Annotated in this window: 92 protein-coding genes, 2 tRNA genes and 1 pseudogene (2 of these 95 cut by a window edge); 57 read left to right on the top strand and 38 right to left on the bottom strand. The window is 63.1% G+C overall.

Annotation, left to right across the window (positions count from 1 at the left end; translation table 11 throughout):
- From SH412_RS13770 to SH412_RS13755, 4 genes are all read left to right on the top strand, one after another.
- Positions 1 to 325, top strand: partial view of an indolepyruvate oxidoreductase subunit beta gene (locus SH412_RS13770; protein WP_336524092.1) — the 3' portion only. It extends 251 nt beyond the left edge of the window; 325 of the gene's 576 nt are visible here — the last part of the coding sequence; its start codon lies off the left edge, out of view; the stop codon is at positions 323 to 325.
- A 119-nt stretch (positions 326 to 444) separates the two neighbouring features.
- Complete coding sequence (locus SH412_RS13765; protein WP_336524091.1) at positions 445 to 1665, top strand: sulfotransferase family protein; 1221 nt, start codon at positions 445 to 447, stop codon at positions 1663 to 1665.
- 104 nt (positions 1666 to 1769) lie between these two features.
- Entirely contained in the window at positions 1770 to 2735 is a 966-nt protein-coding gene (locus SH412_RS13760) for an ACP S-malonyltransferase (protein ID WP_336524090.1), read from the top strand.
- A gap of 40 nt (positions 2736 to 2775) precedes the next feature.
- Complete coding sequence (locus tag SH412_RS13755; RefSeq protein ID WP_336524089.1) at positions 2776 to 4647, top strand: thiamine pyrophosphate-dependent enzyme; 1872 nt, start codon at positions 2776 to 2778, stop codon at positions 4645 to 4647.
- Positions 4648 to 4655: 8 nt separating this feature from the next.
- Here the strand turns inward: SH412_RS13755 and SH412_RS13750 are convergent, their stop codons facing one another.
- Entirely contained in the window at positions 4656 to 8099 is a 3444-nt protein-coding gene (locus SH412_RS13750) for a protein kinase domain-containing protein (RefSeq protein ID WP_336524088.1), read from the bottom strand.
- Positions 8050 to 8634, bottom strand: coding sequence for an RNA polymerase sigma factor (locus SH412_RS13745; protein ID WP_336524087.1), 585 nt, complete (start codon positions 8632 to 8634; stop codon positions 8050 to 8052). The genes SH412_RS13750 and SH412_RS13745 overlap by 50 nt, the downstream gene beginning before the upstream one ends.
- A 442-nt stretch (positions 8635 to 9076) precedes the next feature.
- Between SH412_RS13745 and SH412_RS13740 the strand changes: the two genes are divergently transcribed.
- Complete coding sequence (locus SH412_RS13740; protein WP_336524086.1) at positions 9077 to 10408, top strand: tetratricopeptide repeat protein; 1332 nt, start codon at positions 9077 to 9079, stop codon at positions 10406 to 10408.
- On the opposite strand, the gene SH412_RS13735 is transcribed toward SH412_RS13740, so the two are convergent.
- The gene (locus tag SH412_RS13735; protein WP_336524085.1) at positions 10402 to 10545 is read right to left on the bottom strand and encodes a hypothetical protein; all 144 of its coding nucleotides are present in this window, start codon (positions 10543 to 10545) and stop codon (positions 10402 to 10404) included. The genes SH412_RS13740 and SH412_RS13735 overlap by 7 nt on opposite strands.
- Positions 10546 to 10728: 183 nt before the next feature.
- On the opposite strand from SH412_RS13735, the pseudogene SH412_RS28615 reads away from it, so the two are divergent.
- A pseudogene (locus tag SH412_RS28615) lies at positions 10729 to 11022 on the top strand (hypothetical protein); the annotation flags it as partial.
- Positions 11023 to 11034: 12 nt separating this feature from the next.
- The gene (locus SH412_RS13730) at positions 11035 to 12207 is read left to right on the top strand and encodes a hypothetical protein (protein ID WP_336524084.1); all 1173 of its coding nucleotides are present in this window, start codon (positions 11035 to 11037) and stop codon (positions 12205 to 12207) included.
- Positions 12208 to 12296: 89 nt separating this feature from the next.
- Here the strand turns inward: SH412_RS13730 and SH412_RS13725 are convergent, their stop codons facing one another.
- Positions 12297 to 13286 carry an alpha/beta hydrolase gene (locus SH412_RS13725; RefSeq protein ID WP_336524083.1) on the bottom strand — a complete coding sequence of 330 codons (990 nt, stop codon included), beginning with the start codon at positions 13284 to 13286 and terminating at the stop codon, positions 12297 to 12299.
- A gap of 203 nt (positions 13287 to 13489) precedes the next feature.
- Between SH412_RS13725 and SH412_RS13720 the strand changes: the two genes are divergently transcribed.
- Positions 13490 to 14191 (top strand): hypothetical protein, encoded by a 702-nt coding sequence (locus tag SH412_RS13720; protein WP_336524082.1) that lies wholly within the window; start codon positions 13490 to 13492, stop codon positions 14189 to 14191.
- A gap of 123 nt (positions 14192 to 14314) precedes the next feature.
- Here SH412_RS13720 and SH412_RS13715 read toward each other — a convergent pair whose 3' ends face one another.
- The gene (locus SH412_RS13715) at positions 14315 to 17569 is read right to left on the bottom strand and encodes a serine/threonine-protein kinase (protein ID WP_336524081.1); all 3255 of its coding nucleotides are present in this window, start codon (positions 17567 to 17569) and stop codon (positions 14315 to 14317) included.
- Positions 17570 to 17756: 187 nt separating this feature from the next.
- Positions 17757 to 18314, bottom strand: coding sequence for a Uma2 family endonuclease (locus SH412_RS13710; RefSeq protein ID WP_336524080.1), 558 nt, complete (start codon positions 18312 to 18314; stop codon positions 17757 to 17759).
- Positions 18315 to 18497: 183 nt separating this feature from the next.
- Here SH412_RS13710 and SH412_RS13705 point away from each other — a divergent pair, with 183 nt between their 5' ends.
- Positions 18498 to 19820 carry a Trx7/PDZ domain-containing (seleno)protein gene (locus SH412_RS13705; protein ID WP_336524079.1) on the top strand — a complete coding sequence of 441 codons (1323 nt, stop codon included), beginning with the start codon at positions 18498 to 18500 and terminating at the stop codon, positions 19818 to 19820.
- Positions 19821 to 19968: 148 nt separating this feature from the next.
- Here the strand turns inward: SH412_RS13705 and SH412_RS13700 are convergent, their stop codons facing one another.
- The gene (locus SH412_RS13700; RefSeq protein ID WP_336524078.1) at positions 19969 to 20532 is read right to left on the bottom strand and encodes an ECF-type sigma factor; all 564 of its coding nucleotides are present in this window, start codon (positions 20530 to 20532) and stop codon (positions 19969 to 19971) included.
- A 168-nt stretch (positions 20533 to 20700) separates the two neighbouring features.
- Here SH412_RS13700 and SH412_RS13695 point away from each other — a divergent pair, with 168 nt between their 5' ends.
- Together SH412_RS13695 and purL are read left to right on the top strand one after the other, a co-directional pair.
- Positions 20701 to 21534 carry a prephenate dehydrogenase gene (locus SH412_RS13695; protein ID WP_336524077.1) on the top strand — a complete coding sequence of 278 codons (834 nt, stop codon included), beginning with the start codon at positions 20701 to 20703 and terminating at the stop codon, positions 21532 to 21534.
- A 202-nt stretch (positions 21535 to 21736) separates the two neighbouring features.
- Positions 21737 to 24655, top strand: a complete 2919-nt coding sequence (gene purL / locus SH412_RS13690; protein ID WP_336524076.1) for a phosphoribosylformylglycinamidine synthase subunit PurL — start codon at positions 21737 to 21739, stop codon at positions 24653 to 24655.
- An 879-nt stretch (positions 24656 to 25534) separates the two neighbouring features.
- Here the strand turns inward: purL and SH412_RS13685 are convergent.
- The 4 genes from SH412_RS13685 to cimA form a co-directional block, all read right to left on the bottom strand.
- Complete coding sequence (locus SH412_RS13685) at positions 25535 to 28906, bottom strand: valine--tRNA ligase (protein WP_336524075.1); 3372 nt, start codon at positions 28904 to 28906, stop codon at positions 25535 to 25537.
- 9 nt (positions 28907 to 28915) lie between these two features.
- Complete coding sequence (locus SH412_RS13680) at positions 28916 to 29377, bottom strand: PIN domain-containing protein (protein WP_336524074.1); 462 nt, start codon at positions 29375 to 29377, stop codon at positions 28916 to 28918.
- Between the two features lie 323 nt (positions 29378 to 29700).
- Positions 29701 to 30348: a Uma2 family endonuclease gene (locus tag SH412_RS13675; RefSeq protein WP_336524073.1), complete on the bottom strand. Its 648-nt coding sequence runs from the start codon at positions 30346 to 30348 to the stop codon at positions 29701 to 29703.
- Positions 30333 to 31922 (bottom strand): citramalate synthase, encoded by a 1590-nt coding sequence (gene cimA / locus SH412_RS13670; RefSeq protein WP_336524072.1) that lies wholly within the window; start codon positions 31920 to 31922, stop codon positions 30333 to 30335. The genes SH412_RS13675 and cimA overlap by 16 nt, the downstream gene beginning before the upstream one ends.
- Positions 31923 to 32325: 403 nt before the next feature.
- Between cimA and SH412_RS13665 the strand changes: the two genes are divergently transcribed.
- The 6 genes from SH412_RS13665 to SH412_RS13640 all read left to right on the top strand — a co-directional run bounded on the left by SH412_RS13665 (position 32326) and on the right by SH412_RS13640 (position 39300).
- Entirely contained in the window at positions 32326 to 33750 is a 1425-nt protein-coding gene (locus SH412_RS13665) for an APC family permease (RefSeq protein WP_336524071.1), read from the top strand.
- Complete coding sequence (locus SH412_RS13660; RefSeq protein WP_336524070.1) at positions 33747 to 34226, top strand: tRNA (cytidine(34)-2'-O)-methyltransferase; 480 nt, start codon at positions 33747 to 33749, stop codon at positions 34224 to 34226. The genes SH412_RS13665 and SH412_RS13660 overlap by 4 nt, the downstream gene beginning before the upstream one ends.
- Positions 34227 to 34244: 18 nt before the next feature.
- Positions 34245 to 34733, top strand: a complete 489-nt coding sequence (locus SH412_RS13655) for a 6-pyruvoyl trahydropterin synthase family protein (RefSeq protein WP_336524069.1) — start codon at positions 34245 to 34247, stop codon at positions 34731 to 34733.
- 151 nt (positions 34734 to 34884) lie between these two features.
- Positions 34885 to 36273, top strand: a complete 1389-nt coding sequence (locus SH412_RS13650) for a DUF1598 domain-containing protein (protein WP_336524068.1) — start codon at positions 34885 to 34887, stop codon at positions 36271 to 36273.
- 158 nt (positions 36274 to 36431) lie between these two features.
- Entirely contained in the window at positions 36432 to 37295 is an 864-nt protein-coding gene (gene trxA, locus SH412_RS13645) for a thioredoxin (protein WP_336524067.1), read from the top strand.
- 256 nt (positions 37296 to 37551) lie between these two features.
- The gene (locus tag SH412_RS13640; protein ID WP_336524066.1) at positions 37552 to 39300 is read left to right on the top strand and encodes a proline--tRNA ligase; all 1749 of its coding nucleotides are present in this window, start codon (positions 37552 to 37554) and stop codon (positions 39298 to 39300) included.
- 123 nt (positions 39301 to 39423) lie between these two features.
- On the opposite strand, the gene SH412_RS13635 is transcribed toward SH412_RS13640, so the two are convergent.
- Positions 39424 to 40857, bottom strand: a complete 1434-nt coding sequence (locus SH412_RS13635) for a cytochrome P450 (RefSeq protein ID WP_336524065.1) — start codon at positions 40855 to 40857, stop codon at positions 39424 to 39426.
- A gap of 264 nt (positions 40858 to 41121) precedes the next feature.
- On the opposite strand from SH412_RS13635, the gene SH412_RS13630 reads away from it, so the two are divergent.
- Together SH412_RS13630 and SH412_RS13625 are read left to right on the top strand one after the other, a co-directional pair.
- Positions 41122 to 42171, top strand: coding sequence for a DUF6268 family outer membrane beta-barrel protein (locus SH412_RS13630; protein WP_336524064.1), 1050 nt, complete (start codon positions 41122 to 41124; stop codon positions 42169 to 42171).
- Positions 42172 to 42271: 100 nt separating this feature from the next.
- Positions 42272 to 45208 carry an FG-GAP-like repeat-containing protein gene (locus SH412_RS13625; RefSeq protein WP_336524063.1) on the top strand — a complete coding sequence of 979 codons (2937 nt, stop codon included), beginning with the start codon at positions 42272 to 42274 and terminating at the stop codon, positions 45206 to 45208.
- Between the two features lie 99 nt (positions 45209 to 45307).
- On the opposite strand, the gene SH412_RS13620 is transcribed toward SH412_RS13625, so the two are convergent.
- From SH412_RS13620 to SH412_RS13590, 7 genes are all read right to left on the bottom strand, one after another.
- Positions 45308 to 45778 (bottom strand): hypothetical protein, encoded by a 471-nt coding sequence (locus SH412_RS13620; RefSeq protein WP_336524062.1) that lies wholly within the window; start codon positions 45776 to 45778, stop codon positions 45308 to 45310.
- A 106-nt stretch (positions 45779 to 45884) separates the two neighbouring features.
- On the bottom strand, positions 45885 to 46925 hold the full coding sequence (locus SH412_RS13615; RefSeq protein WP_336524061.1) for a DUF1559 domain-containing protein: 1041 nt from the start codon (positions 46923 to 46925) through the stop codon (positions 45885 to 45887).
- Between the two features lie 1003 nt (positions 46926 to 47928).
- Entirely contained in the window at positions 47929 to 48465 is a 537-nt protein-coding gene (locus tag SH412_RS13610) for a hypothetical protein (RefSeq protein ID WP_336524060.1), read from the bottom strand.
- A gap of 53 nt (positions 48466 to 48518) precedes the next feature.
- Entirely contained in the window at positions 48519 to 49589 is a 1071-nt protein-coding gene (locus SH412_RS13605) for a DUF1559 family PulG-like putative transporter (RefSeq protein ID WP_336524059.1), read from the bottom strand.
- Positions 49590 to 49975: 386 nt separating this feature from the next.
- Complete coding sequence (locus tag SH412_RS13600) at positions 49976 to 51079, bottom strand: Gfo/Idh/MocA family protein (protein WP_336524058.1); 1104 nt, start codon at positions 51077 to 51079, stop codon at positions 49976 to 49978.
- A gap of 182 nt (positions 51080 to 51261) precedes the next feature.
- Positions 51262 to 52518: a CCA tRNA nucleotidyltransferase gene (locus tag SH412_RS13595; protein WP_336524057.1), complete on the bottom strand. Its 1257-nt coding sequence runs from the start codon at positions 52516 to 52518 to the stop codon at positions 51262 to 51264.
- 146 nt (positions 52519 to 52664) lie between these two features.
- Complete coding sequence (locus SH412_RS13590; RefSeq protein ID WP_336524056.1) at positions 52665 to 53471, bottom strand: DUF4198 domain-containing protein; 807 nt, start codon at positions 53469 to 53471, stop codon at positions 52665 to 52667.
- 123 nt (positions 53472 to 53594) lie between these two features.
- Here SH412_RS13590 and SH412_RS13585 point away from each other — a divergent pair, with 123 nt between their 5' ends.
- From SH412_RS13585 to SH412_RS13555, 7 genes are all read left to right on the top strand, one after another.
- The gene (locus tag SH412_RS13585; RefSeq protein ID WP_336524055.1) at positions 53595 to 53774 is read left to right on the top strand and encodes a hypothetical protein; all 180 of its coding nucleotides are present in this window, start codon (positions 53595 to 53597) and stop codon (positions 53772 to 53774) included.
- Positions 53775 to 54328: 554 nt separating this feature from the next.
- Positions 54329 to 55363 (top strand): DUF1559 domain-containing protein, encoded by a 1035-nt coding sequence (locus SH412_RS13580; protein ID WP_336524054.1) that lies wholly within the window; start codon positions 54329 to 54331, stop codon positions 55361 to 55363.
- 128 nt (positions 55364 to 55491) lie between these two features.
- A complete protein-coding gene (locus tag SH412_RS13575; RefSeq protein ID WP_336524053.1) occupies positions 55492 to 55986 on the top strand; it encodes a carboxypeptidase-like regulatory domain-containing protein in 495 nt (164 codons plus the stop codon).
- Positions 55987 to 56398: 412 nt separating this feature from the next.
- The gene (locus SH412_RS13570; protein ID WP_336524052.1) at positions 56399 to 56623 is read left to right on the top strand and encodes a hypothetical protein; all 225 of its coding nucleotides are present in this window, start codon (positions 56399 to 56401) and stop codon (positions 56621 to 56623) included.
- Between the two features lie 29 nt (positions 56624 to 56652).
- Positions 56653 to 57171 (top strand): hypothetical protein, encoded by a 519-nt coding sequence (locus SH412_RS13565; RefSeq protein WP_336524051.1) that lies wholly within the window; start codon positions 56653 to 56655, stop codon positions 57169 to 57171.
- A gap of 114 nt (positions 57172 to 57285) precedes the next feature.
- Positions 57286 to 58047 (top strand): SDR family oxidoreductase, encoded by a 762-nt coding sequence (locus SH412_RS13560; protein WP_336524050.1) that lies wholly within the window; start codon positions 57286 to 57288, stop codon positions 58045 to 58047.
- Positions 58044 to 58742: a TIGR04283 family arsenosugar biosynthesis glycosyltransferase gene (locus SH412_RS13555; protein ID WP_336524049.1), complete on the top strand. Its 699-nt coding sequence runs from the start codon at positions 58044 to 58046 to the stop codon at positions 58740 to 58742. Before SH412_RS13560 ends, SH412_RS13555 begins: the two co-directional genes overlap by 4 nt.
- Positions 58743 to 58829: 87 nt before the next feature.
- Here SH412_RS13555 and SH412_RS13550 read toward each other — a convergent pair whose 3' ends face one another.
- Positions 58830 to 59792 (bottom strand): beta-ribofuranosylaminobenzene 5'-phosphate synthase family protein, encoded by a 963-nt coding sequence (locus SH412_RS13550; RefSeq protein ID WP_336524048.1) that lies wholly within the window; start codon positions 59790 to 59792, stop codon positions 58830 to 58832.
- A gap of 489 nt (positions 59793 to 60281) precedes the next feature.
- Here SH412_RS13550 and ppsA point away from each other — a divergent pair, with 489 nt between their 5' ends.
- Positions 60282 to 62699 carry a phosphoenolpyruvate synthase gene (gene ppsA, locus SH412_RS13545; RefSeq protein ID WP_336524047.1) on the top strand — a complete coding sequence of 806 codons (2418 nt, stop codon included), beginning with the start codon at positions 60282 to 60284 and terminating at the stop codon, positions 62697 to 62699.
- A 30-nt stretch (positions 62700 to 62729) separates the two neighbouring features.
- Here the strand turns inward: ppsA and SH412_RS13540 are convergent, their stop codons facing one another.
- The 3 genes from SH412_RS13540 to SH412_RS13530 form a co-directional block, all read right to left on the bottom strand.
- Entirely contained in the window at positions 62730 to 64844 is a 2115-nt protein-coding gene (locus SH412_RS13540; protein WP_336524046.1) for an elongation factor G, read from the bottom strand.
- 204 nt (positions 64845 to 65048) lie between these two features.
- A complete protein-coding gene (locus tag SH412_RS13535; RefSeq protein WP_336524045.1) occupies positions 65049 to 65366 on the bottom strand; it encodes a hypothetical protein in 318 nt (105 codons plus the stop codon).
- A 118-nt stretch (positions 65367 to 65484) separates the two neighbouring features.
- A complete protein-coding gene (locus SH412_RS13530) occupies positions 65485 to 65727 on the bottom strand; it encodes a hypothetical protein (RefSeq protein ID WP_336524044.1) in 243 nt (80 codons plus the stop codon).
- A gap of 45 nt (positions 65728 to 65772) precedes the next feature.
- Between SH412_RS13530 and SH412_RS13525 the strand changes: the two genes are divergently transcribed.
- The 3 genes from SH412_RS13525 to SH412_RS13515 all read left to right on the top strand — a co-directional run bounded on the left by SH412_RS13525 (position 65773) and on the right by SH412_RS13515 (position 69214).
- Positions 65773 to 65845, top strand: a tRNA-Ala gene (locus SH412_RS13525).
- A gap of 637 nt (positions 65846 to 66482) precedes the next feature.
- Entirely contained in the window at positions 66483 to 66884 is a 402-nt protein-coding gene (locus tag SH412_RS13520) for a hypothetical protein (protein ID WP_336524043.1), read from the top strand.
- Positions 66881 to 69214 (top strand): 2OG-Fe(II) oxygenase, encoded by a 2334-nt coding sequence (locus tag SH412_RS13515; protein ID WP_336524042.1) that lies wholly within the window; start codon positions 66881 to 66883, stop codon positions 69212 to 69214. The genes SH412_RS13520 and SH412_RS13515 overlap by 4 nt, the downstream gene beginning before the upstream one ends.
- 260 nt (positions 69215 to 69474) lie before the next feature.
- On the opposite strand, the gene dinB is transcribed toward SH412_RS13515, so the two are convergent.
- On the bottom strand, positions 69475 to 70689 hold the full coding sequence (gene dinB / locus SH412_RS13510) for a DNA polymerase IV (protein ID WP_336524041.1): 1215 nt from the start codon (positions 70687 to 70689) through the stop codon (positions 69475 to 69477).
- A gap of 315 nt (positions 70690 to 71004) precedes the next feature.
- Between dinB and SH412_RS13505 the strand changes: the two genes are divergently transcribed.
- From SH412_RS13505 to SH412_RS13475, 7 genes are all read left to right on the top strand, one after another.
- Positions 71005 to 71385: a hypothetical protein gene (locus SH412_RS13505; RefSeq protein WP_336524040.1), complete on the top strand. Its 381-nt coding sequence runs from the start codon at positions 71005 to 71007 to the stop codon at positions 71383 to 71385.
- Between the two features lie 26 nt (positions 71386 to 71411).
- Positions 71412 to 71762 (top strand): transposase, encoded by a 351-nt coding sequence (locus SH412_RS13500; RefSeq protein ID WP_336524039.1) that lies wholly within the window; start codon positions 71412 to 71414, stop codon positions 71760 to 71762.
- Positions 71763 to 72237: 475 nt separating this feature from the next.
- Entirely contained in the window at positions 72238 to 73257 is a 1020-nt protein-coding gene (locus SH412_RS13495; RefSeq protein ID WP_461824429.1) for a hypothetical protein, read from the top strand.
- A complete protein-coding gene (locus SH412_RS13490; protein WP_336524037.1) occupies positions 73254 to 73532 on the top strand; it encodes a hypothetical protein in 279 nt (92 codons plus the stop codon). Before SH412_RS13495 ends, SH412_RS13490 begins: the two co-directional genes overlap by 4 nt.
- On the top strand, positions 73510 to 73878 hold the full coding sequence (locus SH412_RS13485) for a hypothetical protein (protein WP_336524036.1): 369 nt from the start codon (positions 73510 to 73512) through the stop codon (positions 73876 to 73878). Before SH412_RS13490 ends, SH412_RS13485 begins: the two co-directional genes overlap by 23 nt.
- Before the next feature lie 63 nt (positions 73879 to 73941).
- A complete protein-coding gene (locus SH412_RS13480; protein ID WP_336524035.1) occupies positions 73942 to 74298 on the top strand; it encodes a hypothetical protein in 357 nt (118 codons plus the stop codon).
- Positions 74299 to 74387: 89 nt separating this feature from the next.
- Positions 74388 to 74867: a hypothetical protein gene (locus SH412_RS13475; protein WP_336524034.1), complete on the top strand. Its 480-nt coding sequence runs from the start codon at positions 74388 to 74390 to the stop codon at positions 74865 to 74867.
- Between the two features lie 103 nt (positions 74868 to 74970).
- Here SH412_RS13475 and SH412_RS13470 read toward each other — a convergent pair whose 3' ends face one another.
- Positions 74971 to 77769 carry a WD40 repeat domain-containing protein gene (locus tag SH412_RS13470; RefSeq protein WP_336524033.1) on the bottom strand — a complete coding sequence of 933 codons (2799 nt, stop codon included), beginning with the start codon at positions 77767 to 77769 and terminating at the stop codon, positions 74971 to 74973.
- Between the two features lie 146 nt (positions 77770 to 77915).
- Between SH412_RS13470 and SH412_RS13465 the strand changes: the two genes are divergently transcribed.
- The 6 genes from SH412_RS13465 (at position 77916) to SH412_RS13440 (ending at position 84494) form a co-directional block, all read left to right on the top strand.
- Positions 77916 to 78467 carry a hypothetical protein gene (locus SH412_RS13465; protein WP_336524032.1) on the top strand — a complete coding sequence of 184 codons (552 nt, stop codon included), beginning with the start codon at positions 77916 to 77918 and terminating at the stop codon, positions 78465 to 78467.
- A 272-nt stretch (positions 78468 to 78739) separates the two neighbouring features.
- On the top strand, positions 78740 to 79330 hold the full coding sequence (locus SH412_RS13460; protein WP_336524031.1) for a hypothetical protein: 591 nt from the start codon (positions 78740 to 78742) through the stop codon (positions 79328 to 79330).
- 621 nt (positions 79331 to 79951) lie between these two features.
- A complete protein-coding gene (locus SH412_RS13455) occupies positions 79952 to 80245 on the top strand; it encodes a hypothetical protein (RefSeq protein ID WP_336524030.1) in 294 nt (97 codons plus the stop codon).
- 552 nt (positions 80246 to 80797) lie between these two features.
- Positions 80798 to 82180, top strand: a complete 1383-nt coding sequence (locus tag SH412_RS13450) for a transposase (RefSeq protein WP_336520611.1) — start codon at positions 80798 to 80800, stop codon at positions 82178 to 82180.
- A 12-nt stretch (positions 82181 to 82192) separates the two neighbouring features.
- Positions 82193 to 82501, top strand: coding sequence for a hypothetical protein (locus tag SH412_RS13445; RefSeq protein ID WP_336524029.1), 309 nt, complete (start codon positions 82193 to 82195; stop codon positions 82499 to 82501).
- A 1-nt stretch (position 82502) separates the two neighbouring features.
- Positions 82503 to 84494, top strand: coding sequence for a recombinase family protein (locus SH412_RS13440; protein WP_336524028.1), 1992 nt, complete (start codon positions 82503 to 82505; stop codon positions 84492 to 84494).
- Here SH412_RS13440 and SH412_RS13435 read toward each other — a convergent pair.
- Positions 84476 to 84550 (bottom strand) — tRNA-Pro (locus SH412_RS13435). The two genes, SH412_RS13440 and SH412_RS13435, sit on opposite strands and share 19 nt — an antisense overlap.
- Positions 84551 to 84710: 160 nt before the next feature.
- Between SH412_RS13435 and SH412_RS13430 the strand changes: the two genes are divergently transcribed.
- Entirely contained in the window at positions 84711 to 85445 is a 735-nt protein-coding gene (locus SH412_RS13430; RefSeq protein WP_336524027.1) for an RraA family protein, read from the top strand.
- Positions 85446 to 85648: 203 nt separating this feature from the next.
- Here the strand turns inward: SH412_RS13430 and SH412_RS13425 are convergent, their stop codons facing one another.
- Positions 85649 to 86980, bottom strand: coding sequence for a hypothetical protein (locus SH412_RS13425; protein WP_336524026.1), 1332 nt, complete (start codon positions 86978 to 86980; stop codon positions 85649 to 85651).
- A gap of 441 nt (positions 86981 to 87421) precedes the next feature.
- On the opposite strand from SH412_RS13425, the gene SH412_RS13420 reads away from it, so the two are divergent.
- The 4 genes from SH412_RS13420 (at position 87422) to SH412_RS13405 (ending at position 91261) form a co-directional block, all read left to right on the top strand.
- Positions 87422 to 88348 carry a hypothetical protein gene (locus tag SH412_RS13420; RefSeq protein ID WP_336524025.1) on the top strand — a complete coding sequence of 309 codons (927 nt, stop codon included), beginning with the start codon at positions 87422 to 87424 and terminating at the stop codon, positions 88346 to 88348.
- A gap of 45 nt (positions 88349 to 88393) precedes the next feature.
- Positions 88394 to 88876 carry an ATP-dependent metallopeptidase FtsH/Yme1/Tma family protein gene (locus tag SH412_RS13415; protein WP_336524024.1) on the top strand — a complete coding sequence of 161 codons (483 nt, stop codon included), beginning with the start codon at positions 88394 to 88396 and terminating at the stop codon, positions 88874 to 88876.
- A gap of 100 nt (positions 88877 to 88976) precedes the next feature.
- Complete coding sequence (locus tag SH412_RS13410) at positions 88977 to 89510, top strand: RNA polymerase sigma factor (protein ID WP_336524023.1); 534 nt, start codon at positions 88977 to 88979, stop codon at positions 89508 to 89510.
- Positions 89501 to 91261 (top strand): prenyltransferase/squalene oxidase repeat-containing protein, encoded by a 1761-nt coding sequence (locus SH412_RS13405; protein WP_336524022.1) that lies wholly within the window; start codon positions 89501 to 89503, stop codon positions 91259 to 91261. Before SH412_RS13410 ends, SH412_RS13405 begins: the two co-directional genes overlap by 10 nt.
- 24 nt (positions 91262 to 91285) lie before the next feature.
- On the opposite strand, the gene SH412_RS13400 is transcribed toward SH412_RS13405, so the two are convergent.
- Together SH412_RS13400 and SH412_RS13395 are read right to left on the bottom strand one after the other, a co-directional pair.
- Positions 91286 to 91585, bottom strand: a complete 300-nt coding sequence (locus SH412_RS13400) for a DUF3634 family protein (protein ID WP_336524021.1) — start codon at positions 91583 to 91585, stop codon at positions 91286 to 91288.
- The gene (locus SH412_RS13395; protein ID WP_336524020.1) at positions 91582 to 92991 is read right to left on the bottom strand and encodes a hypothetical protein; all 1410 of its coding nucleotides are present in this window, start codon (positions 92989 to 92991) and stop codon (positions 91582 to 91584) included. The genes SH412_RS13400 and SH412_RS13395 overlap by 4 nt, the downstream gene beginning before the upstream one ends.
- A gap of 376 nt (positions 92992 to 93367) precedes the next feature.
- Here SH412_RS13395 and SH412_RS13390 point away from each other — a divergent pair, with 376 nt between their 5' ends.
- The 6 genes from SH412_RS13390 to SH412_RS13365 all read left to right on the top strand — a co-directional run bounded on the left by SH412_RS13390 (position 93368) and on the right by SH412_RS13365 (position 99383).
- Positions 93368 to 94045, top strand: coding sequence for a carbonic anhydrase (locus SH412_RS13390; protein WP_336524019.1), 678 nt, complete (start codon positions 93368 to 93370; stop codon positions 94043 to 94045).
- A 48-nt stretch (positions 94046 to 94093) separates the two neighbouring features.
- The gene (gene trmB, locus SH412_RS13385; protein WP_336524018.1) at positions 94094 to 94924 is read left to right on the top strand and encodes a tRNA (guanine(46)-N(7))-methyltransferase TrmB; all 831 of its coding nucleotides are present in this window, start codon (positions 94094 to 94096) and stop codon (positions 94922 to 94924) included.
- A 257-nt stretch (positions 94925 to 95181) separates the two neighbouring features.
- Positions 95182 to 95658, top strand: coding sequence for a MarR family winged helix-turn-helix transcriptional regulator (locus SH412_RS13380; RefSeq protein ID WP_336524017.1), 477 nt, complete (start codon positions 95182 to 95184; stop codon positions 95656 to 95658).
- Positions 95655 to 96509 (top strand): alpha/beta hydrolase, encoded by an 855-nt coding sequence (locus SH412_RS13375; protein ID WP_336524016.1) that lies wholly within the window; start codon positions 95655 to 95657, stop codon positions 96507 to 96509. Before SH412_RS13380 ends, SH412_RS13375 begins: the two co-directional genes overlap by 4 nt.
- A 185-nt stretch (positions 96510 to 96694) precedes the next feature.
- A complete protein-coding gene (locus SH412_RS13370; protein ID WP_336524015.1) occupies positions 96695 to 97375 on the top strand; it encodes a hypothetical protein in 681 nt (226 codons plus the stop codon).
- 976 nt (positions 97376 to 98351) lie between these two features.
- On the top strand, positions 98352 to 99383 hold the full coding sequence (locus tag SH412_RS13365) for an IS630 family transposase (RefSeq protein WP_336518647.1): 1032 nt from the start codon (positions 98352 to 98354) through the stop codon (positions 99381 to 99383).
- On the opposite strand, the gene SH412_RS13360 is transcribed toward SH412_RS13365, so the two are convergent.
- On the bottom strand, positions 99341 to 100597 hold the full coding sequence (locus SH412_RS13360; RefSeq protein WP_336524014.1) for a hypothetical protein: 1257 nt from the start codon (positions 100595 to 100597) through the stop codon (positions 99341 to 99343). The genes SH412_RS13365 and SH412_RS13360 overlap by 43 nt on opposite strands.
- Before the next feature lie 135 nt (positions 100598 to 100732).
- The gene (locus tag SH412_RS13355) at positions 100733 to 102166 is read right to left on the bottom strand and encodes a DUF1501 domain-containing protein (protein WP_336524013.1); all 1434 of its coding nucleotides are present in this window, start codon (positions 102164 to 102166) and stop codon (positions 100733 to 100735) included.
- Positions 102167 to 102389: 223 nt separating this feature from the next.
- Between SH412_RS13355 and SH412_RS13350 the strand changes: the two genes are divergently transcribed.
- Both SH412_RS13350 and SH412_RS13345 read left to right on the top strand, forming a co-directional pair.
- Entirely contained in the window at positions 102390 to 103376 is a 987-nt protein-coding gene (locus SH412_RS13350; RefSeq protein ID WP_336524012.1) for an RluA family pseudouridine synthase, read from the top strand.
- Between the two features lie 189 nt (positions 103377 to 103565).
- Entirely contained in the window at positions 103566 to 104051 is a 486-nt protein-coding gene (locus SH412_RS13345) for a chemotaxis protein CheX (RefSeq protein ID WP_336524011.1), read from the top strand.
- Positions 104052 to 104187: 136 nt separating this feature from the next.
- On the opposite strand, the gene sthA is transcribed toward SH412_RS13345, so the two are convergent.
- Entirely contained in the window at positions 104188 to 105687 is a 1500-nt protein-coding gene (sthA, locus tag SH412_RS13340; RefSeq protein WP_336524010.1) for a Si-specific NAD(P)(+) transhydrogenase, read from the bottom strand.
- Between the two features lie 293 nt (positions 105688 to 105980).
- Here sthA and msrP point away from each other — a divergent pair, with 293 nt between their 5' ends.
- Positions 105981 to 106958: a protein-methionine-sulfoxide reductase catalytic subunit MsrP gene (msrP, locus tag SH412_RS13335; RefSeq protein ID WP_336524009.1), complete on the top strand. Its 978-nt coding sequence runs from the start codon at positions 105981 to 105983 to the stop codon at positions 106956 to 106958.
- A gap of 200 nt (positions 106959 to 107158) precedes the next feature.
- On the opposite strand, the gene SH412_RS13330 is transcribed toward msrP, so the two are convergent.
- The 6 genes from SH412_RS13330 to SH412_RS13305 all read right to left on the bottom strand — a co-directional run.
- Positions 107159 to 109114 carry a PDZ domain-containing protein gene (locus SH412_RS13330; RefSeq protein WP_336524008.1) on the bottom strand — a complete coding sequence of 652 codons (1956 nt, stop codon included), beginning with the start codon at positions 109112 to 109114 and terminating at the stop codon, positions 107159 to 107161.
- 68 nt (positions 109115 to 109182) lie between these two features.
- Entirely contained in the window at positions 109183 to 110211 is a 1029-nt protein-coding gene (locus tag SH412_RS13325; RefSeq protein ID WP_336524007.1) for a S1C family serine protease, read from the bottom strand.
- Positions 110211 to 112013, bottom strand: a complete 1803-nt coding sequence (locus SH412_RS13320; protein WP_336524006.1) for a S1C family serine protease — start codon at positions 112011 to 112013, stop codon at positions 110211 to 110213. The genes SH412_RS13325 and SH412_RS13320 overlap by 1 nt, the downstream gene beginning before the upstream one ends.
- A gap of 290 nt (positions 112014 to 112303) precedes the next feature.
- Positions 112304 to 113503: an NPCBM/NEW2 domain-containing protein gene (locus SH412_RS13315; RefSeq protein WP_336524005.1), complete on the bottom strand. Its 1200-nt coding sequence runs from the start codon at positions 113501 to 113503 to the stop codon at positions 112304 to 112306.
- A 14-nt stretch (positions 113504 to 113517) separates the two neighbouring features.
- The gene (locus SH412_RS13310; RefSeq protein ID WP_336524004.1) at positions 113518 to 114549 is read right to left on the bottom strand and encodes a hypothetical protein; all 1032 of its coding nucleotides are present in this window, start codon (positions 114547 to 114549) and stop codon (positions 113518 to 113520) included.
- Between the two features lie 15 nt (positions 114550 to 114564).
- On the bottom strand, positions 114565 to 115343 hold the 3' end of the coding sequence (locus SH412_RS13305) for a hypothetical protein (protein WP_336524003.1). The gene runs 1105 nt beyond the window's last position; 779 of the gene's 1884 nt are visible here — the last part of the coding sequence; the start codon falls outside the window, past its right edge; it ends in the stop codon at positions 114565 to 114567.

Raw genomic sequence — 115343 nt, 5'->3', positions numbered from 1 at the left:
GGCCTTCAAGCAGTTGCCATTCCTGCGTGCCGAGGGGACGGCGCTGGTCAACCGCCTGTGGCGCAAGCCAATTCCCGCAAAACCAACCGCCAGTGTCGAGCTGCCGGAGCTGGACGATCCGCGAGTGGTCTGGTTCGCCGGAACAGAGCTGACGCAGCAGGCCGAATGCCCCCGCAGCCTGAACTTCTTCATGCTCGGCGTCCTGTCGACGCGGTTGGACATCGACGAAGCCCACTGGCACGAGGCGATTGAGACCTCGACTTCAAAGGGGGGGCGGGACGTCAATCACGAAATGTTCGTCGCGGGGCGTCGGAAAGCTCTGTGACCGGATGACTGGCCGGACACGGCGACCGTTTTCCGGGACGCAGCGGCTGTTCGTTGCCGTTTCTTAAGAAATCGGTCACTCTGTCGTCGGAAAACTTCGCAGACCTCCCGGGATGATCAATGTCGGTCGACCGCCAACCCCAAAAATTCGGCTCTCCGCAGGGGATTTTCAGCATCTGGCAGGGGATGGACGTTCCGACCTGGATTCGCCTGCTGGCGGGGCGCCCGCCGGTGCATGTGCGGCAGACCTTGCGGCTGGCGCTGGTTTCAGGGATGAGCGTCAGCAATTCGGTCCTGAAGCTGGTCGAATATCTGGCGTACGGCGCCGAATTGCGACGCTACGAACTCGAGCAGCCGCCGGTCTTCATTCTGGGGCACTGGCGCAGCGGCACCACCCTCCTGCACGAATTGCTGTCCCACGATCCGCGGCTGATCTGCCCGAATCTCTACCAGATCCTCTCGCCGCATCATTGCCTGCTGACCGAGCCGATCGTGGCGCCCCTGACGCGGTGGATGCTGCCGAAGACCCGCCCGATGGACAATATCCGGGTCGCCTGGGATGCGCCGCAGGAAGACGAAACCGCCCTCTGCAATCTGACGGCCATGTCGCCGTACATGATGCTGGCCTACCAGGGCCAGCGGGAGAAGTACGAGCGGTTTTTCGAACTGCAGGATCTGACGCCCGCCGAGCGCGAGCGCTGGAAGAAGGCCTTTGTCACCTTCTTAAAAAAGGTTGCGCTCCGGAGCAGGAAGAACGCCCATGGCGCTCCGACGCCGGGACAGCGTCTGCTGCTGAAGTCCCCCACGCATACTTACCGGATCCGGCTGCTGCTGGAGCTCTTTCCGCAGGCGAAGTTCATTCACATCGTCCGCAACCCGTACGATGTCTTCAATTCGTCCCTGTACCTGCGCGAACGGCTGTTCGAGTCGAATTCGCTCGGCCGCCCGCGCCACGAAGGGGCCGAGGAAGACGTCTGCGTCATGTACGATCACCTGTTCCGAGTGTTTGAAGCAGACCGGCATCTGGTGCCGCCGGATCAGTTCCACGAACTCCGATTCGAAGACCTGGAGCTGGATCCGATCGGGGAGCTGAGAAAGCTTTACGAGCAGTTGGAGTTTGACGGCTTCGAATCGCTGGAAACGAAGCTGCGCGGCCAACTCGACTCACACCGGAAATTCCGCAAGAACCAGTTCGAAATGGACGAAGCGCTCAAACGCCGCATCTATACGCGCTGGCGGGGCGCCTTCGAGCGATACGATTATCCGAGCGGTCTGCCGGAGACCTCTTCGGCGGACTGCAGCCCGGCGGCGAGTTCGAAGACGCTGGAGCAGGTGCAATAGTCGTCGGGCGCAGCGGCAGACCTCGAACGCCACAGACATGGAACCGGCTCTTGAGCGTTGAGTTGCAGTCGCGAGATCGACACCCCACGGAGCGACTGCCTGGAATGACCGACGCCCTGCGGTTCTCCGCGTCCTCGATGGCTGCTGCGGCGCACGGCGATGATTCGCCGCGAGCGGCCTGGCTGTTCCCCGGCCTGGGTTGCCGCCACGTCGGAATGGGGCACGATCTGTTCGGTCGGCCGGGCGCGGCTCCGCAGTTGATCGCCCAGGCCGAAGAGATCCTCGGGTATCGCCTGGAACCGGTCTGCCTGGAAGGTTCCGGGCGGAAGTTCGTCCCCGCGCGCCAGGAGGCCCAGATCATCTACGTTCTGAGCTGCGCCTACGCAGCGGCGCTCGGCGAGCGAGGGCTGCGTCCAGCAGCCGTGCTCGGGCACAGCCTGGGAAGCTGGGCTGCGGCATGGGTTGCAGGCGTCTACGACTTTGTGACCGGGTTGGAACTGGTGACGTGCGTCGAACAACTCCTCGAAGAACTGGTGGATGGTCGCGACCTGACGATGGGAGCCATCATCGGACTCGACGAGGCGACTGTGCAGTCGCTGGCAGCCGAGCACTCGGGCGTTTCGGTGGCCAACTTCAATTCGCCGGCGCAGTTCGTGATCGGCGGTCCGGGGGAAGGAGTGGATCGGGTGCTGCAGATCGCTGCGACGCTCGGCGCCAAGCAGGCCAGACGTCTCCCCACGAACCGGGCGGTCCATACCCCCTGGCTGGCGGACGTGGTCGAGCGGCTGAAACCCCGGCTGGACCTTGTCGCCTGGTCCGATCCCGCAATTCCGTTCGTGGCGTGCGACAGCGCCGGGGAATTGGGGAGCGGAGCGGAACTCGGCAGTTTTTTTTCGGATTTTTTGACAAGACCGGTGCGGTGGGAATCCAGCTTTCGTAGTCTTTGTCATACTCGCACGTCTCAATTTCTGGAAGTGGGGCCGGGCACGCTGCTCACGAGCATGGCTTCGTTTATCATTCCGACCGCGGCGATTCGCACCGCAACAGACTGTCTTGATGCTGCCCCCTGAGTTGAAACAACCTTCCCTTTCTTGTGCGGATCCGGTGACTATGGCGTCGAGTCGTACGCGCAACTCCTCCATCACCTCCCCTCCCACGACCGCCAAGCGGGTCCTGTTGTCCGGCAATCAGGCGGTGGCCCGGGGAGCGTACGAGAGCGGAGTGACGGTCGCGACGAGTTACCCGGGAACCCCCTGCACGGAAATTCTGGAGTCGCTGGCGACCTACGGTTCGATCAAGGCCATGTGGTCCGCCAACGAAAAGGTGGCCTTCGAAGTCGCCCTGGGCGCCGCCTTCGCCGGAGCGCGGGCGCTGGTGGCGATGAAGCACGTCGGCCTGAACGTCGCGGCAGACCCGCTGTTCTCGTCCGCCTACACGGGAATCAACGGCGGCCTCGTCATCGTCGTCGGCGACGACCCGTCGGCCAACAGCTCGCAGAACGAGCAGGACAGCCGGCACTATGCGCGGGCGGCGAAGCTCCCCATGCTGGAGCCCTCCGACAGTCAGGAAATCAAGGACCTGATGGAGCACGCGTTCGAGCTGAGCGAAGAGTTCGATACGCCCGTACTGGTGCGGTTGACGACGCGGTTGTGTCATTCGAAGACCGTTGTCGAACTGGGTGCTCCGCCAGCGACACCGCCCCGGGCGACCGGGTTCGTCCGGGACTTCGATAAGTTCGTGCTGCTGCCGCGCCAGGCGCTGGCGCGACACGCCGTCATCGAGAACCGGATGCAGGCCCTGGCGGAACATGCCGAGGCGTCGAAATTCAATCGGAGCGAACTCCGGAGCCGGGAACTGGGAATTGTGACCGCGGGAATGGCCTACTGCTATGTCCGTGAGGCGTTTCCCGAGGCCTCCGTTCTGAAGCTTTCACAAACATTCCCCCTGCCGGCCCGGCTGATCCGCAAGTTCGCTGCGGAAGTCGACCGGCTGCTGGTGATCGAGGAACTGGACCCCTTCCTCGACGAGCAAATCCGGGCCCTGGGAGTCAAAGTGGAGCGGGCCGACTGGCTGCCGCGCGTCGGCGAGCTGTCGCCGGAGCGGATCGAGCGGAGCCTGGCCCGCGGAACGCCGCAGCCGCTGGAAAAGGGGGACGAGCAGATTCCGCCGCGATCCCCGCGGATCTGCGCCGGCTGCCAGTACCTGGGCGTCTATACCGCAATCGCCCGTCTGGGAGTTACGGTGGCCGGAGATATCGGCTGCTACACGCTCGGCTCGCTGTCGCCCTGGAACGCCATCGACACCGTGGTCTGCATGGGAGCGAGCATCGGCACCGCGCTGGGGATGGAGAAGGCGCTCGGGAGCGATTCGCACGGCAAAACGCTGGCGATCATCGGCGACGGCACGCTGCTGCATTCGGGCCTGGCGCCGCTGCTGGACTTCGTCCATAACGGCGGTCAGGGGACCGTGCTGATCATGGACAACTCCACGACCGCCATGACCGGTCTGCAGGGACACTCGGGGAACGGAACCCAGGCGCAGGGGCAGAACTCCGCCGGCAAAGGGATCGATCTGGAGAAGCTGGTCCAGGCGGTGGGGATCGAGTGGGTCCGCGTCGCCGATCCGTACAATCTCGACGAGACCGAGGCCACGCTGCGTGAAGCCCTGGCGCACGAGGGACCGGCGGTCGTGATCAGCCGGGCTCCCTGCCTGCTGCTGAAGCCGAAGCCCCCCGTGCAGCGGGCCCACTGGAACGCCGAGGCCTGCACGGGCTGCGGCGACTGCTTCCAGGTCGGCTGCGTGGCGATCGAGCCGCAGGAGTTCGAAGGCCGGTTCGCGCCGAAGATCAACCAGGACCTCTGCGTGGGCTGCACGCTGTGCGTGCAGTTGTGCCCGGAAGACGCGTTGAAGCCGCGCCCGGTCAGCCAGGACCTGGTTAACCTGAACGCCTGGAAGCCGCAAGCCCAGCCGATGTCGCGGTGATGCGCGGCTTACGGTCGCAAGGGAATGGAATGCAGTTGTCGACCGTGCTCCCAGGTGACGAGCCGGTCTCCGGAGGGAGACAGCACCATCTCATGAATACCATTCAGTTCGTAGTCAAACTTTCCCAATAGTTCTCCGGACTCCAGATGCCAGAACTGCATCTCGCCGCCATCGTCGCCCGTGAAGAGAGTACGACCATCGGCTGACAGCGACAGACAGTTCACCTTGGACCGATGACCGCTCATTTCGCCAAGGAATCGGCCACTTGTGGCGTCCCATTTTCGAATCACGCGGTCTCCGGTCACCGAAAGGAGCCAGCAACCGTCTGGGGAATAATGCAGGCGATGAATTCCCGCCGGAGTAGGTTGCGACCAGATTTGTCGACGGGATGTTGATTCAAACGCGACGATTTCACGTTCCTGGCTCAGCGCAAATTGGGATGCGGTAGAACTGATTGCAAGATGATCGGGCGCAACTCGCAGACGCAGCGGCCCTCCCTGTTCCAGTGAGTCCGTGAAAATGAACTGGCAGTACCGATCCTTAAAGTCATTGATGACGACCAGCCCCAGTTGTGCATCAACCCCAATGTCGTGAGGATTGTTGCCGGGGCCATGCACTCGGACTTCCCAGGTTTTAGCCCAAGAAGGCGGGGCATACTTGACCAGCCAGCACCAACCGGCAGCGTCGCGTTCGAGGACCAGTAACGGGCCGTCAGGTAAGCGAAGGGATTTGATTCGGATGGTCCGTTCCGTCAGCCGATATTCTTGAACTGGCTGTAACGTGCGAGAGTCGAACTCGGTCAGGCCGTTTTTGTCAATCATTCCGAACGTCAATCCGTCGGAGGAGAATCCCGACAACTCACCTCCGTTTGGAATCGCTGCAACTGTCGTGATAGCCTGCGGATCGAGCGTCTCCAACGGCCAGCTACGAACGGTGCCGTCACCGCCGCACGTCACCAGCGACGACTGATCCGGTGAGATGTGGACCGCGTAGACTCGGCCGCTGTGCAGACGCGTGATCAGTTTCGCAGCAGCCGTTTTTGTCGTCTGCGATACGACGTAATCTTCGACAGCCGGAATGGCCACCTCATACAAGACGCCGTTGACATCAATTGCGTAAACGCGAGGCTGAGTGGGATGCTCGATGAGAACCTTTACCTCATCGACGAGTCCCCAACTGAGACAGAGCGCATGCGCCGAAGGCTGCCAGAAGGCCAGCTTCAACCCTTGCAGTGAAATTATGACTCCGCCTCCGTTCCGCAGTCCGGCGCTGGCCAATGGAATTCCAGGGGGCTCTGTATCCCCCAGGAATTTTTTATGAAATATGCTCCAAATGCGAAGTTTGCTGTCGCGACCAGCGGTGAGCAACCGGCGATTCTTTGCCTCGTAGGTGAGTCCGATCACAGACCCCGTATGGAATTGCATCGCTCCTCGTTCAATACCGGTGTTGATATTCCAGAAGCAGACCCGACCGTCAGTGCCTGTCGAGATCAAGAGATCCTTTTCTTCCGGCGGCGCCACCAGATCGTGCGCCTGCTCGGGCGCATGCGCGACCACGCGCAGCAGTTCCTTCCCGGTCGCGACCTCCCATTGACACACGGTTCCGTCGTCTCCGGTGGTCCAGACGCGGGAATCGTCCGGCGAAAACACAACGCGGTTGACTTCCCGCTGCTCCGTCGGCCATTCGCGGACCGTGACGCCGTCGGCGTACCGGACCAGCCGCACCACCGAATCCTTCCCGGCCGCCGCCAGCAGCTCGCCGTCGTGCGAAAAGGCGATCGAATAAATCGCTCCCGGCATCCGCGTCAATTCGCGGTGCGGGCGGACCAGCTTCGTTCGCAGCCAGTCGCATTCGATGCCCCGAAACGGAGCGAACGCCGGACCGTCGAGCGCGTCGAGAATCCGCTGCACCGCCGGCAGGTCCCGTTCCTGCCACGCCTGCATCGCCCGGCGGAATTCACTGACATACAGGCTTTCCTGCGTGGCGCGCTGCTGCCGCTCCGCCATGTGCCGCATCCGGTCCGCCTGACGTCGCATGGCGTCGGCCTGATGCCGCATGGCGTCGGCTGTCTGTAACGCGGTTTTCAACTGCTCATTCGACCCCCGCAATTCCGTCTGGGAAGTCTCCAGCTTCCCGATCAGGCTTGTCTTCTGCTCGTTGGCGTATGCAAGGAGCGCGACGAACGCCGTCGCCGCAATGGCAATTGTCGTCATCACGACCGCCACGGCGGGGTGACGGGCGATCCAGCGGGCGGCTCGTTCTCCCGCGTGGGGCAACCGGGCCGTGACGACTTCTCCCGCCAGAAATCGCCGCAGGTCCGCCGCCAGCGCTGCCGCCGACGGATAGCGCCGCGCCGGCAGTTTCTCCAGGCATTTCAGGCAGATCGCCTCCAGGTCCCGGGGAACATCGGACCGTCGGCCGCGCAGTCGCGGGATCGGCTGCACCGGAATCGCGGCGACGAGGCCCGCCGGCGTCTCAGCCTGAATCGGCGCCTCCCCGGTCAGCAGCTCGTACAGAATGACGCCCAGGGCGTAGACATCACTGGGCGATCGAATCTCGTGACTGCCGGTGAACCGCTCGGGCGCCATGTAGGGCAACGAACCTCGTATGCCGCCGTCTGCCGTCGTCTTCGTCGCAGAATCCGACAGTTGTGCGAGGCCGAAGTCCGTGATGCGGGGCGTAAACGACAACTCCCCCGCCGGCGTCGGCGCGAGCATCACGTTCGACGGTTTGAGGTCGCGGTGCAGGACGCCAGCCTTGTGCGCAAACTCGACTCCGTCAGCGAGCGCCGCCATCAGCAGCGCCGCGTCACGGATGCCGACGTCGTCGCCGTCCGACCACTTCGTCTCCAGCCATTCCAGGAGCGATGGGCCGCGGATCAGCTCCGAAACGAGAAAACACTCTTCGCCGTCTTCAATGCGGGCTTCGTAGACCGGTACGATGTTGGGATGGCTCAGGCGGGCCGCGGCGCGGGCTTCCGCAACAAACATCCGCCGGACGGATTGGTTCTCTCCCAGTTGCCAATGGGGCGATTTAATGGCGACCTCGCGCCGCAGTACGCGGTCCCACGCGGCGAACACCGCCCCGCAGCCCCCCATGCCGACGGTTCCGCGCAGTTCGTAGCGGTCCGCCAGCAGTCGCCCGGCTGTTGACGGCGCTGCCCCGCCGATTTCGACAGACGTCGCATTGGGGGCCGTATCGTCTTCGGGCCGTCCCGTTGCAGCGTCGATCGGGGGCAATGGCTCGACGAGTACGTCGGACCAGACGGCCTTGCTCAGCCGCGCTTCCGCAGCGGCCAGGCACAGCGGACACTCGTCGAAATGCAGGCTGAACTCAACAGCCTCGTCACTCGCGAGCGCACCCGCCAGAAACGCCTCCAGCCGATCCCCTTGCGGGCAGAGATCAGCCGGTAAGTCCGCCGGGGCTGGCGATGTCTGCGGAGAGGAGGACAACTTGCTCTTCCAGTCGATGGAGGATATTGAACTTCGTGCGATAAACCCAACTGATCCGCCGCTGCAGCGTATCGGCGACCAGCGCGTGCGGTTCGTCCCGTCGCCAGGTCCGTTCGAAGACTTCCCATTCTTCGCGTGTGAACTCCGGCCGGACCCGCTGCACGGCGACTTCGAACACGGCTTCGCCGAACTCCAGCAGATCGTCTCCGCCCGGATGCTCCAGACCATTCGGTTCGGCCAGGAAATCTTCGCGACGGCGGTGACGCACCTTCCAGATGCTGCGGTTGAGAACTTTCATCAGCCAGAAGCGAAATCGTGCGCGGTTCGGCTGATAGTCGAAGCGGCTGATCTGCCGGTTGACGGCGATGAGGACCATCTGCACGACCTCATCGGCGTCGGCCGACTGCAGGCCCCGCGCGCGACAGAACTGGTGCAACACGGCGGAGTACCGTTCGCAAAACAGCGACCACGACGCGTGATCCCTCTCATTGGTCATGGCGGCCAAGAGGTGTCGCCAGGTCGTCGGCCAGCGCATTCGAAACCGCTTCTTCAACATGCATGTCGCCTCACGTGGCGTTTTTCGGAAAAACGCGCGGAATTCGCAGAATCTTACAAGACCGCGTCGGCCGGGCGCTGTGCAGTCCTGCTGTGCCCGCCGTCAGGCCTGTGTGACGGCGGAACAGGACTGCTGTCAGGAACTCACCTCACCCGGCCGCGAATTCTACGGAACGATTTTGGCCAATCGCGAGAGAAGTTCTCCCGAACTCGCACGGATTTCGAAAAAAACGCCCGCGGAGCGCCATTTCAGGGGTGGAGAGAAGCCATGCGGGCCGGCGACGGCCCCGCAGCGGGTCTTCGTTGGTTTTTCCCTTCCGCAAGGCGGCTTTGTGACAATGCTGGTTCCGTATCCATTCCGTCTGCTCGCAGGTCGCCGCCGATGCCTTGCCCACGTTTTCGGATTCGCAGTCGCCATTGCCGTGACTGCGCAGACGGCATGGACCGGACCGCTGACGTCGGATCAGTCGGAAACGCAGCAACTCTTGCAGGTCCGCACCACGGTCAGCGGTGCGCAACGCGAACTGGAACTGGCCTTATCTCACTTTCGCGAAGGCCGCCCCGAGGACTGTCTGGCCGCCTTGCAGGCCGGCCGAAAACTGGCCCCGACGCTGCCCCCCGCGGAGTTGATGTTCGCGCGGCTGCTGGTCAAATCGGGCAACGCGCCGGAGGCGCTGCGACGACTGGACCGGCTGGCGATGACGGAATCGGCCGAACCGGAAGTCTTCGTCACGCTCGGCGAACTGGCGCTGCAGCAGGGACGGCTGACCGATGCGTGGCTGCAGTTCGAACACGCCGCCTCGACGCCCCCGCCGACGAAATGGGACGCACAGCGACTGACGGCCTTTCGCAATGAACTGTCCCAGCGGCAGGGAGAGACCGCCGAACGCCGGGAAGACTGGACCGCCGCCGAGCAGATTTACCGCGATTGGAGCGGGCGCGAGCCGAAGTCCGCTCCGGCCTTACTGGGGCTGGGGCGGGCGCTGCTGGCTCAGAATCAGATCGAACCGGCCGTCGAGCTGTTCCGCCAGGCGCGGCAGATCGACCCGCAAACGCCGGCCGCGGAGTCGTTGGTGGCCCTGATTTTCGCTCGCCGCAACGACGAGCGCGCCGAAGCCTGGTTCGGTAAAGCCATCGCGTCCGACATCGTCGACGTCCCGATTCGTCTGGAGTTCGCGCACTGGCTGATCGAACGCGATCGCGCCGCAGAGGCTGAGACGCAATTGGCAGCGATGCCCGGCGATTCGGCCGCCGATCCCCGGCGACAGTTTCTTCGGGGACTGGCGGCCCGCTGTCGCGGCGATCTCGACGCGGCGCAGAACCTCTTCGCGACGTTACAACGAAACAATCCGGCCGACTGGGCCGCGGCGAATCAATTGGCGCTCGTGCTGATTGAGCGGACGGACGAAGCCTTGCGCGTGCGGGCCGCTCAACTGGCGGAGGTCAATCTCAAGCAGTCTCCGGACCGCGCGACCGCGCTGGCGACCGCCGGCTGGGTTCAGCTTCGTCTGGGAGATCTGGCCGCTGCCGAGAAGCTCCTGCAGCAGTCGCTGACAGCGGCGACCCCAGCCCCGGCGACCCGGTACTACGTCTCGCGTCTGCTGGCGGCCCAGGGCCGCACGGCCGAGGCCGAAAAATGGCGGCTGGAAGCCCTGGAACAACCGGGCTTGTGGGTGGAGAGGACGCGCGTCCGCGAACAGGCGGCGACGCCCGTCGGTGCGAATGAGTCGCAAGATCCTGCGCGGGATCAATAGCGACAGTTGTGGTGCGACAGCGAATTGGGGGCCTTGTGATGCAATTGAAACGAGAGAAACACCAGCCGGCACGGCTGGCGACCATCGGTCTCGGCCTGCTGGCCGCGCTGGCCGTAGTGCAGGAGGTGCAGGGGCAAGTCTTTCTGCCCGCCGGCACGACGAACTGGACCGGGACAAAGAATTATGCAGGGCTAGGCGTATCTGTCGGGTACGGCAACACGGCGACATTGAATGCGGATGCCGCGACCGTGACATCGGGGGGTGTCCTCGCTGGGGAAAACGGAAATGGCTCGATCAATCTGTCAAACGGCACCACCTGGATGTCAAGTGGGAGCCACTGGTGGCTCGGTTACAATCCGGGAGGCGTCGGGGCAGTCACCGTGGATGGGCCGGGCTCCAGCCTGCAAATCCAATATACCTATCTCATCGGCGACCGCGGTTCCGGAAGCCTGACCGTGCAGAACGGCGGGGCCGCGTCCGGCTCACAACTAAATGTAGGACATAATTCGGGGAGTATGGGTGCGGTTTCCGTTGATGGCATGGGATCGGCGCTCAACGTGAACTTGGCCATAATCGGCCTTGCCGGAACGGGTTCGCTTTCGGTCACCCACGGAGGAGTAGCCTCGGTGGCGAGTGCCCTGTACTTCGGCGACAACTCCGGGAGCACCGGTACGGGGACCGTGGATGGCGTCGGTTCGACGCTGCAGGTCAGCTCAAGCAACTTCGTCGGCTGGTCCGGCACTGCCACACTGAACGTCGCGAATGGGGGGCTGGCCACAGCGGGTTACAATTATTTTGGCCTTCGGAACACTAGCTCAGGCGTTGCCAACGTGAGTGGGGTTGGCTCTACGCTGCACGCCAACTCGACGAATTCCATCGGCTATGACGGCACCGGCACGCTGAACCTTCAAGCCGGTGGCGTCGCCACGGCTCCCAACACCTATATCGCGGAACGAGCCGGCAGCCACGGCACGGTGAACATCGATGGCCCCGGCGCTTCGCTGCAGACGACAAATCTCTATGTCGGCGGCTCCAATGGGGGAGCGGGCGGTGTCGGCCAGATCACCGTCGATCACGGCGGTTCGATTCTCATCAACGCGGGCGGGGTCGCGCAGATCTGGTCCGCCGGATCGCTCGATCTTCACGATGGCACGCTGATCAACAACGGGACGTTCAACAACGCCGGAACGCTGACGCTCGGTCCGGGCGCCGTTCTCGCCGGCAGCGGCGTCTATAACGGATCGCTCACCATCGCCGACGGAACCACCCTCGCCCCCGGCAACAGCCCGGGCACGATGACGTTCAACGGCGATCAGACCTGGGGGGGCGGCGGCAATCTTGATCTGCAGGTGCTCAACACGACCGGCACGGCCGGCGTCGACTGGGACAGAATCCTCATCAATGGCGTGTTGAATCTCACCGCAACCCCGGCCGATCCGTTCATCATCAACCTGGCGACGCTGTCCGATTCGTCGACGGCGGGGTTCCTCGCCGGTTTCGATCCCTTCGCCGACTACCACTGGCTGTTCCTGACCGCCAGCAGCATCACCGGTTTCGATGCGAATGCCTTTGAAGTCAACACGGCCGATTTCTGGAACGTCTTCAGCAACGGCACGTTCGGCGTCCATCAGGACGGCGGAAGCCTGTACCTCGACTACCACGCGGCGTTCGTACCGCCGCCGACGGACGGCACCGTCACTCCCGAACCGACCTCCCTGGCCCTCGCCGGCTGCGCCGGCCTTGGCATGGCGGTCGGGGCCTGGCGTCGACGACGGCTGCAGAAATCTCAGGCGGCGTAGCTCGGGCGATACGGCATGATACTGAAAGCGCAGGCGACCAGTCGGTCGCCTGCGCTTTGTTCTCTCGGAAAACTGGCCCCCCCCCTTCCCTACCGCTCCGCTTTCAACCGCTCAATGAGATAATCCTGCACGCGGGGGTGCTTGACGTCTGGTGCGCCGGGGTAGACCAGCTCGCATTCCACGCCGGCGCTCTTCAGCTTCTCGGCCAGCTTGACGCCGAAGTTCGCCGTGTGGGTGGGGTCCTTCTGGTCCTCGCCCAGCGCCGGCGGGGCGCCGTAGACGAGCTGCACCGGCGGATCGTCCGACGTCACCAGGGCGTACGGGGAGTATTCCTGAATCCAGGGGAGGATCGAGTCGCGCTTCTCCAGGAACTGCGCGAAATCGGCCACGCTCCTGCCGTTCTCCGTTTTGAAGATTCCAAAGGCGTGGCCGCCGTAGCGGCTGTTGGGGGTCCATTCTTTCATCTGCTGCGGGTCGAGCGTCGTCTGGGCGCCGTTCACGGCAGCGCACAGGAGCCGGGTCGACTCGTGGGCGACGGGATCGCTGCTCTGCGGGTCGGCGAGGTCGTCGTGGAAGGCCAGCCATAAGCTCGAACAGGCGCCGGCCGAACCACCCGAGGCGGCGATGCGCGTCTTGTCGATATTCCATTCGCCTGACTTGCTGCGCACGAACTGCAAAGCGCGGGCGGCGTCGTGCAGCGGCGCCTTCACCGGCGGTTCGACGCCGTCGGCCATGGCCTCGCGGATAAACCGGTACTCGACCGAGACCACTGAGACCCCTTCTTTCAGAAACGCGGGCAGCATCGCCGTCAGACCGCTGGTCCGGTCGCCTCCCTGCCAGCCGCCGCCGTGGATGAAGAACAGCAGCGGCGTCGGCTTGTCGCTTTCCGCCTTCCAGAAGTGGAGAACCTGTTTGGCATGCGGCCCGTAGGCCACATCGGCCATCGTCGGGGGCAGAATCGCAGCCGCAACCTTTGCCTTGGCTTTGGCCCTGGATTGGGCCGTCGGCTGCGCAGGTTCGTCCGCCGCGAAGATCGGCCCGCAGAACACCGCCAGAGCCAGCACGGAGAGCGATCGCATTGAGTGACCTCGTTCTGTGGAAACGGGAAATGTCGCGGCCTGGACCTGCTTGTGCAGGCCGGGTCGCTGTCAATCTTGCCGACGGTTCCGATTGTACCTGCCGGGCGTGATTCCGCGACCAGAGGAGTGACGCCTGTGCGAAAAATGGTAGCATCCAGCGACCGTCACTGGCTGCAGCCCCGCCCTTCTGAGGAGACCTACTGATGCTGTTTGCACTTTCCCTGCTGGCCGCTCTCGCAGCCGCCGATCCGAATGCAAAAGTCGACGCTCCGGCCGAACCGACGCTCGTGCCCCTGCTGGCGACGCTTCCGGAAGACGGCGCGTGGTCCAAATTTGAGATGAAGGTGGAATTCTCGGGGCAGACTCACACGGTCGAATGGTCGGTCCGTTCGGTCGGTAAAGGGCAGCAGGGCGGACGGGATCTGCGAATTCTCGAAACGTCACTCGACCAGATCGGCGACCTGCAGCAGTCGGTGCATCGGATCCTGGTGCCGGTCGACGGCTTCGGTCCGAACAAGGATGCGCTCGGTCGAGCGGTCCGGATGTGGGTCAAGCGCGGGAACGATCCCATTGAAATGTACGACGGGATTGCCGGCGACGCGATTACCAATCTCTGGCTGACCGGCGCGACGTCGGACGTCAAGCGGCAGTCCGAACCGCAGACGATCGACTGCAAGGGGAAATCGTTGAAGTGCGACGTTTTCACGGGGAAATCGGAACCTGCGGTTGGCGACGGGACTTTCCGCTGCGACTGGCGGATTCTTCAGCAGAAGGAGGTTCCGTTCGGGCTGGCCGGCGCGAAGCTGAAGATCCGGACGACCGATGGCAACGAAATCGACGTGGATCTCAAGCTGCTGGACTATGGCAAGAACGCCGAGGCGAAGCTGCCGGATCTGCTGCCGTAGAATGTCGAATGACGAAGGCGGAATGTCGAAAGGGAGACCAGGCGACACACCGACGACGTCTCCCGAGCCCCGCCAGGGGTGGATTACAGTCGCCCAGCGGCGTGAGCCCTGGGCGGCCGCTATTCAACGCGCGTCATCCAGCTTCAGCTCCGGAAGAGTGGCATCCGCCGGGAGATCTTCCGGCTCCTTCTCCGGCACGGCCACCGCGGGCACCGTCCCCTGCGGCAGCTTCAACGGCCCCAGCGCGAAAGTTCCCACCTGCGTACCCGGAACGATCAGCGTCCCCCACGCCGGATGCCGGCCGTTGTTGAAGATCTGCTCGATGGGTGTGTCAACAGGTACGATCTGAGTCTCCGGTTCTCCAGAATCAGACTTTCGAATGAATGTTAGCTGCTGACCTGCGCCCGTGCGCAGCTCCGCCTCGGTCGTCTCGACCTCGCCAGCGGCACTCCGCTGCAACAGGTAACGGACTACTTTCGCCTGCTGAGGCGAGAGCACAAACATCTCGCCATTCCACAAGAACTGAGCCAGTTGCGTCTCGTGCATGTCGGGCGTCGTCGCCAGGATGCCTCGAATCAGCCCCGTGACATCATCTCGCGTCGCCGAGACGGTCACAATCTCGCCGGTCTGGACGCGGATTGTTCCCAGCGACCGCATGGCGGCCGGGCGTTGAGGGGCAACCGGCGTTCGCGGCGCCGTCTCGGCGACGTCGCGGCCGAGCGCCCAACCGTACGACCAGTCGAAGAGCTGCACTTCGTATTCGCCGGGGGCGATCCGGTAGATGCCGGGGTCCGTCAGCGGATGCGCCCGATACACCAGCTCGCCTTCTTTCCGAACGTGTGCGTCCTTCTCTGAGATCCTGCCGGGAACAGTATCGGTCGGCCGCAGACGGACGGCGCGGTCGGTCGAATACGAGAAAGCGCCCACTGCCATGCCCGGCATCCCCATCATGCCGCCCGGCAGCGCACTCGCCGGTGAGCGTTGAGCCGTCCCGAAGTCCAGCAGAATCGCCCCCCACTGCGATTCGTCGATCGTTCCGCCGGGGCTCCCCATCATGCCGCTCATGTCGCCGGCCATCCCGGGCATCCCCATCATGGCTGCTCCGCCGCCGTCATGCGCCCCGGCTGCGTCTGAGGGGGCAGCCGAGATTTGCGGAGTCGTCGCCCCGGGCATCCGTTGGACTTCAACCGTGGAATACGACAGCGACAGATATGCGACCCCCAGCAGGCAGGGGGCCACGCAGACGACTGAGAACACAATCAACGCCGTCCAGAGCCAGTTCCGGTTGGGTCGCGCCGGCGTTTCGCGTCGCGTGGCGTCCGCGGCAGTGCCGCCGGTTGTCAGAGGCATCCTGCCGATCCGGCGATACATCACGATTGCCAGCGCCACGACAACCAGGACGATCGTCAGTTCCACCGGGCTCGGGCTGATCGCCTCGCCGAAAAAGTACAGCAGCGACAGAATCGCCAGCAGCCCGCCGACCATCAGGGCGCCGAGGCCGACGATCCGGAGCACGTACAGCCAGTGCGCGGCCCCCAGAATCCGGTTCTGCAGGAACATCCCCGCCGCCAGCAGCAGCCCGCCGGCCCAGACCAGTCCGATTCCCAGCGGTCCTGCGGCCGTATGGAGCGGCGACTCAAACCGCGGCGGACGCAGCACCCCGATTGCAATTCCCAGGAACCAAGTCAGCAACAGCGCCCAGACGCCGATTCCGAGCAGCGCCAGTTGCCGTCCGGCCTTCCGCGGCTCGGTCGCCGGTTCGGTTCCGCTCGACGTCGCACGGCCCAGAAGGAACGCCGTCGCCGCAACGATCGACAGTCCGACGACACCCAGCACAACGAGGAGCGGTTCATCTTCCTGGGTATTCCACTCCCCAATGACAACTACGGACGTGAACAAACCGAACCACATGGCGTAGAAGATCGCGAATCGCGTGGCGATCGTCAGCGCGACCGATCGTCCGCCAGACGTCGCCGGATTCAGCCACAATCCGACCGTGCTGAGGAGAAAGATCGCTCCGAGAGCCCCCGAGAGTCGGGCCATAAAGAGCTTCGGATCCGGCAGGTCGAAGGAACACGACAGGATTTCCAGCCCGCCAACCAGTCCGAATGCGCCGGCAAACAAAACCTGTCCCAGAAAGAGTATGATCGCCGCTGTGCCAGACGCATAGGTCACGTCCGATAGACCGTACGAACTCGGTGCGACGGCGGCATTCGCTGCCATGCGACGCGGTTCTTTGATGCGCGAAGCGGTGGGGGGACTCGAATCTCCCGGTCGCTGGACGCGGACCAGGCACTTCTCCAGTGCGACGGCCACTTCGTCCGCGGTCTGAAAGCGGTCCTCCGGCTGCTTCGCCAGCAGAATGTCGACCAGATCGATCAGCCACGCGGGGATTTCCGCGTTGATCTCCGCAATCGGTCGCGGCGTGTCATCGCAGACTCGACGAATTGCCGCGGCGACGCTGTCCGCCCTGAACGGCGACCGGCCGGTGCACATCGCGTAGAGGACGCAGCCCAGGCTGAACAGGTCGCTCCGCGGGTCAACCTTGTCGCCGTGCGCCTGCTCGGGGGACATGTACTGCGGCGTTCCGGAGACTTCCCCCGTCCGCGTGATGGCTGCGTCGTCGGCCGCGCGAGCGAGGCCGAAGTCGGTGATCTTGACCCGTTCGACCCCATTTTCCAGCAGGATGTTCGCCGGTTTAATGTCGCGGTGAATCAGCCCCTGCCTGTGAGCGGCCGCGAGACCTTCGGCGATCTGAGAACCGATGCGAAGGATTTCAGTCAGCCTCAACGGGCCGACCTGGTCGAGTTTCTGCTGCAGCGACTGGCCGACGATGCACTCCATCACCAGGTACGGCAGCTTTGCTTCGTCGACGGCGTGAATGGTCACGACATGCGGATGGCTGACGGCCGCCGCGGCCTGGGCCTCGCGGAGAAACCGTCGCCGGGCCAGCGGATTGGCGGCCAGTTCCGGCGCCAGAACCTTGATGGCCACGATGCGGTTCAGCCGGGGATCGAGAGCCCGAAACACGATCCCCATCCCACCCCGGCCGATGACGTCGATGACTTCGTAGTAACCGAGGCGTCCGATACAGCCGGCTTTGTCGGCGGGCTCCAGAAAATCGAAGTTGTCCGCTGTGCCGACGGGGGTCGCGGGATGTTCGAGGAAGCTGCCCGCGTCATCGTACGCCCGCAGCAGGGCCTCGATTCGCCGGCGGCGAGGGGCGTCGTCGCCGCAGACCTGGTCCAGAAACGCGGCGCGTTCGGCCGGGGAGTCCATCGCCAGGACCGTGAGAAACAGACCTTCGACCGACTGCGGATCGACCTCCGGCCGGGCGGTTGCGGGGATCGCAGATTGGGGGGGACTGGTGTCGGACATGAACGGGTCTCCACGAGCAGCATAACTCGGACTCGTAGAGAGATGCGACGGGCGGGGGCGGCGCGCCTCAGGGAAAATGCGAAGAGGGGAAGAAATGTCGAATGTCGAAGGCGGAATGTCGAATGACGGACGCCAGGAACGCAGGGCCGGCTGTGCCAGCCGATTCTCGAGGCGTTCTCAAGCCTTGTCACGTCGGTGTTGTCGGCTCGATCACCGGCAACAGCGTGTTCAGATCAATCGACAGTCCGGGAAGCAGCTCCGTCGTCAGCGGTTCGAAATGCGGCACGACGCGGCAGCCCGTGGACGACCAGACTTCGACCTGCCGCTCTTCGGGAAAGATGATCCAGACCTCGCGCACGCCGTACTGGAAGTACTCGTTTCGCTTCCGGGACAGTTCACTCGCGGAATTGTCCGGACTGACGATTTCGACGGCCAGATCCGGTGCAATGTGCCAGTTGCCTTCGTAAGGCAACGGTCGGTCCAAAGGCCAGCGTTCCGCCGAAACGTAGGCGACGTCCGGCCGCCGAATCAGTCGCTCTTCGTCAGCGAGAACAAAGATCATTTCCGTTCCCAGCCATCCCAATTGATGACCGCGGACATGTTCGCGGAGAATCGCGCAAAGCTCTCCGGCAATCCAGAGGGCTAACGTACTCACGTGCTTCTCCACGACACGACCGTCGACGACTTCGTAGAGAGCGTCTTCGGGGAGTTGGCGGGCAATCTCTTCGAGAAGTGCCGGGCTCATGGGATCGATTCCATCACGCGAAGGCGGACAACCTGTACGAAAGAGTATCGCATCGTCGGTCCGTCCGGACAAGGTGGAAGCGGTCCGTGGGGCTGGTTTTCGAGCGGTAAACTGTTAGAACAGTTGCTGCGCTCCGGTTCGCCATCTCATAACAAATCGTCCCTGCCTGTCGAGGAGCCGCTGATGTTGCGTCTGAGTCTGATCGCTCTGCTGCTGACCTCTTCAGTTCTCGCCGCTCCAAAGACCCGCGAGGAAAAAGTCCGCGAGGACAAGCAGAAGGTCGAGGCGGAAGGCTTCTGGATCTACAACGACCTGCAGAAGGGCTTTGCTGAAGCAAAGAGGACCGGCAAGCCGCTGCTGGTGGTCCTGCGCTGCGTTCCGTGCGAAGAGTGCGTCAAGCTCGATGACGATCTGGTCGACAAGGACCCGGTCATTCGGCCGCTGCTCGACAAGTTCGTCTGCGTCCGGGTCGTCGGCACCAACGGACTCGATCTGTCGCTGTTCCAGTACGACACCGACCAGTCCTTCGCCGTCTTCATGCTCAATGCGGACAGGACGATCTACGGACGCTTCGGCACGCGTTCGCATCGGACCGAATGGTTCGGCGACGTTTCGCTGAAGGGGCTGGCCCAGGCGCTGCAGGGGGCGCTGAAGATCCACGCCGACTCTCCGAACAACAAGGACGCGCTGGCGGGCAAAATCGGCCCGGCTCCGGAATTCCCGTCGCCAGAGAAGTATCCGGTCCTGAAGGAGAAGTACGGTCCGGAGCTGAACTACTCCGGCAATGTCGTCCAGAGCTGTATCCACTGTCACCAGATCGGCGACGCCCAGCGCGAGTACTACCGGGCGCTGAAGCAGCCGATGCCGGAGAAGGTTCTGTTCCCCTATCCGCATCCGAAGTCGGTGGGCCTGATCCTCGACCCTGATCAGAAAGCGACTGTGAAGGAGGTGACCCCCGATTCGCCGGCGAGTGCCGCCGGTTTCCGAGCAGGCGATGTGATTCAGCGGCTGGCCGGCCAGCCGCTCCTGTCGATTGCCGATGTCCAGTGGGTGCTGCAGCAGGTCGATCCGCAGGGAGGCAGCATCAACGCCGATGTTCTGCGGGAGGGGCAGCCCGCCACGGTGGCACTGAAGCTGGAGGCCGGCTGGCGTCGCGCCGGGGACATCTCGTGGCGTGCGTCGTCCTGGGGGCTGCGGCGGATGGCGACCGGAGGGATCGTCCTCGAATCGATGACGGCTGACGAGCGGTCTGAAGCAGGCGCCTCGGGAGAGGGAATGGCGCTCCGCGTGAAACATGTGGGGCAATTCGGCGCCCATGCGGCAGCGAAGCAAGCCGGCGTTCAGAAAGGAGACGTGGTGATCGAATTCGATGGCAGGGCGGACCTGCTCACCGAAGCCGACGTCCTCCGCCATGCCGTCACGGCCCGCGTCGTCGGTGATCGGGTCCCGGTTACCGTGCTCCGCGACAGCAAGAAAGTGAAACTGACGCTCCCCATGCAGCAGTAGTCTGAGAAGGGGCTGTTATCGGTAAGTCCACGCCCATCGCGGACTCTGGGCGTGCCACCCCGATTGGAGAGATCCTCCCTTCTATTTTACGATTTGCATTTTGCACTTTTCATTTTGCATTGGTCTTTCTCCCCAAATCCGCACGGGGCTACTCTTCGCTATGCAGCCGGTCGTACAGCCAGGCGCGGGCATAGGCCCACCAGCGGGCGGCGGTGGCCCGGGAGATTCCCAGCGCCGCCGCCGCGTCGTTTTCTGACAGCCCGGCAAAATACCGCAGCTTGACGAGCTGGGCTTTGTCGGGCGATTCCGCTGCAAATTCCGTCAGGGCTTCGTCCACCGCCAGCACGTCGTCGTCGAGCAGCAGTTCCGGGGCGATCAGGGCGTCTTCGGGCACGCGCTGCCAGCCGCCGCCGTGCTTGAGTCGCTGTTTCCGGCGGGCGGATTCCACCAGAATCCGTCGCATGGCCTCCGCGGCGGCGGCGAAGAAATGGCCGCGGTGATCCCAGTGCTTCGCCTCATCGCCAACCAGTCGCAGCCAGGCTTCATGGACGAGGGCGGTCGCCTGCAGGGTGTGTCCCGGCGCTTCACCGGCCAGCCTCGCCGCGGCCAGTCGCCGGAGCTGGTCGTAGACGACGGGCAACAGGGCGTCCGTGGCCAGCAGATCTCCTGCGCCAATGCGATCGAGCAACTGTGTCACGGCGGAATCGGACATGAGTTTGCCAGGGGCGATCGGAAAACAGCGGAATCGCTGGTGCGGGAGACCGCGAATTGTAGCACAACGTCCGGCACGTCCGAGCCCGGACACGTGCCGTTTCGGGCGGGGCACGTTAAACTTGTCGCCGTCAGGGGTTGCAATCACCAAAAGGGGGCGGATTTCAGGATGCGGGATTGGATCGCCATCGTCGGCGTGGGGCTGATCGGCGGGTCGCTGGCGGCGGCCGTGAAGCGTCGTGGCGCTGCGCGTCGCGTGCTCGGGATCGGTCGCAATCCGGAGCGTCTGCAGGGCGCGCAGTCAGCCGGTTTGATCGATGCCTGGTCGACCGATTCTGCGGCCGTTCGCGACGCCGAATTGACCGTCGTCTGTACCCCCGTGGATCGCATTGCGGACGATGTGAAATTGCTCTGGTCAAATGTTCCTTCGGGTGGCCTGGTGACCGACGCCGGCAGCACGAAGCAGCGGGTCTGCGAAGAACTGTCTGACTGTCGCGACAGCAATCGCGAGTTCGTGGGTTCGCACCCCATTGCGGGTTCGCATCGCCAGGGATTTGAAGCGGCCGATCCGGAACTGTACGCTGGCCGAATGTGCGTCGTGACCCCGACGGAAGAGTCCACCCCGGCGGCGGTCAACGAGATCGAAGGCTTCTGGCAGTCGGTCGGCATGCGGACGGTGCGGCTGTCGCCCGCCGAGCATGACCGGGCGCTCGCGGCGACGAGCCATCTGCCGCACGTAACCGCGGTCGCACTGGCGAACACGCTGAATGAGGCCAACCGGGAACTGATCGGCACGGGCTTCCGCGATACGACGCGGATCGCCGCGGGAGACCCGGATCTCTGGACGGCGATTCTGCTCTCGAACACCGCCGACGTGTGTGCGAGTCTCGATGCGTTGACGCAGCAGATTGCCTCATTTCGCGCGGCTCTCGAACGAGGAGACGCTGCGGCCTTGAATCGACTCCTGCAACAGGCGAAAACCGTGCGGGATTCGCTGGAGTAAAGAGAAGACCTCTCGCAGAGACGCAGAGGGAAGAGGAGTTCGCGGAGAAGATAGAAGAGAAGAAATGTCGAATGACGAAGGCGGAATGTCGAAAAGTCTCCGCACCTCGCTCTTCGCAACTGACAACTGACAACTGACAACTGACAACTGACAACTGACCAATCCTGAGACTTCGGCCTGCGGCCGATGGGAACCTTGAAACATGCTTTGGGAAGTCGAAATTCGGCCGACGGCCGGTGAGATCGATCGCGAAGGACTGCGGATTGTCAGCGAGTCGCACGCCCTCGGGGCCGGCTCCGTCCGGCAGGTCCGCTCGGCTCGCGTCTTCCTGATCGAGACCGAACAGGACGAGGCGGGCCTGCAATCGGCGGCTCACAAGCTGCTCGTCGATCGCGTCGTCGAAGACTACTCGCTGCGTCGGCTGGACGGTCAGGCCGCGTTGGCATCCGCCGGAGAAGGTCTGCTGCGGACGGTTCTCTTCAAGCCTGGCGTGACGGATAACGTGGCCCTCAGCACCCAGAAGGCGCTCGCGGACGTCGGCTGCCCGGCGACGGCGGTCGGGACCGCCCGACGGTACTGGTTCAACGACGATGTGGCCACCGCGGACCTGCAGCGGGTCCAGCAGCGACTGCTCGCCAACGACGCCATCGAACGGATCATCGCCGGCCCGCTGCAGATGGACAGCATCGCGCTCGGCAGCGAATACCGCTTCCAGCTCACGATCGTGCCGATTCGCGGTATGGACGACGCGGCGCTGATGACGCTGAGCAAGCAGGGGCAGCTTTACCTGAGCCTTGCCGAGATGCAGACGATCCGGCAGTACTTCGCCGGGCTCGACCGCGATCCGACCGATATCGAGCTGGAATCGGTCGCCCAGACCTGGAGCGAACACTGCTCCCACAAGACGCTCAAGGGCCGGATCCGCTATCGCGACGAGCATGGCGAGCGCCAGTTCGAGAACATGCTCAAGGAAACGGTCTTCGGCGCGACGGTGGCCATCCGCGAGAAGCTCGGGGCCGACGACTGGTGCGTGAGCGTGTTCCAGGACAACGCCGGCATCGTCAAGTTCGACGAGACGCAGAACGTCTGCTTCAAGGTGGAGACTCACAACCATCCGTCCGCCATCGAGCCGTATGGCGGGGCGAACACCGGCATCGGCGGCGTGATCCGCGATCCGCTGGGCACCGGCATGGGAGCCCGGCCGATCCTCAACACAGACGTTTTCTGCTTCGCTCCGCCCGATACCCCCGTCGAATCGCTGCCACCAGGCGTGCTCCACCCCAAGATGGTCGCCAAGGGAGTCGTCTCCGGGGTCCGGGATTATGGCAACCGGATGGGCATTCCCACGGTCAACGGGGCCGTCTTCTTCGACGAGCGCTATCTCGGCAACCCGCTGGTCTACTGCGGTACGGCGGCGATGATCCCCGTCGACAAGTGCTTCAAGGAAGTGCTGGTCGGGGATCTGATCGTCGCCGTCGGCGGCCGGACCGGTCGCGACGGCATTCACGGCGCCACCTTCAGCTCGGCCGAATTGACGGAAGAGAGCGAAACGGTCTCCGGCGGCGCCGTGCAGATCGGCAATGCCGTTACGGAAAAGATGGTCGTCGACGTGATCCTGCGGGCCCGCGATCTGGACCTTTACAGCGCGATCACCGACTGCGGGGCGGGCGGTTTCAGCAGCGCGGTCGGCGAGATGGGCGAGCACACGGGGGCCGAAGTCTGGCTCGAACAGGCGCCGCTGAAGTACGCCGGGTTGTCGTATACCGAGATCTGGATTTCCGAGGCACAGGAACGGATGGTCCTCGCCGTTCCGGAAGACAAATGGGAAGCCTTCCGGGATCTGTGCGCGTCCGAAGGGGTGGAAGCGACTGCCATCGGCAAGTTCAGCGGCACCGGCAAGCTGGTTCTCAAGTATCACGGCCAGCACGTCGGCGAAGTGGCGATGAGCTTCCTGCACGACGGCCGGCCGCCGGTCGTCCGCGAAGCCACTTTCACCCCCGCCGCGGAGCCCCCCTGCCCTGTGCCGGACCTGCCGCGGTACGACGATGCCCTGAAGGCGATTCTCGGTTCGCTGAACGTCTGCAGCAAAGAATGGATCATCCGGCAGTACGATCACGAAGTGCAGGCGGGGAGCGTCGTCAAGCCGCTGGTCGGCATCGCCTGCGACGGGCCTTCGGATGCGGCCGTGGTCCGACCCGATCTGAAGTCCAATCGCGGCGTGGTCGTCGCCAACGGCATGAATCCGCGGTACGGCGACTTCGACCCGTACTGGATGGCCGCCGCCGCGATCGACGAAGCGGTCCGGAACTGCGTGGCGGTCGGGGCCGATCCGGCCCGGATTGCCATCCTCGACAACTTCTGCTGGGGGAATACCGAACGGCCCGAAACGCTCGGTTCGCTGGTCCGGGCCGCGCTGGGCTGCAAGGACACGGCGATCGCGTACGGCACGCCGTTTATCAGCGGCAAGGACAGCCTCAACAACGAGTTCTCCTATCAGGACGCCAATGGCCAGCGGCAGACGGTTGCCATTCCCTCGTCGCTGCTGATCAGCTCGATGGGGCAGATGGAAGACGTCTCGCAAGCGGTCACGATGGATCTCAAGGCGGCCGGCAACGTCCTGTATCAGATCGGCGCGACGAAGGACGAGCTCGGCGGCAGCCACTTCGCGCTGGTGCAGGGACTGGCCGGCGGACGCATTCCCCGTCCCGACCTGCAGCAGGCGCCGCAGATTTTTACCGCCGTCCACGCCGCGATCCGGCAGGGACTGCTCAAGAGCTGCCACGACCTGAGTGAAGGGGGCCTGGCGGCGGCCTTGGCCGAGATGGCGTTCGCCGGGGGGCTGGGCGTGAAGGTCGACCTGACCGGTCTGGCGAAGGACAGCGGAATCGCTCAGACAGCCGTGCTGCTGTTCTCGGAATCGGCCACGCGGTTCGTGGTTGAAGTCGCCCCGGCGGACGCGACGGCCTTCGAGAAGGTCTTCGCGGGTCTGCCGCTGACGCGACTGGGGACGGTCGCGACCGCCGACCGCGTGGTGATTGCTTCGGGCGCCGGACCGACCGTGATCGACGCCGGGCTCGGGGAACTGAAGCAGGCGTGGCAGCAGCCGCTGGCGTGGGATTGAGCGGCTGACGAACGAGGGGAAAGAGGATTCACCGCGGAGGCTCGGAGGACGCGGAGTGAAGACAGCCGGAGGAGAGGGAACCACGAATGACACGAATCAACACGAATCCGTCAAGACGAGACGGAAACTGAAATGACGAGGCAGAGCCTGGGAACAAGGCAAAGGCCAATGGCAGTTGATTTTGAATTGGAATTCATTGCAAATTGCAAACTGGAAGAGAGGGCGCGCGGGGGTGCTGAGCGCGCAGCGCGAGCGCGGCCTGCGGGGAGGCTTTCTCGATAAGCGACCGGCTCGGACGCGGCGGAGCGGGTTGTCGAAGTCCGCTCCTCCGCATCCTTTGAGCTGGCGTTGATCAGGTGGCGGGTTGTGAGGCCCGCGTAGTACGGGAAAGAATCTCGACGCCGAGTGAGCGCGCACGAAGTGCGCTCCCTCGACTAGGCGTTTCCACCTGGCCGTGATGGGCCCTGACCAGGCCCGCTGGCCGGCGGGGATTCGCTCGAGCGCTCCGGGTGGCCCCGTTGCGTGCATGTCGTTTCCCACGCCGACGATTCGCACGTTCACTCTGGTACGGGAGGTTTGCAAGAGCAGATTAGCCGAATTTTTGAAAAATGTGGAAATTTGTCCCCTTCGACGAAGACGAGTGAGACTGAACCACGAATTTCACGAATCAGCACGGATGAACGGATGAGAAGACGAGGCGGAGCCTGCGAACGAGGGAACGAGGACTTCTCAGTTCTTCCTTTCTCAGTGAATTCCGTGTTTTTCGTGGTTTACGAATTCGGTCCTTCTTCATTCGTGTTGATTCGTGCCATTCGTGGTTAAAGTCTTCTCCGGCATGACTCCGCGTCCTCCGCGGCTCCGCGGTGAATTCTCTGCTCTTCAATTCCCCGCGAGCTGTTGCAGGACGTCTTCCACGCTGGCGAGCTGCTTTTTGAGGTTCTCCAGCGTGGAGCGGACTTCCGCCACCACTTCCGGCGGGGCGCGGTCGACGAAGCTGCTGTTCGTCAGCTTCTTCTCGCTGCCGGCGATGAAGCCGCGGAGCTTTTCCGCTTCCTTCTGCTGCCGGGTGATCTCCGCGGCCACGTCGATCAGGCCTTCCAGCGGGATGTAGCCGTCGATGTCCCCCAGCGAGAAGCTGGCGCTGCTCTTCGGGCGGACGGCGTCCGGACCGGCGGCGGTTAGTTCCGCGCGGGCCAGGTTGCTGAGTTGATCGGCCACAGACGTCAAATCGGTCGCGGCCTCGGCCGGGCAGCGGACGACCAGCGACAGGGACGCGGCGGGGCTGATGTTATACGTGCCGCGCACGTTGCGGACCGCGACGATCAGTTCCTGCAGCCGCTGGAAGCGGGCTTCCAGGGCTGGCTGACGCCAGACGCCCAGATCCGTCGGCCAGGGGGCGACGATGCAGGCGGGCGACGCTTCGGTTGGTGACGGCAGGCCGCGCTGCGGGGCGATCTCTTTCAGCCGGTGCCACAGCTCTTCCGTAATGAACGGCGTGAACGGGTGGAGCAGCCGGAGGATCGTGTCGAGGACGTGGACCAGCACGCGCTGGGCGGCGGGCTTGCGGGCCTCGTCGCGCAGGCGGGGCTTGATCATCTCCAGATACCAGTCGCAGAACTCGTTCCAGACGAACTCCCGCAGACTCCGCGTCGCCGCGTCGAACTGATATTTGCCCAGCAGTTCGGTCACTTCATCCGCCACCGTCGCCAGCCGGCTCAGCACCCAGCGGTCTTCGAGGTGCAGCTCGGAATCCGCGACCGGCCCCGGCGTATAGCCTTCCAGGTTCAGCAGCGCGAAGCGGGCGGCGTTCCAGAGCTTGTTGGCAAAATTCCGGCCGTATTCGAAGCGTTCGATGACGATGCGGGCGACCGGTTCGCCCTCGTCGGGCTCGTAGTACGGGCAGGCGTACTGGCTTTCCTTCTTGCACTTGGGGCACTTGATCCGCGGCTTGCCCGGTTTGAACTTCAGGTGTTCCTGCTGCTGCGGAATGGGGGCCTGGCAGTGGGGGCATTCGTAGCCGACCGGCAGCCGGACGTCCTGGGTTTCGCCGGCGAAGGAGGCGATCGTGAACCGCATGCCGTCGCAGCCGTAGCGTTCGATCAGCTCCAGCGGATCGACGCCGTTCCCCTTCGATTTGGACATCCCCTGCCCGAAGCCGTCGAGGATCTTCGGATGGACGTGGACGTGCTTGAACGGGACGTCCCCCATGTTGTAGAGCCCGGTGAGGACCATCCGCGCGACCCACAGCGTGATGATGTCGCGGGAAGTGATCAGGACGGAGCCGGGGTAGAAGTAGTTGAGGACGGCGTTCGTGGTGCCCGTTGAGGGTTGAGCGTTGAGAGTTGAGGAAGAGTCGTAGTGACGATCGATGGCCGCGTTCACGTCGCTTGCAGTCGCCAGGACAACTTTGAGTTCACGGTTCGCATGAAAGCGGATGGCGTCAATCCGTTCCTGGTCAATCTCGTCAGCAAACGCGACCACCAACACATCTTCCTCGATGGCGATTGGCATGGCCTGATGCTTGCGTGCCCAATCCGCCTGGACAGCGACAATCGCTTCCGGGGAGATGGTCATTCCGGTCAGCGGAACAACGGGAAACGCGTCCTCAACCAATGACCGAGCACTGGTTGGGCTCGTTGCGGCTGATGCCGCCAGAGGTGGATTGTGCTCGGTATCGGGCCAGCCGAGCGTGGCGTGGGGCCAGAGGGCGCTGCTGAACCAGGTGTCGAGGACGTCTTCGTCCTGGACGAAGCCAAGTTTCTCCGCTTCCTTTTCGAACTCTGAATGCCCCGAGTCAATACACCACAGTAGGGTCAACTCGTCGACTTCAGGCCCGGCCATAATTTGATCGGCAACGAAATCTTTGTAGGTGTCGCTTATCTTCACGCCGTGCGGTGCCGTTGGCACCGATTCGTAGGCCGGGATCTGTGTGGCGATTAGGTAGGCATCCGGCTTTGCTCCCATCTTAATGGTCTTACGCCAAACCGAGATCCGGTGTCCCCACCACAACTGCCGGCTGATGCACCAGTCGCGCTTCTCGCCCAGCCAGTCGAGGTAGCTCGACTTGTAGCGTTCGGGGAAGAACTGCACGCGGCCGTCGTCGACGGCGTCGATCGCTTTCTGCGCCAGTTCGTCCATTTTCACGAACCACTGGTCGGAGAGGTACGGTTCGATCGGCGTCTTCGAGCGGTCGCTGTACTTCAGCGGGATCTGTCGGTCTTCGACTTTTTCGAAGTGGCCGAGGGACTGCATCTCGGCGACGACCCTCGCGCGGGCGTCGAAGCGGTCGAGGCCGGCGAACTCCCCCCCTTCCCCGTTGATGGTGCCGTCCGGGTTGAGGATGTTGATCATCGGCAGCTTGTTGCGCAGGCCGCAGGCGTAGTCGTTCGGATCGTGGGCCGGGGTGACTTTCACGCAGCCGGTCCCCAGTTCCTTATCCGCCAGCAGCGCGTCGGCGATGATCGGAATCAGCCGGCCGATCACCGGAATGCGGACCTGCTTCCCCACGAGGGCCGTGTAGCGCTCGTCGGTCGGATGGACGCAGAGGGCGGTGTCGCCGAGCATCGTTTCGGGGCGGGTGGTCGAGAACGAAATCCGCTCCCCGGTGTCATTGCCAGCGTCGTCGACCACGGGATAGTTGAACGTCCAGAACTGCCCGGCGATGTCTTCCGAATAGACTTCGTCGTCGGCGACGGCGGTCTGCAGGAAGGCGTCCCAGTTGACGAGCCGCTTGCCGCGGAAGATCAGGCCGTCGCGGAACATTTTGAAGAACGTCCGGCGGACGGCTTTCGAGCAGACGTCGTCGAGCGTGAACCGGACGCGGCGCCAGTCGCAGCTTGCCCCGATCCGCTTGAGCTGGCCGAGAATCCGCTTCTCGTAGGATTCCTTCCACTTCCAGATCCGTTCGACGAGGGCTTCGCGGCCGATGTCGTGCCGGGTTTTGCCCTCTTCTTCGAGCAGCCGGCGTTCGACGACTGACTGGGTGGCAATGCCGGCGTGGTCGGTGCCGGGCATCCAGAGGGCCTCGTAGCCCTGCATCCGCCGCCAGCGGGTGATCAGATCCTGCAATGTCCCGTTGAGGGCGTGCCCCATGTGGAGCGCCCCGGTGACGTTGGGGAGCGGGATCATGATGACGTGGGGCGGCTTCTCCGAGTCGGGGTCGGCGTTGAAGTAGCCGTTGGACTCCCAGTAGGGAATCCAGGCGGCTTCGACGGACTGGGGTTCGAATTGTTTGGGGATTTCGGTGGTCATGGGGCTCGACTATGACTTTGGAAGGAGTGCGGCATCGGGGACATGGATCCGGTCGACTGCGGTCGGCCAGACCTGCAGAAAATGTCTGGTGTTGTAGGTCAATAAGAGATCGACATCCGCAGTTTCGGCAGCGAGTGTGATCAGGGCATCGTAGAGGATACCTCCGGCGAGTTTCTGGCCGGCACACCAGCGCAGCTTTGCCAGGACATCGTTGGCTGCAACTTCGACAATCGTCGCTGCGGGAAGCAGCGTCTGTTCAATCACGTTCCAGACCTCGTCGGCCGGAACGTGCTTGTGAGCTGGCAATCTTGTGAGGACCGAAAACGCCTCCGTGACGGAATGCAGCGCGACAAACAACTGACATCGGCCCTGCTGGCCGGCAGTGATCCACAGATCGGACGCGGCGTGGTTGGGGTGTGAATGCAGCAGCGCCGGCACCACGACCGAGGTATCGAGGAGAATCTTCTTCACGGCTCAATTCCGAGACTGTGGCGTTCTCGCTCCAACCTCGCCTGCTCGATCCAGTGAACAACGGAGAGATCTGCGTCCGGATTCAAGGGGACGTCGAGCAGAAGTTTTTCACCGTCAAAGTACAGGCATGATTCCGGTTCGGCAGCGGGAAGTTGAGAAGATGCGGACTCTGGTGTTTCCCCGATCAGGACCACGACCCGATGCTCGCCGGGGGAAATCGGCTCACCCGATTGTCCAGTGAGGACAAACTTCCCATCGGCGTCGAATTCGGCAGTCGTTTCGATGCGGATCATAATTCTCGTCCAATTCACGTTTTCACTGACTCAGGGCGCAAATCGTCCCGGCAACAGATCATCGACCGAAATCTCGACGGGATCGGAACCCGGCAAGTCCAGAGCGACAACGCCTCCGCGGGGAACGACTGTCTGTTGACCATAGGTCCGAGCGGAGACCCGCGGCTCGGCATGCACGATGACCGTGTCGTCCGCGAGGTTGATGATCCAGTAGCTCGGAACCCCGGACCGATTGTAGAGTTCCGCCTTGTCGTACTGGTCAATGTCGAGAGACGTCTGCGACACTTCGATCGCCAGGACGACGTCTGCGGCGCCGGGCAGCCGGTCGCCGTACCGGTCGGGGAGTCCCTTCAGGATGCAGACGTCCGGTTCCGGGACATTGGACTCGTTGCAGACGACCGGCCCCTGCTGCTGAACATGAAAGCGATTCGAGGGAAGCAGGTTTTCCAGCAGCTTCGCCAGGATCTTGATCGCCAGCAGATGTCGAGGGCCTTGTGTCATGGGGGGGGCCGGTGCGTCGCGGCGGTCTTTGAACAGCAACATGCCGTCGATGAGTTCTATGGGCGCTCCTTCGTCCAGAATGCCCACCGCCATCATCCGTTCATATTGATCTGCCGTGATCGGCACAACGGCAGGGCTGCCGTGGCTGACCATATGAGCCATCAATCGCATGGACATGGCTGGGCTCCGGAAGCTTCCGCGTCTTTGTACAGCTTGTATTCTACACTGTCGACGAGGGCGAGCCAGCTTGCTTCGATCACGTTTTCGCTCACGCCGACCGTGCTCCAGACATCTGCTTTGTCCCGGCTCTCGATGACCACGCGGACGCGGGCGGCGGTCCCTTCGGCCGAATTAATGACGCGGACTTTGTAGTCGACGAGCTGCATGTCATCGAGGTTCGGGAAGGCGCCGAGCAGCGCCTTGCGGAGCGCGCGATCGAGCGCGTTGACCGGGCCGTCTCCTTCTGCGACGACGTGCTCGACGCGGCTGTCGACTCTCAGTTTCACCGTTGCCTCGGTGACGGGTTCGTGGCCGTGATCCGTTTCAACATTGACCCGATACTGCAGCCGTTCGAATTGCGGGACGTAATTGCCCGACTCCTTGCGGACCAGCAGATCGAACGACGCTTCCGCCGCTTCGAACTGATAGCCCTCGTTTTCCAGGTCCTGGACGCGGTTGAGGATGCGAGTCATCAGGGCGCTGTCCTGTTCCAGCCGGTACTTGGTCGTCTTGGCGACGATGTTCGACCGTCCCGAGAGCTCGCTCACCAGCACTCGGCGTTCGTTGCCGACGGTCTCGGGGGGGATGTGCTCGTAGCTCGACGCCAGCCGATTGACGGCGTGAACGTGCATGCCCCCCTTGTGAGCGAAGGCGCTCGTGCCGACGAAGGGCTGGTTCGCACGGAAGTTCATGTTCGCGATCTCGTAGACATACCGCGACAGCTCCGTCAGCCGGGGGAGGCAGCCCGGCTGGAGCAGATCCCGTCCCTTCTTGACGGCGAGGTTGGCGATGACGCTGATCAGGTCGGCGTTGCCGCAGCGTTCGCCGATGCCGTTGATCGTCCCCTGGACCTGAATGGCGCCGCGGTCGATCGCGGCGAGCGAATTGGCGACGGCGAGATCGCAATCGTTGTGGCAGTGGATGCCGACCGGGATTCTCAGTTCGCGACGGACGGCTTCCACTGCGGCGGCGATTTCTTCGGGGAGGCGGCCGCCGTTCGTGTCGCACAGGGCGATCAGAGAAGCACCGGCGTCCTGGGCGGCGAGGACGGTTTTCAGGGCGAATTCGGGATTGGCGCGGTAGCCGTCGAAGAAGTGCTCGGCGTCATAGATCAGTTCCCGGCCCTCGGCCTTCAGGAAGCCGACGGAGTCGCGGATCATCGCCAGATTCTCGGCTTCATCGACGCGGAGGACCTCGAAGACCTGCAGATCCCAGGTTTTGCCGACGACCGTGCAGACGGGGGCCAGCGAATCCCGCAGCGCCTGCAGGCAGGTGTCGTCCTCGGGGGCGCAGGCCTTGCGTCGGGTCATGCCGAAAGCAGCGATGCGGGCATGCTTGAGCGGCAGATCGCGGACCTGCTGGAAGTATTCCGCGTCCTTGGGGTTGGAGAGGGGGTAGCCTCCTTCGATGTAATCCACGCCCAGATCGTCGAGCTTCTGCGTAATCAGCAGCTTGTCCTGCAGGGAGAAGTTGACTCCCTCCCCTTGGCTGCCGTCGCGGAGCGTCGTGTCGTAGATCTGGATGCGGGACATGGAAGAACTTCTTTCTTCGATAACGCGGACCAACAAAAAAACCCTCAAGCCTTGCGACCTGAGGGTTTTGCGTGCTGTGACAAATAGACTCTCAGCCCCCGAGGTCGCAGTTGCGCCCGGCAATTCGAATCGCTACGGTGCTGAGAATCACGGACGGATACATCGTTTCATTCCAGTCCTCGGGGCAGAATTTGTCCGAGGTTTCACGAAGTATAGCTGTCAGGGCGTCCGCCGGTCAAATCGAAAAACCCATTGACGCAGGGGAGTTTGCACTTCTTCCGCGGGATGGCGGACGGAAAAAGTCTGCACGTGGGACGTCGATGCCGCTGGAGTTTACGTTGGCCCGCCGACATGATGTGGCCTCGCAATCTGCCAGAACCCCGATCGTGGAAACGGACGCTGCATGAGCGATGGCCCTCCCGCAACGGACGGAAAACTCATTCCCGAACTGCTGCCCCGGTTGCTGGGGATGTGGGACGGCGTGGCAGTCGTCGTGGGGTCGATCATTGGATCGGGGATCTTTCTAAAGGTCGGCAACGTCGACAAGGCGCTGCTGGACTATGGATTTGCCCCGATTCTCAGCGTCTGGGCGCTGGTCGGGCTGGTCACGCTCTGCGGCTCGCTGGCGCTGGCGGAACTGGCGGCGATGTATCCCCATGCGGGGGGGCCGTACCTGTATCTCCGCGAGGCGTATGGTCGGCTGCCGGCGTTTCTGTGGGGCTGGACCGAGTTCTGGGTAGTGCGTACGGGGTCCGTGGGGGCGCTGGCCTGCGCGACGGTGCTGTACATGACTGAGCTGCAGCCGATGAGCCCCCCGTTTCAGTGCCTGCTGGCGGTGACGATTGTGCTCGGCCTGTCGCTGATCAACGTCTGGAGCACGCGGTGGGGGGCCAACGTCCAGAACCTGACCGCGATCATCAAGGTGCTGTTTCTGATGGCACTGATCGCGGTGCCGATGCTGATGGGCCGGTTCGAGTCCGCTAACGTGCAGCCGATCTGGTCGGGGGGGGATACGAGCACGTTTCTCCGGGCGCTAGGGATTGCGATGGTGGCGGTGATGTGGCCCTACGACGGCTGGATCAATCTGGCGCCGATCGCGGAGGAAATTCATCAGCCGCAACGGAATGTTCCCCTGGCGATGGTCGTAGGGATCGGGATTGTGATTCTGGTTTATCTGGGGGCCAATCTCAGCTATCACCTCGTGCTGCCGATGTCGCATCTGGCGACGACCGAGCGGGCGGCAGCCGACGTGTTCACGTCTCTGTTCGGACCGTGGGGGGGACAACTGGCGGCCCTCGGCGTGATGTGCTCCACCTTCGGGGCCACCAATTCCAACATGCTGACCGGGCCGCGGATTTACCTGGCGATTGCGCGGGACGGGCTGGTGCATCATTCCATCTTCAAGGTGCATGGCACCTACAAAACGCCGGCCAACGCGATTCTGCTGCAGGCGCTCTGGACCACGATCCTGATCGTGGGGTTCTTTCTGGCGTACGAGAATCCGAAGAAAGCATTCGACGGGCTCACGGACTCGGTGATTGCGGCGGGGCTGGTCTTCTACAGCCTGACCGTGGCGGCGGTCTACGTGCTCCGCTGGAAGCGCCCGAGCGCGGACCGGCCTTACCGGACCTGGGGGTATCCGCTGACGCCCGCCCTCATGCTGGCCGTCTATGGCCTCACGTTCTACAGCCTGGTCGCCGAACAGGTGGACGCCTACCGGAAGACCGGCGCATTGAAGGAAGTAACTGTGGTGGCGGGACTGATCGTGTGCGGGGTCATCTATTACGCCTTTGCCCGTCGTTCGGCTCGCGCCAGGGCGTCGGCATGACGGCGGCGGCGTCCTTTCCCCTGCTTCATGTCGTCCTTTACCAGCCGGATATCCCGCAGAATACCGGCAATATCGGACGGACTTGCGTCGCGGTCGGCGCCAAGCTGTGGCTGGTTCGGCCGCTGGGATTCCAGCTCGACGAGAAACATCTCCGCCGGGCGGGAATGGACTACTGGCAGCACCTCGACTGGGAAGCGGTTGACCACTGGAGCGAGCTGGAACAGAAGCTGGCGCGGCGGACGTTCTGGTGCATCGAGAATCCCGCCTCCCGCCTGGTGTGGGAGGCGGAGTTCACGCCGGGAGACGTGCTGGTGTTCGGCAGCGAAACGCGCGGTCTGCCGTCGGCGATCATCGAACGATACCGCGGCCGGACGCTGCAATTGCCGATGCGGCCGGAGGTGCGAAGCCTGAATCTGGCGAGTACCGTAAATACGGCAGTTTACGAAGCGGTGCGGCAGTTCGGCGGGCTGGCCTGAGCGAGCGGAGTGCTTACGATGTCGGCGGGATTTTCGGTCCGGGTGACGAAGGACCATCTGGTCTTCAGCGCGGCTCACTTCATCACGTTCAACGGGACGATCTGCGAGCGGCTGCACGGGCACAACTGGCGGGTGGCGGTCGAGGTCGACGGTCCGCTGGACGAGAACCGGTACGTGTTCGACTTTATCGCCCTGCGGGATGCGATCCAGAAGCTGGTGCTGGAGCTGGACCACCACGTGCTGCTGCCGACGGAGCACGCCGCCATCCGGGTGATTGCCGATGAGCGGGAAGTGACGGCGACCTTCGAAGAGCGCCGCTGGGTCTTTCCGCGGGAGGACTGCATTCTGCTGCCGGTGATCAACACGACGGCCGAGGAAATCGCCCACTGGATGGGACTTCAATTGCGAGAGTCGATCCGTCGGCAGCCGGGAAATAAGGTTCACACGGTCCGGGTCGAGGTCGAAGAGAACTTCGGCCAGTGGGCGCGGTGCGAGATGGACGTCTGACCTGGGATTGAGAAGCGGTCTTGCCGGCGGCCGGTGGCGAGATATAACGAATTTGTGAGAAACCGGCGCGCTGCGCGGCGACGAACGTCGAATTCCTGCGTTTCTGTCGGCGAGTCCGTGATCCCGTCAATCCCTGCGCCGGAACTGTCCAATGTCGACTCCGTGGAACCGCTTACTTTCGGGACTGAGTTTCTGCGTGGTTTGCGGCGTCGCCGCCTCAGCATGGGCGCAGGGGACCGGGAACGGGAATCAGAACAATAACAACAATAACGCCAGCGGGATTGTGATCAGCCCCGAGGGGCTTCTCTCGGGAGTTGCGTCGAGTGATGCGGGGGGCGGCCTCGACAAGAAACGTCGGGCGGCGCTGGCGGCGAAGTCGACGGGGGGAGACTGGATGCGGGCCAGCGAGTGCCGCAAGGTATCGCTGAACCGACTGGAGACGGCTTGGGCGGAAGCGCGAACGACTGGGAAAGACATCCCGATCGACATGGTCCAGGTGGCGGGGCTGCAGCGGATCGACTTTCTGTTCGTCCTGCCGGAGAGCCGGGAACTGGTGATCGCCGGTCCGGCCGAAGGTTGTGTGCCGGACGCTGTCGGGCGGATGGTCGGCGTCGAATCGGGTCGGCCGGCACTCCGGCTGGAGGACTTCTACGTCGTATGGCAGGCGCTCGATGGGGCGCGGATGGTCGGGTGTTCGATTGATCCCGATCCCGAGCGGCTGGCGGCGCTGGAGCGATTCCTGGCGCAAAACAGCTCCGGCGCCACCATCGACATTGTGGAGTCGAGGTATCGACGTATGCCCGAGATTCTGGGGCTGCAGAATGTGCGGGTTGATGGCGTACCGGCGGACTCGCACATCGGAGCGGTTCTGGTGGAGGCCGACTGGCGGATGAAACGGATTTCGCTGGGTCTGGAGAATCCGGGCGTCAAGGGGCTGCGGAGCCACCTGGCGATGCTGGGAGGGGGCGGAAACAGTCTGCAGCGCTGGTACTTTGTGCCGTTTTTCGACGAGCTGCTCCGGAGCGATGACGGACTGGCGTACGCGTTCAAGGGCCAGCGGGCGCAGCTCGTTTCGCAGGAGGAGATGACCGACGCGACCGGGCAACGGTCTTCGGCCTCGACGACTCGGATGTCGACTCAAGCGTTCGCCAAGCAGTTCACGCAGCGGTTTCCGGACCTGGCGAATCGATCGCCTGTGTTTGCGGAGTTGCAGAACGTGATCGACTGGACGCTGATCGCGGCTTTGATTCGCCGCGACGGACTGGCGGACAAGGCGGGCTGGGCGATGGAAGTCTTCAGCGATCCGGAACAGTCCTCTTACTCGCGGGGAAATGCTCCGCGCAGCGTGGCCTCGCTGGTCAATGCGAAGCGGGCCGGGAACATGGTGATCGGACTCGTCGGGGGGGGCGTTGTCATTTCTCCTCGGTCGCTGCTGCGGAGCGATGCCTGGAAACCGGAAAGCGGCGAACGTCTGGAGGGACAGCGGGCGGCCGCCGCCGAAGCGAAGCGTTCCGCGGAGCACTCCTGGTGGTGGGACTGAGCGAAGCCGAACGCTTGGAGCGGAAAGCGGAAAGCTGGTCCGGAAAGCAAATCCCGCAAGGGGGCTTGTTTGCCGTTTGGGCCTTCAGCGGTCTACACTGCAGAATCGGGCGACCGTCCCGAGTTCCGATGTCTGGTATCCGCTGAGAGGTGTTGCGCATGGATGGTTCGTCTCCCTTCGTCGTGAACGTCAAGACGGCTTCGTTCCAGGCCGACGTCATCGAGAAGTCGCGTGAGACGCTGGTCGTGATCGATTTCTGGGCGCCCTGGTGCGCTCCGTGCCGTCAGCTTGCGCCGGTCCTCGAGAAGCTGGCCGATGAGTACGCCGGCAAGTTTGTGCTGGCCAAGATCAACACGGACGAAGAGCAGCAGCTCGCCGCGGCGTTTCAGATCCAGAGCATTCCGATGGTCGTGGCCTTTCTGGAAGGCCAGCCTGTCGACCAGTTCATGGGAGTCCTGCCCGAAGCGGAGATCCGCAAGTGGCTGGATGCGCTGATGCCGTCGCCGGCCGAGCTCCTCTTGAAGGACGCGATGGCGCTGGAAGAGTCCGATCCGAAGACGGCGGAGGCCAAGTATCGGGAGGCGCTGGCACTTGCTCCCGAGGAGGCGATGATCAAGATTCGGATCGCCGGACTGGTGCTCCGGCAGGGCCGGATGGACGAGTGCCAGTCGGTTTTGCAGGAGCTTCAGCAGCGGGGCTATCTGGAGCCGGAAGCGGAGCGGATCAAGTCGGAGCTGGATGTCCGTCTGGCGGCGGCGGAAACGGGTGGCGTCGAGGAGGCCCGCAAAGCCGCCGAAGCCAACCCCGCCGACCTGCTGTTGCAGGTCCGGTATGCGGACGCCCTGGCCGCCAGCTCGCAGTTCCGGAAGGCGCTGGAGACCTGCCTGGCGGTCGTCATTGCGGACCGGGATGGCGTCGGACAGGAAGCGAAGTCGACGATGGTCAAGATTTTCGACATGCTCGGTCCGGCGTCGGAATTGACCGGGGAGTTCCGTCGCAAGCTGGCGACGGCGCTGTACTAACTCCCCGGGCATGATGCAACGGGGGGTCTGGCGTCAGAGTCCTCGACGGCCCAGTGCCAGTCTCCTTGGCCGATTCCGGAGCGTCGCGGGCTCCGCTCCGGCCACTCCCTGCCGACGGACTCAGGCCGAGGCAGGAGGCGGTTCTCCTTTCCCGCGCAACGACTTCTGCTAGAATGCCGCCCTCCCTGACGACCGGAGGACCGGTTGTCGCGTATCAACTGGAAGGCCCTCGCGGCCTGTGTGGAAGGATGCTCCCGTGCGCTGGTCGCAGACGCTGATTCCGACGATGAAGGAAATTCCCTCGGATGCGGAAGCCCCGAGCCATCAGCTCATGCTGCGGGCCGGCCTGATCCGACAGCTCATGGCGGGAGCCTACACGTACCTGCCGCTGGGCTTGCGGGCGCTCAAGAAGGCGGAAGCGATCGTCCGGGAAGAAATGGACGCCGCGGGCGGCGTCGAAATCTTCATGCCAGCCCTCCAGCCGATCGACCTGTTCGAACGAACCGGGAGGCGAGAGGCTTTCGGCAATGTGCTGATCAACTTCCACGTCCGCCGGGGCGACAAGACAATTCACCTGGCGCTGGGGCCGACGCACGAAGAAGTCGTGACGGATCTGGTCTCGCGGCACATCAGCAGTTATCGGCAGTTGCCGCTGACGCTGTATCAGATCCAGATCAAGTTCCGGAACGAAGAGCGTCCCCGATTCGGCGTGCTCCGGACCAGCGAGTTTCTGATGAAGGATGCCTACAGCTTCCACACCAGCGTGGAATCGCTCGGCGAGACCTATCAGAAGATGTACAAGGCGTATTGCCGGATCTTCGCCCGTTGCGGGCTGGAGTATCTGCCCGTCGAGGCCGAAAGCGGTCCGATCGGCGGCGACGGGTCGCACGAGTTCATGATCCCGGCGGCGAACGGCGAAGACCAGGTGGTCTTCTGTCGGAAGACGAACTACGCCGCGAACATGGAACGGGCCGAGACTGGCCGTAAGACGCCGCCGCTGACGGCTCCCGCCGGCGCCGGCCCGTTGCAGCAGGTGGCCACGCCGAATGTGGGAAGCATCGAAGCGGTCTGCAAGCTGCTCGGGTGCTCGCCGCAGCAGATGATCAAGACTCTGGTTTATCTGGCGGACGGCAAGCCGGTCGCGGTGCTGTTGCGCGGCGATCACGAGGCCAACGAGAACAAGATCCGTCGGGCGCTGGGCGTCGGCAAGGTCGAGCTCGCCGACACCGGGACCATTTTTCAGGTGACCGGCGCCCCGGTCGGGTTTGCCGGTCCGGTGGGGATCAAGTGCCCGGTGATCGCCGATCACGACGTCCCGCTGATCGTCAACGCGATCGCCGGGGCGAACGCCGAAGACGCCCACGTGACCGGAGTGAATGTTGGACGGGACTATCAGCTCGAAACGACGTACGACCTGCGGAACGCGTGCGCGGGCGATCCGAGTCCACGCGGCGACGGGACGCTGGAAATCGTGCACGGCATCGAGGTCGGGCACGTCTTCAAGCTCGGCACGAAGTACTCCGTGGCGCTCGACGCGGTCTACGACGACGAAAAAGACTCCCGGCAGCCGCTGATCATGGGATGCTATGGGATCGGCGTGAACCGGATTGTCGCCGGGCTTGCCGAGACGAAGCACGATGCCAACGGCCTGATCTGGCCGTTGTCGATCGCTCCGTACTCGGTGATCCTCTGCCCGCTGAGCGTCACCGAGACCGAAGTGGTGGAGCAGACGGAGACGATTTACCGCGAGCTGCAGGCGGCCGGCGAAGACGTGCTGCTTGACGATCGCGATCAGCGTGCCGGCGTGAAATTCAAAGACGCCGATCTGATCGGCATTCCATTGCGGATCGTGATCGGCGGCAAGGGGCTCAAGGAGGGGATGATCGAGGCCAAGTGGCGCGACGCTCCCGACGCAATCAAGATCCCGGTCGCAGAAGCGGTCGCCACGCTGCGGAAGATGCTGGCGGAGCGGCGGGCGGCGGAAGCGGCCCGCGTCCCGGAGTAGGGAGCAGCGGAATGGGTGGCACGCCCAGAGTCCTCGATGGGCGTGCTTTTTGCCAGTTCAAGACCAACGCCCATCGCAATGCCTCTGGGCGTGCCACCCAGGATGGCCTCCGCCGTCGAAGCATCACGCCGCCCGGCGGGCTGCCATTGACTCGCCGAGATCGACGACAGAGTGAATCGAACCGCGAACCGGCTGGGCGGTGAATCGGCCATCCGGGGCGTCGACCTGCATCCGGACCGGGCTGACGGCGCAGAGCATCGTCGAGACGATCCGGGCGTTGATCTCGGCGTAGGGTACGACGGTCAGCTTGAACCGCTGCAGGATCGTCGGCAGGACCATTTTGAGAATCAGCATGGCCAGCGGGCCGCCGATGCACATGCGGGGACCGGCCCCGAACGGCAGGTAGGCGTAGGGGGACGGATTCAGTCCCTGCCAGCGCTCCGGGCGGAACCGGCGCGGCTGCGGGAAGAGTTCCGGCTGATGGTGCGTCATGAGCTGGCTGAAAATGATCGGCGCCCCCTTCGGCAGGGAGAACGGACCGAGCTGGCAGGGCTCGGCGGTTGTCCGCTGCAGATAGGCGGACGCGGGCATCAGCCGCATCGACTCCTTGATGACCGCATCGGTCCAGACCAGCCGTTCCGACTGCTGCGGACTGGGGAATCCGCCGGTCAGCTCCCGCTGCAGCTCCGCATGCAGCCGTTCCATGCATGCCGGATGCTGGGCCAGCAGGAACAGCGTCCAGGTGAAGGTGTTGGCGGTGGTCAGGTGGGCGGCGCCGAACAGGAGGGCCGCCTGGCCGACCAGTTCGTCGTCGGAAATGCTTCCGTGTTCGTCGTGGGCGGCGATGAGCAGCGAGAGGGCGTCGGTCCCGGGCTCGACGGCCGCCTTCCGCAGAGCGATCATGCCGCGAATTTCGGCTTCGAGCGTGTCGGCGAATTCGAGCAGCTCGGCGTAGCGTTCCGCGAACTGCGGATCGGAGACGAAGGCTCCCATGCCGACTTCGTGGTTCAAATGGACCCAGCGATCGATCATCCGGCCGATCCGCCAGGCCAGTTCCGGCTGGTCGAGTCCGAAGAGCATGCTGCTGGTCAGTCGCAGCATGAACTCGGTCATGTCGCGAGAAATGTCGCGCTGCTGTCCGGGCTGCCAGTCGGCGAGCATTCCTTCGGTCAGCCGCTGGATCGCGGGGAGATACCCCTGCATGGCCCGCTTTTGGAAGGCGTCCATCACCAGTCGGCGGTTTCGCTTGTGCTGTTCGCCATTCATGCTGAGCAGGCCGCTGGACAGCCGGCGCTGAGCCGTGTTGCGGCCGCCGCGGATCGTGAAGAACTGAGAGAGAAACTGCGTGTGCTCGGCGAGCAACCGGTGGTTGTACTCGGGGCCGAATGCGAAGTAGACCCGCTGGCCGTCCTGCTGCAGGGCGGAAATCGGACCGTGCTCGGCGAGTTGCCGTCGCATGCAGGCGAGCGGGTCGTCCGAGAAATCGAGCAGCCGGCCGACAGTGACGGGAAGCCGTCCATCCTCGTCGTCGAAGGCCAGATTGAGAGCGGCTGCCATGGTCGATCCATCGACACGGAATTCTGTGAAACAGCGGGCGTCCTGCCCTGTCCCGAAAGTTGTATCAGTCGCCTCAGGGTCTGGCCAGCCAGGAATCGGCCCTCATGGTGGAAACCGATGAAAAATCGAAGTTCCGGAATGGGCACAGCACGACTTGTCCCCGAAAACCCGTCTTGACGCAAACTTCCGATTTTGACAGAACCTCGACACTCCGCTCGGAGTCTCCCTTCGTCCGAATTCCCTGATCGTTGCGAGATCCGCCCCATGCGGTCGCCACTGACATTGCGCCGCGTCTGCGTCCTGTGGGCGAGCTGTTTGTGGCTGACGCCGGCGCTGGCCCAGGGGCGTCTCCCGGTCGCCGAGACGCCGGAAACAAACTGGCAGCCGGCGGGCTATCTGCAGAGTGAAATGCAGAATCATCTGCTGGAAGGGGCCGAGGTTCTCTCGCCGTCCCCCAGGGCCGACGGCAACGAGCAATTCTGGCCCGATGGTTCCCCGGTCGCCCCTGCCGAACTTCCCGAGGTCCCTGAAGAATCCGGTCTTCCGGCCTACCTTCAGTTCCGCCACGACCTGGCGATTACCTGGAATGCGGGCAGCGGGGATACGCTGGGGATCGTCGATTTCGACTACCGGGCGATTCCTTCGGCAAAACCGAAAGGCTCGTTCGCGGTGGGACTGTCGCCGGGGTTCGGCGCACACGTACTGAACGGACCGCAGTCGACCAATCTGCCGGGGACTCTTTACGACGTCTCGATCGACGTGCAGGGGATGTGGGTGTGGAATCCGAAGTGGACGCTGTACTTCGGCGTTTCGCCCAGTCTCTATACCGATTTTCACAACACCAGTTCGGAAGCGTTCCGTCTGCCGGCCCGGGTTCTCGCGTTCTGGAATTACAGCGAGACGCTGCAACTGGCGTTCGGAGCGGTTTACTTTGATCGCCAGGATGTTTCCTGGCTGCCTGCGGCGGGGCTGATCTACACGCCGAACGAACGCGCCAAGCTGGAGCTGCTGTTTCCCAAACCGCGGATCCTGAGGCGCGTGCATGCGTCGGAAGACCGCGAAGGCTGGGTTTATCTGGGCGGAGAGTTCGCGGGCGGCTCGTACGCGATCGAGCGGAGCAGCGGTCTCGACGACATTGCCACGTACAGCGCCCTGCGGCTGCTGGTGGGCTACGAGCGCAAGCGCCTGCGCGGCGGCCCGGTGCAGCGCTTCGAGGCCGGGTACGTTTTCAACCGCACGCTGCGTTACGCCAGCGGCATCGGGGACTACGACCTGGGCGGGACGGCGATGCTGCGGGTGGGGGTCGGGTTCTGACAGCGGAATTAGCGGACGCTACAATTCAGCATCGGTTTCCTTGATGTTGGTTGGACCGCGAAGGTCGTGTCCGGCGATCTCCGCCACGGATTGACTCCCCATGACTGACCCCGTCTGGTCTGTCCGCGCTGGTCGCGCCCTGGCTACGTTTTTTGTCGTGGGGGCAATTGTTGTCGCTGGCAATACGGCTAAGACTGCCTGGCGAGAGGGGGGCGCCCGACAGGTCGAACTCGATCTGGCCGATCTGCGGCTTGAGCGGGCATTGCGGGCGGCAGAAGCAGGGCTTCAGCAGGCCCCGGAGGCACCTCGCCTCCTGCTGCTGGCCGCGGAAGCCGCAGCCAGGCTGCATCGTCGCGAAACGGCGCTGCAGTACTACCGGTCGATTCCGCAGGACCACTCCCTGGCCGGCAGTCTGGCTTTGCTGGGACAGGCGCGCGAACTGGCAGCACTCGGCAGGGCCGCCGCCGCCGAACGCGCCTACCGGAACGTTCTCGACGGAATGTCGAGCGATCACGAGTCGCTGCGTGAATTTGCCGTCCTGTTGCACAGCGAGGGACGGAGTTGGGAGAGTCTGCCCTACGTCCATCGACTGATCCGCCAGCGACGGTTTCTGGCCGACGAACTGTGTATGGCGGGAAACTCCGAGCTTTTCGTTGCAGACCATTCGGAGTGGGTTCAGACATGCCTCGCGAGCGATCCTGAAAATCTGCTGGTCCGGCTCGGGGAAGCACGGGTGTTGATCCTCAAGAACCGCGAGCAGGAGGCGCGCGAGATCCTCGGGCGGATTGTCCGCAGCAACGGTCAAAATGCCGAAGCGCAGGGACGCTGGGGACGCCTGCAGGTGGACCTCGGAGACCAGGCGTGCGACGACTGGTTGCAGTCCGTCGCGCGCGGTTACGACGACCATCCGGAAATCTGGTACGCCCGCGGAGCGATTGCCTTGCGGCGGCAGCAATTGCAGGCCGCCGCACGATGCTTCTGGGAAACGGTTTCGCGACATCCCGGGCATGCGGAGGCGGCCTACCAGTTGTCGCGGACGCTCAGCCTGCTGCGCCACAACGACGTGGCGGCGCTCTTTGCGGAACACTCTCGCCGGCTCAGTAAGGTCAATAATCTTGTGGGCGAGATGCGCACAATTCGCGATCCGCGAATGGCCCGCGAATGTGTCGAGCTGCTGCTGCAACTGGGACGGTCGCTTGAAGCGGCCGGCTGGTGCGAGCTCACGCTGAGGTTCACTCCGGACGAGGCCTGGGCCCGCGAGACGCTGTGGCGGTTGTCGAATGGGCGGCTTGAGGGGCTTCCGCTACCCGCGGCACTCTCCGCCGCAGTTCGGCGGCTCGGCCTCGAAGAGTGGGAGCCTCCACGACCGCACGGAACTTCGCACCGCGTTGCCGCCCCGGATGTAATCGCATGTCCGACGAACGTGCGGTTTGAAGACGTGGCTCCGGAGGTCGGTATCGCGATTCCGTACTACAACGCGGCTGAAGCTGGCAAGGGGCTGCAGCACATCTTTGAAACGACCGGCGGCGGCGTTGCAGCTCTTGACTACGACCTGGACGACGCCCCCGATCTATATCTGGCAAATAGTTGTAATTGGCGTGCCGACGCCGGCGATCCGGCGCATCCCGATCGCCTGTTTCGCAACCGGGGAGGCGAACGCTTCGAGGACGTCACCGTACCGAGCGGCCTCGGTGATCCGCTCTTCACGCAGGGCGTGACGTATGGCGACTTTGATCAGGACGGGATGCCGGATCTCTACATCGGCAATCTAGGACGCAACCGACTGTATCGCAATAACGGCGACGGAACCTTTTCCGACGCGACTGATTCCGCGAATGCCTCGGCAGGAAACGACTGGACCACCAGCGTGGCGCTCGTCGATCTGAACGAAGACAACTGGCCTGATCTGTACGTGGTCAACTATCTGAAATGGGATGAAGTTGCCGCCCGAGATTGCAAGCACGAAGGAGTTCCACGCTCCTGCGCACCGACGATGTTTTCCGGGACGCCGGATCGGCTGTTCCTGAACCGGGGAGACGGAACCTTCAAGGACGTCACAGACCGAGCCGGTCTGCAGGTGGCAGACGGAAAAGGACTCGGACTGGTGGTTGCCGATTTTGACGGCGACGGCCATCTGAGTCTCTTCGTCGGCAACGACACGACCGCAAATTTCTTCTTCGAGCCGGAACCGCTTGGAAAGGACGGTGTGCCGACCTTCCGGGAGATTGGCCAAGCCGTCGGGCTGGCCTTTGACGAGTCCGGCCGGCCGCAGGCGACAATGGGGATCGCCTGTGACGACGCTAATGCCGACGGCCGGCCCGACCTGTTCGCCACGAACTTTTATGCCGATGCAAATTCGATGTACTTTCAGATGGCGCCAAACGTCTTCGAAGACGCCACTCGTCGGGCCTATCTGCGCGATGCCAGTTTCTACATGCTGGGTTTTGGGGCGCAGTTCCTGGATGCCGAGCTCGACGGGCGACCGGACCTGATTGTCACTAACGGCCATGTCGACCGGACGTTCGCGACGGGGGAGCCGGATCTGATGCCGCCTCAGTTCTTTTCCAATCGAGGCACAGGGCGCTTTTGCGAGGCGGATCGCTCGGTGACAGGTCCGTACTTTCAGGAGCAGATGCTGGGACGCGGCCTGGCGGTCCTCGACTGGAACGATGACGGGCGGGAGGACGCCGTAGTGACGCACCTCGACCGCCCGCTGGCGCTGCTGGAGAATCGCTCGGCGGAACCGGGTCATTGGATCAAGGTGCGGCTGGTTGGACGGAGCCGGGACCGCGAGGCGATCGGCGCGACGGTGACCGTCGTCAGCGAAAATGGCACGCGGACCCGCCAATTGACGGCCGGGGACGGCTACCTGGTCGCGAACGAAAGGCACCTGGTGTTCGGCCTGGGGGCAGCGAACCGCGTGCAGGAACTTCGGGTGCGCTGGCGGGATGGAGACGAGGCCGTCCACCGGGACCTGCCGGTCGATCGGACCTGGATTTTCGTCGAAGGACGTAAACCAGTCGACCGGCCTCGTTAGCAGCCGAACCGGTCTGCCCTGAAGCTGAGAATTCCCACCGCAGGCAAGGGACCGGCGGTGGGACGCCGCGAGCGATGATACGGGCCTGGCTGTCAGGCATCAGTCGGGCAGGTTGATGTCGATGGTATTGGGACCGGCTCCAATGTCGCGCACGATCTTGCTGGTATTGGGATTTGCGTACTTCGACGGCAATCTGGTTTTTGGCGCTTCTGGCGGTCTTGTCGCCCCGGTCTTGGGGTCGAAGAACATTGCCGGATCCTGCGGCGCCGTGAATGCGGCGACGAAGGGTGTGACTGCAACTTTATAGCTGCCGACTGGAATCTGCGGCGACTTTTCGTAAGTAAGACTGTAGTAACCGGTTGAGTCTGTCTGCCCGGTCGCAGCCACGCCTTCGGCGGAAAGGAATGTCACGGTAACCTTGTCAGTCAGGGTTTCCCCTTTATGTTTGATCGTGCCGCTGACCGTTCCGGACGGACCAGAACGGCCTCCACCCCCACAACCAGAAAGCAGAAGGAGTGCCACGGAGGCCGCGATCAGACCCTGACCGATGAATTGCCTGCATTGCCACATGCTCGAATCATCCCCGGCTGTTAGGAAATCCAAGAAGCAGGCTCCGCTGGCGGGCATATTTCATGCACCAGCGGAGCCTCGGGGCCACTCTGCTGAGCGTTGTCGCTCAGTCCGCAGAGACTGAGCGGCCATCATCGCGCGTGCTCAAAGCCTTGAGATTCGCCATATTGATGTTGTTGCTGATAAAGCTCACATGACCGTCAGCGTACAGGGCGTGAGTCCCGCCGGTATGGGGAGAAATCAATGGATTGTTGGGGCCGTAATTGTTGTCAACACCCGGCAGGCTGTAGTTCCGCGTGCCGGGGGCGTATCGGACTGACGTTAAATTGAATTTCCGGTCTTGAGGCCCGTCCCAGTTGCGAGTGACGCCACCTGAACTACTTCCCATCAGGAAACCGTGAGGCATCCCTCCGCGAGAATCGACCTTCACGCCGCTGACCGGATCGACCTGTGAGTCGCTGTTCTCGCCCAGCATGATGATGTTGGAAGTACCGTCGGTGGCCTTGGCGATATTATGGGACTCGTTCCAGGTCAACAGTCCGCCCGCTGAGAGCACGCCGGTGTACGTCTTGCCGGCTGTGCAGCAATCGACACCGCTGATCTGCCGCTGCTCGATGAATCCATCGGTATCCGTGGCTGGAGCAGCAGCACTGGTTTTGTCTTCGTCCACAGCCCCACTGATGCCGACATAGCTAGGAATCGACTGATTACAGCTTCCGGTATCCCAGAGCGCCGGAAGCGGAGACGACGGACAAATCATCGCTCCAATCACAACTCCATTGACAGCGGGGTTATTGACGGTCTCTCCAGTCCCTCCACCTGCCGTCCAGCCGGGATGAACGCCGTTGAACGTCAAGCGATTGTACAGCGGTGCCTGGTCAACGTACGGCAGCAACCGCGCCCAGAACGCCACTCCGTAGCCCTGGTTGGCCATGACGCCAATCGGAAACGCGTTGAACACGTCGTGATAGTTGTGGAGCGCCAGCCCCCATTGCTTCAAATTGTTGCGGCACTGCGTCCGCCGGGCGGCTTCGCGCGCCTGCTGCACGGCCGGCAGCAACAGTGCAATCAGAATTGCGATGATTGCAATCACCACCAGCAGTTCGATGAGGGTGAAACCTCGGGCTTGCGTTCGTGGTCGAATCATGATCGGTGTCCTCGGAAAAGCTGGGATACAAGGGCAAATAAGAGTTTCGCGACAACGTTCGGAATCGTTCTGGCGGGGACGCCGAACGGCTCCGCCGAGACTTGAAAATGGGTGAATCTTGACGATTCAGTACAGATATCGAGCAGCAGGATCGCACGGCGAGTATGCTTCGATCTTCGCGACAAATCAATACGAACTTGTGGGAATCGCCGCACATTCCAGTGATCACCCGTGATCGCTGGCGATTCTCTCCGGCACCGGCGCCCCCCCAATGGACGAGGGGCGGTCCGTTAGCAGCCCCCAAACCAGTACGCCCCCCCCGCAGCAACCGAGAAGCAGGCTCGCCGGATAGAGCACCTCACGCACAAAGAGCTCGTGCGGAAATCCGATCAGGTGCGCATGGGCAAATGCCTGCTCGGCTGTCAGCAGTAAGATAGCCCCGGTCAGCATTCGCATTCGACAATCCCCCTGCTCTGCTCGAAGGGTCTGATTCCGCAACTTGTCCGTTACGATCTGACTCAGGTTGGCTACGGCAGGTGCGCCCCGCGCCGGCATACGACTGGGGCACGGCATCCGCCAACGCCTGGGCCGAGATTCTGCCATCGAATTTCGGCACCGCGTCCCGACCTTCGACGATCGCGAATGCCAATCTCCACATCAGGTCGTGGCCGAAGACCAGGCTCGTCCCTTCGTCCACCGGGTTGAGACGCACTTTCAGCATCAGAGGCTTCGTACAGCGCTCCGCCTGCTGATCAATCAGACTTTAGCTCGTCTCGAAAGACTGGTAAACCGTGGAACGTGTTCATCGCCTCTGATCCCGGCACATTCGAGGCCGGTGGGACTATTCTTGCGTCCCTACGTCAAAGATCTCTCCGGAGGAGTGCCAAGCGTCCGAAAGTCGAAAGGCTTGAACCGCGGCAATCATCTTCAGCTTTGGACCGAGCTCGGGGGATCCCAACCGGATTTTTTGTCGCGTGGACAAGCCTGTTGACGGTCCGCACTGTCACTCGTCAATATCAATGTCGATCGAATTCTGTCCCGCGCTGACATCCCGTTCGAGTCCGCTCGTTGCGGGATTGCCGTATCTGGCGGGGACTTGAGAATTCCATTGCGTTCTGGCCGTCGGGGCGCCGGTTTTGACGTCGAGAACTTGTCGCGGGTCCACTGGCGCGGAAGCCGCCGACTCGGTCGGGTCGTAGGGCGAAATCCCGATTTTGTAGTGGCCGACCGGAATGGATCTCGACGTGAGGATCGTCAGCTCGTAGCGACCGTCCGGAGCCGTCAGCGCCGTAGCCGGCGAGCCGTCCTGGCCCAGGAATGTGACGACCACCTGCTCCTCGAGCGGCTGTCCGCCGATGGTCACGCGGCCGGTGACCGTCCCGGTCGGGCCACCGGCGCGCGGGCCGCCGTTGCAGCCTGACAGTATTGCGCTGGAGATGCCCAATGCGAGAGCAAGGCCAGTCAGCCGCCTCCAAAGTCCGAATTCTCGCTTCGATCCGCAGTGGGAGGCGTCATCAGCGGCTTCCGGCTGCGCGGTCATTGCGAGACTTTCACCGATCCGTTGTCAGGAATTCGAGAGTTCGCCGGGGGCGGTCAATCGCTTCCCGTCGTCACGCCGTCGTCGCGCGTGGCCAGCGCCTTCAGGTTTGGCAGAAACAAGTTGTTGCTGAGAAACGCCACGTGACCGTCTGCGAATAACGCATGAACTCCGCCAGTGTGGGCTGAAATCAACGGATTATTGGGGCCGTAATTGTCGTAGACTCCAGGGAGATTGAATGTCCGGGTCCCCGGGGCATAGCGGATCGTTGTCAGGTTGAACTTCCGTGCGATCGGGCCGCTCCAGTTCGCCACGACACCCGCACCGCTGGTCCCCCCCAGCCATCCATGCGGCACGCCGCCGCGAACGTCGCGCCGAGCTCCGGTCAGATCGACCATCGCATCGGAAATCTCGCCCAGCAGCAGCGTGCTGGAACTGCCGTCAGTCGCACTGCCGATCGTATGCGACTCGTTGGCCGTGAGCAGGCCGCCGGCTGCGTGCATGCCGTTCATTGCGTTGGGGGAGCAGCAGTCGGCCCCCGACCGCTGTCGCGATTCGACGAACTGGTCGGTGTCGACGGCTGGCGTGGCCGCGCTGGTCTTGTCCTCGTCAACGGCCCCGCTGATTCCCACGTAGCACGGAACCGTCTGGACGGCTCCCCCGACTCCGTCGAGGATCGATGAGGGGAGCGGCGACGAGGGGCAGACGAGCGGGGGCAGGACGACACCGTTGACGGCCGGCTTGTTGATGGCTGCACCAGGATCCCAAAGTGCAGCGGCCGGCCAGCCCGGATATCCGCCGCTGAACGTCAAGCGGTTGTAGAGTGGCGCCTGATCGAGATAGGGAAGCAGGCGCGCGTAATACGATGTCCCGATCCCGGGAAACACCGGCCCGAATGGGCCGATCCCGTACAGCGCGCCAATCGGGAAGCAACGGAACGTGTCGTGGTAATTGTGAAACGCCAGTCCCAGTTGTTTGAGATTATTCCGGCACTGTGTGCGGCGGGCGGCTTCGCGCGCCTGCTGAACGGCAGGCAGCAGCAGTGCAATCAAGACCGCGATAATGGCGATGACCACGAGAAGTTCGATCAGGGTGAACCCTTTGCGAACGGACCGTGGAAAACTCATATGCGGCTTCCGTAACGCGTGACAGGCGAGCGCTGCGAGTATCGCAGGAAGTGCGTGGACAGATGGATTTGGGGAAACCCCAGTATTGTCGAGACAACTACGGAAGGCAACTGCGATCTTGGCAGAAATGGCCATGTTTCGACGCATTTCTCGCTTGGCGCGGTCTGCCGGCCGTTAGACAGTTTGTCTGACGGCCGGACTCGCAACTCACCCGCTGCGTGAGCCTGCTACGCAACGTCTTCTTTGATCACAGCGGCTGCGTCGCGGGAAGTTGGCTTCAAACGCAGATTCGAGACAAACCCGCCGACAAGTTCCGGGGGGGCGCGTTCAACGCTCCCTCCCCGGTCCGCCGCGAAGAGGCCATCGGCCTTGTGCGCCGGCGAGGTTCAGAACGACTGCGGCACGTCCACCCAGCGTCGTTCGGCGTACGACTGCAGCACTGCGTCGGCCACCGCCTGGGCCGAGGCTCCGTCGTCGAATCCGGGGACAGCGTCGCGACCTTCGACGATCGCGGAAACGAATTCCCACATCAGGTCGTAGCGGAAGACCGTACTCGGCTTCCCATCCGCCGGATTCCGTGGGCTGTCCGCCGGCTTGAGAAACTCTGCCGGAACGAGTGACTTCTCCAGCGAACCGCCATGCCGGCCGACCAGGATGTAGTTCGGGTCAACGAGCTGGTAGACCGCGGAGCCTTCGGTGCCATTGATCTCGGCCCATTCGAAGCCGACGCCGTTGTTGTGGTGCCCCTTCATCAGGGTGCTCCCCTCCCAGACGCCGACGGCCCCCGATTTGAAAGTGCCGATCAGCGCCGACCAGTCGTCGACTTCTGACGGAGCGCAGGGCTTCCCGTCGGCAGTCTTGTCGCGTGGAACAAACGTCTTGACGGCGCCGCAGACGCTCTCAATCGGGCCGCACAGGTCCTGGGCGAAGTCGATCCGGTGAATCGTCATGTCATACAGGTCGCCCGCGCCGGCGAGCTTCTTGTACTGCCGCCAGCCCCAGCTTGTTTCGGGGAGATCGAGGAACCGCTGACTGCGGAAGTGCCGCGGCTCGCCCAAGCCGCCCGACTTGAGCAAGTGTCGGAGGTACCGCATCGACGGGGCGAAGCGATAGGTGAAGGCGGTCATGTGGCGGACCCCCTTGTCGCGGGCCGCCACATACATCTGCCGCGCTTCTTCGAAGCTCACGCCCAGCGGCTTCTCCGCCACCACATGCTGGCCCCCTTCGATGCAGGCCAGGGCGATGTCTTTGTGCGTGAAATTCGGCGTGGCGATGATGACCGCGTCGATGTCGCGGTCGGCGGCGATCTTCTCGTAGTCGGTGGTGTACTTCGCCGGTCCCCACTCCTTCTTCCGCTGCTCCAGCAGCGCCTCGTTGGGATCGCAGACGGCGGCGAGTTCGCAGCGAGAATCGAGGCGAATGCCGGGGACGTGGTGGAAGTCGGATACGAGACCTGCGCCGATGATGGCGATGCGAACCTTGCTGGACACGATGAAGCTGCTCCCGGAAATCAGAAGAGCCCGCGAAGCACCTCCGCGGGCTTGAACCATTCCACGCGATCCGACGTCGACGGTTCGGGCGGCCGGGGCTGGACGGAAGGGAGGCCCCGGCAACTTCGAACGCCGGGGCTTCGCGAAGACGCTCCAGCCCCGGCCACCCGACTACGATTCCCCTAGGATTTATCAATATCCCCGGGGGGATGCAATCGACGGGCCAGTTCGATCCCGTCAGCTTTCGTGGCGAGGTCCCCATTGAGCTGGGCATCGCGCACCTGGTCGAGCAGAGGTCGGAATTCCGGTCCCGGGCGCCAGCCGAGCCGGATCAGGTCGTCGCCGGTCACCAGTGGCGGAGGATTCAACACGTCCGGCGAAGTCTCCCGCAGATATTGCTCGCAGAACAGGACCGGCTGCAGATCGGCGTTCATGACCAGCCGACGGACGCGCGACAGCGCGACCAGTTCGACTGCGCCGGGATGGGACAATGTCCGTTTGAGCCGAGCCTGCGAAAACGTCAGTACGTCATCCAGCAGAGTCAGATTCTGGACCAGCCATACAATTCTGGTCGTTTCGTGATTCGACAGCCGCAGCTTCCGGCACATCCCCCGCACCGTCGGTTCGGGAGGCAGGGACGACACCAGCGTGGCAAACGCCAGTTCGAACGACGGCTGCTCCAGCAGTTCCAGCATGGTCTGCACGCGGGGGGGCGTGCCTGTCCAGAACGCCGAAATCGGCACTTCCGGCAGCATTACCTGCAACAGGCCGAGTTCTTCGCTGAGCTGCACGGCCCGCCGGCGGTGAGTATTGATCAGCATTCGCCGCAGTTCCTGCGCAATCCGTTCCGCGCTGACGACGACGAGTTGAGGCGCCATCCGCCGGACCGCCTCCGCAGTGGCCGGATCGAGCTGAAAGTCGAGGACTGCGGCGAAGCGGACTGCGCGCAGCAGCCGGAGCTTGTCCTCTTCCATTCTCGCTGCCGGATCGCCGATGGCGCGGACGACCCGCGCCGCCAGGTCGCGTTCGCCTCCGACGTAGTCAAAGACGCGGCAGTCGATGGGATCGTAGAACATGCCGTTGATGGTGAAATCGCGGCGCAGGGCGTCCTCGGCGGGCGAACAGTAGCTGACCGATTCCGGCCGTCGACCGTCCGAGTAGGGGCCTTCCGTCCGGAATGTCGCCACTTCGACTGGCGGGACCCCTTTGGCTCCCAGGACGGCGATCACGCCGAAGCTGGCCCCGATCGCCAGCGTCCGCTTATAACCGAACGTCTGGCGCACCTGCTCGGGGGTCGCCGTGGTGGCGACGTCGTAGTCCTTGGGATCTCGCCCCAGCAGCAGATCCCGGACGCAGCCGCCGGCGAAGAGTGCTTCAAATCCGGCTTCGCGCAAGCGCTGGACGATAGAAACTGCCAGTTCTCGCTGAGTCGTCGTCATGCCGGTCGGGACAATCTGTGGAAGGGCCGGGTTCGGGCCGGGTGGCTCTGGGGCCGGGCCATCGAGCTTCTCAGGATCTTGACGATCGGCTGGAGACGGCCCGAGGCGACCGACCTCAGCGGCCCGTTAAACAGGAATCGGCGCCGCTACTCCCCGCAGCAGGGGCAGATGTCGGGCACGAGCACCGTCAGCGTAGCGGAATACGCCGTCGCCATGTACCCGTCTCCGGCCTCGTCCGTCTTGTGATGGACCACGATCAGGTAATGATTGCCCTCTTTGGGCGTAAACGAGCAGCGACCGTTGGCGTTGGTTTTCCGCTCGTAAGTCTCGTCGAAGCCGTCCGCCAGCCGGACGCCACGCGGAATGAACGACACGCGAGCCCCCTCGAACGCTTTGCCCTTCAGGAGAACTTTGATCCGGATCGGCACTTCGGGGCCGGACGGTGTGACGGGATTCGCCTCAGGAACGATCTCCAGCGGATGCCCGAACACGCGGTCGAATCCGGGATTCTCCTCCGGGACTTTATCCAGCAGCCTGCTCGCCACAAAGCACGTCTTGGCGCTCTTGTGCGCCCGGGTCGGCGTGCCGTGGTTCACCAACTGGTCGAGGGAGTGGACCGCCATATGCATTCCCGGCTCAACCGGATTGAAGCGGGCCGACCAGAAGCCTTCCTTGGGCGTGTATCCCGTGTCGATCAGGCGATCCTTGAGGTCATACGCTCTCCCCGCCGGATCGATGACCTTGAACGTGGCTTTCTCGAGGCCGATCTTGCTGGCGAGCAAGTAGTCGCGGTGCTCGTTGCCGTGATTCCCCAGCATCAGGTCGAGATAGACGGTTTCGCCGGCCCGGACAACCGGGATATTGCACTGCAGCCAGGTGTCGTGAGCAGCGGCCAGCGAAATGTCAAGCGACGTAGCCAGGCAGGCGGTCAGCAACAGGCGAACGGGCGACATGAGCGGTACTCCCGGAATGAACAGCCCCCTGCCCGGCAATGCGGGGAGAGATACCGCTATCGAACCAGAATTCCCGGCGGATGTCACGTGCCAGAACGAAATGTCGTGAGAGGCAAGAGGCCGGTGAAATTCAGACATCGCGTGCGGGGGGATTTCGCACCCGCGATTCGCGAGTGGAACCGGCTGGATGTCGAGGACCAGGTGCAGGACGACGCTCGGTCCATGAGATCGCCGTACTACGAAGAATCCGGAGCGCTTGCCCCGTTTCGCGATCAGCCGGACGTCGAGGCAGGCGGTCAATGAAAGCGAGACGACGCGGTCGCAGGAGAACCGCCGGACCTTGAATCACCTTTGCGAGCGTGCTATTCGATGATGAAGACTCTATGTCTGCATTGCTTCCGGAATTGCGGGACGCAGGCTGACCGAAGCATCCAGCCGCATCGTTTCATTTCCGGTACAGGGTTTGCGAACCATTAACCGTGATCCCGATTTTACTGAAGTAAACCGCAACATTTCACGGAAATCCAGCGTGTCCTGATCGACTCGATGATGCAGTTCGCCGCTGGTCGCCGATACTGCCTTGCCGGGTTCCAAAGCGGTTTCGCTTGCGAACTCCGAGGCAGACTCTCGTCGGACCGAACGTGATCTGATCGTCGATCATTCCGGATCTGCGCTGCCCGACGATGCGGCGTGGCTGCTTGCTGACGTTGCACTTCGGTCGCGACGACTTGCCTGCCCGGCCTTCTCGGCGAAATCCATCATTCGGCGAATTTGATCGCGCAATTGATCGCGCACACGAGTATCGTGTTTTTCTACATTTTCTTATTTTGCCTGTTCGAACTGGAGAGAGAGTGAGCATGAGAAAACATCGTCTCGGTTTTACGCTCATCGAGCTGCTGGTCGTGATTGCGATTATCGCGATCCTGATCGCCCTGTTGTTGCCCGCTGTGCAGCAGGCGCGCGAAGCCGCGCGTCGCACTCAGTGCCGCAACAACCTGAAACAACTGGGGCTGGCGCTTCACAACTATCACGACACTCACGGCGTGCTGCCGTTCATGCGATGGACCGTCGGCAACGTCTACTACAACAACCACGCTAATCTGGCGCTGCTGCCGTTCCTCGATCAGTCGCCGCTGTTCGCGCAGGTTTCGTCCCCTCTGACGGTCGGGGCCACGACGTTTCTGCCGATGGGATTTACGGCCGCTCCCTACTCTTGGGACGTCGTCTATCCGCCCTGGAAGCAGCAGGTTCCCGGCTATTTGTGTCCGTCCGACGCGAATTCCTTGCAGAAGTACTCCAGTATCGGGACGCAGTGTTATCGACTCTGTCTGGGGGATTCGGTGAATGGCGTCTACGCCGCGACTTCGACCCGCGGGATTTTCGGCTCCAATTCTCGGACTCAGATGCGGGACATTACCGACGGGACCAGCAACACGATTGCGATGGCCGAACGGGCCAATAAGAACTTCGGCGATCCGCTGCGAGTCTTGTGGGGCGTTGCGGGACCGGTCGATGTGAGTACGCCAGCGGCGTGTCTGGCCCTGTCGACCGGACAATACTATCCCACCGGAACTTCGACCGTGCGGGGGGCCGATGTTCCTTCGATGTGGTCGGATGGTTCCCCGCACTGCGCGGGGTTTACGACGGTGCTGCCGCCGAACTCCGCCTCGTGCACCAACAGCACGAACTATGTGGCGGATTCGATCATCAGCGCTTCCAGCCATCACACCGGCGGCGCGCACTGTCTGATGGCGGATGGTGCCGTCCGATTCGTTTCGAACAACATCAACTCCGGCAACCTCGCAGTAGCGCCGACGACGGCTCAGAGTCCCTATGGCGTCTGGGGTGCGTTGGGAACGAAGGCGGGCAACGAGACCGTCAGCGAATTCTAATCCGCATTGAGAATTGACGACGGGTTCACCGAACGGCTGCCGTGGCTCCGGGGTGGCGGGTCGATTGTCCGTATGCTGAGGTTGCCCGGAGAAATTGTCTCCTCTGCATCAAATTGAGGCGCCACTGAATGACTCTGTTCGAACTGGCGGATCGAATCTGCGGCGTGCGACGCTTGGCTGTCATCGTTCTCCTCTGTGCCGCAGGCTGCGGCGGAGGCGGCGATAACACGCCTCGCTATCCAGCCTCCGGCACCGTTCTGCTGGAAGGGGCCCCCGTCGATGGCGCGGTGGTCGCCTTCAGCCGGGAAGACGGCAACGCCACGGCCGTGGCGATGACCGACGAGATGGGGCAATTTCAGCTCAATGTTCCGCCCGGCAAGCGTGGTGTTCCCGCCGGGAAATATCGCATTTCAGTCCGCAAGTCCAGCGTGGCCCCGACCTACAAGGAGCCGACGACTTTTGAAGAGATGGAGAAAGAGCACAAGGCGGGCGTCAAACCGGGGCCTCCTCCGGCGCCAAAACTTGGCGTTCCTGCGCGCTACGGCGACCCGGCGACGTCGCTGTTGACCGAGGAGGTTACTCCAACCGGAAAGAACGAGTTTACGATTCAACTCAAGGGGTAGTCAGCGCCGGAACTGAGAACCAGGCTTCGTGCGGTCCAGCGGACATGCCAACCACAGCGTGAAGCATGGCGCTGTTTGTGTTTCACGCGCTCCGCACCATTCCGCATTTGATCGCCAATCGACAGAGTCTGGTCGCTCCGGCTCCGGATCTGCCAACTCTGCCGATTGGCGATCGGCGTCTGCGGCAAAGACTGCCGCAGGGAGCGACGTAACCTCCCGGCAGATCAGAGATTCCGTCTCAGCCGCCCGGACGGCACGGTGAGGAAATCTCCGCCGGTCCCTACATTTCATCAAGCTTGCCTGTCCCGTGGTCGATTTCTCTTACGACACGCGGTACCGGCGGGAGCGCCGGGACATCGAAACCGTACGTTCGGACGTCGCCTCAAAGGGGCGTCAGTTGCAAGGATGCGCCATGCGTCATCGCCTCCGGCTGTTTACCGGTGAAGACTCTCCCGCACCGGCAGAGGATTCCCGCTTCAGCGTCCGCGTCCGCCTGGGTGAGATTTCCAACGCCCTCCTCGATGCCGTTCGCGGCGACCGCGCCTGGCTCGAAGACTTTGCCGACGATGAAGTCGCCGTCTCCGCGGATCTCTTTGAAGTTCTTTCCGCCTACCGTCGCTATCGCCCCGGCGCCTGAAGCCGGCTCGATTGCTCGGGGAAACCCGGATGCCGGACGCTCCAGCCGCCCCCGCTGAATTCAGCCTGTCAACCATCGTGGGAGTTGCAGTGCTGGGTCTTGCGGCACTGGCGGGCGGGCTTTTCTGGATGACGAGCCCTTCCCGGAGCGCAGAACGCGTCGCCCGCGACTTTCTGCAGGCGGTCATTGACGGCAACCGCTCCGAAGCGAGGACGTTTCTGTCGGACGACCTGCGCAAGGCGGACGAGGCGCGTTCCAGCATCGAGCCCTGGAAAGTACAGCTCGATACCCGCGTGACGATCGAAAACGCGGCGGTTGACGGCGGTCGCGCGACGGTGAAGGCGTCCCTTGAACGGGACAGCTACCACCTGCGACCGGTCCTAACGCTTGAGCAGACCGGCTCCGGTTCCTGGAAGATCGTCCAAATCGGCGGCTTGGAAGAGGATCCGAGTTGGACTCGGGATCGTGACATTCGCCGCAACGAGGCGCTGGCCGACGATATTTCCAAGGCTCTGGATGTGCCGCTGGAAAGTCCGCCCGGTTTTTAGTGCGTTGTCACAATCAGTCGGGTCAAGGAAAGAGCGAGGGCTCGCAGCTCGCTTCTTCAAGAAGCGTCGAACTTCCACGCGGACCTGGGCGTGGCGTAACCACTGGGAGCGGACATGATTCTGGATCTGTTTCGGCTGGATGGGCGAGTGGCGCTGGTGACCGGAGCCGGCCGGGGGCTTGGGCAGTCGATGGCGATCGGGCTGGCCGAGGCGGGGGCCGACATTGCGACGGTGACCCGCTCCGGGTCGTGCCCGGAAACGGAGTCCCGCGTCCGCGGGCTGGGTCGGGAATTCTGGAGTCTGCAGGCGGATCTCGGAAAGCCCGACCAGCGGACGGGGCTGGTTGAGCGGGTGATCGAGGCGGCCGGGCGGGTCGACATTTTGGTGAATAATGCGGGGATCACGGGGCGGCATCCGCCGGAGGAATATCCCCTCGCCCATTGGGAGGAGATGCTGCAAGTCCACCTGACGGCGGCGTTCGATCTGTCGCAGCAGGTGTCGGCCGGGATGCTGGAACGGGGGCGGGGCAAGATTGTCAATGTCGGGTCGGTGATGACGTTTCAGGGTGGATTCAATATTCCCGCGTACGCTGCGGCCAAGCATGGGATTGCGGGACTGACGAAGTCGCTGGCGAATGCGTGGAGCCGGCGGGGGATCAACGTGAACTGCATCTGCCCGGGATATATCGAAACGGACCTGTCGGGGCCGCTGCAGGACGACCCCGTCCGCGGGCCGCAGATTCTGGACCGCATCCCGGCGGGACGCTGGGGGACGCCGGATGAGCTGGCCGGGCTGGTGGTCTTTCTGGCGTCAGATGCGTCAAATTACGTGCATGGGAGCGTGATTGCCATCGACGGCGGCTGGCTGTCGCGATGAGCGACGGCGTCGGGCAGGCGCTGACGGTTTCGGTGATCATTCCCGCGCTACAGGAAGCGGGGAACATTGCCGCGGCAATTGCCAGCGCTCGCGCGGCCGGTGCCGATGAAATCGTCGTGGTCGATGGGGGGAGCACCGACGGGACAGTCGATCTCGCGAAATCTGCGGACTGCGTCCTGACCGGCACGCGGGGGCGAGCCCGGCAGCAGAATGCGGGGGCGGAGCGGAGCCGGGGGGATGTGCTGCTGTTCCTGCATGCCGACTGTCGGCTGGCGATGGGCGCCTGCGGTCAGATCCGCACGGTGTTGGCCGATCCGGCGGTTGCGGGCGGTTGCTTCTGTCAACGGATCGATGCGGTGGGCTGGCGTTATCGGATCGTTGAGCGGGGCAACCTGCTGCGAGTGCTGGTCAGCGGCTGGATGTATGGGGATCAGGGATTGTTTTTCCGCCGGGACGTTTTCGAGCGGCTCGGGGGCTTTCCTGAAGTGCGGCTGATGGAAGACTGGCTGTTGAGCCGGAGGCTCGTGCGGGCTGGTCGAACGGTGGTGCTGCCGGGGCCGCTGCTAGTTTCGGCCCGTCGGTGGCAGCAGGCGGGGCTGGTGCGACAGACGCTGCGGAACTGGTCTCTGCTGATGCTGGCCTCGACGGGGGTTCCGCCGGATGAACTGGCGAGGTGGTACCCAACAGTGAGGTAGAAGGTCGAAATTCGAAGCACGAAGTTCGAAAATAACACCAAACACTAAACACCAAACACCAAACACTAAAAAGACAACTCACACTTCTCAATCGGCTGTGATCAGTTCGGCGCCGTGATTGAGGCCGCTGACGATGCGCGTCTGGCAGTCGGCCCAGGGGGGGCGGGAGAGAACGTCACCGATGAGTTGCTCGGCGGCTGCTGCTGACGGGCAGAAGATGGCGATGGTTGGTCCCCAGGAGGACTGGGCGACGCCCAGCCAGCCGCGGGATTCGAGATCGAGGGAGAGGGCTTCCATGCGGCGATCGGCGAACCAGCCTCCCTGCTGAGGGGCGAAGTAGTCCCCGACGAGTCGGCTGAAGTGCCCGACGGCGTGGGCGAATTCCTCGAAGTGCTTGCGCGTGAGGGCCGGCAGGAGCTCCATCAGAACGATCCGACAGAGTTCGGTCGTCAGTCCATGCGGCATCGGCGCGAGGGACTCGAAGGCTTGCTGCTCGGCGGCGCCGGACAGGCCGACGGTCCGTGGAGGCTGGACGAGGATGATTCGCCAGTCGTCGGGGAATTCGAGCCGGGCGGCGAGGGCGCCGACTTCCGTGTCGGTCAGCTTGCCCCCTTCGACGAGAAATCCGCCGTGGACGAAGCCGTGAACGCCTAGAGCCGACCGCTGTCCGCGTCCGACTGAGTGCGCCAGTTCATCGACCGAAAACTCGGTTCTGCGGGCGAACTGACTCAGCAACCGGGCGACGGCGAGGCCGATCTGAGTGCCGGACCCGAGCCCGGCATGGGACGGACCGGCGTGCAGGACAGTCAACCGGAGGGAGGGGACGTCCGGGATGTGCTGGCGGAAACGATCGGCGAACTGCTGAAGTCGCTGTGCTACGTCTGCGGGGCCTTCGTAGGACCACTCGGGGGCGGACTCGGCGCGCAGATGGTAGCCGGGCTGGTCGATCATCAGCCCGACGCCGCCGAACCGTCGACCGGAGGGGGCTCCGACGGCGAGCGGGCCGAGATGCAGGCGGGAACCGGTCCGAATGGCGAGACGTGTCTTCATGCGAGCAGCATGCCCGAAGTTGTTCCGCAACGCAAATTCGACGGCTGCGGGCGGTGCGCTGCGGGGGAGGCAAGAGGTTCACCACGGAGGCGCGGAAGACGTGGAGAAAGGAAGGACGGTCACCACGAATTTCGCGAATGAACACGAATGGATGAGAAGAGTTTGAACCACGGAGGTCACGAAAGTCACGGAGAATGAAGAAAGAATCGCGAGTCGTCGGAGGGATCGGGCTGAATGCCAGAGAAAGTTGCTTGCCTGCCCGCTTCTTACTTTCTCTGGATCTCGACTCCGGGCTCTCGTCGCTCAATCATCTGTTGTTGAAGACCGGGGCTTCGCGAAGACGCTTCAGCCGCCGGCTACCCCTTACGGATTGGTTGCGTGGAGCGAGGTCGGGCTCGCGGCTCCTTGCAGTTCGATGCGCTGGCGGACTATCGTGAATATCGCGACGCTACGAGCACTGAGTCTGATCAGGCGACAGGAGTCCGCACTATGAGTCCGTCGACGACCACTTCTCGCTGGATCCGCTGGTTTGCCGAGACGACTCTGGCGGACATTCCCCTGGTGGGGGGCAAGAACGCTTCGCTCGGAGAAATGTATCGAGAGCTGGCGGCGCAGGGGGTGCAGGTTCCGAACGGATTTGCGATTACGGCCGACGCCTATCGCGACTTTCTGTCGGAAACAGGAGTGGACCGCGAGATCGAACGGATCCTGGCCCGGCGCAAGCCGGGGGACGTGACCAGTCTGCAGGCCTGCGGCCGGGCGATCCGGCATGCGATTATCGCCGCCGAACTCCCCGTCGGGCTGCAGGCGGCGATCTCGCAGGCCTATGAAGAGTTGTGCGGCGATCCTGAGCTGCTGCTGGACGTGGCGGTCCGCAGCAGCGCTACGGCGGAGGACCTGCCGGACGCGAGTTTTGCCGGGCAGCAGGAAACGTACCTCAACGTGCAGGGGCACGGGCAGTTGCTGGAAGTCTGCAAGCGCTGCTTTGCATCGCTGTTCACCGACCGGGCGATTTCCTACCGGACGGACAAGGGATTCGACCAACTGGAGATCGCTCTGTCGATCGGCGTCCAGCGGATGGTCCGGTCGGACCTGGCCAGCTCGGGGGTGATGTTTTCGATCGATACCGAGACCGGCTTCAAGGACGCGGTGCTGATCAATGCGGCGTACGGACTGGGCGAAAACGTCGTGCAGGGTTCAGTGAATCCCGACGAGTTTCTGGTCTTCAAACCGACGCTCAAGACCGGCTTCCGGCCGATCCTGCAGCGCCGGCTGGGGAGCAAGGAGTTCAAGCTGATCTACGACGTCGGCGGCGGACGGATGACTCGCAACGTGCCGGTTCCCGACGAAGCCCGGGGGCGGTTTGCGCTAACGGACGATGAGATCCTGCAGCTCGCCCGCTGGGCGTGCGTCATCGAGGATCACTACTCGCAGAAGCGCGGCACATTTACGCCGATGGACATGGAGTGGGCCAAGGACGGCCTCACCGGGGAGCTGTGGATCGTTCAGGCGCGGCCGGAGACGGTGCAGTCCCGTAAGAACCTGCAGCAGCAGGAGACGTTCGAACTGCGAGAACGGGGGGACGTACTGGTCCGCGGACGGAGCGTCGGCGAACGGATCGGCGCGGGGCCGGTGCGCGTCATCACCGACGTCAGCCATCTGTCCGAGTTTCTGGAGGGGGAAGTGCTGGTTGCCGACAAGACCGATCCGGACTGGGAGCCGGCGATGAAGAAGGCTTCCGCGATTGTCACGAACCGGGGAGGACGGACGTGCCATGCGGCGATCGTGAGCCGAGAGCTGGGGCTGGCGGCGGTGGTCGGGTGTGAGAATGCGACCGAGGTGCTGCGTCCCGGGCAGACTGTGACGGTGTCGTGCGCCGAGGGGGAAGAGGGTCGAGTGTACGATGGCCGGCTGCAGTTCGACGTGCAGCGGCTGGATCTGGAATGCCTGCAGCGACCGAAGACGCATGTGATGCTGAACATCGGCAATCCGGACGAAGCCCTGCGCCTGTCGTTTCTGCCGAGCGACGGCGTCGGCCTGGCGCGGGAAGAGTTCATTATCTCGACGTCGATCAAGATTCACCCGCAGGCGCTGCTGGACTACGACTCGCTCAGCGACTTGCAGGTCAAGTCGCAGATCGATCGGCTGACGGCCGGCTATACCGACAAACCCGGCTACTTCGTCGACAAGCTGGCGCAGGGGGTGGCGACGATCGCAGCGGCGTTTTCACCGCGGGACGTGATCGTCCGGATGAGCGATTTCAAGACGAACGAGTACGCCAATCTGATCGGCGGACAGCCGTACGAGCCGACCGAAGAGAATCCGATGATCGGCTTCCGCGGGGCTTCGCGCTATTACAATGAGCGGTATCGGGAGGCGTTCGGTCTGGAATGCCAGGCGATGAAGCGGGTTCGCGATGAGATGGGACTGACCAATCTGAAGCTGATGATCCCCTTCTGCCGCACGGTGGAGGAGGGGCGAAAGGTACTGGCGGAAATGGCCCGGCACGGTCTGGTCCGCGGCCAGAACGGGCTGGAGGTCTACGTGATGTGCGAGATTCCCGCCAACGTGATCCTCGCCGACGAATTCGCCGAGATCTTTGACGGGTTCTCAATCGGTTCGAACGATCTGACGCAGCTTGTGCTGGGAGTCGATCGGGACTCCGAGATCGTGGCTCATGTCTTCGACGAGCGGAACGGCGCGGTCAAAGAGATGATCGCCCAGGCAATTCAGCGGGTGAAGGCGAAGGGCCGGAAAATTGGGATCTGCGGGCAGGCGCCGAGCGACTATCCGGAGTTTGCCCAGTTCCTCGTCGAGCAGGGGATCGACAGCATCTCGCTGAACCCGGATTCGCTGCTGCGGACATTGCCCAAGATCGTGGAAGCCGAGCAACGGCTGGGACGGTGATCCCTGTCGTCTCCGTTCCGTCGGCAGGCGTCACGAGCCGTTGTGGCGACCGTTACTGGAGGTCTGGACGACTTTGATCTGCTCGTTGGGAGGCATCAGCTCGTAGTGGCTGAGCTCCATGGTGTAGCTCCCCTGCCCTCCCGTCAGGCCGGAGAGGTGTCGGGCGTAGGTCATGACTTCGGCCTGCGGCGCACGGGCGCGGATGACCTGCTGGCCGCCCGGCAGGAGGTCGAGCCCTTCCATCCGGCCGCGCCGGGTGTTGAGATCGCTGGTGACGTCACCCAGCTTGTCGGCGGGGACAGTCACTTCCAGGTGGACGATCGGTTCGAGCAGCGCGGGTTTCGCCTGCAGGGCCGTCTCGCGGAAACAGTGCGCGCCGGCGGTCCGGAAGGCAGCTTCGTTGCTGTCGACCGGATGATCCTTGCCGAAGAAGAGGGCCACGGCGACGTCCTGCATCGGGCATCCGGCCAGGATGCCCAGTTCCATTTCCTCGCGGACCCCCTTCTCCACCGCGGGGATGAACTGATTCGGGACCGAACCGCCGGACACGCAGTCCAGGTAGGCGAAGTTGATCGCCGGGTCGTAGTGGAACTCCCGCAGGCCGGGGAAGCGTTCCCGCGTGAAGTACGTGTCGGGGTCGAGGCCCTGTTCGAGCGGATAGACGCGGAGATGGACCTCGGCGAACTGTCCGGAGCCGCCGGTCTGCTTTTTGTGCCGGTAGCTCCCCTCGGCGGATTCGAGAATCGTTTCCCGGTAGGGAATTCTGGGGGCATGAGTGACGACATCGACCTTCTCGCGTCGATGCAGGCGTTCCTGAACGACCTGGAGGTGCAGTTCGCTCATCCCCTGCATGACCATTTCGTGCGTCTGGCCGTCGCGGATCACGTGAAAGGTGGGGTCCTCTTCCTCGATCTTGTGCAAAGCTCCGGAGATCTTCTGCTGATCGGATCGGCTGCGGGGTTCAACCGCCAGGCCGATCATCGGCATGGGAAATTTCAAGTGGGGCAGCTCCAGCGTCTCCCCGTTGCTGACGAGCGTATCTCCGACCTGAAAGTCGTCGATTTTGGCCACGGCGATCACGTCGCCCGCGTGGGCTTCATCGACGGCCTCGACGTTGCCTCCCTGGACGTCGAGCAATTGATGGATCTTGACGCCGCGTCCGGTTCGCACGTCGCGAACGGTGGAATCCTTGGTCAGCCGGCCGGAGAAGATGCGGATGAAGCTCATTTTGGAGACGAACGGATCGATCCGCGTCTTGAAGACCTGGGCGATCAGCGGCGCTTCTTCGTCGGTGGCGACTTCGATTTCCTCGCCCGTATCGCGGGTGGCGTGGCGAACCAGTTCGCCGGGGGAGAGGGCGAAATCGACGATCGCATCCATCAGTTCAGGGATGCCGGCGCCGGTCCGGGCGCTGACGCAGAAAATCGGGATCAGTCCGCCGGTGGCGATGGCTTTCGTCGCTCCGGCGAGGACTTCGTCGGAAGAAAGTTCCTGGCCGTCGAGGTAACGCTCCATCAACTCCTCGTCGGCCTCGATGATGGCATCCATCACCGCGGACCCGTATTCGACGGCCTGGCCCGCGGCGGTGGCGGCTTCCATTTTTGAGGCTTCGAGCGTGCCGATGACGCCGCGGAAGTCGACGCCGGTGGCGGTCGGGACGTTCATTGGGACGCAGTTGCGTCCGAAGGATTCCTGGATCTGCTGGACGAGGCCGGTGAAGTCGATGTTTTCCTGATCGAGTTTGTTGATGACGATCATGCGCGCAAGCTGGGCCTTGCCGGCCAGATCGAAAGTCCGTCGGGTGTTGGCCTCAACACCCGCAGTCGCACTGATGACGGAGATGGCAGTTTCCGCGGCGCAGAGTGCGCTGATGGCCTGGCCGACGAAGTCCGGATAGCCGGGCGTGTCGATGACATTGACCCGGACCCCTTTGTGAGCGAAGTGCACCATCGCGGAGGAAATGGAGAAATGACGCTGGCGGGCTTCGTCGTCGAAATCGAGCTGGCTGGTCCCCTCGTCGACCGAACCGGCGCGCGATCCGATGCCGGCCTTAAAAAGAAAAAGGTCGGCAAGTGAGGTCTTGCCGACCGCTCCGTGGCCCACCAGGACGATGTTCCGGATTTGCTCAAATCGATAGCTCGACATGACGTGCCCCTTCGATCATGGGAGTGATATCCGAGTCAGACACGGGGACGGACGTGACTGATCAGCCTACTCTCCCAAGGACAGGCCTTCCAGAAAAATCTGGCCGTCGAACGGGGACTCCTCAAGATGCGCGTGTCAGCCATGACGTCCCGGCATGAGCCGGGGCAAGTCAGAGGACGCAAGGAATTCGCTGGAACTGCAACTTCAGACGGACCATTCCGTACCGCAGCCGCTGCAGTGGAAGCCGAGCAGAGTGCCGGTCCCGGGGATCGGACGGCCGGAGCGGTTCAGCTCGGCGTCGTCTCCGACCAGCGGCAGTGCGCCGCAATGCCCGCAGACGCGGCAGCGGCTGTTTTCACGAAGTAGCCTGGCGCGATCCAAGACGGACAGATGAGGCCCGGAAACCTTCTGCGCCCGGTGGACCATCGCAGTCCCGGTGGCGGACAGCCGGATGGTCCCGGCGGACTTTGCAGGAATGGCAGGCTGAAAGTCTTCCGGCCAGAACACGCGCAAATTGCTCATCCGTGAGCTCCCTGTGTTTCCAGAGTCCTCGACGTCGATTGAGATCCGACGGGAGGGGCATCCCTGCCTTGTTTCGTTCGCGGCGTCTCAGGATCGAGGCGCCCCACAGAAGCCAACTCTACCGGTCGTAACGATTGTTCGGCAAGCACCGGGGCGTGAAATGGAAGATTTTACAATCGCCGCGTTCCACATCACGTGATTTTTGATCGAAGTCCGAGACTTGGGAGACGCCGCGAACCTTTTCCGGTTGAGGGGAGTCCGAATGCTTGACGGTCGGGAAAGCTCCTGATATCGTCCCCGTCGTCGCGTCTGGAAATGCTGGATTCGACAGGGGCGTCACGCCGATAAGTTCGGGCATCATCAGCAGATCTGGTAAAACTGGTCGGCAGGATGGTGTCACCACCCAGGGGGATTAGCTCAGCTGGGAGAGCGCTTGCATGGCATGCAAGAGGTCAGCGGTTCGATCCCGCTATCCTCCACTTGTTCTAAATGTTTGCTGAATCGGGACTTACGATACCTGCCGACGGTCGGCAGTGCAGCACGAATGAGCGGTTTTTTCGGTGCAACGATGCACCGAAACCATTCAGGGGGCTGCACTGTGCCACGTCCAAAGAACTCGATTCCGAAACTCTGCACCGATTCAAACGGCCGCGCCTTCACCAAGGTTGCGGCTGTTTTGTTTCCCGGGTAAGAGCCGGCTCGCCGGGCGCTGCCCGGCGGTATGCCGAGGTGCTGACTGCCAACGCCAAAGGGCAGGAACTCGTCCGGGCTTCCAAGCCGAAGGTCTTATCGTTGCGCCGCCGGGACGTGGTCGATCTGCTCCGGCTGACTGGGGAGTCTCAGGTCCGTTCCGAAGGAACGTGGCGTGTTGAACCGCCTGCGAGTCTGCAAACGTGGTTCACGTTTGTGCGTACGTGCTACGGGCATTCAGAATCCACCTCGCTGGTCGATTCCGCCCTGGATTGAATGAAGGCGCAGAGTAAAACTTGGGCACTGCTTTGCGCCCATGACGGGGTAACAGGCGAACTGTGGCAAGGCAGGCCTGGAGGCCGTGCAGAGGCTCGAAATTTCGGTTAGGCTCGATGCCCGTTCCCGCAAGATCAGGTCTGGTAATCTGTGTCGGCGATTCCGTTCGTCGAGATGCCCAGGCGGATCAAGTTGTGTCGTGCGGAAGCGACATCGAAAGCCCATGAACACCACAAAATGCCGCAACCGAAACGAAAACTCACGGCGTCTGACCGGAAAAAGCAGCTTGAGCAGAAACGGAGGTTCAGGTCAGTCTTTATTCACGGCAAGCGGGTGCGGTCGCCGCATCCTTCGCCAATCGAGGGCCTGGCCGTCGATGAGTTCATTGCCCGCAACGCCGACCCCAACTGGCTGCAGCAGAGCGAGTTCTGGGAGATGCTGCCAGATGTTGATAGAACGGTTCCAGGAGAGCGGATGGCTGCCATGCTCGATGGGAGACGGCCTCCGTCGCCCTGTGTGCCAAACAAGACCAGCCAAAGGGGCGAGGTGTGAAGGACTCATCCACCGTCGAGTGGCTGTCGGAAGCGATTGAACAGGCGACCCGATCGGCCGGATTTTGTGTGTCGGGTTGCCTGCCCGTGGTCGACCCCGGTCTCGAAGTCGAGGGACTCGGGCCTGTCGCGATCCCGCTGAAGCAAGGAAAAGCGAAGCCGTTGATCGCGTGCTGCCGCGTCGCTCCCTATGGGAAGGGGACGCGGACGCTGGTCGATCCGAAGGTTCGCAATACCTTCGAACTCGATCCGCGGAAGTTCCGACTTAGTGACGAATGGAACGCAGCCATCGCCGGTGCGACGCTGACGATCGCGGAGCAGTTCGGACTGCCGACGGATCAGTTGGAAGCTCGTCTGTACAAGCTGCTGGTGTATGAAAAGGGAGGCTTCTTTCTCCCGCATCGCGACAGCGAAAAGCTGGACCGCATGCTGGCGAGCCTGATCGTCGTGCTGCCGAGTCCTTTCGAAGGAGGGAGTTTGATTGTCAGGCACGGCGGCGCGGATCGGACGTTGGCGTTCGAGGAAGCGGCCGCCGGCAAGTCCCCCTGTTTCGCTGCGTTCTATGCAGATTGCGAACACGAGGTCGAACGTGTCACTCGCGGGGTTCGAATGGCTCTGGCCTACAATCTGGTACTGAAACGACAGCGCGGCAAGTCGACGCCCGCGGCGAAGCCGGCTGCTCCCGCCGACATACTGGCCGGGTCGATCGAGTCGTGGTTCTCCAAGCAACCGGCCCGGCCCCTGGTCTTCGCCCTGGAGCATCAATACACGCAGCATGGGTTGTCGCTGGATTTGCTCAAGGGAGGCGACAGAAACCTCGCCGACCTGGTCGTTGCGGCAGCGGAAAAGGCGGAGTGCCTCGTGCATCTTTCGCAGGTTCAACGGCATTTGCAGCAATGGGCGGACGACGGCAGCTTCGGTCGGGACTATGGCTATCGCAACGACCGACCGCCTCGAAATAAAATCGAGATCGGCGAAACTTACGAGGATGAGCTGAGTGGGATCGAGTGGACGGACACTCGCGGGAAAAAGCAGCCTTGGGGATCGATCCCATTTGATCTTGCGGGCATCGTCTCGTCGACGCCGCTGGAAGACTGGAAGCCGACGTCTGAAGAATTCGAAGGCTACACGGGCAATGCCGGCAACACGCTCGACCGCTGGTATCACCGCTCGGCAGTCGTCATCTGGCGTCGCGATCACCACTTCGAAGTCATCGCAAGCTCCGGCGCATTCGAGAGCATTCCATTGTTCTGTTCGATAGTGGCCAAGCTGGCCAAGACGCCCAGAAATCGTGCCGAGGATGCCCGCCGCGACTGCGTTCGCTTCGCCCAGGCCATTATCGCCCAATGGCCGCGCCGTTCCTTCGGGTATGGATTTGTCGAATCCAGGGAGGAATCGCCTGTCGGCGAATTCCCGAAACATCTCTTGAAGCTGCACGATCGGGACACGGTCGCGATGTTTCTGTCCCAAATGGCGGAGCGGGACCAGTCTCTCCCTCTGAAGTCATTCGTCGTGGCTGCCTGCCGAGAGTTCGGGGGAAACGCATTTGCCCGGGAGCTGAAGCAACTGCTTGCCGCGTCGCAGAGGATTGGCGGTCGGCAAGTAATGGCGTTTCGCGACGTCGACTGGCTTGCCGCGTTCTGTTGTGACAAGCAGGGGGACCCGGACAAGTCGGCGCTTGCGGGCGAATTGTGCGGTCTGGCGGTGGAACGCTTTTGTGAACCGCATGCGCCAAGATCGCTTCACGATTCATTGCGACTTCACCCTGGGGAACCCTCAGTTTTCGAAAGATCGCTTCCACTGTTGCTCAAGTCGCTGCTGGCCTGCGGGCGCGACGAAGACCTGTCGCGGGTGATTCGCTTCGTTCAGCAGTCGCCCGAAGAATTCCAGTTCGACCACTGCCAGGTTCCGAGCCTGGTCGAGTTGATTCCCTGGTCGCGAAAGCAGTTTCGTCTCGTCCACCCGCAACTGCAAAGCTGGTTGGCCTCTGTCCGGCAACAGCTCGAATCGGCTACCGCCAGGCAGCCACAGCCTCCGAACGACTGGACCCGCCCTGCGGACGTCGAGTGCACGTGCCAGTTCTGCTCCCGGCTCAATGCGTTTCTGGCCGACCCCTCAACCGAAATCGGACGAATCGCGGCCCGCGAAGACCTCCGCCAGCATGTGGTCGGCACGATCAACCGGCATCAATGCGACGTCCGGCATACTCTGGAGCGCCAAGGGAGCCCGTATTCCCTGGTGCTCACAAAGACAACAGGTTCGTACGATCGGGCCGTCAAACGGTACGAGGCGGACTGCCGACTCCTGAGCGAGTTGCCGCCGGCCTCGTAATCCCGGTTTCGATCGACGTCATGTGGCAACACCTCGGATCCCGTATGTCTCGGCTGTCCGCAGCCATTGGCTCAGTCGGCACGCTGCAGTCCGCTGCCCGGTTGCTTCCCCAGAACGCGTTGAAGATCGTCCTTCAGGGAATCGGCGACGACCAGCGAGCGGTTGAGCTGTTGCGCCCGCAGCGGGACGGACGGATTTTGTTGTCAGCCGCTGGCCGGCCCCTCACGCCCTTTTTCCGCACCCGCGATAATTGTCCCGCCTTATTCGCCATTCTTGTCGAGCCCGGCGCCGCGACGGATGGCCAGCTTGCCGAATTTTTCGATAATCTGATCCGCCACTCGATCAAGTTCCTGTTGACGATCGCGGTCAGGCCGATCGAAGAGCGACTGCTGTGATTTTCCAGATCGATCCAGTTTGCTGACGCCAAAGCCCAGCAGTCGTATTGGCCGATGATGCACAGGGAGACGTTTCGTCAACAGTTCCATGCCTGCCTCCAGCAGTTCCTGAGTGATGCTGGTCGGCTTTGCCAGTGTCATTGATCGTGTGATCGTCTGGAAGTCCGCGAACCGCACTTTCAACTCCGCCGTGCGGCCTTTGATTTCGTGCCGGCGCAGTCGGCGGGCGACCTGTTCGACGAGTTCCACCAGCCAGACGCGCAGGATCTCCTTGTCGGCAAGATCTTCGGCAAACGTCGTTTCACTGGAGATCGACTTCGCCTCGCGGCCGGGGACAACCGGCCGACCATCGATTCCGTGAGCAAGCCGCCAGTAGTGCTCGCCGGAGGCCCCGAACAGCTTGCTGAGCGTGGCGAGCGGCGTTTGCCGGAGCTGCCCGATGGTGTGGATATTCAGTCGATCAAAGACCCTGCTGGTCACCTTTCCGACGCCCCAAAGTCGCTCGACCGGCAGCGGGTCGAGAAAGGCTTGTACTTCGCCGGATTCGACGACGATGAAGCCGTCCGGCTTCTTCAAGGCGCTCGCGATCTTGGCGACGAATTTGGTGGTGGCCACGCCGACCGATGCGGTGAGCTTCAGCTCCGCTCGGATTCGCTGTTTGATCTGCCGGCCAATGTCGGCGGAGGCCCCCCAAAGGGACTCGCTGCCGGTGACATCGAGAAAGGCTTCGTCGAGCGACAGCGGTTCGACCAGCGGAGTGAATTGCTCAAAGATGTCTCGCATCTGCCGGGATACTGAGGCATAGTCGTCGATCCGTGGTTTGATGAAGACCGCGTGCGGACAGAGTCGTCTGGCACGAGCTGCCGCCATCGCGCTGTGGACACCGAACTTGCGAGCCTCGTAGTTTGCTGCGGCCACGACGCCACGACCTTCCGCCGAACCGCCGACGATGACCGGCCTGCCAAGGAGCGAAGGGTCGTCCCGCTCCTCGATCGAGGCATAGAAGGCGTCCATATCGACGTGAAGGATCATGCGGAATGGATGGAATCGAGGAAAGTTGCGATGGAGAAATGCCGCCACGGGACGGCTTCCGGGGAGGGCCAGATCATGTGTTTCACGCGACGGCACATTCCTGCATCGCGGAACAGCGACTCCGCGTCGGCGGATGCCGATGGCAATCGGTTGACAGAGCCTCAAGTACGGTATCAAGTCCGATTCGATGGTGGTACTTGAAGCAATCGACGATCGTCTTTTTGCGGCAGTAAATGCGAAGGGAAATTCCATCGTCATTCCTGCCAGACCAGTGCGGAAGTCCGAAATTGATCTCCGTCACGGCCGTGGAAGCACCCTCATGCCTCGTTCCAGATCGATTCGCCTTCAGGATCACTTCAACGCGTGGTAAGGCAGGAGACGCCATCCGGCGTCGTCGAGGCCGACTATACTCTCGCCCACACCCGTACGGTGACCTCGTCAGCCAGCACGGCACGGACGGGAGCGATTGACGAGAAACTGTCGGACTACCCTCTGGTGCAGGATGCGATCCTGACGCCGGCCGTCCTGGAGATCGCGGTCGACGCGATATTCTGGGAACGCCATCAGCGGATGTCGCCGCGGGAATTCGCCCGCGAACTGTTGCGAATGGCCAGGTACGTGAAACTCTCCCGCGATCCGAAGTCGAAACGCGGATCGAAGGAACCGCAGCCGCGCAAGAAATCCCGCGAACGCAATCGCCACATCTCGGCGGCAAGACTCCTGGCCGAAGCCGGGGCAAAATAAAACAGCGCCTTGAAAGGGGCGGGCTGGTGGGGCGGTTCGAGGGGATCGACAGTCAGCGGGGGATCGCCTGGAGGTGTTCCGACAGCCTGTCGCTGCGGGAATTACTCGGGATTCCCCTCAACGAAGTGAGCCCCGATCATTCGACGCAGTCGCTGACTGGACGGCGGCTGTCGTCCGAGGTGTTCGCGGAAGTCATTCAGTTTATGCTCAAGATCGCCTCTGAGAAGAAGCTGCTGTCGGAGAAGACGGTCGGCGTCGACTCGACGGCGCTGGAAGCGGATGCCGCGATGACGTCGATCGTCCGAATGCTCAAAGCGGAAGAAAGCCTGCAGGCCATCGATTGCGAGCAGAGCATCGAAGAAGTCGCAGCGGATTAAGGGCTATCACTCGGTCGCCACGCAGGAACCGTGGCAGTCGCCGGGCCTGCGGACGGACATCTCGGAGCCGAAGCGGACGACGAATTAGACCTGGACGGACAAGACGCCGGAGCATTCGCGGGCCGTGTGCAGTTTGTTGTGGAGAGATACGGGCCAGGAGGTCGCCCGGCGGAATCGACTGCCGCGGCACGGCGAACTGATCGGGGAGTCTGGTTCGATCAATGGGCTGCTATCCGCCCGAACGGCGAAGTTGTTAGGAAATGTCAGTCGGGATGACACGCGATGGACATTTCCTAACGATCTGTCAGCCGCCGCACTTCTGCATCGTGCCGTTGCGCAAGTGCATGAGTTCAAAGCAGATGAGTTCCACTCGCTGGCTCAGACTTGCGAATCGGACTGATCCAGTGTGATTACATGAACTTGGTTCGACCAGTACGCGGCCGCGGGCAAGTCGCAGCGGCAGCTCGCGCGGGACATCGGCGTCAGCCAGGCGGAGATCAGCAACCTGACCCGCCTGCTGACGCTCCCCGAGGATTGGCGGCAGCGCGTGATTTCGGGCGAAATCACGAAGTCGGTCGGCCGCATGCTGGCGACCTGGACGCACCGGCCGAAGCTGCTGGAGGCGCTGGCCGAGGATCTGCTCCAGCGGCGGGCCGTGAGTCGTCCCGAAGACCTGAAGCCCTGGACCGAAGGAGACGCGAAAGAGGCGATCACGCGGCGGATCCAGTCGCTGACGGAATCGGTGCCGTCCCCCTGCCCTCCGGAGAAGTGGACCGAGCTGGACGTCGAGAAGGTTCCGGTCTGGAGCGGCGAGGCGAATCGCTGCTGGAACATTTCGCTCGCGAAACAGATGCTCCGCAAGGCGGCGGCCGCCAGACAGAAGCAGAAGTCGAACGCAGCGGCGAAGCGCAGCCAGGCCCCCGTCAAAACCGGGCTGGACGCCTACAAGCTCAAGTCCGTCTGGACCGACTGGATCATCCGTCAGCTCTCGCAGCGGTTCGTGGGCAAGGTGTCGAAGGTGGATCGGGAGGTTCTGCGCCGGGTGGCGTTCCTGACACTCGGCGACGACCCGGGCTGGGGCTTTCGCGACAGACTGCAGCCGAAAGCCAAGTCTGCGGACGAGTGCTTCCTGCGTCTCCTGAGCATGCCCTGGGCGGACCTGGAGATGCTGTTCATCGACGACCTGCTCAACGATCTGCGTGAGTCCCGCACCTGCCATCGATTCTACGACCTGGAAATCGCCCTGGCGGTCGCGCGGCTCGCGGGTGTCGATCTGGCCCAGTTCCGCCCGGATGAGGGATTCCTCACGGAGTGTCCGGAGGCCTGGCTGAAGATCTTCGCCGCGGCCTGCGGCGTCGACGCGAAGCCCCCGCTGCCGAAGCTGAGGTCGGCCCTGATCGACGCCTGGGCGCCCGGCTGGATTCCGTACGAACTCGCCGTCCCGAAAGTCATCGGCGACGACAAACCCGCGAAGAAAGCGAAGGGCAAACGATGACAACGAACACGAAACCGCGCAACTCGCGGACGCCGGCGGAATGGCAGGAAGCCGCCGACGGGGCGCAGGTGATGCTGCTGGTCGACGCCGCCCGGCAGTACGGGCTGATCGAAGGCGGCCCGGAGGTCAACCAGGAGCGCTGCGTCGAGATCCTGCGGCTGGCGAAGCGGCGGGGGATCACGCCGCGGGAAGACTGCGTCGAACGGGCGTTCCGTCCGACGGACGGAGATTCCGAGCAAGGAGCGAGCGACGATGGAAGCCGCAAAGGCGTTTGAGCAGTGGTGCCTGGTCGAGATCTTCGGCCATCAGAAGTATGCCGGCCTGGTGACCGAGCAGCAGATCGGCGGGGCGAACTTCGTGCGCGTGGACGTCCCGGAGACATCGCGTTCGAAGCCGTTCACGAAGCTGTTCGGGGCGTCGGCGATCTACAGCCTGACGCCGATCGAGGAGGACGTCGCCCGCGTCCTGGCCGCCCAATACGACCAGCGGCCGGTGAGCGTCTACGAGCTGCCGGCCGAAGTCCGCCAGGCGATGAACGCCGCCCTGCGAATCGCCGGGCCCGCGGATACTCCGGGGCGAAGCGCCGACCCGGAGTTCGACTTCGACGACTCGCCGAGCTGAAAATTTTCGCGCGGATTCGCGCCGTGCCGATCCGCAAGTTCTGAGGTGTTTGAGGAGCTGACCATGAAGCAACAGTTGCAAGTCGCCGCGGCTCACGCGGTGCGGAACAGTGTCGACCAGGTCATCGGGTTTCGCGTGACGCTCGTTCCGAGCGGCGAGACGCCGGCCGACGAGCCGCTGCTGTTCGGCGGCCGGATGGAGATCTATGCCACCGACCCGCGAGCGGAGCGGGTCTTCGCCGCAGGCCGGCAGTTCGTCCTGGACCTGTCCACAGCGGACGACGAACCGCTGGTACCGCCCGCCGAGATCCCCGCGGCTGCAGACGCCGCCGCGGACGGTCGGGCAGCCAATACGCCGCCTGGCGAGGCATCGCCAGCGAGCGCGGATCCGCCGGCGGAAGACCTGCCGGCGGCCGCCTGAGATCGAACGAGTGGAGGCGATCGTCCCCAACGGTGATCATTGGTTACCGTTGGGGACGACGTGAAACAGCGACTTACGGAAAACGTGAAATGGCCAGGTACGCAGAAACGACGTCGGTCCCGGTCGACCGGAGCAAGGCGGAAATCGAGGCAGTGCTAAAACGGTACGGTGCCTCGGAGTTCCTGTACGGCTCGAAGCCCGGCCTGGCGGTGGTCCAGTTCGTCTGCCGGGACCGGATGGTCCGCTTCACGCTGCCGCTCCCCAGCGAAGCCGACAAGGAGTTCCACCAGACGGAACGCCGAAAGACGCGGCGCTCGGCGGATGCGGTCCTGAAGGCCTGGGAACAGGCCTGCCGTCAGCGCTGGCGGGCGCTGCTGCTGGCGATCAAGGCGAAGCTCGAAGCGGTCGCTGCCGGGATCGCCGAGTTCGAGGACGAGTTCCTGGCCTATGTCGTGGATCCGACGACGAACGGCACGGTCGGGGACCTGCTGCGAACGCAGTTGGAGCAGCGGTACCTGGGGCACTCGACGACGCTGCTCGGGTTGCCGGGGCCGTCGTGGCGGCAATGACCAGTTACCGTTCGCGGCGACGTGGAACAACGACTTGCGGCGAGGCGTGGAACAGCTTGGTGATCTCAGCGGCTTCCTCTAATATCCGGAGTAGCGCTCGGAGTCACTGGGAAACTCCAAGCTCGTCAAGCTCCTCCTTGGTGAGATCCTGCCACGCGCGGACATCGTGGCGATTCTCCGTGGGGCCAAGCTGCTCCCAGCGACGCAGCATCTCTGCGGAAGAAATCGGATCGATTGCCCGGCTCATAGGGTCGAGAAGGCAGCCGGTGCGTAACTCGATGGCGAGCCTGAGACGCGACACGGTAATCTCGTTCCCGTCGATGCCGGTGCGTGGGGCTGGAGGAAGTAACGTCCAGATCTGGGCGGCGTCTTCCTTGTTGCCGGTGATGATGCGGGTTCCATCCGGGCTGAAGGTCGCACTGAAGACTTTGAGGTCGCGCGGGATCGAGTGATCGAGCGGCAGTGTTGTCAGCAGATCCCAGACATGGGCTGCCGTGCCGTCGCCGTGGGCGACAATGCGCAGGCCGTCGGCACTGAATCCCACATAGATCATTCGTGCGGAACATCGGAATTCCGGTCGGAAGCGTCTGCCCGTCGAGACTTCCCAGACTTGAACGGTCTGATCATCGCAGGCCGTCACGATCAGCTTCCCGTCGGGACTGAAGCCTGCGTATCTAATTTCATCTCCGTGGATCAGTGGTGCAGATGCTGGCGCCCCCGTCGTACTGTCGCAGAGGCGTACGGTGTGATTATTGCACACGAGCAGAATGCGTGTGCCATCCGGGCTGAACCGAGCTCGCGTTGCTGCGCCTGAGTCCTGCAGATTGGGCCCGACATTCCGGCCGGTACCGGCATCCCAGATCCTGACGATCCCATCATCGCCGGCCGTTACGACCCGGCTGCCGTCGGGGTGGAACTCGGCTGACCAGACGTGATCCTCATGTTGCAGCGGGCCGCCGACCTGCCGCCCGGTTAATGTCTCCCAGATGCGGGCCGTATTGTCGTAGCTGGCAGTAGCGATCCGCGAACCGTCGAAATTGAATTTTGCCCACCAGACCACGTCGGAGTGTTCAAAAGGGGGGGAAATCGCCTTACCCGTGCTGGCATCCCAGATGCGGGCGGTACCGTCCAGGCTTGTCGTGACGACCCTGGTTCCGTCCGGGCTGAAAGTGGCGTAAGTCACCATTCCTTCATGCTCCAGAGGAGGGGTAACCGGTTTTCCGCTGGAAGCATCCCAGACACGTGCCGTCTTGTCGTCACTGGAGGTCACGACCCGACTGCCGTCCGGACTGAACCAGGCCTCGGTCACGGAGTCCCCGTGGGGCAGCGTGACGGGCGACGGATCGTCGGTTGCTAACTCCCAGATGCGTGCGGCGCCATCAAAGCCCGCGGTTGCGAGGAACCGGCCGTCCGGACTGAGAGCCAGGTCTCGGACGATGCCGTCGTGTTTGAATGGCGGGCCAAGTCTCTGGCCAGTCTCCGCATCCCACGCCTGGGCGCTATGGTCCCGACTCGCGGTGTAGACACGTTTCCCGTCGGCGGAGTACACCGCCCCAATCACTTCACTCGCGTGCCGCAGAGGAATGCCGACCGCTTCGCCGGTAGCAGCGTCCCAAACCTGTGCGGTGCCGTCACGGCTGGAAGTGACTACACGGCGGCCATCAGGGCTGAAGGTGGCGTTAAGGACGCTTGATGAGTGGCGCAGCGGCGGAGTGATGGCCTGGCCGGATGTCACATCCCAGACGGCCGCGGTTGCGTCGCTGTCCTGGCAGGCCGTCACGATGCGACCGCCGTCCGGGCTGAATTCAGCATGCGTCAACGAGCTTCCTCGCGACAACGGCGCACCGACTGATTCCCCGGTGGCAGCATTCCAGATGCGGGCCTGGCCGTCTCCGCAGGCGGTGACGATGCGAGTACCGTCCGGGCTGAAGGCGGCGTTAATCACATAGTCTTCGTGCGGCAGAGGCGGGCAGGCCGTTTTCCCGGTCGCCGTCTCGAAGACTCTGACTGTCCCGCCAATGCACGCTGTGACGAATCGCGAACCATCGCGACTGAATGAGAGGCCGAGCACGTACGCCTCGTGCACCAGCGGAGGGCTGACAGGTTCACCGCTGACTGCGTTCCAGATACGTGCCGTTCCGTCTGCGCCGGTCGTGACGACCATTGTTCCATCGGGGCTGAATGCGGCGACTGAGACCGTGCCATCGTGGCGGAGAACCAGACCTGACGGGCGGCCGGTTCGCGTGTTCCAGACTCTGGCCGTTCCGTCGGCGCTGGCAGTCACGAACCTGGTCCCGTCCGGGCTGAATCTCGCGCTGTAGATTCTGTCGCCGTGACGTACAGTCGCTGCCAGTCGCTGGGCACTGGGGGGCAGCAACCAGCGGGCAGCACGGTTCAGCCGATCCAGTTCCGTCCCTGGTTTTGCCGACGAAGAGGTCTCGATGGCCAGGAGATACCAATGCAGTTCTTCGGCGAGCCGGCCCTGTTCGCGGGCGAGGGCAGCATTCGAAAGTTCATACAGCGAAAACGCCTCGGCGCCATCGACGACTTTTGGCATGATGATTTGAGCATCCCCGGTGGCGGCGCTGATTCTTCCTGTCCGAGTTTCCGTCACAGGCTTTCTTCGTTCACAGCTCGCAATCAATAGTGCGATAGCGATGGTTGTGAGAATGATGAAGGACTTCGCGGTCCCGTCGGAACTCATTGAACGGCCTGTCAGAAAAGAATCTCGGCTGTCATCAGCGGATACGCTAGCCGGATGAGATTTCCGTGTAAACGGGATGGAAGGGGGCCTGCTACTTTCTGATGGTGATGATCGTTTACCGCTTGCGGCGGCATGAAACAGGAACTTGCGGCGCAACGTGGAACGCAGCGAACGTTGCTTGGCTCCGCAGACGCACATCGGCGGAACTGCCGAATCGGGTAGCGGCACTCGTTCTGCGAATCGCCCTCCCGCTCGGTCGCGACCAGGATTTGGCCAGATGCGGATTGACGCGGGGCGCTGTCTTCGCCTCTGATGAGCATGTTCTGACTAAAGGGCGTGAAGCGATGTCGTTGTCCGAGCCGGATGTTACATCGGGTGAAGCTGTTGGAAAAACTGTGAACGCAGGCTTGGAAGATTCGCTGACAAGATGGAAGCGTACTGCCGTTGCAGGCTTGGCGGGAGCAGCGCTCTTACTCGCGGTTCTCTTGGCGGCGATCCTGATCCCGATTCGCCTCATCAGTCTGACGGATGATCGACTCTACGGTACGTGGCAGTCGGACGCTGACCGGACCATCGCTGCATTGCGTGAAGAACAATCGATCGACGAGCTGCGGGAGGCGAAGCTCCGCACACTCTTCGGAAAACTGCGGGTCACGTACGCGGCCAAATCGTGCACGACCGAATTCGACGGAACGACGGACACCCGCCGCTACGAAGTCGTGGCGAAGGACCCATCATCTGTGGTGATCCGCGATGTCGATCCCGCTCCATCACCGTTGGAAGCATTGGGCCTCAACCTCAGCAAGTTTGCGGTCCTTCATTTCGAGGGGCCCGACACATACTGGCTGGACTCCGAATCGGGACAATACCGCGAGTTCTTCCGTCGAGTTCGGTAGCGTGCACTCTCAGACACTCGCGACGGTAATCAGCAGTTACCGTTGCGAGGCGGCCCGGTCCGCCCAGGTTCACGCGCAGGGAGATTTCCGGTGGCCGCGGACGGTGATTGATAATCAGCGCTAGAAGTCCGCCTTGTCGCGCTCCGTGGCTGCCGCGTCATCGACTCCAATTGACCAGTTCAGTCGCGAATGCGAAACTCCCGAAGAGTTCGTCAGTTGCGGCGTTCTGATGTCCGCTGAATCACTGGGATCTGGAAGGCGGAGGATATTCGATGGACCGATTTATCGTGGCTCTCGGCTTCTTGGGTGGACTCGTTACCAGCCAGGTGATCGCGCAGGAGGGCACGAAGGTACGTGCCAGCCCTCCTCCCACCTTCATGACGGTTACCCGAATCAACGATGCTCGGAATTCGATCGCGCTGACTGAGACGCGAGCGGTCGTCCTGCAACACTACCGGCCATCGAAGGTAGTTGAGGACGGCGTGGAGAAAGTGATTACCACGGTAACCGCTGAAAACACCAGCGTGGTGGTCCGCAAGACAATGTCGCTGAAGGCCACCGAGGCGTTTGACGTGGCCGGGAGTAAGCTCAGCCACGAAGAACTTGCGAAGCGACTGACGATTGGTGCTGTCGTATTCGTGTCGGCGGATGGCAAAGCCGTTCCGCCACAGTATCTCAAGGCACTTTCAGCAGACGCCGTCGTTCTGGTTTCCGAAGATTTCGTCAAGCCAGAGCCTGCGAAGCCGTTTGCACGGCGCGGCTCATTTTTCACGAGGGTTGCCTCGACTGTTGCTGCCAGCTTCGTTGGTCAGCCGGGTGCTGACGGGGGGCCTCCGCCGCCGACCGATGTCCCTCAACGGTAACCAGTCGTTACCGTTCGCGGCGGCAGCGGTGGGAACGCCTGGCCGGTATCATCGTCCGGCAGACAGTGACTGAGTGGCGTAGAATTCTTGCTGTCCAGCGAAGCGACGCGATTGCCCGCGAAGTCTCCTGGCAAATGGCGACTTCACGTGAGAGATGTGCATGTCTGCGAAAGACCCTCGGATCGAATGGAAGGCCGTTTGCGATTCTTTGGCCGGCGGTTCTGCCGACGGAGAATCGATCCTCAGAATCGTCGGTCCCCGCGTTCTGAAGATGAATTCGGATCTTCTGAGGGAAGCGCTGGAGCCGGATCTCTGGCTTTCAGGACGCGTTTCCATGCAGGACCTCCTGCTGCCTCCAATGGCAAATGGCCAAGCCACAACTTTGGCGGCTATCGATGGATCATCTCCGAAACGATCACGGGTCTCGCTCGCGACTGGAACTCGAAAGACGATCTTTGGTATCCGCTGTATCTTGCAACGATTCTCCTGCACTGCGAGACGATCGAGGGAGAGTTCGGGATTCCCGCCTCTCCGCTCTGCGTCGGCATCGCTTGTGAATCGGCACACGTTCTCCTTGATCGGGAAGTGACCGGCGGACTGCTCGCGTTTTTGGCCAGTGAAATGAGAACTCGCCTGCGGACGCACGCCCGATGCGATCCGAAGGAGTGGTTGACGCCGATTGCGGTGGGAATCGCGGCGTTGCTCAGGCTGTGGGGGACGCAACTCATCCTGCAGGGAGCGGGAAACGGCAGAGAGGTGTCCGCCCCCTGGCTCTGGCACCCGTCCGAACTCGCAAATTCCTCGCGTCCCGTCTGGCAACGTGTGCTTGATCGCGATGCGGAACTCACTCAGTTGCTGAAGGAATGGGCGGTCGAAGGGAAGATCGATGAGAGCGAGGACGACGGTAACGAATAGTTACCGTAACCCCGGAGAGCAAAGCAACTTCAATCGGCACTGGCAGAACTCTCGTTATTCAGTATCCGATCATGCGATCGCTCGCTGTCACACGGGCATTCTATGCGGCATTTCGGGGTGCACTGCCATGAGCAAGAAGGAATGGGCGACAAGCTTAGCGCGGATGGGCATCACGATCAGGAAGGAGGCAGATGGAACTCCAATGTGTTTGGTTGCAACATGCCAAGAGGAGTCTCTGCACCACGTCGAAATGACGCTGCTGAAGCAGGGGATTGGCTATTTCTGGGCGTCTTCGCGAGGTTATTATCGCGTCTACGCGATGATAGCGGATTTCAAACGAGCAGCCGATATATTGACGAGTTTGGCGAAGCGGACGCATTTGGAGGCCGTATGGGACCGGAAGGCTGGAGTGTACATCCACGCTACGCCCGATCGAGATCGTGCTTAGCCCCTAGCAGCGTGTTGAAGTATTCCCCCTGACGCTGCCACGATCGAACGCGGTTTGTTATCTTCTCGCGGTCGGTCAGGCGCGGCGGTCACGGAGGGTTCCCGATGGCGATGGGACGGCGGAAGGAATCGCGGCAGGAGCCGCTGTTTGTCACGGCGGAGCAGCTGCCCCGCTCGCAGGGACATCCCTTCTACAAAGCGCTCAACGCGCTGCTCGCCGAAGCCGGCTTCGACCGCTGGATCGAGAAGCGGTGCCAGGCGTTCTACGAGCAGGTCGAGACTCGCGGGCAGCGCTCGATCCCGCCGGGCGTCTATTTCCGCATGCTGCTGGTGGGGTACTTCGAAGGGATCGACAGTCAGCGGGGGATCGCCTGGCGATGCTCCGACAGCCTGTCGCTGCGGGAGTTTCTGGGCATTCCGCTCGACGAATCGAGTCCCGAGCATTCGACGCTGTCGCTGACCCGCCGGCGGCTGCCGGTGGAAGTGTTCGAGGAAGTCTTTCAGTTCGTGCTGAAGATCGCGTCCGAAAAGAAGCTGCTCTCAGGCAAGACGGTGGGTGTCGACTCGACGACGCTGGAAGCGGATGCGGCGATGAAGTCGATCGTCCGCCGCGACACCGGCGAAGGCTGGAAGGCGTATGTCGTCCGGCTGATGCGGGAAGAAGGCGTGATTGCTCCCGACGAAGAACCGAGTGACGAAGACGTCCGCCGGTTCGACAAGAACCGCAAGAACAAGAAGGTCTCGAACGAGGAGTGGGTCAGCGAGACCGATCCCGAGGCGAAGATCGCCCGCATGAAGGACGGGACGACGCATCTGGCGTACAAGGCCGAGCACGTGGTGGACCTGGAGAGCGACCTGATCCTGGCCGCGGAGATTCGTCCCGCCGATCACGGGGATCAACAGACGCTGGTCGACAGCGTGCTGAAAGCGGAAGAAAACCTGCAGGCGATCGGCTGCGAACAGAGCATTGAAGAGGTGGCGGCGGACAAGGGGTATCACTCGGTCGCCACGCTGGAACTGTGCCAGTCGCTGGGCTTTCGGACCTACATCCCGGAGCCGAAGCGCAAGAGCGACTGGACGTGGACGGACAAGACGCCGGAGGACCAGCGGGCGGTGATGGGGAACCGTCAGCGGGTCCGGCGGGCGAAGGGGAAGCAGTTGCAGAAACGGCGGAGCGAAGTCTGCGAACGGACCTTCGCTCACGTCTGCGAGACGGGCGGGATGCGTCGGAGCTGGCTCGAAGGCCTGACAGAGGTGACGAAGCGCTACCTGATCGCGACGGCGGCGCACAATCTCGGGCGCGTGATGTGGAAGCTGCTGGGAGTTGGCAAGCCACGGAGACTGCAGGGGCGGAATGTGGCGGTTTGGGCGGTGTTCGGGGCGGTTTGGTCCGCGCTCGATTGGCTCCTGCGGAGCCAGACCGACCGAGCCGAGCAACCCGCCGGACTCGTCGCCCCCGCCCCAATCGTCGCCCGCCTGGCCGGGTGACGGAAAAGTGCTTTGTTCAACACGCTGCTACGGTTCCGCAGTTGGGAACTGCAGAGCATTCGCGTTCATCTCGACGCGGGACTACCGTCCGGAACCGAACTGCTGAAGCATGTGATCGAGCCAGCCCCTGACGACAACAACCTGGCTCACGAGATTCGCTCGCTGGCGATCGAGCGGATTCGGTTGCTGCAGGAGTCGTTTCTGTGGTCAGTCCCGGATGACTCGCTGCAGACTGACATTGCGATTATTGGTGACGCGGACGAGGCGTTTCTCGATGCCGTAACCGACTTCATAATTGACCACCTTCACAAGGGAGCCTGACATGACGCGTTCAGTTCAGATCCCGTCGCGCCCTGAGCGTGGTCGGGGACTGTTCTATTCTCGCGACAGCGGCGGCCATCACGAGCAGACGCCCACTCAATACGTGCAGTGGGCCAGTGCCGAGGCCGAGAAACTCGGAGTGAACTTTCGCGGGACCGGCATGCAGATTGATCGTCTGATCGCGTCAGGTCAGTCCCACCACGGCGATTTGTTTTTCGACAACAGCGTCGGCGGCAATCAGCTGAAACGCCCGGCGCTCGATGCGCTCAATCGCGAGATCCTCCGTGACCGCAATGTGTCCCACATCTTCATTCCACGACGCGATCGACTTGCGCGGCCGGACCATGCCGTCGATGGGGTCGTCCTCGAAAAGGAACTGCGTGGGCTGGGCATCACGCTGGTCTTCATGAATGCGACGCTGGTTCCGCTCCGACGGGGCCAGCGTCAGAACGTCGGCGAAGTCATTACCGCCTGCATCGACTACGAAGCCAGCGGCAAGTTCCGGGACGAACTGGCGGAGAAAATGCTGTATGCCCAGCTGCAACTGGCTTCGAAGGGCTTCACCACCGGTGGGCGGGCGCCATTTGGATTCCGGCGGCACCTGGTTCGCGATGATGGCGCCGCGGTGCGTCAGCTCGCAGACGGCGAGATCGTGCGGCAGAAGGGCCACCATGTCGTCTGGCTGCCCGGCCCCGACGAGGAACTCGATCTGATCCGTCGCATTCTCAAGTTGCTGGAGACGGTACCGGCCAGCCGTGTGGCGAAGATGCTGAATTCAGAGGGGATCCCCTCCCCCGACGCCGGACGCCGAAGGAAAGGCCTGGGAGTCGAGCACGCAGTCAGCGGCTTATGGCACGGTACTATGATCACGAATATCGCCCGCAATCCTCTGTTGCGGGCCACGACCTCCTACGGGCGACGATCCATGGGAGATCGTCGTCGCTTCAGCCCTTCGGGACCGCGACTGGTTGAGGACGGCGATTTCCGCGAGGACGAGAAGCCGAAGGTCATCCGCAATCCTGGCTCCGAGTGGATCAACGCCAACGCCCGTTTCGAGCCGATCGTTCCGGTCGAGCAGACAGATCATCTGTCGAAGATCCTGGACGGCCGCGCCGGGACGCAGAAGGGAAAGCCTCGCTCGCGCGATCCGGAAAAGAATCCGCTGGGGGCTCGCGTCTTTGATATGGAGTGCGGCTGGCCGATGTACCGCGTGCCGTATGCTGGAAGCTTTCGTTACACCTGCGGATACTATCAGCAGAGTCACGGGGAATGCTGCGATCACAACCACGTCGGCGGCCCCCTGCTCACCAAATTCGCACTGGCCGCGGTTCGACAGCGGCTGCTCGACCCCGCCATGCGCGAGCGGCTGGTGGCCAAACTCCGTGCAAAACTCGCGGAAACTCCCGACGCTGACACCGACCGGTTGCGGCAGATCGAGCAGAAGCGGGGAACGCTGGCGGATGTCGAACAGCATTATCAGACGGCCGCTGGCAACCTGGCACTGGCCAGTTGTCCCGAAACCTTTGCCGCGATTGAACCCAGGGTGAAAGAATTGGCTGCCCGGAAGTTGCAGCTCGCCAGCGAGATCGTGTCGCTGGAGAATTCGCAGGCATCCACGATCACGCCGCACGAGTCTGTCGATGCCGCCGTCGCCCTGCTGGATCATTTGCCGACGCTGGCGGAGGATCCGGAAAACCTGGGTTCGATCGGCCGCCTGTTCCAGCAGATCGACCTTCAGGTCTTTCTGCGGTTTCAGTCCGTTCGGAAGATGAAGCGGACCGTCAACCAGCTCAGCGGCGGGATTTTGACGATCGGGGCCATTCCGGCGCCCGTTGAAAAGTACGCCGGGCCGACCGGACGCCGGGCTCTCAAAACCCGGCAGACCGCTGAAAACGAAAGCCCCGCAGCCGAAGCTGCGGGGCTTGACTTCACTCCTGACTCCGCCCGAACGGCGAAGTTGTTAGGAAATGTCAGTCGGGATGACAGGATTTGAACCTGCGACTTCCTGGTCCCAAACCAGGTGCTCTAGCCAAACTGAGCTACATCCCGAAGTCGGTACAGTCTACTCTCCGACACGCCTCGCCGCCAAGGGTTCGCACTCCCCCATTTTGGCCGCCTTTCACAACGCGTAACGCTCCGCTTATGATTGGCCCCGCAGGCTGGCCGCGGGCTGGCCGCTGTTTGGCATCGTTTCTCCGGAGTTCCCCGCATGGCCGCCGCCGGTCTCACCCCCGCTCAGCTCGCCGATCTCGCCAAGTACGACTCGCCCACCATCTGCAACGCGGTCGAACTCTGGAACATTATCCCCCGCAACGAAGGCTACATGGACCAGTCCATCAGGGCCTGTTTCCCCAAAATGCCCCCGATGGTCGGCTACGCCCTGACTTCGACCTTCCGCAGCATGAAACCGCCCCGCGCGGGCGATTCCTACAGCAGCATCGGAGCTCAGCTCGACGCCATGGCCGCCGTCCCCGGCCCGCCGGTCATCGTCTTCCAGGATCTCGATCAGCCCTGCGCCTCCGCCACGTTCGGCGAAGTCATGTGCACGACCTACAAGAAATTTGGGGCCAAGGGGATCGTCACCAGCGGCACCGGCCGTGACCTCGACCAGGTCGAAGCCATCGACTTTCCGGCCTTTACAAACGGAGCGATCGCGGCGCACGGCTATTGCCATACGATCTCGATCAACATTCCGGTGACGGTCGGCGGCATGACCGTTTACCCGGGCGACCTGCTCCACGGCGACCTCAATGGCGTCACCACGATTCCCCACTCCATCGCCACCGAAGTCCCGGGCGTTTGCCAGGAAATCGCCGACGCCGAAGCCATCGTCCTGAACTATCTCAAACAGGAATCGGTCACCGTCGTCGGCTTTAACGAAGCCCGCAAGGCGTGCGGCGACGCCATCAACAAACTCGGCAAACGCCTCCGCGGCGAAGCGTAAAGATCGGCTGCAGAGCACTGGTGGTCTTTAACCACCAGTGCTCTTCTTCACCCGAATTCTCCCGCGCCATGTGAAAGACCGCGCCCATCAAGGACTCTGGGGGCGACACCTGCCAACCAGCCCCATCTCTCTTCATCCATCGCAGCCGTACGCGATATCCACGCCCAACCCATCTCTGAGTCGGCACAAACCGGCCCCGCCGGCTAGCGGAAGATGCGCCAGCGGGTGATGACGATATTCCAGGACTCTCGGCGGGAGGCTTCGTCGTGGGTGGCGATCAGGGTCGGGGTGGGTGGCGGGTTTGGTATCAGGTGAGCCAGCCGCGGACGGAAGACAACGGTCAGCATCAGCGGCAGATACCACAGTACGTAGATTCCGCCGTGCTGCGGGTACCAGAACTGAGTCCCGACGATGATCGCCGTCGAGTGCGAGAGCAGTTGCTCGACGCTCTTCTGGAGGGGCCAGATGGAGAGCGCGGTCAGCATGACCAGGAAGGTGGCAAAGACGGGAATGCGCCAGGCGGGATCGACCGTACTCCAGAAGCCGACGCCCGTTTCGCCCGCCTGAAACTTCAGAGCGCTCCACTCGATTGAACCGATAATCTGCCGCGTGAACGAGTGTGAATCTGCCGACGTCAGCAACAGGCTCGCCACCACGACCACCGCGGTGCCGACGAGGGCGGAGGCGAATCGCATTGCGCCCCGTTTCCAGTAAAATGCCGTCCAGAGCGGCAGCAGAAACACGGCGAAGAACATCGATCCGCAGGCGAGACCGAGCAGCAGGCCGGCGACGATCGGCTTTCGATAACAGGCGACCGCCCAGAGAATCAGCGCCGCCGGCAGCAAAGAATTCACCCTCGTCACGTCGTATGCCGTGCAGGGAAGCAGCAGGTACAGCGTGGCCATCGCCAGGCCTAGCGTCGTGTCGCTGAAATGCCAGCGTCCGACGAAGATCAGCCCCAGAACGACCGCCGCGTGAGCCAGAATGGCCATCAGGCGGGCGCCGGCGTCGGCGACGCCCCCGGAAAACGGCACGACCGTGGTCGCCAGAAGGGAAGTCGCGGGGCCGGCTTCTGATGCGGCTTCACTGGCGTCCTGTGCAGGCTCCTGGGTCGTGTCCTGCCGATTCAGCAACTGATCGGCCCGCAGCACTGTCGCCAGAGTCGACTCGTGCGGTGGCTCGGTCATGATTTTTGTTGTCTGGAACAGAAACGCCGCCCCGCAGAGGAACGCCATGCCCGCCGCGTTCAGATTCTGTTCGAGCCGGGGTCTGCGTGTGAAGGCCCCATCCACAAACAGCCGCAGCAGCAACAGGCCGGTCACCAGAAACATCCAGCCGTAGCCCAGCGGCAGCGTTTTCGGGTCATCGGCCTGAATGATCAACAGCCCGGGGGCCAGGCTCAACAGCAGCGCCAGGTCCAGATTCCGGAGGGACCAGAGCCGATTGAATTTGAAGAAGACGGCGACGATCAGCAGCAGCGACAGGTAAAACCAGGTCGGCCGATTGACGTCGTAGCCCTGCAGAATGACTTCCATCAGACGAAATCCCAAGTCGCAGCGAAGTGCTGACTCCCGGAAACCGAATGGTCGTCGGCTGGGACTGGCCAGAAACCTTCGCTCGGGGCAGGATGGCAAACGCTTCCTGCACTCCCACGCGAAACGGCCCGATGCAGTACCCGGGAATCCCGGGTTTCTGACCCACAGAATACGCACTCCCCCGCACAGTTCCAACGGAAAACAGGCGATCCGGGAAGTTTTGCGAAGCAGCTTTCGTGCCGAGTCCGTCGCAAGAACTGTCGCAAACCTTGCGTGGAGTAGCGGTTATGGCGAATGCGGGGGCCGCGATGGCTCGGAACGTTCCGTCCGCTCCGTTGATCCCGCAGCCGCCGGCAGACGATGATGGACGCTCAACCAGACCTTATCCCCCGAGGCGGCATGACTTTGTCGCCCGCGGCCGGCTTCTTCAGGATTGCCTACATGACTCGGCTGAATTTTCACGCGGGACCCGCCGCCGCGAGTCAAATCCTGTCAGACTTACAAGCCGCAGACGCCGGTCCCGTCGCATGGACGCGGCAGCCTGTCGCAGAAGCGACGCAACGTGCAATCGTTGAGCAGGTTGCCGCTTCAAATCAACCGCTTGATCTGCTGGTTCTCCTTCCCGAATCGTTCACTCCGCTGACGAGCCTTGTTGCCGCTCTGCCGCCCGAACTCCTCACGTTGACGTTCCGGACCGGCTGGCAGGCGGACGCCGTCTACTGGCCCTCGGCGCTACAGCAGCTCCCTTCCCATGCCCTGCCCGGCGATGACCTCGCCCCTGCTCTCCGTTCCGGCAAGCTGCGTTGCGCCTTTACGACAATTCCCGCGAATACAAAACCCTTCGCAGGCTGGCAGGGGACGCTCCCGGTCCTGGCACCCAGGCCCTCCGGATCGCCTGAGTTGCGTCAGGCCATCGCAAATGCCGAGTTGCCTTCCGGTCCGGACAGCGTCGCGTTGCGGGCCGGTCTGTACCAGCTCCACGACTTTCTCGACGAGAGCCATCAATGCTCGCAGTCGATCGAGGGCCGCGGATTGCACCGCGCCGGCGACTACTGGCACGCGATCATGCATCGTCGGGAGCCGGATTACGGGAACTCGAAATACTGGTTCCGCCATGTCGGGCCGCATCCGATCTTTGCCGAGCTCGCTCTGCTGGCCCGCGAATTCGCACCACCCGCGAACTTCGACCGCTGGTCCGGCCGACTCTGGACCGTACGCGGCTGGGATCCCTTCGCCTTCGTTGACCTCTGCGAAGCCGCCGCACAGGCGGGCGACCCGGCGCTTACCGAATTCGCCCAGCGCGTCCAGTGGGCCGAAATGCTCCTGCTGCTGGCGAGCACCGCCCGCGACGCGGGCGTCCTCCGATAGGCTTTGCTCGACGACGTCCATCTCCACCGGCTCGTCAAACGAAAAATGCCCGATCTCCACGAAATCGCTACCGCCTACCACGAAGCCGGCCACGCGGTCGTCGCTCTGGCCCTCGGCCGCCCGGTCCAGCGCGTCAGCGTCGAACCGAACCACCTCCGGCTCGGCGTCTGCGAGATCCGCAAGGGGACATTTCGCCCTTCGAAGGACTGGCTCGAAACGGAAGTTCTGATTCTCCTCGGCGGTCTCGCCGCCGAAGCCCGTCACGCCGGTGACTACCACTGGGACGCCGCGTCGCAGGATCTGCGAAACGTCCGGATGCTCACGAAGCAGCGGGCCGGCAGCGCCAGCCAGATCGATCGACTCGAACGCAGGCTGCTCGATAAGACCGAACACCTGCTCGATCGGCCTGGCCACTGGGAAGCGGTGGAACTGATTGCCGCGGAGCTGCTGCGCTGCGCAGTCATCAGCGGCCGGGCCGCGCGGCATCTGTTCGACCAGGCCGCCGCTCGGGCTGAACGGGAGCGGTGAAGATCGCCCGCGTTCCGGCGAACGCCCCATTTCTCGATTCTTCCACTTTCTTGTGGGATCCGGGAACTCTCCGGACACTACGGGGTGGAGAACGAGCAATATGGACCTGTCCGAGCTGATTCGTCGATATCGTGGGCCGCTCGTGGGGCTGATCGCCTCCTGGGGGACGCCGTGGGCGGATGCTGCTGAGATCGCGCAGGACAGCTTTGCCGAGGCGTGGCTCCATCGGGAAGCGTGCCGAGGCGACTGGACGCAGCCCGACATCTTCGGAGCCTGGCTCCGCGGCGTGGCCCGTAATCAGCATCGCAACTGGATTCGCGCACGCCGCAGACGCGAGCGGATTGTGAAGTTCGATTCGCCCGCTGTCGAGCAGGCTGTCGCGGCAACGGACCCGGAGGGCTCTGACCGGATCGAGCGACTGCGGCAGGCCATTCAGCGACTTCCCGCCAATCAGCGACAGGCCGTCCTGATGCACTACCTGGAAGAAACCAGCGTCAAGGACGTCGCCAGCCTGCTGTCGGTTTCCCCGAAAACCGTCGAAGGTCGCCTCTATCAGGCGCGTCGCGCTCTCTTTCGCATGCTCGGCAACGAGCCTCCTGCGTCGCTGATCGGAACGGTGCTGACATGCCTCTGAACCTCAACCCCGAATGCGAACTGGTTCCCGAGAGCGACCTTCGTGCCGCGCTGCGTCTATACAGCGTCGCGGGAGACGACTTTGAAGCCGGTGTTCGCCGGCGGATCCAGGCGGCCGAGGTGGAACGCGCCCGCGATCCGCTCGCGGGCGCTCCGCAACTGCTGCGCGTCGCGGCCGCTTCCCTGCCATTGCCGATTCTCACTGGAGGTAAAGTCTCGGGTAGCGTGCTGCCGCTGGCGAATGCCTCCTGGCTTTCCAAGTTCGTAGCGTTTCTGGCGTTGCCCGCCATCAGCCTGTTTCTACTGGTAGGTGCCGCCCTGTTCGGCGCCGCCGGGATTCGCCGTATCCAGGCGGGCAATGTCCCGGCCGACATCGACCAGCAGGCGGTCCAGGAAGCCGCCCGGCACTGGTGGCGCCGGCACAAGTGGGCCGCCCTGCTGTTCTTCGCCGCGACGATCGGTCTGCCGCTCGTCGGAGCGACGTCACTGATGCTGCTGATCTACCTGATTTCACTGGGCGCCATGTTGTACCTCCTCGCCGGCTTCGCGCGGCAGGGGCTGGCGAACCGCACGGTGATCGGGCAGTCGCTGATTGCGGGAATGGCGTTTCTCGGACAGACGTCCGCCGTATGTACTGTCGGCGTGCAGGACATCCACTTCGTCGACCAGATGCTGCTGCCCGCCGTCTTCTTCAGCGGAGTGATGCTCCTGCTGCCCGTCGTGGCAAGGAAAGATCGCTCTGACTCTCCGCTGGCCCCGGGGCGGAGATGGCGGGTCGCGGCAACAGTGCTGGTCACCGTCCCCATGCTCGCCTGGTTCACCAGCTCGATCTGGCGGCCGACGACGCCCGCGCGCATCAAACAGCACGTCGAGGCCTTCGATCGGGCCCCCTTTTCGAGCGCGAGCTGGCGCGACTGGGAGCTCGTCGCCGACGGCGCGATCGAATCAGGACTCCGTCCCGATCTCTCCCGCCCGCGAAAGTTGCTTCAATCAGAATTGTCTGGCGAGCCGTTACTGGTGATGCCATACATACTCGGAAGTGCGATCCGCACAGGTCTCATAGGACCGGAGGAACTGAATTGGTTGCCGGAAATCGATCAACAGCGTCAGAGTCTGCTCGGCGGCCTGCCGCAGCTCCCAATCACCAGTTTGATCCAATACGACTGGGCGATTCGCGTCCTGGAGCTGCGCCACGAATTGTCATCAGAGCAGAAGGATTTCCTCGAACAACGCCTGCTGGCCACCCTGAACGCTCTGGCCGGCGATGAGTACGCCCTGCTGGAAGACGTTTTACGTATCACGCAGTTGCTGGACGTCATCGGACGCCCCATCGACCGGGATCAATACCGCCAGAAGATCCACCGCTGGCTGCGTGAACTTCACCGCACCAGCGGGAACGGCTTCCTGTTCTCCGGCGGTTTTGCGTACAGCGAATCCGGAACCGCGACTCTGGAAATGACTGCGTACGCTGTCGAACTGATGCAGATTTACGGAATTCCCGCCGGCCTCGATCTCAACTGGGTCCGCTCGTATTTGCGACCGCAGATGCTCCGCTTCGGCGACGACAAATACATCGCCGCGGTCACGCTCGATCGCCTGAACCGCCTGCTGGGAGTCACGTTCCCCACGTGGCTCGACTACGTCTACTATGAGCGCAGCCTGATCATGGCCGTGCTGCTGGTGGGACTGTGCCTCTATGCGACGCTGTCGTGCCCGGCGGAACTTGGCAGAATCCCGCAGAGGACGACATAGCATCTCGAAGTCTTCTCCGGCGATTCAAAAGTGCCACGCGTTCCGAAGCTGCTGGGCCGCTCCGGCCGGAAAACTGCGGCTGACGGCCAGTCGCACCCGCTTCCCGTGCCGCTCGCCGGCGATCCAGCCCTGCTCGACGCCATTTTCCTCCACGATTCCGATGGCGGTGTGCAGAAACGCCGCCGTCACTCTGCCGCGGGCCGGAGTCAGCTTTCCTCCGCGAATGCGGAGCACGAACTCGTACCGGGGCTGCATCGCCGACCAGACGATGCCGCCGAAGGCGGCGAACAGCCCGGCCGCGAAGAGCGCGTCGCCGAGACTCATTTGACCTCGGCTCCCGGGGCCAGCTCCTGCAAAAGTTGCACGGCCTTGTCGACCATCAGTTCGCCTCCTCCCGACTGCACCAGAGAATTCACCGTTTCGTAGCTCCCTTCGGCGAAGGCCTTCCGAGTCGGGATGTAAGCCGGCACGTCATTCGCCAGTTCGACGACCAGCGTGGTGGCGAACGGCGAGCGGGCCTTGATGGCCAGTCCAAGATCGACAAAGACTTCCCCCGGCAGCATGACAATCGCAGCCGCGTCGGTCAGCCGGTAGACCTGGACCTCCAGCGGGATGGTCGGGGAATTCCGCTTGGCGACGTCGAGAATCTTGACCGTTTCCACCTGCTCCAGAAAAGTTGCGTCGGGCGTCCCGACTTTCGCCATGTCGCTGTGAGCCTGAGCAATCCGTTCCGGGGAGTAGGCCTGGAGCGGGGCGTTGACCGTTCCCGAACGGACCGCCAGTCGGGCGCGGTGCCGGGGCGTCAGTTGCGGAAGCTGCGCGAGAATGGTGTCGGCGAGCAGGCCGCCGATCTCTTCGGCCGGCCGTCGAGTCTGACTGGAGACATCCACGTGGTTGATGTCGCCGCAGGTGCCCGTTCCGAACAGAGAGACGAACCGCTGACCGTAGCGCTCGCTGAGCCGGTCGTGGAGGATCTTGGGATAGTCGGCCGAATAGAGCGTTCCGCCCGTTGTATCGAGATGCAGCGCAAACGACGAAAACAGTCCCAGCGGCGTCTGATCGTCCGCCGACAGCACCTGCACCAGTCCGATCTGCGGATCGATGTCTCCCGCCGCCCGAACGATGTCCGGGTGCTGCACGCCCGGATTGAACCGCACGCTCCCGTCCCGCATGTGGAACCGGCGATTGAACGACAAGCGCGTCTCTTCGGCGTAGCCGGTGGCCAGGACGGCCCGCGCCGCGTTTTTGCGGGCGTCGTGGATCGAAGCCAGGATTCGTTCCTGAAGCAGGCCGGGATAATTGACCGCCTCGCGCTCGTCCGTGCTGTGCGCCAGGACCGCGCGTTTGTGGAAGTAATCCCGCAGCACCCCGGCGTACAGCGGCCCCGTGTGCGAGTGCGTGGCGGCGATGGAGATGTGCGCGGACGGAATCTGGAACTTCTGCTCGGCGGCGGCCCGCGTGGCCTGGCCCACTTCGGGATAGATGGCGATTAGATCGCAAATCGCGATTACGGCGACGACGCCATCCTGCTCGAGATACATCGTGCGCACGTAGAGCGGATCTTTGGTCCCCGCGCTGAGCCGCTCGAAGAAGTATCCGCTCATGCGAAAGCCGACGGGCGGCGTGATATCCGTGGTCGCAAAGCCGACCCGCAGATCGCCCGCCCAGACAGGCATCGCGAACAGGGCGATCAGAACCGGGCTCAAACCAAAGCGGAGGAATGTGGACATTGCAATCCCGAATTGAAGAGCAGCGTGCGGAAGCCGGAAACGACGGCTCGTCCCGACCCATCGACGGATACCGGGATGATGCCGACTTGGCAAGAGGCGAGTCAGAAATTCCGGCCCTATCCGCTTACCTGCCGCGCCAAACTCTTCGCTTCACAAGCTAAGGACGTTGACAGTTCTGGAATAGCTTCCTACAGATTGCAGTGTCGTTCCCGGACTCGCGTCACATCTTTCCATGACCTCAGTCCCTTTCGTGGTTCCCTCTTCGCCGTCATCATTCGCGTTCCTTTGTGCGATTCGTGGTCGTCACGCTTCTCTTGCTTTCTTCGCGTTTTCCGCGTCGCCGCGGTTAGGTCTTCTTCTGTCCCGGAGCTTCCCAATGAACCACCTGCTGCACGGCGTCCGCCAGTTTCACTCGCAGATTTTTCAGCGAGAACGCGAATTCTTCGCCAAACTCGCCGGCGGGCAGAATCCGAGTGCCCTCGTCATCAGTTGCTCCGACTCCCGCGTTGATCCGAATCTGATTACCCAGTCCGGCCCCGGCGAGCTGTTCGTCATGCGCAACGCCGGGAACATGGTTCCGCCGTACGGCGCGGGCGCCGGCGGTGAAGCGGCGACCATCGAATACGCCGTCAGCGTCCTGGGCGTGCGGGATATCATCGTCTGCGGCCATTCCCAGTGCGGCGCCATGAAGGCGTTGCTGCACCCGGAGTCGCTGGAAAAGCTGCCGACCGTCCGACAATGGCTGCAGCATGCCGAAGCCACCCGGCGGATCGTCACGGAGAACTACGCCCACGTGGACGATTCCGAGTATCTGCTGGAAATCACCGTTCGCGAGCACATTCTCGTCCAGATCGAGAACCTGCAGACCCATCCGTCGGTCGCCGCCGCGCTGCAGCGCGGACAACTGACGCTGCACGGATGGGAATACGGCCTGGAAGACGGCGCCATCAACGCCTACTGCACCGAACGAGAAGGCTTCGCGCCGCTGCAGGAGGAGGCGAAACCGGTGACTCGCAAGAACCGCAGCGTTTCGGGAAAGCACCGCAAGCAGTAGGCTGGGGGTGATATTGCCCCTCACCCGCTCTTCCGACAGGTCCTTCCGTTGAAGCCCCCCCGCCCTGCCCCGCCGTCCTCACCAGCCACCGATCCCGATGTCGAATTCGGCGTCCGCGTGCCGGGGAAGGTGCTGCCCGAAGATCAGTGGGCGCGGACGGCAATCAAGAAACTGCCGCCCCCCGGCCCGCTCGACTTCGCCGCCATCTTTGGACGGACAGCTCCGATCGTGCTCGACCTGGGCTGCGGCAATGGGCGGTCGACGCTGTGCAGCGCCGTCGCCCGGCCGGATCATGACCACGTGGCGTCGGACATTCTGCCGGTGGTGATCCGCTACGGCACCCGCCGGGCCAATCAGCGGGGCCTGTCGAATGTCCGGTTCGCGGTGATCGGCGGCAGGGAATTTCTCGAACAGTATGTCGCGCCGGGGACCATCGCCGAGATCGACTGCTATCACCCGCAGCCCTATTACGAGCGTCGAGAGGTCTTCAAGCGGCTGATCACGCCGGAATTCCTGGCGCTGGTCCATCGCTGCCTGATCCCTGGCGGCACGCTCATCCTGCAGACCGATAACCCGACCTACTGGCGCTACATGAAGGAGGTCGTCCCGGCTTTCTTCGAGCTGACCGAACACCTGGCTCCCTGGCCCGACGCCCCCAAGGGCCGGACCCGCCGGGAGATTCTGGCCCTCCGTGAAAAGCTGCCAGTGTTTCGGGCCGTCTGCCGGGCCCGGACCGATCTGACGGAGGCCGACCTCGACCGGCTGGCGCAGGAACTTCCCTTCCCGAAGTTCAACGCGGATCGCAAGCTGGCCCGACTTGACCAGTTGGAGCGGGAGGGGAGCGACAAGCCTCGCCAAAGCCGACCGCCGAGGCGGTAGCAACTGGGTGGCACGCCCAGAGTCCGCGATGGGCGTGGGCTCGAATCAGGCATCGCGTGCCAAGGGCCAACCACCGGTCTCCTCGCCCGCCGTCCGCGGCCGTACCGAATCGGGCGCGAGATCGATTGGTTCCCCGGTCCGAAAGACGTCCTCGTCCGTCGGGACTCGCACAACCTCGCGATAGACCTTGCACTCCGCCCGCCACAACAGTACGCTCCTGAATCGTGCGTATACGCACGAAAATTCCGGAGACTCCCGTGACGATCCCGTCCGAACTGCCGCTGGCGCTCCGCGCCGCCTACCTGGCCCTCCACCGCCGGTCAGAGACGCAATTCGCAGCGCACGGCGTCACAGCCGACCAGTTTGTGCTGCTGGCGACGCTCGCCCGCGGGCAGGCCCTCACTCAGCGCGAACTCGCCCGCCGGATGTCCTCGGACCCCAGCACCGTCCGGGCCATGCTCGTCCTCCTGGAACGGAGCGGGCTCGTCCGCCGAGAGACCCATCCGACCGACGCCCGCGCGCGAACCGTCGCCCTCACGCCGGCCGGCAAACGCAAGTTCCGGCAGCTCTGGACGGCGAGCGAAGCGATCCGGCAGCAGATGTTCCATGCCATGCAGCCCGCCGAAGCGGAGATGCTGGTACGGCTCCTCACGCAGGTCGCTCAGGCGCTCCACGGCGAATCCATTGCAGTCCACGAAACCGACCCCGATTCCTCCGAGGAGACCGCAGCATGAGCACGCACACCGTCGCCCTTTTCGCCGGCATCCTGCTGGCGCTGTCCGCATCAACGGCCCCGGCCCAGTCTGACGCCCCCAGTCTTCCCGCGCCGCCGGAGGGCTATGACACCCGCCGCGATGGCATCGATCGCGGCAAGCTGGAAACCGTTGAGTACGATTCGACGACCGTCGGGCTGAAGCGCAAGGCGCAGGTCTACACGCCGCCGGGTTTTGACAGGAACCGCACGTATCCCGTCCTGTACCTCCTGCACGGCATCGGCGGTGACGAGCACGAGTGGACCCGCCACGGTGCACCCGACGTGATTCTCGACAATCTCTACGCCGACCAGCAGGCGGTGCCGATGATCGTCGTCCTGCCAAACGGACGGGCCGCGCAGGACGTCACCGCACGCGATCCGATCCCGAAGCAGTCGCCGGCGTTCGCGGCGTTCGAGCAGGACCTGCTCACCGATCTGATTCCGTTCATCGAGAAGACCTACTCGGTGAAGGCAGATCGCGAATCTCGCGCCCTCGCCGGTCTGTCGATGGGGGGCGGGCAGTCGCTCAACTTTGGCCTCAACAACCTCGACACGTTCGCCTGGGTCGGAGGCTTCTCCTCGGCCCCGAACACCCGGCCCCCCGCCAAGCTGCTCAAGGATGTCGACGCGACGAAGAAACTCCGGCTGCTGTACGTCGCCTGCGGCGATCAGGACGGCCTGTTTCGCGTGACTCAAGGTGTGCACGCAATGCTCGATGAACAGCAGGTCCCGCACGTCTACAACGTCATCGTCGGCGGGCGGCACGACTTCAAGGTCTGGAAAAGCGATCTGTACCAGTTCGCCCGGCGGGTGTTTCAGGGCACGCCGTAGGGCCGGGCGTGCCCGGCCGGACTTGATGAGGGATCGCCAGCCCACGCTCCTCAACCAGATCGCCAAAGTTTCTCTTTGAGCCGGCATTGTTCCTGCGCGTAGAATGCGCATCCGGGCCGAAGGGCTGCGGCGGTCCGACCGCGGTCCCCGGGGAGCCGTTGCGTTTCAGCCGAGGAGCCACTGCGATGCAGACCAGGCGACAGACGTTACTCACGATGCTGTTGATCTGCGTGGCCTGGCTTCCGGAGTCCCTCGGCCAGACCGTGCTCTTTGAAGGCAACTTCGATCGCGGCCTCTCCGACCAGTGGCAGGCGGTCGGACTGGACCGCGAGGACTATCGCATACTCGATGGCGCTCTCGAACTCCGTCTGAAGCCGGTCCGGCCGAAGCAGCCCCGCCCCATGCTCAAGGTCAATCTGCCGTTCAAAACGGCTGAAACTGTGATCGCTTCGGTCGACGTGACGATTGTGGGGGAACCGTTACGGCGCGGGGAGCTCGCGGGTCTGTGCCCGACCGATCGCGACGGGTCCCTGTTCACCGTCCGGAAGACCAATCTCGACGGCTACTTTGTCCTCGCGCCCGGCAAAGTCGATTTCATCGGCACGCCCGGCCAGGAAGGCAATCCCGGCAAGTACGCGGTCAAGTACTGGCCCGCCGACGAAGCCTTCGGCCCACTCCGAATCACCGTCCGCGGCCACTACGCCCACTTCCAGGTCGGCCCGTCGTCCGACGGCAAGTACCGGACCTTCTTTCACTCTGCGATTCAGGAGACCAAAGAGGGTCTCGGCTTCGGCATTTTCGCCGCGGGCGAACCGGGAGACGGCGAACGCTGGGTCCGCTTCGGCAATTTCCGAGTGACGCAGTGAGGCTTCGCCAAACGGGCAACGTCCGGCAATAGGACCGGGCGCGCCCGGTCGATCTTTCGCGTTCATCATCCGCCAGGACCAATGAAGGCAGCCATCCCGGAGAGATGCCAGAATGTACCGGGGGTTGCGGAGACACCCCTGGAAACCGTGCGCAAGTCGTACCGGCAATGACCTTGCGGTCCCGGCCAAGGATTGACCGCCAGGTCGCAACCCTCCTGCCTCCATCTTCGTCGGAAGAAAACTGGGGTTCGGGATCGTAGGGCCGGGCGTGCCCGGCCCTACGATCCCGAACCCCACAGTATGTGATATTGCTGGGCCGAGGCTGACTGTGGCGGCACCCAACTTTCTTACCGCGAATAGCCGAAGTCACGTCCGAGAACCGGGTGCTGACTTGTGATCGGATTCCGAGTTTGTGGGTTCTCAACAAATCGGCTGAATCTCGTGAGCACCGGAACTGGTACATCCGACTCCTCGTAGCTTTTGAGCCATTGCGCTTCGCTGCTTACGACAACCGCGCTGACCCGTTCATGTTGGTGGTTGAACTGAGCCATGACTTCCTGCTCCATCACCAATGTGCGGAACCACGCTACATCTGGCAATCCGCCGGGGACCTCCAAATAGACAATACCTAGCTCGTCGCGAGGAAGCTGCTCTGCGGCTTTCGCAAGTGAGTCGCAGGCGCTCCGCAGCCAACGAAAACGCTGTTCAGTTTTCCAGGAAAAACACTTGGGCGGACGGAAATGACCTTCACAAGAAGGCTCGACCTGAGCACAAGCATAGTCACAACCGCCTGGAACTGCGACCACAGCATCGGTAACGCTCGGCGTCGGTTCCGACAGAATGAACTCGATCGCTATTCTAAATCACCGGCCACGAATGTGAGGCGCGCGGCAGAGCGGAGGGATTGCAGTGGAAACGAGATGGGGAACCCTTACCTTGGAGGTATCACAACTCCAAACCAAGGAAGGAGTTCCCCATGGAAGGCATTCTTTCACCCCGGGCGGAGCGCGCCAAGCAGCGGTTGTCCGAGCAGTTGAAGTTTCTGAAGGACGCCGGGCTGAGAACGCGGTATCTGATCGTGATCCATCGACTGGAAGGACGTTCTCCCACCTGGATTGCCCGCTCGCTCAAGGTCGGTCGCAGCACCGTGTATCGGACCGAGCAGCGTTACGGGAAGGACGGCGAGATCGGTTTGTTCGACCGGCGGGGCGGCAACGGGCCACGGAAACTGACCGAGGAGTACCTGACGCAGTTGCGGGAGGTCGTGGCCGGCGATCCGCTGCAGGACGGCTGGAAGCGGCCGACCTGGACGCGGGAGATGCTGATCACAACGCTCCGTCGACGGACGAGTGTGAAGATCAGCCTGTCGACGATGAGCCGGGCCTTGCGGCTGATCGGGGCGCGGCGCGGACGACCGAAGCCAACGGTCGAGTGTCCGTGGCCGGAGGCCGAAAAACAGCAGTGTCTGGAGCAGATCGAGGAACTGGTGGCGCATCTGCCGACGGGCGAAGTGGCGGTCTGGGAGGACGAGATCGACATCCATCTCAATCCGAAGATCGGCGAGGACTGGATGCTCCGCGGGCAGCAGAAACAGGTTCTCACGCCGGGGAAGAACGAGAAGCGTTACCTGGCGGGGGCTCAGGATGCGCGGACGAAGGAGTTGATCGCGATCGAAGGCGACCGGAAGGACACGGCGTTGTTCGTACTGCTGCTGTGGGAGCTGACGCAGCGCTATCCGCAGGCGAAGAAGATCCATGTCGTCCTGGACAACTACGCGATCCATACGACCCGACTGGTGCGGGAGAGTCTGGCGACGCCGCTGGGGCGCAGGCTGCGCCTGCACTTCCTGCCGCCGTACTGTCCGGATCACAACCGGATCGAACGAACGTGGGAGGACTTACACGCCAACGTGACACGGAACCACAAATGCTCGACGATGCCGCAACTGATGCGAAACGTCCGCTCCTACATCCGCCGACACAACCACCGGCGACCGGCGGCGCTGTAGGAACGACCATCGAAGTGTTTCAGAATCGTGGCCGGTGATTTAGAATTCAGCCGAGTGCAGACACCATGCGGCGACTCGACCGAGAGCGTTCGCTCAAGATGCCGCCGTATCAGAGTAACGTCTCTGTCGGTCGGGTCAAACCTAGAGGAAACCGTAATTGAACCAAAGCAAGACCGTTGATCCATAAGTTCAAACGTGGCTCGCGTCAATTCATCAAACCAACGCTGAGAATCCCGCGGTCTCAGAGTCTCCGCCTCTTTTCGTTTGCACTCAACGTGAAATCTTGGAAGCCCATTCCACAGCACGGTGCATTCCGCTGAGTTTTCATCAGTCGGCGTGACAAGTGCACCATTCCGCGAATAGGCAGCCATGACTGCCAGCTCGAAAGCAAGACTCTCGCAGCCGCGAGCATCCCGCAACCGACCTTGCAGTTTGGCGTCGAATGCAATTGTTCCCCGCAATTCAAGTAAGTCTAATGCGACCTTGCTGAGCCAGTTTGATCGAAGTGTACCCACGCGGCAAGAACACGAGTCCTGAGAGAGTTGAATCAAGTCTTGCAGCCCGGCATGTATGGGGTGGTTGGAGGACACGCGATTCGCGATCGCTTTATTGACCAGTTCCTGCCCATACGCATCTGCGACCACTTCTAACAAGGTCGCGACAACGTCAATGCCGAGCTCGTTCGGCGCACCCGGATTGACTCCGGTGAAATCAGCGTGGTATGGAAAACAGTAACGGGACTTAACTGCAAACGTTTCCTCTTCGTTTGCCGACCAAATCTCGCCGGCGAGGTGGACACGATAGATACCATCACCGTTTGGACGTAGATCACCGTAAACTAAGAGAAGCTCGACGAGGATCTTCCGTAGGGTGGTTTCACAGAAGGATAGGTTTAACGCGGAAGCAACTCTTTCGCAGATTTCTCGCGACAACTCCTCATCGAGGTCGTCGCTCAGATAGAGGTATTCAAGATCTGCAAGGAATGCGAATGGTGGAATGGGAGGTGGATCGGCCGAGTCAACCGACGCGACGCACCAGCCTGATCGGCGAGTAGGATCAGATCGCAAGTCAATGATATTGGTGGTGCCGAATTGGGAGACGACCGCGACATACGGATCATTAAGAGAACTCCCCGTTCCCTCGAATCTGCTCAGGAAGTATCTTCGCACGTCGTCGGTCCTTGCCAGCTGCCACGAAGTGACGACTTGCCGCATTCGCCTCCGTCCTGCAGGACTTCAGCGAGGTCCCATTGCGGCAGGCGATCAATGCAGGGATCTCAGTGCGGCCGACTTCATGCACGCCAAATCCGTTACCGCCCGGCCGCTCTTTACTACCCACTAACCACTTCCTCACCCCCAAACCTCCCCAATCACCCGCCCCTCCGTCAACTGCACCGGCCGACCTTGGGCATCCAGCACGCGCAACTCCGGATCGATCCCCAGCGCATGGTAGATCGTCGCCGCCACGTCTTCCGGAGCGAACGGCGGCGACAGTGCGTACGCCGCGTCGCGGTCGCTCTCGCCGATGACGATTCCACCCCGGATCCCCGCTCCCGCCAGCACCGCGGGGAAGAGCGTGCTCCAGTGGTCCCGGCCCCAGTTCGCATTCGCCTTCGGCGTCCGGCCCATTTCACCCATCGCGACGACGAGGGTCTCGTCGAGGATGCCGCGCTGCTCCAGGTCTTCCAGCAAAGCCGACAACCCCTGATCGAGGCCGGGGAGCAGGTGATCGCCGACGTCTTTGCTGTTCGTATGGGAATCCCAGCTATACCCGTCCGGGCAATCCCAGTGGACGGTGACGAAGCCGACCCCCGCTTCCACCAGCCGGCGGGCCAGCAGCGTCGACTGCCCGAAGAGCTGCCGGCCGTAGCGGTCGCGCATCGCCGGCGATTCCTGGCGGATGTCGAGCGCCGTCCGGATCTTCTCGGAAGTCACCAGAGCCAGCGCCCGCTGCTGAAAGCGGTCGAACGCCGAAACCGAGCCGCTCAGGTCGAGCTGCCGCCGCTGCGCGTCGAACTCCTGCAGCAGCGACTGCCGCCGCCCCAATCGCTGCAGTGAGACGGCCTCGGGTGTCTGCAGATTCTCGATCTGATAGTTGAGTTCCTCGTCCGTGCACGGTCGGAAGTAGGGATTGTCTTTCGTATCTCGCTTGTCGATCACGGTCGTCACCGGATCGTAGCCCCGTCCCAGCCATCCGGCATATTCTCCCGGCCGCTTGAGCTGCACCGAATACGTCTGCAGACGGCCGAGCGAGTTCGGCACGACCATGTAGTTGGGGACGTCGCCGAGTCCCCCCTGCTGCTGTCGCCGCACGTAGTCCGAGACCGCCCCGCATGACGGCCAGTCCTGTGGCGTGGCGTTGAAGCCCGCCCCGATGGGAATCGGCCAGCGGCGCCCCGTCTGAATGTAGTGCGCGCCCCCGCTGTGATCGTTGTACGAATGGGACAAGGTCCGCAGCACGCAGAACTTGTCGGACATCGCCGCGAGCTGCGGCAGCTTTTCGCCGATCAGCATCCCCGGCGTCCGGCAGGCGATCGGAGCATACGGCCCGCGAATGGCCGCCGCGGCGCCTGGCTTCATGTCGAATGTTTCGAGCTGGCTCGGTCCGCCGAATAGGAACAGAAAAATCACCGACTTGGCCCGCGCGGCGGCCCCGGCGAGTTCCTGGGCCTGCAGCACCTGCGGGAGTGACAGCCCGAGCAATCCGGCTCCGCCCGCCTGCAGCAGACTACGCCGGGAGATCCCCTGACAGACCGACGACTGGCTGTGACCGATCCGTAACATGCGCACTGCTCCCGTCCCGGAACCGATGAACCTCCGTAGATTGTATCGACTTTCGTTGATTTGTCAGGACGAAATCCGCTGCGGAGTCACTGCTGCCGGAAAAATCGGGAGGGTCCGAAAGAGACCGTTTTCGCGCAGACGTGACGGCGGCGATCCTTCCTGCGACACTGCCGGTTTGCCTCTTGTTCGAGCGTACGGGCGCAGGAATTCGGACCACAGCAGCATGCAGTTTCCCTACATCGCGGAGCGGACCGTCGAGCACTACCTCACCGGCACGCGGATCGACACATTTCTCGCTAAGCATCTCCGGAACTACACCGCCTGGCGGCTGCACCGGATGGTCCGGGCCGGCCTGGCCACGGTCAACGGCGCCGTCGTTTCGCCGGATCAGCGGATCTTCACCGGTCAGCAGGTCGCCATCCGACTCGTCGAACCTCCCGACGATCCCCTCCCCGCTTCGAACATCCCGCTCGAAATCGTCGCCGAAGACCCCTGGCTGATCGTCGTCAATAAGCCCGCCGGCCTGATCGTTCACCCCTGCGGCGAGACGCCGACTGGCACGCTCGCCAATGCCGTCCAGCACTTTTTGAATCAGCAGACAGAAGTGAAGGGCCTGCTCCGCCCCGGGATCATCCACCGCCTCGACCGCGATACGAGCGGCGTGGTCGCCGTCGCCAAGGAGCATCTCTCGCACCGACTTCTCTCGATCGAGTTTCAGAAGGAACGGATACGCAAGGCTTACCTGGCGATTCTGGACGGCGTCCTGCACGACGACACCGGCCTGATCGACCTCCCCATCGGCCGGGCCGCCGGGGGCGTCAGCGCCCTGATGTCCTGCCGGGCCGACGCCGTCGATGCCAAACCCTCGCGGACGGCGTACGAGGTCGTCGAGCGCTTCCCCCGACACACGCTGGTCAAAGTGAAGCCGCGCACGGGACGGATGCACCAGATCCGGATCCATTTCGCCACTCTGGGGCACCCCATCGTGGGAGACGAATGGTATGGTCCATTCGGCGAACTGAAGCCCCCGCGGACCCTGCCGCGAGACCAGACCCCGCCGGTTTCGCTTCTCATCCCCCGCATGGCTCTGCACGCCGTGGAGCTGGAATTCGCTCATCCGATCACTCAGGACTGGTCCCGCTACACCGCGCCGCTCCCCGCGGACTTTCAGCAGGCGTTACAACTGATTCGATCGCTGCCGCCGGAATAAGTTGCAGGCGACTGGGATCGCGGAGCCCGTGTTCCGACTGATGATCCCAGACACCGTGACTCTGCAGATTAAGTTTGCAGCAGCGTGCAACGTCCGCAGTCTCGTCGGCTCACGTTATTGCTGCACAACCCCGCCACGGATCGACAATTCTCCGCCGTTCGAGAGATCGCGTTTTCAAGGTTGTCATTCATGCTGATGAAGGCCGAGACAACGGCTGATTCGCGGATTTCCGGCCCCTTCCTGCGGGCCGTCGATGCCGTCTTCGGAACGCTGCTCGGCAGCCCCTGCGTGGTCGGCACGCCCAGACCGTTTTCGCCGGACGGCGTTTCGGTCGATCTCACGTCCTCGGTCACATTGTCGGGCGGGCTGGAAGGCGTCATTTCCTTTCATGCTCCCGCAGAAACGGCAATCCAGATTCTGGAACGCATGACCGGCCTGGAAGCCGACGGAATCGACAACTGCGTCCTCGACGCCATGGGCGAAATGGTCAATATGATCGGCGGCCACGGCAAACGGGAGCTGGAAGACCTGGCGCTGCAACTCGGACTGCCGCGAGTCGTCGCCGGAGTCGACGGCGAACTGCTGCTGCCCGACTGGCAGGAGCATCTCTGGGTGACCCTCTATACCGACCTTGGACCGTGCGCCGTCGGCATCGCCTGGGCGATGGCCGAATAGATCGTCTGTCGCGCTCGCGGATTCGCCGGCGCAGCGACAGGTCCGTCGCCGCGATTTGTCCGTGCCGCTCCCGGATACAAAGCGAGCCGTCGCCGGGGCGGGATCGATCCCGCCCCGACATCGGGGATGCCGCTCGCTACACCGCTGCCGTCGCTTCGTGAACCAGCTCGCGACGGAGCTGATCGATCTCGGACAGGATCTCGTCTTCACCTCCGGTCGATACCATGACGACCGGAGCCGACATCTTCGCCAGACGCAACTTGTTCAAGCCGTTGAACGCGGCGACCTTATAGGCCTCGGCCATTGTCGGATAGTTGAAGACCGTATCGCGGAAGTAGTCCATCGTGCCCCCCAGGCTCATCACCGCCTGGCCGATGTGGATAATCTCCGTCGCCGTTTCGCCGATGCAGTGCACTCCCAGAATCTCCCGCGATTCGCGGTGAAACAGGAGTTTCAGCAGGCCGGTCTCGTCCCCGGAAATGTGTCCGCGGGCGATCTCCCGGAAGCTGGCGACTCCCACTTCGTAAGGGACTCTCTCTTTCGTGAGCTGCTGCTCCGTCTTTCCCACCATGGAAATCTCGGGAATCGTATAGAGCCCGTATGGCAGATTGCGAGCCGCGCTGAACGGCTGATCGAACGCCGCGCAGACTGCTCGCCGGCCCTGCTCCATCGACGTGCTCGCCAGCGACGGAAAGCCGATCACATCGCCCACGCCATAGATATTCGGCGTGCTCGTCCGGAAGTTCTCGTCGCACCACAGCCGGCCGCGGTCGTCGAGTTCGAGCCCTGCCGCCGGCAGATTGAGACCGTCCGTATCGCCCACCCGCCCGGCGCTGAACAGAGCGGCCTCCGCCAGCAGCCGCTTGCCGCTTTCGAGTTCGACGATGACCGTCCGCTCGCCGGTGCGCGTCATCCGCACCATGTCTTCCCCGAGGCGGAAAACCATGCCCAGCGAACGGGCATGCCACATCAGCATCTCGACGATCTCGCGGTCGCAGAAGTCGAGCAGCCGTTCGCGGCCGTCGATCACCGTCACCTCGACGCCGAGCGTCGCGAACATGATCGCATATTCGATGCCGATCACGCCCGCGCCCACGACGATCATCGACCGCGGAATCTTCTTGAGCTGCAACAGCTCATCGCTGTCGAAAATCGTCTCTCCGTCGAACGGAATGTGCGGCGGACGGGCCGGACGCGTACCGCACCCGACGAGGATTTTCCCAGCAGTCACCTGCTGCGTATGGCCCGGCCGACTGACTTCCACCGTGTTCGGATTGAGGAATCGGGCTTCCCCCATCAGCAGGTCGATCTGGTTGCGATCGAGGTATTCGTGCAGCACGTCCATTTCGTGCTGCACGACGCTGGAGAGCTTGCGCCGCAGCTCGTCCATGGTGATATGCCGCTTCTGGCGGAAGCGGTCGCCGTAGACTCCGCGCTGGCGGTAACCCGTCAGATGCAGGATCGCCTCCCGCATCGTCTTCGAGGGGATCGTGCCGGTGTGCAGGCACACGCCCCCCATCAGCCCATGCCGCCGCTCGACGAGAGCGACTTTCAGCCGCATCTTCGCCGCGGCGATGGCGGCCTTCTGACCCGAAGGGCCGCTCCCAATCACGAGCAAATCGTACGCGTCCGCCATCTCAGCTCTCCACGGGATGCAGGAGGAGCATCCCCGTTGTGAAACTCCGTAACTCCCCTATCGGAGAATGTTCGTTTCACGCAGGATGGGAATTGCGGGGAAATGGCGTGCGAGTCTGACTTCGCCGAAGACCTTTCGGGTTTCAGCAACTCTGACGAAGATGACGGTTGCGCCGCGGCCGGCGGAACCGCTCCGGAAAAGCCCGCTCGACTTCTCCAGTTCCTCCATGATCCGGTTCCAGCTAACATGCGCTGTCCCGTCCGAGCATGACGATCATGGAAAGGAAGTCCGGCATGCCTTCCCGCCGCAAGATCTGGAATCTGCCGCAATCGCAACTGACCGAGGAAGGCGTCTACCGCCAGCGGGGACTCCACCGTCGCGAGTTCCTGGCGGCCGCAGGGCTTTCAGTGGCCGCCGCTGCGGTCGGCTGCCAGGCCAAGGCGACTCCGGAACAGCTCCAGGCGACCAAGACGGAGCCGATTCTCGTTGCGGGGAAATCGGTCTATCCCGCCGAGCGAAACCCGGCGTTCGAGTACGGCCGCCCGGAAACCGATCCGCAGGAAGCGGCGGCGTACACCAATTTCTACGAATTCTCGACGTCGAAGCAGACCTATCTCTACGTCGACAAATTCCAGCCGACGCCGTGGACCGTCGAAATCGATGGCCTCTGCAGTCAGCCGCGCAAGTTCGACCTCGACGATCTGCACCGCGAATTCGCGTTCGAGGAGCGGGCCTACCGGCACCGCTGCGTCGAGACGTGGGCCATGTGCGTCCCTTGGACCGGCTTCCCGCTCAAGGCGCTGCTGGCCGCGGTCTCTCCCAAACCGTCAGCCACGTACGTGCAGTTCGAGACCTTCAACCGCCCCTCCGAGGCCGCGGGCATCAGTCGCGGCTTCGAATTTCCCTGGCCCTACACCGAGGGGCTGACGATCGCCGAAGCGACCAACGACCTCGCATTCATCGCGACCGGTATCTACGGCGAACCGCTCCCCAAGCAGCATGGTGCTCCGGTCCGGCTGGTCGTTCCCTGGAAGTACGGCTTCAAAGGAATCAAGTCGGTTGTTCGGATCACGCTGACCGACAAGCAGCCCGCCACGTTCTGGAACACGGTCGCGCCGCGCGAATACGCCTTCGAAGCCAACGTCGACCCTGACGTCCCGCACCCGCGCTGGAGCCAGGCCCGCGAGCACATGCTGGGCGCCGGAGACTTCTATCCCACCGTCATCTACAACGGCTACGGCGACCTGGTCGGCGGCCTGTATTCGGCGTGAATCGCGTCGAATAGTGCGGGGTGGCCGGGGCAGGAGCGTTTTCGCGATGCCCCGGTCGTCAGCAAGGCCTAAGATCTCGCGCAGAGGCGCCGCGCGGAACGCAGAGATCGCAAAATGAATCGGCGGCAGACTCTTGCCACTTTGCACTTTTCATTTTGCATTTTTCTCTTTGCACTGGAGTCTCCGCGCGGAGAATCCGTTCAAATCCGGTCCAGCGCATCAATCCAACGCGCCAGATCCTCCAGCGCCTCCCCCGACGGATACTTTCCTTCGGTGATGTTCAGCGTCGGCAGCGACACGGGGAACCCCCGCTGCCGCAGGACCTCCGCCGACTGGACCATCCGCTCGTGTGTCGGATCCTTGGACCCGCTCAACAGGTGAAACTGCAGTCGCTGAGCGGGATCGTTTTCCGGCGGCGGAAACGGCAGCGGTGACGCCGAGATCGAGCAGCCCCGCACCAGGTCGCGGTTTTTCATCGAGAACAACCACGCCAGTGGACCGCCGCTCGTGTGCCCGTGCATCACGATGCGGTGCGGATCGATCGTATACTTTTCGCGGACGTGTGCGATCAGGTCCGTGACAAACTCCGCGTCATTCGCCGTCCAGCCGGCGACCTGCTCCGCCTTCGGGCCGAGCAGGATCAGCCCGCGGCGGTCGCAAAGCGACTTCCACTGCTTATACACGTCGGCTTCCATCGTATCCCCGGCGGGGTGCAGCCAGACCACCAGCCCCTGCGGCTGCGCCGGGTTGTAGTCCTCAGGAATGTAGGCCCAGTATTCGCGATTGTGTGCGGCCAGCGTCTCAGTAATCCGCCCCCGTGCCGGACCGTCCTCCGGATAGACCTTCGCCGATTCGAGAACCGGGGCCGCCAGGCTGGCGGGCGTCTGGTCCGGTACATCAATCAGCGTCACCTCGCCGGACTGCTCGGCGTCGCCGGACTTCCAGACCAGCGTGGTCTTTTCGCCGACCCGGACGCGTCCGACGGCATCTAGCAGGGCGTCCGCCGTCGGCGTCTCCTTATCGCCGAACTTGAAAATGCGATCCCGCGGTTTCAGTCCCGCCTGACTCGCCGGACTGTCGGCATAGACAAACCGGACTTCGACGCCGTCGCGGGTTTCTCCGGACTTCAGCCGGGCCGGCAGGATGCCAAGAAACGCCGGCTTGAACGGAGGCAGCTCCCCCACGAGCTTCAAGTCGGCTTTGATCCGTTCCTCTCCGCGGGCCACGGTGACCTGGATCAAATCTCCCGCGTACTTCCGGCCGAGAACGTGCTTGAGCTGCGCCAGCGTTGCGACCGGCTTGCCGTCGGCCTCGACCACATTGTCCCCTGACTTGAAGCCGGCAGCCTCCGCCGGCGACCGGAAACGAACGCGGTCAATCTCAGTTTCGCCACCCGAAGGGCTCTCCCCTTTGAAGGTCACCCCCATCAGACCGGAGAGCAAGTTTTCTCCCGTCTTGAGGCGGTCGAGCACCTGCAGCACGTCCTCCAGCGGCACAGCAAAGCCGATCCCGGAATCATACCACTCGACCCCCGCAGTCTCGCCTGCTTCGTTGGGAGACATGGGGGCCAAGACCCCCAGCACGCGCCCCTGAATGTCGACGAGCGGCCCGCCGTAATTGACCGGAGAGACCTTGGCGTCAGTCTGCAATGCCTTGCCCCAGACCCGCTCCACGGCGCTGACGATGCCGACGGAGACTCCCACCTGGCCCCCCTCAAACGTCCTGCCGAGCGCGAGCGCCCACTCTCCCACGCGGATCGAATCGCGCGGCGCAGCCTGGGGAACCGGCAGATCGACAGCGTCAATCTTCAGCAGCGTCAGCATGCGGGATTTGTCTTCGGCCACCTGGCGGGCCGGAAGCCGCCTGCCATCGGCCAGCGTGACGAGAATCGACGCCGGTTTGGAAACGAAATTGAACGTGCTGGAAATCACCAGCCCATCCGATGACACGATCAACCCGGTCGTCGGTCCGGTGCCGATCAGCAGATTCCCAACCCGCTCCAGACCGCCGACGGTGTCGATCCGGACTACGGAAGCGTCGACGACCGCCGCCGCCTGCCGGAACGCCTCTTCTTCCAGACGCTCCAGGGGAACCTGGGCCGCCGCAGCCGCGACTGACGTCACGACCAACAGGAGTCCGAAGCAGAGTCGAGCCACAGGACTCCTCCATTTGTTACAGACGTTCTGGACGCCCATGCGAGCCAGCCGTCGAAGCGGAGCTGAGGTCACTCGGCCGCCCCCTTTCGCGGCGCCTGCAGCTCAACCGTCACGAGCTGGTCGCCCCGGCGGACCACCAGCTTCAACCGGTCGCCCGCTTCCAGCCGGCCCAGCTCGTCCCGGAGTATGCGGTGCGAAGGGACGAGGGTCTCCCCCACGAACAGCACCAGGTCGTTGGACTTCAGCCCCGCTTTCTCCGCCAGCGATCCGGCAACGACCCGATCGACATACGGCGGAGTCCGGACGACCACGTCGGGGACCATCACCAGCCCGAAATCAATCGCGCTGTAACGCCGAAGTTGAACTTCGGGATCTTCGTCCGACTTCGGCCGACTGCGAAACTTCCCCGTCGAAATCTGCTGAATCATGTCGCTGAGTTCGCCGATTGGCACCACGTAATTGACCCACGTGTTATTCCGACTGTCGCGCAGCTCCTTGCCGAGCATGCCGAGCAACCGGCCGTCCCACGTCGTCAGCACGCCCCCCCCAGCCCCGGGATTGTTCGTAATCGCATCGACGACGTAGACTGGCCCGCTATAGGGCGCCTCGAACACGCCGCGCCGGGCGGTGAGCGTCGTTCGCGAACTGATCACGCCGTGCAACACCGAGACCGCTTCGTTGCCCGAGGCCACCTTGAACACGTTGCTAAAGGCCAGCACCCGCGAGCCGACGCCCGCAGTCGCCGTCTGACTCAAATCAAAATACGGCAGGTTCTCCCCTTCGATCTTCAGCACCGCCAGGTCCAGCGGCGGCTCCGCCCCCACGACTTTCCCTTCAAACCGGCGGCCGTCGTTCAGCACGACCGTCACGCTGTCGGCGTCGAGAATGTGACTCCAGACCGTGGCGATATGCCCCTGCGGCGAGACCAGAAATCCCGTCCCGTACGGATACAGGTTCTTGAGCCCCCCGGCTCCGTAGATCTTGACGACCTTCGGAGCCACGGCGTCGATCGTGTCCGGGAACGACTGCGCCGAGGCGGACGCAGGACACGCCAGCGCCACGAGCAGCCAGGCCAGTCGGATTCGGTCCGCCCGCATCACTTCCCCTGCCCTTCCCCGGCTGGACCGGCGGCTGCCGTCCAGTCGGTGATCAGAAAATCGCCGAAGTCGAGATCGCCGCAGCGGACCGTAAACCGTCGCGGAAATCGTCGCTGTCCGCTCTCGTCCCAGTCCAGTATCCGGACTTCGCAGGGATCTGCGTCCATTTCGAGCGAAGTATCCCACCCCGCCAGCCCGCCATCCGACTTGCGGAAGTACCAGCGAGTGCGGACTCCGGCGTGCGACGAAATCAGCACATCCACGACCTCTCCCCGCCCGTCGAGCGGTTCGCTGCCGAAGTAATAGAATTCGCCGAACGCCTCGCGACCGCCGGACAGCAGCAGACGCAGGTGGTGCCACGCGGCGAGCAGCCCGCCGCTGCCGGGAGGCTCGTCGAGCCAGTCGCTGCCGTCGAGGGGCTGCAGGGCAATCAGCCGCTTCGGATCGGTCGGCTCTCCCAGTTCCATCCCGAGGCCGCTTGTTCCCAGCTTGATGGAAAATGGCAGCCCGGAAGCAGCTTTGCCGCTGAATGCCCAGAGTCCCGATGCCCCCTGCCAGCTCCCCAGCGGCTGCAGCCCCTTGAGCACGCGGTCCTGGTGCTGCTGATTGAAGTAGTAGTTCGCGAAGCCGTCCTTCTCGACGAACAGATTCTTGTACTGGGCCGGCGGCTCGGCCTTCGGCTTTTGCATCGGGTTCATCCGCTGCGGCCGGGGCCGTTTGTCGTCCGGCTTCTCTTTCGGCGGATCGGGATCCGGTTTCTTCGGGTGCGGGTTTTCCGGTTCTTCGGCCTTCCCGGGACGCATTTCGGATTCGCGGTGCAGCGTCCGCAGCTCGACGTAAATCTCCGACTTCCGCCCGTCGCGACGATAGGTCAGCGGCAACGTCCAGCCCTGCGGATAGATCCCCAGGATGTTTTTGAACTGGTTGACGCTGCCGATCGGGCGTCCGCCGAACGATACGATTTCGTCCCCTTCCCGCAATCCCCTGCGAAAAGCCTCCGAGCGCTCCAGGATTCGATCTACCAGCACCGCTCCGCCGTCGCTCGAACGGACGGTCGCTCCCAGTGTGGCATGATCGACGCTCAGCCCCCCGCGCAGGTGGTCGAGAAAGTGCTTAATCTGGTTGATCGAAATCGCATAACCGGCGCCGACATTCACCCGGCCGCGCTTCTCAAAGGAGCCGCGACCGTTGATGCCGATCAGCTCGCCGTCCGCATTGAACAGCGGCCCTCCCGAATTGCCCGGATTGATCGAGGCGTCGACCTGAATACAGTCCGGATACTCCAGAAAATCGCCGGCCGCCGGGTACTGATAGCGATGCACGCCGCTCACAATTCCATAGGTCACCGTCGGGTGGTAGTCCGTCGCCAGCAGGAACGGATTGCCCATCACATAGACCCAGTCCCCTGCACGAACTTTGTCGCTGTCCCCCAGCGGCGCCGTCGGAAAGTCCTCCCGGCCGAGCAGCTTCAACAGCGCCACGTCGCCGGCTCGATCGAATCCCACGATGACCGCGTCGTAGAGCACGCCGTCATTGAGTCCGCACTTCATGAAATTGCCGCAGGCGCTGGTCACGTGGTAGTTGGACAGCGCGTAGCCGTCCGGCGTGATCAGCACCCCCGATCCGCCCCCTCCCCCATCCGGACCAAAGATCGCCACGACCGCCGGCGCAAGCCGGCCGATCATCTCGATCCGCTTCTGCTGTGCCTCCAGGACCGCAGGATCCACCGCACGCACCTCAGACGCCGCCAGAATGACGAGCCCGCTCGCCGCCAGAACCAGCACTCGCCCCAAGTCACTCATCAGCATCAGTCCTGCAGAATCTCGACAACCGACGAACCACTCAACCGAGTCGTTCCACGTGCCACTGGCGGCTCGCCCGACAGTGCGAATCGTGTGATTCTTGATTTGCGTCTTCTGTACGACGGACATACTCGTCCGTCGACTTATTCAGCTTTACCGCAGCCACTTCGGCCACGACGGACACGGATGTCCGTCGTACGGACTGCTTCCTCCGGATTCGTTGCGTGTCACTCTTCTCTGCGCCCTCTGCGTTCCGCTCTGCGACTCTGCGAGAAATGTTTGGCCTTCGCTCACTTCGTCACACGGGCATCCACCAGATGCAGCCGATCGCCGATGTCGTTGTTCTTCCCGAAGTCGACCTTGATCTTCAGCTCGACAACCCCGGTTACATCGAGATCCAGCGGAATCGCGGGTCGCCGGGGATTCTCGACGCCGATTTCCCCCTCGTACAGCGTCTTATCGTCGCCGCTAATCGTCAGCAACACGTTCCCGTGAGCCCGGATTTCGTCGTCGATCCCCGCCAGCGCCACGAATCGGCGATAGTCGCCTCCCAGCCGGTAAGTCAGCGTCGTCAGCGAGTGAATCGCCAGGCCGCGTGGCCACGTCTTGCCGGCGAGCCGCAACGGCTTGCCGTCGAAGTTGCGATTGCGCCGATATGTGAAATTCACCCACGGCTCGTCCCACCAGGAGACGTGCTCAACGTTCCGCGGATCGACTTCGGACAAGTAGAGGACTTTCCCGAGGCTGAAATCCAGCGTCCGGAAAACGCCCGTCTCCGCCTCGAGCGGAATCCCCCCCGGAAGTTCGACGCGCCAGCGCCCGTCGGCCCAGGTGACCTTCCCCGCCGACAGCCGGTCCCCGTCGATCGTGTCGATCGTTGCAGCAATCGTCGGGCGGGGCGCCCCGTCCCGCCGGAAGTAGATCAGCCCGAAGACCCGTTCCCGCTTCACCGGGACCTCTTCGCCATCCAGCACGAAGCGGACGGTCTTGTCGTCGACCGATCCCACGACGCCGTCGAGGTGATCGACCACCTCGGCCTTCTTGATGGCCAGCAGATCCTTCTTGAGCGGACGCTCCAGCAACTGCGTCCAGATGGCGACCGAATTCCCCTCCGCAGCCAGCAGACGCGCGCTGGTGACCCGATCGAGCGGGACCGTCAGCTCTCCGTATCGTGGATGCTCGAAGCGGGCCGATGTGGCGCCGGAGGTGTAGTTCGCCGCCGCCAGTCGCGTTCCATCCGCCAGTCGAACTTCGCCATCGGCGCTCCTGGCAGCCGCCGCGGCGTCCGGTCGGACAGCCAGCAGCTCGGAAACGAGAATCTCTTGAGGTCCCTGTTCGGTCTGCAGCACAAGCTGAGCGTCCGTCAGACTACTCAAGACGCCCCGCAGGGACTCTCCCTTCAGCGTGTCCACGGCGACGACGGGGTCCTCCGCGACAGCGGGGGAACCCGTCAGCAGCAGTCCGAACAGAAGCAGTCCGCGGTTCAACATCGGGCGTCCGCCATTCACTCACCCGCCGGCTTTGCCGGACGGTTGGCCAGTTTTTTGAAGTACGACTCGATCGCCTGCCGGTAATGCGACGGGAAATTGCGGTTGATCAGGTTCTGGGCCTTGGCCTGTTCTTTCTCCGGCAGATCCCCCCACCGGCCCTGCTTGGAGAAATCCTTCTTGTCGACTTCGCCCGGCGCAGTCGTCCCCTTCACCCGGCTGTCGTCGGCGGCGCTGTTGCTTTCGTTGCTGTTGCCGCTTGATCCGCCACCACCGCCGCCCCCCTGCTGCTGCTCGATCTTTTTGATCAGCTCGTCGAGGTCGGCGATGATCCGATCCTGCACCCCCTGCACTTTCTCCCCCGAGCGGCCGAGATCCAGACGCCGCTCCGAGTCCGACATCAGCCGCGCAATCTCGCCCAGCGATTTCTCCTCCAGTTCCGACAGCTCCGCCTGCATCAGAATCGCCGTCTGTCGATAGCGGACCGGGACTCCTTCCGTATGCTTGAGCAACTGGTCGATGGCAGTCAGCGCCGGCTTGACGTCCAGCAGCGCCTGAGCGGCCACCGCACGGTAGAACAACAGGCTCGCGGGATCGACCACCTGCCGCGCATCCGCCGACTGCAGCACCTCCGACGCTTCATCGTACATCAGCCGATCGGCCAGGTAGCGCCCGTAATACAGTCGCAGATTCTGCAGATAGAACTCCTCCAGCCCAGGCCGCTTCAGCACGTCCGCCGATGGAGGCGTCAACGACAGCGCCGGCAACCGGCACTCCTCCAGCAGCCGGGCGGTCGGCTCGTCAAACATCGCAAACGACTGAACCACGACCTCCAGCAGCCGGTCGGCCGAAGTCCCCGGCTCCAGACCCGCCCATAACGCCTTCAGCCGCTCGGACCGGGCTGCATCTTTCGCCGGCTGCTCGGCAACCCACGCCAGGACGTGCAGCCGCGCCTCGTCGACTTCCATCGGGGCCAGGACCACGGTCTCAGCCGCGCAGACCCCGACCGTCGAAGTCAACCCGGCCAGCAGCAGGAGTAGGAATTTCATCGTCGTGTTCCCGGTCTAACGATTCTTGCCGGCCGCAAGGCTGTGTGTGGCTTCCTGAATGCGCGCCTGGCGGAGCGACAGCTTCTGCAGCTCGATCAGGACCTCCTGCTCGGCGGCCTGTTCGCCGTCGACCAGCCGGCCAAGCTGCTTCGTCCGCCGGTTCACGCGGAACTGCAGCGACCGCAACATCTTCAGCTCCGCCAGCGCATCCACCAGCCCCTGTTCCTGTTGCTGCTGTTGTTGCTGCTGTTGCGGCTGCTGTTTCTTGTCCTTCAACTTCTCCAGCTCCTTCTGCAGCGACGCAATCAGCTCCTCCAGCGTCTCCATGATATCACGCTCCATCCCCTGCGTGATCTCCGCCACATCCGTCCGCTCCAGCCGGCGGGCGACCGACCGCATGTCGTCCCTGAGCTGCTCGATCGCTTCCGGGAACGCCACCGACGAGCCTTCTTCTTTCAGCAGCGTCAGCGCCTTGTCGGCCAGCAACGCAATCTCCTCCTCCGAACGTCCCAGCTCGACCGAGCGATTGCGGTGCCGCTCGTTCCGCTGCGACTCCGGCGCCTGGGCCACTCCCAGCGTTCCGTTATAGACCGTCTGCTGCCGGGCCAGCATATCCCGGAAACGGGCCTCCAGGGCGGCCAGCAGCAGCGTCCGTTCCTCTTCGCGAAGCTGTCGCAGAATCTCTTCGAGCTTCTCCTTCGCCTTCGTCAGCTCGGCGATGGCCTCATCCTGCCGGTCTGACGCCTTGTCTTTGTCCTTCTTCTTCAATTCCTCGATCGCCCGCTCCATCCGGT

This window comes from Planctellipticum variicoloris, assembly GCF_030622045.1.
Taxonomy (GTDB): domain Bacteria; phylum Planctomycetota; class Planctomycetia; order Planctomycetales; family Planctomycetaceae; genus Planctellipticum; species Planctellipticum variicoloris.
The sequence above is the reverse complement of the archived record's forward strand: the minus strand, read 5'-3'. Positions and strand labels throughout refer to the sequence as shown.

Bases quoted from the DNA above. Each gene is read 5' to 3' on its own strand.
- SH412_RS13765 (WP_336524091.1), top strand. From the start codon at position 445: ATGTCGGTCGACCGCCAACCCCAAAAATTCGGCTCTCCGCAGGGGATT.
- SH412_RS13760 (WP_336524090.1), top strand. From the start codon at position 1,770: ATGACCGACGCCCTGCGGTTCTCCGCGTCCTCGATGGCTGCTGCGGCG.
- SH412_RS13755 (WP_336524089.1), top strand. From the start codon at position 2,776: ATGGCGTCGAGTCGTACGCGCAACTCCTCCATCACCTCCCCTCCCACG.
- SH412_RS13745 (WP_336524087.1), bottom strand. From the start codon at position 8,634: ATGCGCTGGCCGACGACCTGGCGACACCTCTTGGCCGCCATGACCAAT.
- SH412_RS13725 (WP_336524083.1), bottom strand. From the start codon at position 13,286: ATGCGATCGCTCTCCGTGCTGGCTCTGGCGGTGTTCTGCGGGCCGATC.
- SH412_RS13720 (WP_336524082.1), top strand. From the start codon at position 13,490: ATGCTGTTTGCACTTTCCCTGCTGGCCGCTCTCGCAGCCGCCGATCCG.
- SH412_RS13715 (WP_336524081.1), bottom strand. From the start codon at position 17,569: ATGTCCGACACCAGTCCCCCCCAATCTGCGATCCCCGCAACCGCCCGG.
- SH412_RS13710 (WP_336524080.1), bottom strand. From the start codon at position 18,314: ATGAGCCCGGCACTTCTCGAAGAGATTGCCCGCCAACTCCCCGAAGAC.
- SH412_RS13705 (WP_336524079.1), top strand. From the start codon at position 18,498: ATGTTGCGTCTGAGTCTGATCGCTCTGCTGCTGACCTCTTCAGTTCTC.
- SH412_RS13700 (WP_336524078.1), bottom strand. From the start codon at position 20,532: ATGTCCGATTCCGCCGTGACACAGTTGCTCGATCGCATTGGCGCAGGA.
- SH412_RS13695 (WP_336524077.1), top strand. From the start codon at position 20,701: ATGCGGGATTGGATCGCCATCGTCGGCGTGGGGCTGATCGGCGGGTCG.
- purL (WP_336524076.1), top strand. From the start codon at position 21,737: ATGCTTTGGGAAGTCGAAATTCGGCCGACGGCCGGTGAGATCGATCGC.
- SH412_RS13685 (WP_336524075.1), bottom strand. From the start codon at position 28,906: ATGACCACCGAAATCCCCAAACAATTCGAACCCCAGTCCGTCGAAGCC.
- SH412_RS13675 (WP_336524073.1), bottom strand. From the start codon at position 30,348: ATGTCCATGCGATTGATGGCTCATATGGTCAGCCACGGCAGCCCTGCC.
- cimA (WP_336524072.1), bottom strand. From the start codon at position 31,922: ATGTCCCGCATCCAGATCTACGACACGACGCTCCGCGACGGCAGCCAA.
- SH412_RS13665 (WP_336524071.1), top strand. From the start codon at position 32,326: ATGAGCGATGGCCCTCCCGCAACGGACGGAAAACTCATTCCCGAACTG.
- SH412_RS13660 (WP_336524070.1), top strand. From the start codon at position 33,747: ATGACGGCGGCGGCGTCCTTTCCCCTGCTTCATGTCGTCCTTTACCAG.
- SH412_RS13655 (WP_336524069.1), top strand. From the start codon at position 34,245: ATGTCGGCGGGATTTTCGGTCCGGGTGACGAAGGACCATCTGGTCTTC.
- SH412_RS13650 (WP_336524068.1), top strand. From the start codon at position 34,885: ATGTCGACTCCGTGGAACCGCTTACTTTCGGGACTGAGTTTCTGCGTG.
- trxA (WP_336524067.1), top strand. From the start codon at position 36,432: ATGGATGGTTCGTCTCCCTTCGTCGTGAACGTCAAGACGGCTTCGTTC.
- SH412_RS13635 (WP_336524065.1), bottom strand. From the start codon at position 40,857: ATGGCAGCCGCTCTCAATCTGGCCTTCGACGACGAGGATGGACGGCTT.
- SH412_RS13630 (WP_336524064.1), top strand. From the start codon at position 41,122: ATGCGGTCGCCACTGACATTGCGCCGCGTCTGCGTCCTGTGGGCGAGC.
- SH412_RS13625 (WP_336524063.1), top strand. From the start codon at position 42,272: ATGACTGACCCCGTCTGGTCTGTCCGCGCTGGTCGCGCCCTGGCTACG.
- SH412_RS13620 (WP_336524062.1), bottom strand. From the start codon at position 45,778: ATGTGGCAATGCAGGCAATTCATCGGTCAGGGTCTGATCGCGGCCTCC.
- SH412_RS13615 (WP_336524061.1), bottom strand. From the start codon at position 46,925: ATGATTCGACCACGAACGCAAGCCCGAGGTTTCACCCTCATCGAACTG.
- SH412_RS13610 (WP_336524060.1), bottom strand. From the start codon at position 48,465: ATGACCGCGCAGCCGGAAGCCGCTGATGACGCCTCCCACTGCGGATCG.
- SH412_RS13605 (WP_336524059.1), bottom strand. From the start codon at position 49,589: ATGAGTTTTCCACGGTCCGTTCGCAAAGGGTTCACCCTGATCGAACTT.
- SH412_RS13595 (WP_336524057.1), bottom strand. From the start codon at position 52,518: ATGACGACGACTCAGCGAGAACTGGCAGTTTCTATCGTCCAGCGCTTG.
- SH412_RS13590 (WP_336524056.1), bottom strand. From the start codon at position 53,471: ATGTCGCCCGTTCGCCTGTTGCTGACCGCCTGCCTGGCTACGTCGCTT.
- SH412_RS13580 (WP_336524054.1), top strand. From the start codon at position 54,329: ATGAGAAAACATCGTCTCGGTTTTACGCTCATCGAGCTGCTGGTCGTG.
- SH412_RS13575 (WP_336524053.1), top strand. From the start codon at position 55,492: ATGACTCTGTTCGAACTGGCGGATCGAATCTGCGGCGTGCGACGCTTG.
- SH412_RS13570 (WP_336524052.1), top strand. From the start codon at position 56,399: ATGCGTCATCGCCTCCGGCTGTTTACCGGTGAAGACTCTCCCGCACCG.
- SH412_RS13565 (WP_336524051.1), top strand. From the start codon at position 56,653: ATGCCGGACGCTCCAGCCGCCCCCGCTGAATTCAGCCTGTCAACCATC.
- SH412_RS13560 (WP_336524050.1), top strand. From the start codon at position 57,286: ATGATTCTGGATCTGTTTCGGCTGGATGGGCGAGTGGCGCTGGTGACC.
- SH412_RS13555 (WP_336524049.1), top strand. From the start codon at position 58,044: ATGAGCGACGGCGTCGGGCAGGCGCTGACGGTTTCGGTGATCATTCCC.
- SH412_RS13550 (WP_336524048.1), bottom strand. From the start codon at position 59,792: ATGAAGACACGTCTCGCCATTCGGACCGGTTCCCGCCTGCATCTCGGC.
- ppsA (WP_336524047.1), top strand. From the start codon at position 60,282: ATGAGTCCGTCGACGACCACTTCTCGCTGGATCCGCTGGTTTGCCGAG.
- SH412_RS13540 (WP_336524046.1), bottom strand. From the start codon at position 64,844: ATGTCGAGCTATCGATTTGAGCAAATCCGGAACATCGTCCTGGTGGGC.
- SH412_RS13535 (WP_336524045.1), bottom strand. From the start codon at position 65,366: ATGAGCAATTTGCGCGTGTTCTGGCCGGAAGACTTTCAGCCTGCCATT.
- SH412_RS13530 (WP_336524044.1), bottom strand. From the start codon at position 65,727: ATGATGCCCGAACTTATCGGCGTGACGCCCCTGTCGAATCCAGCATTT.
- SH412_RS13490 (WP_336524037.1), top strand. From the start codon at position 73,254: ATGACAACGAACACGAAACCGCGCAACTCGCGGACGCCGGCGGAATGG.
- SH412_RS13485 (WP_336524036.1), top strand. From the start codon at position 73,510: ATGGAAGCCGCAAAGGCGTTTGAGCAGTGGTGCCTGGTCGAGATCTTC.
- SH412_RS13480 (WP_336524035.1), top strand. From the start codon at position 73,942: ATGAAGCAACAGTTGCAAGTCGCCGCGGCTCACGCGGTGCGGAACAGT.
- SH412_RS13475 (WP_336524034.1), top strand. From the start codon at position 74,388: ATGGCCAGGTACGCAGAAACGACGTCGGTCCCGGTCGACCGGAGCAAG.
- SH412_RS13470 (WP_336524033.1), bottom strand. From the start codon at position 77,769: ATGTGCGTCTGCGGAGCCAAGCAACGTTCGCTGCGTTCCACGTTGCGC.
- SH412_RS13465 (WP_336524032.1), top strand. From the start codon at position 77,916: ATGTCGTTGTCCGAGCCGGATGTTACATCGGGTGAAGCTGTTGGAAAA.
- SH412_RS13460 (WP_336524031.1), top strand. From the start codon at position 78,740: ATGGACCGATTTATCGTGGCTCTCGGCTTCTTGGGTGGACTCGTTACC.
- SH412_RS13455 (WP_336524030.1), top strand. From the start codon at position 79,952: ATGAGAACTCGCCTGCGGACGCACGCCCGATGCGATCCGAAGGAGTGG.
- SH412_RS13450 (WP_336520611.1), top strand. From the start codon at position 80,798: ATGGCGATGGGACGGCGGAAGGAATCGCGGCAGGAGCCGCTGTTTGTC.
- SH412_RS13440 (WP_336524028.1), top strand. From the start codon at position 82,503: ATGACGCGTTCAGTTCAGATCCCGTCGCGCCCTGAGCGTGGTCGGGGA.
- SH412_RS13430 (WP_336524027.1), top strand. From the start codon at position 84,711: ATGGCCGCCGCCGGTCTCACCCCCGCTCAGCTCGCCGATCTCGCCAAG.
- SH412_RS13425 (WP_336524026.1), bottom strand. From the start codon at position 86,980: ATGGAAGTCATTCTGCAGGGCTACGACGTCAATCGGCCGACCTGGTTT.
- SH412_RS13420 (WP_336524025.1), top strand. From the start codon at position 87,422: ATGACTCGGCTGAATTTTCACGCGGGACCCGCCGCCGCGAGTCAAATC.
- SH412_RS13415 (WP_336524024.1), top strand. From the start codon at position 88,394: ATGCCCGATCTCCACGAAATCGCTACCGCCTACCACGAAGCCGGCCAC.
- SH412_RS13410 (WP_336524023.1), top strand. From the start codon at position 88,977: ATGGACCTGTCCGAGCTGATTCGTCGATATCGTGGGCCGCTCGTGGGG.
- SH412_RS13405 (WP_336524022.1), top strand. From the start codon at position 89,501: ATGCCTCTGAACCTCAACCCCGAATGCGAACTGGTTCCCGAGAGCGAC.
- SH412_RS13400 (WP_336524021.1), bottom strand. From the start codon at position 91,585: ATGAGTCTCGGCGACGCGCTCTTCGCGGCCGGGCTGTTCGCCGCCTTC.
- SH412_RS13395 (WP_336524020.1), bottom strand. From the start codon at position 92,991: ATGTCCACATTCCTCCGCTTTGGTTTGAGCCCGGTTCTGATCGCCCTG.
- SH412_RS13390 (WP_336524019.1), top strand. From the start codon at position 93,368: ATGAACCACCTGCTGCACGGCGTCCGCCAGTTTCACTCGCAGATTTTT.
- SH412_RS13375 (WP_336524016.1), top strand. From the start codon at position 95,655: ATGAGCACGCACACCGTCGCCCTTTTCGCCGGCATCCTGCTGGCGCTG.
- SH412_RS13370 (WP_336524015.1), top strand. From the start codon at position 96,695: ATGCAGACCAGGCGACAGACGTTACTCACGATGCTGTTGATCTGCGTG.
- SH412_RS13365 (WP_336518647.1), top strand. From the start codon at position 98,352: ATGGAAGGCATTCTTTCACCCCGGGCGGAGCGCGCCAAGCAGCGGTTG.
- SH412_RS13360 (WP_336524014.1), bottom strand. From the start codon at position 100,597: ATGCGGCAAGTCGTCACTTCGTGGCAGCTGGCAAGGACCGACGACGTG.
- SH412_RS13355 (WP_336524013.1), bottom strand. From the start codon at position 102,166: ATGTTACGGATCGGTCACAGCCAGTCGTCGGTCTGTCAGGGGATCTCC.
- SH412_RS13350 (WP_336524012.1), top strand. From the start codon at position 102,390: ATGCAGTTTCCCTACATCGCGGAGCGGACCGTCGAGCACTACCTCACC.
- SH412_RS13345 (WP_336524011.1), top strand. From the start codon at position 103,566: ATGCTGATGAAGGCCGAGACAACGGCTGATTCGCGGATTTCCGGCCCC.
- sthA (WP_336524010.1), bottom strand. From the start codon at position 105,687: ATGGCGGACGCGTACGATTTGCTCGTGATTGGGAGCGGCCCTTCGGGT.
- msrP (WP_336524009.1), top strand. From the start codon at position 105,981: ATGCCTTCCCGCCGCAAGATCTGGAATCTGCCGCAATCGCAACTGACC.
- SH412_RS13325 (WP_336524007.1), bottom strand. From the start codon at position 110,211: ATGCGGGCGGACCGAATCCGACTGGCCTGGCTGCTCGTGGCGCTGGCG.
- SH412_RS13320 (WP_336524006.1), bottom strand. From the start codon at position 112,013: ATGAGTGACTTGGGGCGAGTGCTGGTTCTGGCGGCGAGCGGGCTCGTC.
- SH412_RS13315 (WP_336524005.1), bottom strand. From the start codon at position 113,503: ATGTTGAACCGCGGACTGCTTCTGTTCGGACTGCTGCTGACGGGTTCC.
- SH412_RS13310 (WP_336524004.1), bottom strand. From the start codon at position 114,549: ATGAAATTCCTACTCCTGCTGCTGGCCGGGTTGACTTCGACGGTCGGG.